Source organism: Vibrio rarus (assembly GCF_024347075.1).
GTDB lineage: Bacteria > Pseudomonadota > Gammaproteobacteria > Enterobacterales > Vibrionaceae > Vibrio > Vibrio rarus.
On sequence record NZ_AP024900.1, the window covers coordinates 519045 to 634387 of the forward strand.

At 42.2% G+C, this 115343-nt stretch carries 99 protein-coding genes and 2 tRNA genes (2 of these 101 cut by a window edge); 80 read left to right on the forward strand and 21 right to left on the reverse strand.

The window, feature by feature from the left end; all coding sequences use genetic code 11:
- Window positions 1-462, reverse strand: the 5' portion of a protein-coding gene (mutH, locus tag OCU56_RS02455) for a DNA mismatch repair endonuclease MutH (protein ID WP_261874758.1). 207 nt of this gene lie to the left of the window's left edge; the window shows 462 of its 669 coding nt (coding positions 1-462); it begins with the start codon at window positions 460-462; the stop codon falls past the left edge of the window.
- Between the two features lie 617 nt (window positions 463-1079).
- Between mutH and rppH the strand changes: the two genes are divergently transcribed.
- The 6 genes from rppH to OCU56_RS02485 all read left to right on the forward strand — a co-directional run bounded on the left by rppH (window position 1080) and on the right by OCU56_RS02485 (window position 7465).
- Window positions 1080-1598, forward strand: a complete 519-nt coding sequence (gene rppH / locus OCU56_RS02460) for an RNA pyrophosphohydrolase (protein ID WP_261873994.1) — start codon at window positions 1080-1082, stop codon at window positions 1596-1598.
- Between the two features lie 12 nt (window positions 1599-1610).
- On the forward strand, window positions 1611-3863 hold the full coding sequence (gene ptsP / locus OCU56_RS02465) for a phosphoenolpyruvate--protein phosphotransferase (RefSeq protein WP_261873995.1): 2253 nt from the start codon (window positions 1611-1613) through the stop codon (window positions 3861-3863).
- A complete protein-coding gene (locus tag OCU56_RS02470; RefSeq protein WP_261873996.1) occupies window positions 3863-4660 on the forward strand; it encodes a sulfite exporter TauE/SafE family protein in 798 nt (265 codons plus the stop codon). Before ptsP ends, OCU56_RS02470 begins: the two co-directional genes overlap by 1 nt.
- 21 nt (window positions 4661-4681) lie before the next feature.
- Window positions 4682-5509, forward strand: a complete 828-nt coding sequence (gene lgt, locus OCU56_RS02475) for a prolipoprotein diacylglyceryl transferase (RefSeq protein WP_261873997.1) — start codon at window positions 4682-4684, stop codon at window positions 5507-5509.
- Window positions 5506-6357, forward strand: a complete 852-nt coding sequence (locus OCU56_RS02480; RefSeq protein ID WP_261873998.1) for a thymidylate synthase — start codon at window positions 5506-5508, stop codon at window positions 6355-6357. The genes lgt and OCU56_RS02480 overlap by 4 nt, the downstream gene beginning before the upstream one ends.
- 112 nt (window positions 6358-6469) lie before the next feature.
- Entirely contained in the window at window positions 6470-7465 is a 996-nt protein-coding gene (locus OCU56_RS02485; RefSeq protein ID WP_261873999.1) for a Solitary outer membrane autotransporter beta-barrel domain, read from the forward strand.
- A 76-nt stretch (window positions 7466-7541) separates the two neighbouring features.
- Here the strand turns inward: OCU56_RS02485 and OCU56_RS02490 are convergent, their stop codons facing one another.
- The gene (locus OCU56_RS02490; RefSeq protein WP_261874000.1) at window positions 7542-8690 is read right to left on the reverse strand and encodes a Na/Pi symporter; all 1149 of its coding nucleotides are present in this window, start codon (window positions 8688-8690) and stop codon (window positions 7542-7544) included.
- Window positions 8691-9035: 345 nt separating this feature from the next.
- Between OCU56_RS02490 and nhaR the strand changes: the two genes are divergently transcribed.
- Both nhaR and OCU56_RS02500 read left to right on the forward strand, forming a co-directional pair.
- Window positions 9036-9926 (forward strand): transcriptional activator NhaR, encoded by an 891-nt coding sequence (gene nhaR, locus OCU56_RS02495; protein WP_261874001.1) that lies wholly within the window; start codon window positions 9036-9038, stop codon window positions 9924-9926.
- 81 nt (window positions 9927-10007) lie between these two features.
- Complete coding sequence (locus tag OCU56_RS02500; RefSeq protein ID WP_261874002.1) at window positions 10008-10310, forward strand: ArsR/SmtB family transcription factor; 303 nt, start codon at window positions 10008-10010, stop codon at window positions 10308-10310.
- A gap of 97 nt (window positions 10311-10407) precedes the next feature.
- Here OCU56_RS02500 and rpsT read toward each other — a convergent pair whose 3' ends face one another.
- On the reverse strand, window positions 10408-10668 hold the full coding sequence (gene rpsT, locus OCU56_RS02505; RefSeq protein ID WP_261874003.1) for a 30S ribosomal protein S20: 261 nt from the start codon (window positions 10666-10668) through the stop codon (window positions 10408-10410).
- 301 nt (window positions 10669-10969) lie between these two features.
- Between rpsT and murJ the strand changes: the two genes are divergently transcribed.
- The 15 genes from murJ (at window position 10970) to nlpI (ending at window position 28399) form a co-directional block, all read left to right on the forward strand.
- Window positions 10970-12529 carry a murein biosynthesis integral membrane protein MurJ gene (gene murJ, locus OCU56_RS02510; RefSeq protein ID WP_261874004.1) on the forward strand — a complete coding sequence of 520 codons (1560 nt, stop codon included), beginning with the start codon at window positions 10970-10972 and terminating at the stop codon, window positions 12527-12529.
- A gap of 121 nt (window positions 12530-12650) precedes the next feature.
- The gene (gene ribF / locus OCU56_RS02515) at window positions 12651-13580 is read left to right on the forward strand and encodes a bifunctional riboflavin kinase/FAD synthetase (RefSeq protein ID WP_261874005.1); all 930 of its coding nucleotides are present in this window, start codon (window positions 12651-12653) and stop codon (window positions 13578-13580) included.
- A 108-nt stretch (window positions 13581-13688) separates the two neighbouring features.
- Window positions 13689-16520: an isoleucine--tRNA ligase gene (gene ileS / locus OCU56_RS02520; RefSeq protein ID WP_261874006.1), complete on the forward strand. Its 2832-nt coding sequence runs from the start codon at window positions 13689-13691 to the stop codon at window positions 16518-16520.
- A complete protein-coding gene (gene lspA / locus OCU56_RS02525) occupies window positions 16513-17037 on the forward strand; it encodes a signal peptidase II (protein ID WP_261874007.1) in 525 nt (174 codons plus the stop codon). The genes ileS and lspA overlap by 8 nt, the downstream gene beginning before the upstream one ends.
- Window positions 17038-17219: 182 nt before the next feature.
- On the forward strand, window positions 17220-17555 hold the full coding sequence (gene secG / locus OCU56_RS02530; RefSeq protein ID WP_261874008.1) for a preprotein translocase subunit SecG: 336 nt from the start codon (window positions 17220-17222) through the stop codon (window positions 17553-17555).
- Between the two features lie 16 nt (window positions 17556-17571).
- Window positions 17572-17655 (forward strand) — tRNA-Leu (locus tag OCU56_RS02535).
- Window positions 17656-17707: 52 nt separating this feature from the next.
- Window positions 17708-17784 (forward strand) — tRNA-Met (locus tag OCU56_RS02540).
- Between the two features lie 287 nt (window positions 17785-18071).
- Window positions 18072-18527 carry a ribosome maturation factor RimP gene (gene rimP / locus OCU56_RS02545; protein ID WP_261874009.1) on the forward strand — a complete coding sequence of 152 codons (456 nt, stop codon included), beginning with the start codon at window positions 18072-18074 and terminating at the stop codon, window positions 18525-18527.
- 23 nt (window positions 18528-18550) lie between these two features.
- Complete coding sequence (gene nusA, locus OCU56_RS02550) at window positions 18551-20041, forward strand: transcription termination factor NusA (RefSeq protein ID WP_261874010.1); 1491 nt, start codon at window positions 18551-18553, stop codon at window positions 20039-20041.
- A gap of 20 nt (window positions 20042-20061) precedes the next feature.
- Window positions 20062-22749: a translation initiation factor IF-2 gene (infB, locus tag OCU56_RS02555; protein WP_261874011.1), complete on the forward strand. Its 2688-nt coding sequence runs from the start codon at window positions 20062-20064 to the stop codon at window positions 22747-22749.
- 108 nt (window positions 22750-22857) lie between these two features.
- Window positions 22858-23253, forward strand: coding sequence for a 30S ribosome-binding factor RbfA (gene rbfA, locus OCU56_RS02560; RefSeq protein WP_261874012.1), 396 nt, complete (start codon window positions 22858-22860; stop codon window positions 23251-23253).
- Complete coding sequence (gene truB, locus OCU56_RS02565; RefSeq protein WP_261874013.1) at window positions 23253-24206, forward strand: tRNA pseudouridine(55) synthase TruB; 954 nt, start codon at window positions 23253-23255, stop codon at window positions 24204-24206. The genes rbfA and truB overlap by 1 nt, the downstream gene beginning before the upstream one ends.
- Before the next feature lie 191 nt (window positions 24207-24397).
- On the forward strand, window positions 24398-24667 hold the full coding sequence (gene rpsO / locus OCU56_RS02570) for a 30S ribosomal protein S15 (protein ID WP_005417682.1): 270 nt from the start codon (window positions 24398-24400) through the stop codon (window positions 24665-24667).
- 577 nt (window positions 24668-25244) lie between these two features.
- The gene (pnp, locus tag OCU56_RS02575; RefSeq protein WP_261874014.1) at window positions 25245-27368 is read left to right on the forward strand and encodes a polyribonucleotide nucleotidyltransferase; all 2124 of its coding nucleotides are present in this window, start codon (window positions 25245-25247) and stop codon (window positions 27366-27368) included.
- A 119-nt stretch (window positions 27369-27487) separates the two neighbouring features.
- The gene (gene nlpI / locus OCU56_RS02580; RefSeq protein ID WP_261874015.1) at window positions 27488-28399 is read left to right on the forward strand and encodes a lipoprotein NlpI; all 912 of its coding nucleotides are present in this window, start codon (window positions 27488-27490) and stop codon (window positions 28397-28399) included.
- Window positions 28400-28502: 103 nt separating this feature from the next.
- On the opposite strand, the gene OCU56_RS02585 is transcribed toward nlpI, so the two are convergent.
- Together OCU56_RS02585 and ubiU are read right to left on the reverse strand one after the other, a co-directional pair.
- Window positions 28503-29381: a U32 family peptidase gene (locus tag OCU56_RS02585; protein WP_261874016.1), complete on the reverse strand. Its 879-nt coding sequence runs from the start codon at window positions 29379-29381 to the stop codon at window positions 28503-28505.
- A 13-nt stretch (window positions 29382-29394) separates the two neighbouring features.
- Window positions 29395-30408 (reverse strand): ubiquinone anaerobic biosynthesis protein UbiU, encoded by a 1014-nt coding sequence (gene ubiU / locus OCU56_RS02590; protein WP_261874017.1) that lies wholly within the window; start codon window positions 30406-30408, stop codon window positions 29395-29397.
- A gap of 193 nt (window positions 30409-30601) precedes the next feature.
- On the opposite strand from ubiU, the gene ubiT reads away from it, so the two are divergent.
- From ubiT to deoD, 14 genes are all read left to right on the forward strand, one after another.
- Window positions 30602-31138, forward strand: coding sequence for a ubiquinone anaerobic biosynthesis accessory factor UbiT (gene ubiT / locus OCU56_RS02595; protein WP_261874759.1), 537 nt, complete (start codon window positions 30602-30604; stop codon window positions 31136-31138).
- Entirely contained in the window at window positions 31128-31631 is a 504-nt protein-coding gene (locus OCU56_RS02600) for a GNAT family N-acetyltransferase (protein ID WP_261874018.1), read from the forward strand. The genes ubiT and OCU56_RS02600 overlap by 11 nt, the downstream gene beginning before the upstream one ends.
- Window positions 31609-32040: a DNA polymerase III subunit psi gene (locus tag OCU56_RS02605; protein ID WP_261874019.1), complete on the forward strand. Its 432-nt coding sequence runs from the start codon at window positions 31609-31611 to the stop codon at window positions 32038-32040. Before OCU56_RS02600 ends, OCU56_RS02605 begins: the two co-directional genes overlap by 23 nt.
- Complete coding sequence (gene rimI / locus OCU56_RS02610; RefSeq protein WP_261874020.1) at window positions 32033-32476, forward strand: ribosomal protein S18-alanine N-acetyltransferase; 444 nt, start codon at window positions 32033-32035, stop codon at window positions 32474-32476. Before OCU56_RS02605 ends, rimI begins: the two co-directional genes overlap by 8 nt.
- A gap of 249 nt (window positions 32477-32725) precedes the next feature.
- A complete protein-coding gene (hcp, locus tag OCU56_RS02615; protein ID WP_261874021.1) occupies window positions 32726-34387 on the forward strand; it encodes a hydroxylamine reductase in 1662 nt (553 codons plus the stop codon).
- Between the two features lie 69 nt (window positions 34388-34456).
- Window positions 34457-35440 carry a flavin reductase family protein gene (locus OCU56_RS02620; protein WP_261874022.1) on the forward strand — a complete coding sequence of 328 codons (984 nt, stop codon included), beginning with the start codon at window positions 34457-34459 and terminating at the stop codon, window positions 35438-35440.
- Window positions 35441-35570: 130 nt separating this feature from the next.
- Window positions 35571-37160, forward strand: coding sequence for a peptide chain release factor 3 (prfC, locus tag OCU56_RS02625; protein WP_261874023.1), 1590 nt, complete (start codon window positions 35571-35573; stop codon window positions 37158-37160).
- 302 nt (window positions 37161-37462) lie between these two features.
- Window positions 37463-38248: a TatD family hydrolase gene (locus tag OCU56_RS02630; RefSeq protein ID WP_261874024.1), complete on the forward strand. Its 786-nt coding sequence runs from the start codon at window positions 37463-37465 to the stop codon at window positions 38246-38248.
- A gap of 181 nt (window positions 38249-38429) precedes the next feature.
- Window positions 38430-39674 carry a NupC/NupG family nucleoside CNT transporter gene (locus tag OCU56_RS02635; RefSeq protein ID WP_261874025.1) on the forward strand — a complete coding sequence of 415 codons (1245 nt, stop codon included), beginning with the start codon at window positions 38430-38432 and terminating at the stop codon, window positions 39672-39674.
- 180 nt (window positions 39675-39854) lie between these two features.
- Window positions 39855-40025, forward strand: a complete 171-nt coding sequence (locus OCU56_RS02640) for a XapX domain-containing protein (RefSeq protein ID WP_261874026.1) — start codon at window positions 39855-39857, stop codon at window positions 40023-40025.
- 205 nt (window positions 40026-40230) lie between these two features.
- Window positions 40231-41007 carry a deoxyribose-phosphate aldolase gene (gene deoC / locus OCU56_RS02645; protein ID WP_261874027.1) on the forward strand — a complete coding sequence of 259 codons (777 nt, stop codon included), beginning with the start codon at window positions 40231-40233 and terminating at the stop codon, window positions 41005-41007.
- Between the two features lie 79 nt (window positions 41008-41086).
- A complete protein-coding gene (gene deoA / locus OCU56_RS02650; RefSeq protein WP_261874028.1) occupies window positions 41087-42421 on the forward strand; it encodes a thymidine phosphorylase in 1335 nt (444 codons plus the stop codon).
- A 13-nt stretch (window positions 42422-42434) separates the two neighbouring features.
- Entirely contained in the window at window positions 42435-43655 is a 1221-nt protein-coding gene (locus OCU56_RS02655) for a phosphopentomutase (protein WP_261874029.1), read from the forward strand.
- A 75-nt stretch (window positions 43656-43730) separates the two neighbouring features.
- On the forward strand, window positions 43731-44450 hold the full coding sequence (gene deoD, locus OCU56_RS02660; RefSeq protein ID WP_261874030.1) for a purine-nucleoside phosphorylase: 720 nt from the start codon (window positions 43731-43733) through the stop codon (window positions 44448-44450).
- Window positions 44451-44586: 136 nt separating this feature from the next.
- On the opposite strand, the gene OCU56_RS02665 is transcribed toward deoD, so the two are convergent.
- Window positions 44587-45150, reverse strand: coding sequence for a YtjB family periplasmic protein (locus OCU56_RS02665; protein WP_261874031.1), 564 nt, complete (start codon window positions 45148-45150; stop codon window positions 44587-44589).
- Between the two features lie 108 nt (window positions 45151-45258).
- Between OCU56_RS02665 and serB the strand changes: the two genes are divergently transcribed.
- From serB to OCU56_RS02685, 4 genes are all read left to right on the forward strand, one after another.
- A complete protein-coding gene (serB, locus tag OCU56_RS02670; protein ID WP_261874032.1) occupies window positions 45259-46176 on the forward strand; it encodes a phosphoserine phosphatase SerB in 918 nt (305 codons plus the stop codon).
- Entirely contained in the window at window positions 46176-47552 is a 1377-nt protein-coding gene (radA, locus tag OCU56_RS02675; RefSeq protein ID WP_261874033.1) for a DNA repair protein RadA, read from the forward strand. The genes serB and radA overlap by 1 nt, the downstream gene beginning before the upstream one ends.
- A 189-nt stretch (window positions 47553-47741) precedes the next feature.
- Entirely contained in the window at window positions 47742-49826 is a 2085-nt protein-coding gene (gene fusA, locus OCU56_RS02680) for an elongation factor G (RefSeq protein ID WP_261874034.1), read from the forward strand.
- A 641-nt stretch (window positions 49827-50467) separates the two neighbouring features.
- Window positions 50468-51217, forward strand: a complete 750-nt coding sequence (locus OCU56_RS02685) for an O-antigen ligase family protein (protein WP_261874035.1) — start codon at window positions 50468-50470, stop codon at window positions 51215-51217.
- Here OCU56_RS02685 and OCU56_RS02690 read toward each other — a convergent pair.
- Both OCU56_RS02690 and OCU56_RS02695 read right to left on the reverse strand, forming a co-directional pair.
- Entirely contained in the window at window positions 51134-52207 is a 1074-nt protein-coding gene (locus OCU56_RS02690; RefSeq protein ID WP_261874036.1) for a phosphatase PAP2 family protein, read from the reverse strand. The genes OCU56_RS02685 and OCU56_RS02690 overlap by 84 nt on opposite strands.
- Window positions 52191-53864 carry an AMP-binding protein gene (locus OCU56_RS02695; protein ID WP_261874037.1) on the reverse strand — a complete coding sequence of 558 codons (1674 nt, stop codon included), beginning with the start codon at window positions 53862-53864 and terminating at the stop codon, window positions 52191-52193. Before OCU56_RS02695 ends, OCU56_RS02690 begins: the two co-directional genes overlap by 17 nt.
- Window positions 53865-54087: 223 nt before the next feature.
- Between OCU56_RS02695 and OCU56_RS02700 the strand changes: the two genes are divergently transcribed.
- The 15 genes from OCU56_RS02700 to OCU56_RS02770 all read left to right on the forward strand — a co-directional run bounded on the left by OCU56_RS02700 (window position 54088) and on the right by OCU56_RS02770 (window position 66837).
- On the forward strand, window positions 54088-54249 hold the full coding sequence (locus OCU56_RS02700; protein WP_261874038.1) for a Flp family type IVb pilin: 162 nt from the start codon (window positions 54088-54090) through the stop codon (window positions 54247-54249).
- A gap of 123 nt (window positions 54250-54372) precedes the next feature.
- On the forward strand, window positions 54373-54546 hold the full coding sequence (locus tag OCU56_RS02705; protein ID WP_261874039.1) for a Flp family type IVb pilin: 174 nt from the start codon (window positions 54373-54375) through the stop codon (window positions 54544-54546).
- A 78-nt stretch (window positions 54547-54624) separates the two neighbouring features.
- Window positions 54625-55143 carry a prepilin peptidase gene (locus OCU56_RS02710; RefSeq protein ID WP_261874040.1) on the forward strand — a complete coding sequence of 173 codons (519 nt, stop codon included), beginning with the start codon at window positions 54625-54627 and terminating at the stop codon, window positions 55141-55143.
- Between the two features lie 6 nt (window positions 55144-55149).
- On the forward strand, window positions 55150-56484 hold the full coding sequence (locus OCU56_RS02715; RefSeq protein ID WP_261874041.1) for a P-loop NTPase family protein: 1335 nt from the start codon (window positions 55150-55152) through the stop codon (window positions 56482-56484).
- The gene (gene cpaB, locus OCU56_RS02720) at window positions 56481-57212 is read left to right on the forward strand and encodes a Flp pilus assembly protein CpaB (RefSeq protein WP_261874042.1); all 732 of its coding nucleotides are present in this window, start codon (window positions 56481-56483) and stop codon (window positions 57210-57212) included. The genes OCU56_RS02715 and cpaB overlap by 4 nt, the downstream gene beginning before the upstream one ends.
- A gap of 8 nt (window positions 57213-57220) precedes the next feature.
- Entirely contained in the window at window positions 57221-58684 is a 1464-nt protein-coding gene (locus OCU56_RS02725) for a type II and III secretion system protein family protein (RefSeq protein WP_261874043.1), read from the forward strand.
- A 16-nt stretch (window positions 58685-58700) separates the two neighbouring features.
- A complete protein-coding gene (locus OCU56_RS02730; protein ID WP_261874044.1) occupies window positions 58701-58940 on the forward strand; it encodes a hypothetical protein in 240 nt (79 codons plus the stop codon).
- A gap of 22 nt (window positions 58941-58962) precedes the next feature.
- On the forward strand, window positions 58963-60219 hold the full coding sequence (locus OCU56_RS02735) for a Tad domain-containing protein (RefSeq protein ID WP_261874045.1): 1257 nt from the start codon (window positions 58963-58965) through the stop codon (window positions 60217-60219).
- A gap of 2 nt (window positions 60220-60221) precedes the next feature.
- On the forward strand, window positions 60222-60650 hold the full coding sequence (locus tag OCU56_RS02740) for a TadE/TadG family type IV pilus assembly protein (protein ID WP_261874046.1): 429 nt from the start codon (window positions 60222-60224) through the stop codon (window positions 60648-60650).
- Window positions 60647-61153, forward strand: coding sequence for a TadE/TadG family type IV pilus assembly protein (locus tag OCU56_RS02745; protein WP_261874047.1), 507 nt, complete (start codon window positions 60647-60649; stop codon window positions 61151-61153). The genes OCU56_RS02740 and OCU56_RS02745 overlap by 4 nt, the downstream gene beginning before the upstream one ends.
- 32 nt (window positions 61154-61185) lie before the next feature.
- On the forward strand, window positions 61186-62400 hold the full coding sequence (locus OCU56_RS02750) for an AAA family ATPase (RefSeq protein ID WP_261874048.1): 1215 nt from the start codon (window positions 61186-61188) through the stop codon (window positions 62398-62400).
- A gap of 14 nt (window positions 62401-62414) precedes the next feature.
- Complete coding sequence (locus OCU56_RS02755; protein WP_261874049.1) at window positions 62415-63863, forward strand: CpaF family protein; 1449 nt, start codon at window positions 62415-62417, stop codon at window positions 63861-63863.
- An 11-nt stretch (window positions 63864-63874) separates the two neighbouring features.
- Complete coding sequence (locus tag OCU56_RS02760; protein ID WP_261874050.1) at window positions 63875-64840, forward strand: type II secretion system F family protein; 966 nt, start codon at window positions 63875-63877, stop codon at window positions 64838-64840.
- Between the two features lie 2 nt (window positions 64841-64842).
- Window positions 64843-65787 (forward strand): type II secretion system F family protein, encoded by a 945-nt coding sequence (locus OCU56_RS02765; protein WP_261874051.1) that lies wholly within the window; start codon window positions 64843-64845, stop codon window positions 65785-65787.
- A 15-nt stretch (window positions 65788-65802) separates the two neighbouring features.
- Window positions 65803-66837, forward strand: a complete 1035-nt coding sequence (locus OCU56_RS02770; protein WP_261874052.1) for a tetratricopeptide repeat protein — start codon at window positions 65803-65805, stop codon at window positions 66835-66837.
- A gap of 1 nt (window position 66838) precedes the next feature.
- Here the strand turns inward: OCU56_RS02770 and OCU56_RS02775 are convergent, their stop codons facing one another.
- The gene (locus OCU56_RS02775) at window positions 66839-68218 is read right to left on the reverse strand and encodes an O-antigen ligase family protein (protein WP_261874053.1); all 1380 of its coding nucleotides are present in this window, start codon (window positions 68216-68218) and stop codon (window positions 66839-66841) included.
- A gap of 291 nt (window positions 68219-68509) precedes the next feature.
- Between OCU56_RS02775 and galM the strand changes: the two genes are divergently transcribed.
- Window positions 68510-69574, forward strand: coding sequence for a galactose-1-epimerase (galM, locus tag OCU56_RS02780; RefSeq protein WP_261874760.1), 1065 nt, complete (start codon window positions 68510-68512; stop codon window positions 69572-69574).
- Between the two features lie 272 nt (window positions 69575-69846).
- Entirely contained in the window at window positions 69847-71154 is a 1308-nt protein-coding gene (locus tag OCU56_RS02785; protein ID WP_261874054.1) for a dicarboxylate/amino acid:cation symporter, read from the forward strand.
- Between the two features lie 238 nt (window positions 71155-71392).
- Here the strand turns inward: OCU56_RS02785 and dapD are convergent, their stop codons facing one another.
- From dapD to OCU56_RS02800, 3 genes are all read right to left on the reverse strand, one after another.
- Entirely contained in the window at window positions 71393-72424 is a 1032-nt protein-coding gene (gene dapD, locus OCU56_RS02790) for a 2,3,4,5-tetrahydropyridine-2,6-dicarboxylate N-succinyltransferase (protein ID WP_261874055.1), read from the reverse strand.
- Between the two features lie 287 nt (window positions 72425-72711).
- Window positions 72712-73005, reverse strand: a complete 294-nt coding sequence (locus tag OCU56_RS02795) for a YebG family protein (protein WP_261874056.1) — start codon at window positions 73003-73005, stop codon at window positions 72712-72714.
- A gap of 83 nt (window positions 73006-73088) precedes the next feature.
- Window positions 73089-73994, reverse strand: a complete 906-nt coding sequence (locus tag OCU56_RS02800; protein WP_261874057.1) for a LysR substrate-binding domain-containing protein — start codon at window positions 73992-73994, stop codon at window positions 73089-73091.
- Between the two features lie 105 nt (window positions 73995-74099).
- On the opposite strand from OCU56_RS02800, the gene OCU56_RS02805 reads away from it, so the two are divergent.
- The 4 genes from OCU56_RS02805 (at window position 74100) to recD (ending at window position 84586) form a co-directional block, all read left to right on the forward strand.
- Complete coding sequence (locus OCU56_RS02805) at window positions 74100-75065, forward strand: TDT family transporter (RefSeq protein WP_261874058.1); 966 nt, start codon at window positions 74100-74102, stop codon at window positions 75063-75065.
- A gap of 74 nt (window positions 75066-75139) precedes the next feature.
- On the forward strand, window positions 75140-78571 hold the full coding sequence (gene recC / locus OCU56_RS02810) for an exodeoxyribonuclease V subunit gamma (protein ID WP_261874059.1): 3432 nt from the start codon (window positions 75140-75142) through the stop codon (window positions 78569-78571).
- 265 nt (window positions 78572-78836) lie between these two features.
- Complete coding sequence (gene recB / locus OCU56_RS02815; RefSeq protein ID WP_261874060.1) at window positions 78837-82421, forward strand: exodeoxyribonuclease V subunit beta; 3585 nt, start codon at window positions 78837-78839, stop codon at window positions 82419-82421.
- A gap of 47 nt (window positions 82422-82468) precedes the next feature.
- The gene (gene recD, locus OCU56_RS02820; RefSeq protein ID WP_390904859.1) at window positions 82469-84586 is read left to right on the forward strand and encodes an exodeoxyribonuclease V subunit alpha; all 2118 of its coding nucleotides are present in this window, start codon (window positions 82469-82471) and stop codon (window positions 84584-84586) included.
- A gap of 3 nt (window positions 84587-84589) precedes the next feature.
- On the opposite strand, the gene argA is transcribed toward recD, so the two are convergent.
- Window positions 84590-85909: an amino-acid N-acetyltransferase gene (argA, locus tag OCU56_RS02825; protein ID WP_390904849.1), complete on the reverse strand. Its 1320-nt coding sequence runs from the start codon at window positions 85907-85909 to the stop codon at window positions 84590-84592.
- Window positions 85910-86109: 200 nt separating this feature from the next.
- Between argA and mltA the strand changes: the two genes are divergently transcribed.
- From mltA to csdE, 3 genes are all read left to right on the forward strand, one after another.
- On the forward strand, window positions 86110-87201 hold the full coding sequence (mltA, locus tag OCU56_RS02830) for a murein transglycosylase A (RefSeq protein ID WP_261874062.1): 1092 nt from the start codon (window positions 86110-86112) through the stop codon (window positions 87199-87201).
- A gap of 100 nt (window positions 87202-87301) precedes the next feature.
- The gene (tcdA, locus tag OCU56_RS02835; protein ID WP_261874063.1) at window positions 87302-88114 is read left to right on the forward strand and encodes a tRNA cyclic N6-threonylcarbamoyladenosine(37) synthase TcdA; all 813 of its coding nucleotides are present in this window, start codon (window positions 87302-87304) and stop codon (window positions 88112-88114) included.
- A 12-nt stretch (window positions 88115-88126) separates the two neighbouring features.
- Window positions 88127-88552, forward strand: coding sequence for a cysteine desulfurase sulfur acceptor subunit CsdE (gene csdE, locus OCU56_RS02840; RefSeq protein WP_261874064.1), 426 nt, complete (start codon window positions 88127-88129; stop codon window positions 88550-88552).
- Between the two features lie 12 nt (window positions 88553-88564).
- Here the strand turns inward: csdE and csdA are convergent, their stop codons facing one another.
- The 4 genes from csdA to OCU56_RS02860 all read right to left on the reverse strand — a co-directional run bounded on the left by csdA (window position 88565) and on the right by OCU56_RS02860 (window position 92185).
- The gene (gene csdA / locus OCU56_RS02845) at window positions 88565-89782 is read right to left on the reverse strand and encodes a cysteine desulfurase CsdA (RefSeq protein WP_261874065.1); all 1218 of its coding nucleotides are present in this window, start codon (window positions 89780-89782) and stop codon (window positions 88565-88567) included.
- Window positions 89775-90380: a DJ-1 family glyoxalase III gene (locus OCU56_RS02850; RefSeq protein WP_261874066.1), complete on the reverse strand. Its 606-nt coding sequence runs from the start codon at window positions 90378-90380 to the stop codon at window positions 89775-89777. Before OCU56_RS02850 ends, csdA begins: the two co-directional genes overlap by 8 nt.
- A complete protein-coding gene (panE, locus tag OCU56_RS02855; protein ID WP_261874067.1) occupies window positions 90370-91260 on the reverse strand; it encodes a 2-dehydropantoate 2-reductase in 891 nt (296 codons plus the stop codon). The genes OCU56_RS02850 and panE overlap by 11 nt, the downstream gene beginning before the upstream one ends.
- 115 nt (window positions 91261-91375) lie before the next feature.
- The gene (locus OCU56_RS02860) at window positions 91376-92185 is read right to left on the reverse strand and encodes a nucleoside-specific channel-forming Tsx family protein (RefSeq protein WP_261874068.1); all 810 of its coding nucleotides are present in this window, start codon (window positions 92183-92185) and stop codon (window positions 91376-91378) included.
- A 288-nt stretch (window positions 92186-92473) separates the two neighbouring features.
- On the opposite strand from OCU56_RS02860, the gene OCU56_RS02865 reads away from it, so the two are divergent.
- The 7 genes from OCU56_RS02865 to OCU56_RS02895 all read left to right on the forward strand — a co-directional run bounded on the left by OCU56_RS02865 (window position 92474) and on the right by OCU56_RS02895 (window position 104271).
- Complete coding sequence (locus tag OCU56_RS02865) at window positions 92474-93043, forward strand: LON peptidase substrate-binding domain-containing protein (RefSeq protein WP_261874069.1); 570 nt, start codon at window positions 92474-92476, stop codon at window positions 93041-93043.
- 24 nt (window positions 93044-93067) lie between these two features.
- Window positions 93068-94441 carry a DUF4397 domain-containing protein gene (locus OCU56_RS02870; RefSeq protein ID WP_261874070.1) on the forward strand — a complete coding sequence of 458 codons (1374 nt, stop codon included), beginning with the start codon at window positions 93068-93070 and terminating at the stop codon, window positions 94439-94441.
- Window positions 94442-94485: 44 nt separating this feature from the next.
- Window positions 94486-95073, forward strand: a complete 588-nt coding sequence (locus tag OCU56_RS02875) for a sigma-70 family RNA polymerase sigma factor (protein ID WP_261874071.1) — start codon at window positions 94486-94488, stop codon at window positions 95071-95073.
- Window positions 95070-95738 carry a ChrR family anti-sigma-E factor gene (locus OCU56_RS02880; RefSeq protein ID WP_261874072.1) on the forward strand — a complete coding sequence of 223 codons (669 nt, stop codon included), beginning with the start codon at window positions 95070-95072 and terminating at the stop codon, window positions 95736-95738. Before OCU56_RS02875 ends, OCU56_RS02880 begins: the two co-directional genes overlap by 4 nt.
- Window positions 95739-97395: 1657 nt before the next feature.
- Complete coding sequence (locus OCU56_RS02885; RefSeq protein ID WP_261874073.1) at window positions 97396-98448, forward strand: porin; 1053 nt, start codon at window positions 97396-97398, stop codon at window positions 98446-98448.
- 34 nt (window positions 98449-98482) lie between these two features.
- Complete coding sequence (locus OCU56_RS02890; protein WP_261874074.1) at window positions 98483-101602, forward strand: ExeM/NucH family extracellular endonuclease; 3120 nt, start codon at window positions 98483-98485, stop codon at window positions 101600-101602.
- Window positions 101603-101667: 65 nt separating this feature from the next.
- A complete protein-coding gene (locus tag OCU56_RS02895) occupies window positions 101668-104271 on the forward strand; it encodes an endonuclease (RefSeq protein WP_261874075.1) in 2604 nt (867 codons plus the stop codon).
- A 260-nt stretch (window positions 104272-104531) separates the two neighbouring features.
- Here OCU56_RS02895 and OCU56_RS02900 read toward each other — a convergent pair whose 3' ends face one another.
- The 4 genes from OCU56_RS02900 to OCU56_RS02915 all read right to left on the reverse strand — a co-directional run bounded on the left by OCU56_RS02900 (window position 104532) and on the right by OCU56_RS02915 (window position 108345).
- Entirely contained in the window at window positions 104532-105917 is a 1386-nt protein-coding gene (locus OCU56_RS02900) for an AmpG family muropeptide MFS transporter (RefSeq protein ID WP_261874076.1), read from the reverse strand.
- A gap of 80 nt (window positions 105918-105997) precedes the next feature.
- Window positions 105998-106543: a peptidylprolyl isomerase gene (locus OCU56_RS02905; RefSeq protein ID WP_261874077.1), complete on the reverse strand. Its 546-nt coding sequence runs from the start codon at window positions 106541-106543 to the stop codon at window positions 105998-106000.
- Entirely contained in the window at window positions 106540-107115 is a 576-nt protein-coding gene (locus tag OCU56_RS02910) for a YajG family lipoprotein (protein WP_261874078.1), read from the reverse strand. The genes OCU56_RS02905 and OCU56_RS02910 overlap by 4 nt, the downstream gene beginning before the upstream one ends.
- 93 nt (window positions 107116-107208) lie before the next feature.
- On the reverse strand, window positions 107209-108345 hold the full coding sequence (locus OCU56_RS02915) for a methyltransferase (RefSeq protein ID WP_261874079.1): 1137 nt from the start codon (window positions 108343-108345) through the stop codon (window positions 107209-107211).
- Between the two features lie 224 nt (window positions 108346-108569).
- On the opposite strand from OCU56_RS02915, the gene OCU56_RS02920 reads away from it, so the two are divergent.
- The 8 genes from OCU56_RS02920 to OCU56_RS02955 all read left to right on the forward strand — a co-directional run.
- On the forward strand, window positions 108570-108872 hold the full coding sequence (locus OCU56_RS02920) for a BolA family protein (protein ID WP_261874080.1): 303 nt from the start codon (window positions 108570-108572) through the stop codon (window positions 108870-108872).
- A 354-nt stretch (window positions 108873-109226) separates the two neighbouring features.
- A complete protein-coding gene (locus OCU56_RS02925; RefSeq protein ID WP_261874081.1) occupies window positions 109227-110567 on the forward strand; it encodes a Na(+)-translocating NADH-quinone reductase subunit A in 1341 nt (446 codons plus the stop codon).
- A gap of 3 nt (window positions 110568-110570) precedes the next feature.
- Window positions 110571-111812 carry an NADH:ubiquinone reductase (Na(+)-transporting) subunit B gene (locus tag OCU56_RS02930; RefSeq protein ID WP_261874082.1) on the forward strand — a complete coding sequence of 414 codons (1242 nt, stop codon included), beginning with the start codon at window positions 110571-110573 and terminating at the stop codon, window positions 111810-111812.
- The gene (locus tag OCU56_RS02935) at window positions 111802-112569 is read left to right on the forward strand and encodes a Na(+)-translocating NADH-quinone reductase subunit C (RefSeq protein WP_261874083.1); all 768 of its coding nucleotides are present in this window, start codon (window positions 111802-111804) and stop codon (window positions 112567-112569) included. Before OCU56_RS02930 ends, OCU56_RS02935 begins: the two co-directional genes overlap by 11 nt.
- The gene (locus OCU56_RS02940) at window positions 112569-113201 is read left to right on the forward strand and encodes an NADH:ubiquinone reductase (Na(+)-transporting) subunit D (protein WP_261874084.1); all 633 of its coding nucleotides are present in this window, start codon (window positions 112569-112571) and stop codon (window positions 113199-113201) included. The genes OCU56_RS02935 and OCU56_RS02940 overlap by 1 nt, the downstream gene beginning before the upstream one ends.
- A 7-nt stretch (window positions 113202-113208) precedes the next feature.
- Complete coding sequence (gene nqrE / locus OCU56_RS02945) at window positions 113209-113805, forward strand: NADH:ubiquinone reductase (Na(+)-transporting) subunit E (RefSeq protein WP_261874085.1); 597 nt, start codon at window positions 113209-113211, stop codon at window positions 113803-113805.
- 23 nt (window positions 113806-113828) lie between these two features.
- Window positions 113829-115055, forward strand: a complete 1227-nt coding sequence (gene nqrF / locus OCU56_RS02950) for an NADH:ubiquinone reductase (Na(+)-transporting) subunit F (protein WP_261874086.1) — start codon at window positions 113829-113831, stop codon at window positions 115053-115055.
- Window positions 115056-115276: 221 nt separating this feature from the next.
- Window positions 115277-115343, forward strand: partial view of an FAD:protein FMN transferase gene (locus OCU56_RS02955; protein ID WP_261874087.1) — the 5' end (the start) only. It continues 968 nt past the right edge of the window; only the first 67 of its 1035 coding nucleotides appear in the window; the start codon lies at window positions 115277-115279; the stop codon falls past the right edge of the window.

Sequence of the window (115343 nt, forward strand, 5' to 3'; positions counted from 1 at the left end):
CTCTTCCCAATCTTGTTGTAATAAAGTTTGTTCTTCTTCTGAAGGAGTCCAAAGCTTAGCAAAGCCCACGTGTCGCTCTGCAATGGGTAACTCTCTTTCCCCTTCAACTGGCACCCATAGAACTTTGCTTAGCTTTTGTTTTACATGACTTTGCTGCCAAGTAAGGCCGTGAATGCCTGTCAGCGCAGCCACACAGACAAAAGTACTTTCTAAAGGTTTACCGCTATAACTGAGAGGGATCGTTTTTAATTCTATTCCTAAATGAGCAAAGTCTTGCTCTGGGCGACTTCCAGCCTGTGCACCTAGGTGCATCTCAATGAGTTGTCCTACCCAGCCTTTATCTCGACGAAGATCTTGTGGAACAGCGATGCCCACCTCTTCGGCTAACTCCGCGAAAGAATACCCAGCAAGCTGTTCAGCCCGCTGTAAGAGCTCCAATTCTGTTTTAGGGGGAGTTTTCAACACGTTAGTTTTCCAAGTGAGTAAAAGATCTTTAAATGAGCAAGATCGTTGAAGATAAATCAATGGACAAGTATAAGCTAATTTATGTACAAAATGAAGGTTATCCACAGGCTGTGAAATTAACTAGATAAAAAATAATTACCATGTATAAAAAAACAGGGGTTTAGGTGATGTTTCTATCTTGTTTTAGTGGATTAAGTATGCCTGAGTAAGTGAGTTGTGTGGATAAAAGATGGAACGGTGGAATTTTAAACGATCTTAAAGGATCAATAATTAACCAGTGTTATATTCTGTTTTTAAATGCATTGTTTGCATGTTAACTATTGATTTTTAAGGTTATATTTAAAATGTGATGCAGGTTTGATTATTTGTAGATGATCAATTAATAATCCACAGATTACTTGATTACTCTTTTCTCACAAAGTTATTCACAGATATAGTGAATAAATACCTTCTATCCACCTTTTTCTGTTGATAAGGTGAAATTGGTATGTATTTTAAGCGAAAGCCTACTCTGGCTTCATACTTTCATCACTTTTACTGCGGTTACATTTGCTCAACTAGGTGATCTGTGGAAAAATCAAGACATATAACTTTTTATCAGTAGAGGCTAGCCAGTGATCGATGGCGATGGTTACCGCTTAAATGTGGGAATCGTAATATGTAATAACCATGGTCAAGTGTTTTGGGCTAAACGATACGGACAACATTCATGGCAATTCCCACAAGGTGGGATAGATGAAGGTGAAACGCCTGAACAGGCGATGTACCGAGAATTGTATGAAGAGGTTGGGTTAACCAAGCAAGATGTGAAAATAGTCACTACGAGTCGTCATTGGTTGCGTTATCGTCTGCCAAAACGATTAGTTCGCTGGGATTCCAAACCTGTCTGTATTGGACAAAAGCAAAAATGGTTTTTATTGCAATTAATCTGTGATGAATCACAGGTTAATATGCAAAGAGGGCCGACTCCAGAATTTGATGGATGGCGTTGGGTAAGCTTTTGGTATCCAGTGAGACAAGTGGTCTCTTTTAAAAGAGACGTTTATCGCAGAGCTATGAAGGAGTTTGCTTCTTTTGCTATGCCATTTAAAGATCGAAAGCAAAACCGAAAACGCAAACACCGTCGAGGGTAGTGAGGCGCAACAATGCTAAATCAACTTAGGGATATAGTTGAGCACGTATCTCGAGTCGAAGATATTTATCAAGCACTTGAGGTGTTTGTTGAACGTACCTGCGATGCGATAAATAGCGAATGTTGCACTATCTACCTATCTAATCATCAAAAGCAGCGCCTTGAGTTAATGGCAACTAAGGGGCTGACTTTTTCTGGAAAACAACTGCATATAGGCTTTAATGAAGGATTAGTTGGTCTAGTGCATAGAACGGCTAAACCCCTCAATGTCGCTCAAGCCTCCATACATCCGGACTATAAATTTTTTCCTCAATTAGGCGAGGATGTGTATCAGGCATTTTTAGCCACACCTATCGTTTACCGTAAACGAATTTTAGGTGTCGTAGTCATACAGCAAAAGAAAACCCGTCTATTTAGTGATACTGAAGAGTCTTTTTTAGTGACACTTGCCGCGCAATTAGCCGTATTAATAGCCAGTGAACAGCAGCAAGGTAATTGGCTTCTGCAAGAGCGAAAAATCTCAGTGGTATCAGGGCTTTCTGCCTGTAATGGTATTGCCATTGGTCCTATATGGCAGGGGAATTACGAACCTTCGCTCAGTGATGTTGCCCCAGCTTCTGTTATCGATATAGAAAGAGATAAAGAGTGGTTGCTGGTGGCGGTCGAAAGTGCCTTAAAAGAATTTCGACGTTTAAGAAAGCAGTTAGACAGTGATCTTAATAAAGATGCGTTGGCCATTTTTGATTTATTTACTCACCTACTCAATGATCCCAAATTGCGGGGAGATTTAATTCAGCAAATAGAAAAGGGTGATACTGCCGACTGGGCGTTACGTCAGGTTATTGAGCGTTATTCGGCTCGCTTTGGGCGAATGACGGATGTGTATTTGCAACAGCGTGCCCAGGACGTAAGAGAGTTAGGGCAGAGGTTGTTATACTTTCTCTACCACTCTCAGTCTCAAGAAATTCAGCTAGATAAGCCGGTGATTTTTGTGGTTAATGAGCTAACCACAACCTTATTGGCCTCCGTGCCAAGAGATAAATTGCTGGGGGTCATATCCTTGCAAGGTGGGGTGAACTCTCACGCGGCTATTTTATCGCGCGCCCTTGGTATCCCTTCCGTTATCGGCCCTAACTTAAAAAATATTGATGCCGATGACCGCCATATTATTTTGGACGGTTATAGCGGTGAAGTGTTGCTTGATCCTACAGAGCAAGAGATGGTGGAGTATCAAAAGCTCCAGGATGAAGAGTTGGAAGTGCGCTCTATGGTGGAGTCTGAACTGTACCTTCCCGCTGTCACTGTAGATAAAACCCCCATTACCATTTTATTGAATACAGGGTTAGGACCTGATGATAGTTACTTTTATTTCAATTTGGTGGATGGAGTAGGACTGTATCGCACAGAGATTTCCTTTATTCTCAAGCAAGCGTTTCCATCAGAAGATGAGCAGGTGGAAATTTATCGCAAAGTGCTTGCCTGTTCTGCAGGTAAGCCCGTTGTCATGCGAACCTTAGATATTGGTGGGGACAAGTCGCTACCTTATTTCCCAATGGAGGAAGAAAACCCATTTCTTGGCTGGCGGGGCATTCGATTTACGTTGGATCATCCGGATATTTTCTTGATACAAATTCGGGCAATGATGCGCGCCGCCATTGCTCAGAAGAGTGAGTTAAAAGTGTTGTTGCCGATGATCTCTGGTGTGCCAGAGTTAGACTCGGCTCTTGCTTTAATTGCTCAAGCTTATCATGAAGTGGCATTAACGCACCCCAGAGTGAAGAAGCCGCAAGTTGGCATAATGCTTGAAGTGCCATCCATGATCTATCTGTTACCTGTTATTGCTGATCGTATTGATTTTGTCTCTGTTGGTACCAATGATCTCACTCAATACTTGTTGGCGGTTGATCGTAATAATAGTCAGGTATCAGAGTTGTATGAAGTGGTGCATCCTTCTGTATTACTTGCTCTAAAGCAGATTCAAGGGGCGTGTGAACATGCCAATATCCCAGTGTCTGTGTGTGGCGAGTTAGCCGGTGACCCTATTGGTGTCTTGCTCTTACTCGGCCTTGGGTTTACCCAGTTAAGTATGAACTCTGCTAATGTGGCCAACATTAAGTATGTGATAAGGCAGTCGAATCTTAAAGAATTAGAAGAATTGGCGAGTCAAGCCATTACCAAGCCTTATGCATCTAATGTATATGAGCTTGCTTTTGATTACCTTGAAGGGAGAGGGTTAGCTGGTTTTGTCCGTCCAGGAAAGCATTAATGGTTACATTTGAATTAGTTATAGTTTTAGTTATGCTAGGTGCCGTCGTTGGCGTATTGGCCGGTTTACTCGGTATCGGCGGTGGCTTAATCATTGTGCCGTCACTGCTGTTTTTACTGCCTATGTTTGGTATTGATGCAGACGTTGCCATGCAGATGGCTTTAGCCACCTCTTTAGCTTGTATTATTATCACATCCAGCTCATCAGCATTTAATCACTATAGAGTGAATAATGTGGATGTTTTTGTGGTTAAATTTTTAATACCGGGGATAATTTTAGGGGGATTTATCGGCAGTTTTGTGGCTGAATTCCTCCCAAGCCAGTATTTACCACCGATTTTTGGTTGTATTGTTCTTGGGTTATCCGTACGAATGTTTCTTTCGATTCGAAGTACACGCACAAAACGAACGCTTGGTGTGACAAACTCCTTTATATCTGGAGCAAGCATCGGTACTATTTCAAGCCTTGCTGGTATTGGTGGTGGCTCTTTGTTAGTCCCTTTTCTTAATCGGCATGGGATAGAAATGCGTAAGGCGGTTGGAACTTCGTCTTTTTGTAGCGCATTATTAGCAACCTCTGGAATGCTCGGTTTTGTTTTTCATGGCGCCAGCTCAGATGCTTTACCTGCCCACAGTTTTGGTTATGTTTATTTACCAGCGTTGTTCGCTATTGCGTCTAGTTCCATATTAACCAGTAAATTAGGCGTACGGTTGACGACAATATTACCGACAGTAATATTGAAAAAAATATTTGCTGTATTGCTCTTACTCATAGCAGTACGCATGCTTCTCTTTTAATGAAAACTCTAAGAAGACATTATGAATCAAGGATTTCTCACTTTCCCTCATATTGATCCTGTAATTTTAGAAATTGGTCCAATTTCTATTCGTTGGTATGGATTGATGTATCTAGTTGGTTTTGCCTTTGCTATGTGGTTGGCAAATCGTCGCGCTGATAAGCCTAATAGTGGCTGGAATCGTGAGCAGGTATCAGACCTATTGTTTCTTGGTTTTTTAGGGGTAGTCGTGGGTGGCCGTATCGGCTACGTGATTTTTTATCACTTTGATTTATTCCTCGATAATCCGCTTTATTTATTTAAAGTTTGGACGGGGGGCATGTCATTTCACGGTGGTCTGATCGGGGTGATCTCCGCCATGGCCTACTACGCCTATCGAAATAATCGTACCTTCTTTAATGTTGCTGATTTTATTGCGCCACTGATACCGTTTGGTTTAGGTATGGGACGCATTGGTAACTTTATGAATGATGAGCTTTGGGGAAGAGTGACAGATGTGAAGTGGGCTGTACTGTTCCCATCTGGTGGCTATCTACCACGTCATCCATCTCAGCTTTATGAAGCCTTTCTTGAAGGGGTGGTACTGTTCCTTATCTTGAATATCTTTATTCGTAAACCAAGACCGGCTGGCGCAGTCGCGGGTTTATTTTTAATGGGCTACGGTACTTTCCGTTTCACCGTTGAATATTTCAGAGAGCCCGATGCTCAACTTGGTTTGTTTGGTGACTGGATATCCATGGGGCAAATCTTATCATCACCGATGATTTTTATTGGCGCAGGTATGATTTGGTGGGCCTATAAATACAATAAAAAGTCGCTACAAACGACGACGGCTAAGGATAAATCATGAAGCAATACCTAGATTTATGCCATCGCATTGTTGATAACGGACATTGGATTGAAAATCAGCGTACAGGCAAGCGTTGCCTGACGGTGGTGAATGCCGATTTAACCTATGATGTAGGAAATAATGCCTTCCCTCTAGTGACTACTCGCAAGAGTTTTTGGAAAGCCGCGGTCGCTGAACTCCTTGGTTATATTCGTGGTTATGATAATGCGGAGCAATTTCGTCAGTTAGGTACGAAAACTTGGGATGCCAATGCCAACTTAAATGAAGCATGGCTAAACAATAGTTACCGTAAAGGCGAAGATGATATGGGACGCGTTTACGGCGTTCAAGGTCGTCAGTGGGCCAAACCTGATGGCGGTCATATCGACCAATTACGCAAAATTGTTGACGATCTGACTCAGGGAGTGGATGACCGAGGGGAAATCCTTAACTTCTATAACCCTGGAGAGTTTCATATGGGGTGCTTACGTCCTTGTATGTACAGCCACCATTTCTCTTTACTTGGCGACACTCTGTATTTGAATAGTACTCAGCGCTCTTGTGACGTGCCCCTTGGGCTTAATTTTAACATGGTACAAGTGTATGCGTTTTTGGCGATTATGGCGCAAATCACAGGGCACAAAGCGGGTGTGGCGTATCATAAAATAGTCAACGCACATATTTATGAAGATCAGTTAGAATTGATGCGCGATGTACAACTGCAACGCCAGCCTTTACCGGCAGCAAAATTCATTATAAACCCAAAAATTAAGTCTCTGGAAGATTTAGAAACTTGGGTAACCTTGGATGACTTTTCTGTTGAGGGGTATGAATCTCACCCTGCTATTCGCTACCCATTTTCGGTTTAAGGCAAAAATAATAAATTTATCTCACTGAATTTAATAAATTATTTATAAGAGGCTAATATTTAGGTATTAGCCTTTTTTGTTGCTTAATACCTGTGGATAGAGTTGCTTGAATATGAAATATGGATATTTCTCAGTCTTTGCTGTTGGCATGCTAACCTTACCTAATATCGCTTTCTCTAGCCTTATTGATACCGATAAATACTTATCTGACATTTATTCAACGGCGTTAGTGCTTACGGATAGTGAGTTGGTGAGTTTCGGTTTTGGTAATTTTGATCCTAACCAAGTTTTTGGCACCAATAACCCTGATTTTGGGGGAAAAGATGCCATTGATACACGCCGTCGAATCGCTGTGACCTCATTACCCATTTCATTTCAGTTTTCCAATGACAATAGTGCTTGGCTACAACGGCTGAAACTTAGAGCCGCATATATGGAGTTAAGACGAGATATTAATTACGATCTGATTACCTCACCAGATGGCACTCAGTGGCAAACGGATGAAAATAAAGATCAAGTGTTAGCGGGTTATGCTGAGTACTCTGTCGGTTATCAAGTCTCGGAAGGGTGGCAGTTCTTTGTGGGATCGGGTCTGCATCTTATGCACTACAGCAACCAATTTACCGCCAATAGCCCAGCAAAGGATTATCTTGATCAGCAAGGCATTGCCTCAGTGATTAATGGATCTTCCAATACATGGATGATAGAGCCTCAGTTGGATTTTATTTATACCAAAGATATTGGGCCGGGTGAGCTCAAGTTTAATAGTGAATATCATTACTTTTGGGGGCGTAGCTTTTCTGGAAGTATCGATACGTCCGGTGCCACTCCTAGTGGGTGGCGGGTAATGAATGGCCTGCAATACAAATATCATCTGAAGCCGTGGGGGAGTCGCAAGCAAGATGTACTGTTTAGAGCACGACGGGTGGATGTAGGAGGGGATCTTAGAGATCCTCTTGATACGACTCACTATGGTGAGTACAGCATAGGGTGGCTACTTGACACTAGTGACTATTCTGCTCTGTTTTATAATGTTGGTATTGGCGTCAGTATTAACTACGGTAGCTCTTTAAAAGGTGGTGCCTTGGTACTGTTTTATAATGAATAGAGAGTATTGGCTTTGGGCAATAAAAAACCGGCTACTAAAAAAAGTAGCCGGTTTTTTGCTATTAATGAGCGGCTTATTATGCGGTTAAGGCAATAATAGTTCCAGGCATTACAACGAAGACTGCGATGAGGTATCCAGCAACAACCCCTTTATTTTTGATCGCCATGCTAGAAATCCAATCTGCGCCTTTAAGGGGTAACTCTCTTAGGAATGGAATACCAAAGATAAATACTGTGGCGGCTATATTAAACAGTAAGTGCACTAGGGCAATTTGCAAAGCAAAAGCGGCAAACTCACCGGATACGGCTGTTGCTGCTAGCAGTGCGGTAATACAAGTACCTATGTTAGCTCCTAGTGTAAATGGGTAGACATCGCGTACTTTCAGCACACCAGAGCCCACTAGAGGCACCATTAAGCTCGTTGTGGTAGATGATGATTGCACAAGGATAGTAACAATAGATCCTGAGAAGATACCGTGTAGAGGACCACGACCAATGGCATTTTTTAAGATGTCACGAGCACGACCCACCATCAGTTTTTTCATGAGTTTACCCATGATGGTGATAGAGATAATAATGGTCGCAATACCCAAAATAATCATAGTTACACCAGCAATGATAGGACCAAAGGCGGTTAATGGCTCTTGAACCACACTAATAAGAGGCTTAGTGAGAGGTTTAATAAAGTTAAAGCCACCCATATTTAGGTCACCAGTGCCCATTAGAGGCGCAACTAGCCACGCAGAGAGCTTACCAAAGATACCGAACATCATTTCTAATGGCAGGAAGATAAGTACTGCAAGCAAATTAAAGAAGTCATGCACAGTGGCGCTGGCAAAAGCGCGTTTGAACTCTTCTTTGCAGCGTAGGTGTCCAAGGCTTACTAGTGTATTGGTGACAGTAGTACCAATGTTGGCACCCATTACCATAGGGATTGCAATGCCAACCGGTAGGCCACCGGCAACAAGACCCACAATAATCGAAGTCACTGTACTTGATGACTGAATAAGTGCTGTTGCTACAAGACCTATCATCAAACCTGCAACAGGATGTGAGGCGAAATCAAATAGTGTCTTAGCATGTTCGCCAGAAGCCATTTTAAAGCCACCGCCAACCATAGAAACAGATACTAGAAGTAGGTACAGCATGAAAGCCAAGTTAGCCCAACGTAACCAGCTAGATTTTCCTGCTGTTAGTGCTGAAACTGAGGATGCTTGGTTGTTCATTTGTTATCTCCGCGCCTTATGCAGGCTTTTAATCAACTATTTGCGAGTTTAGATAACTTATATTTCAGTTATATTACAGTTCGATAAAAAAAAGCCTTTTTATTACCGAATAAAAGCAATCGTTTACGTAAGAACTTTTTGTTTATAACTTGTTGTTTTTAAAGGTTTTATTTTGGTTCTGTTTCTTGGGTTTACTCTGTAATACAAGATGATAGTAGGTGTTTAGTGGGCAAAATTACAATTTTTATATGACAAAAATGTCATCTTCCTTTAACTTTGTTTCGGTATTATCGAAATTTAACGTGCTTTACCTTTAATTTTGCAACCCATTAAGCTGGAGTGTACATGTCGCACCTGAATTACAATCACCTTTATTACTTTTGGATGGTCTGCAAGCAGGGTTCCCTGACTAAAGCCGCTGATGCTTTGTTTTTGACACCCCAAACAGTGACCGGACAAATAAAAGCATTGGAGCAAAGGTTAAACGGTAAATTAACTAAACGTAATGGTCGCAGTATTGAGCCTACAGAGCTTGGGCAATTGGTATTTAAATACGCCGATAGGATGTATGACCTGAGTTATGAGATGCTTGATATTGTGAATTACAGCCAACGAGCAAACTTATTATTTGAAGTTGGAGTTGCTGATGCCTTATCAAAAAGTTTAGTTAGCCAGATTTTATCAACCACAGTACCTTCTGATGGCAACATTCATTTAAGGTGTTATGAGTCCACTCATGAATTACTCCTAGAGCAACTATCGCAACATAAATTAGACATGATCCTTTCTGACTGCCCCATTGATTCCTCACAGAATGCGGGTCTCTATAGTAAAAAGCTGGGTGAGTGCAGTATGAGCTTTTGTTCTGCTACTTATATTGATGAAAAAGAATTCTTACCCAACTTAGAAAAATACAGGCTATTAATCCCAGGTTCTAGAACCTCAATGGGCAGAAAAGTCACCGAGTGGTGTGATAGGCAAGGATATCAACCTACTATTCTTGGCGAATTTGATGATTTTGCGCTCATGAAAGCATTTGCAGAAACTCATCCAGAGACCGTATTTGTTGCCCCTACTCGTTATCCATACAAATACAATGCCACGGGGGAGTTTTACCGTATAGCAGAAATTGAAGCATTAAAAGAAGAGTACTATGTTATTTTCGCAGAGCGTATGATCCAACATCCTGCGGTGAAAAGTGTGTGTGATGCTGATTTTTCTAATATATTTCATTAATTTAGCTAAACTGCACTTTTACTTTATGAGCCTCGTCTGTAGGCTTGGTGACCAATCAAAATTAAATATTATTGAAACGCTATGAATTTACAAGCAATGAAGAGCAACTCACCAAAGGCTGTTTCTCTATTAAAGGCTATGGCCAATGAAAGGCGACTTTTTATTTTATGTATGTTGCGTGATAGGGAGTTGTCAGTGGGGGAGCTTTGCCAACAGTTGGAGCTTAGCCAGTCTGCATTATCACAGCATTTAGCTTGGTTAAGGCGTGATGGGTTAGTGTCTACTCGTAAAGAGGCTCAGACCGTGTTTTATTCGTTAAGTAGTGATGAGGTTAAAAGAGTGATTCATTTACTGCATGACATGTATTGCGCTAGCGAATCATAATAATAGACATCTTACTACTATGGTATAAAAAGGAAGCATTTCGATAGATACAAAAAAACCGGCGTTAGCCGGTTTTTTACCTGAATCTCAGTTCTAATTAAAGAGCTTTGATTGCAGCAGAGAAGCGTGCTTTATGACGTGCAGCTTTATTCTTATGAATAAGGCCTTTAGTCGCTGCGCGATCTAGGATCGGTGTAACAGCTGCTAGTTCAGCAGTTGCCGCTTCTTTATCACCAGCTTCGATAGCTGCGATAGTTTTTTTCATGTAAGTGCGCATCATAGAACGACGACTAGCATTATGCTGACGACGTTTCTCAGCTTGGATAGCGCGCTTCTTAGCAGATTTACTGTTTGCCAAGGGTCTAACTCCCAAAACTTGTTCGGTAACAATATAAGGCCGTGGAGAATGCCTGTTTGATAACCGAAAGTCAATTGATTTGTGCGAAAACTCATCTAAAACAATGAAATTTTGTTTAGATAGGTTAACACGGTTAAGATGGCGTGGATTCTAACAGCATTTTGATACTAGATCTACACTCAAGCTAGTTTACTTCTCGTAAAGTGAGTATATCAATATGTTAAAGTCTCTTTCTGATAGGCTATGCCTTTGCTAAGTGTAACCTACAGATTATTGCAGATGATATTATTAAGGAATAAAAGTGAGTAAAGGCCTTCTCAAGTCTGGCGCTATTGTAAGTGCTATGACTTTAGTTTCTCGTGTTTTGGGATTAATTCGCGACGTCGTTGTTGCCAACCTAATGGGAGCGGGAGCAAGTGCTGATGTCTTTTTCTTTGCTAATAAAATTCCTAACTTCTTAAGGCGTCTATTTGCTGAGGGGGCATTCTCTCAAGCCTTTGTCCCTGTTCTTACCGAGTATCACTCAAAAGGTGATATGGATGAAACACGGCAATTAATTGCAAAAGTATCCGGTACGTTAGGTGTCATTGTTACCGTTGTGACCGTGTGCGGAGTACTTGGCTCTGGTGTAGTCACCGCGATTTTTGGTACGGGGTGGTTTTTAGATTGGCTAAATGGTGGGCCGTCGGCTGAAAAGTTTGAAATGGCCAGTTTGATGCTGAAAATCACCTTTCCTTACTTGTGGTTTATCACCTTTGTTGCGTTATCGGGGTCGGTACTTAACACTCTAGGCAAATTTGCGGTTTCCTCCTTTACCCCTGTATTTCTTAACGTAATGATCATTTTCGCTGCCGTAATGATCGCCCCTCGTCTTGCGAACCCTGAAATAGGCTTGGCCATCGGAGTTTTTCTGGGCGGAATGGTGCAGTTTTTCTTCCAAATTCCTTTTTTGATTAAAGAAGGGGTATTCGTTAGGCCTAAATGGGGTTGGCGCGATCCGGGTGTTGTGCGAATTCGTACCCTGATGATCCCAGCCTTATTTGGGGTTTCAGTCAGCCAAATTAACCTGTTGCTAGATACCTTTATTGCCAGTTTTTTACAGACGGGCTCCATCAGTTGGTTGTATTACTCCGATCGTTTACTTGAGTTCCCACTAGGTTTATTTGGTATTGCTATCGCAACAGTTATTTTACCTGCGTTATCACGTAAGCATGTAGACGCTCAAAGTCAGGGGTTTGCGGCGACGATGGATTGGGGGATCCGCATGGTATTATTGCTGGGTCTGCCCGCTATGCTGGGTTTGATTGTATTGGCAAAACCTATGCTGATGGTGCTATTTATGCGTGGTGAGTTTGGGGTACATGAAGTGCTTCAGTCATCTTACTCCTTAATCGCTTATGCCTCTGGTTTACTTAACTTTATGTTAATCAAGGTATTAGCCCCAGGGTATTACTCTCGACAAGACACTAAAACCCCTGTGCGTTATGGCATTATCGCTATGACCTCAAACATGCTGTTTAACATCATTTTTGCTTGGCACTATGGTTATGTGGGATTAGCGATGGCAACGGCGTTATCCGCCTTTTTCAATATGGCGCTGTTATATCGTGGTTTACATAAAGCGCAAGTTTATCGTTTAACAGGGCAAACGGTAAGTTATATCGTCCGTGTCGCTCTGTCTGGTGGAGCAATGGTACTGGCTATTTCATACGTATTAAAACCATTGGATGCTTGGCTTGCCATGTCATTACATCAACGGATTTTTGAATTGATTACAATGATAGGTGTGGGCGCTCTTGCTTATTTGGTGGTGGCATTATTGCTAGGCATTCGTCTTAAGCACTTGAAAGCCAGTGTTTAATTAAAAGCAAAACCAATCATCACTTTTCGTTGCTAGCATCTATAGGAGTTTTCAGTATATAATTCGTCAGTTTAGGGCTTTTAGGTCCTGTAGCTGAGAAGGTTAGGTTTTAACACGTAACATGCATCTTATCCGAGGTAGCCATAATATACGTCCTGAACATCAGGGCTGTATCTTAACCATAGGTAACTTTGACGGTGTCCATCTTGGGCATCAAAGAGTTTTAAAGCAGGTTAAGCAAAAAGCTGAGATTCTAGGTCTACCCGCAGTGGTCATGACTTTCGAGCCTCAGCCGTTAGAACTGTTTTTACAAGACAATGCTCCGGCTCGTCTTACACGCTTGCGCGATAAATACGTGCAATTAAGTAAGCTGGATTTGGAGCGCCTTCTGTGCGTGAATTTTAGTAAACGTTTTGCTGAACTACTACCAGAGCAATTTATAAAAGAGCTGTTGGTGGAAAAACTTGGCGTTAGGTTTCTGGTTGTTGGTGACGACTTCCGTTTTGGACGCAAACGTCAAGGTGACTTTTCTATGCTACAAAAAGCTGGGAAAGAGTATGGATTTGAGGTTGTGAGTACGGCCAGTTTCTGCCTAAATACAGAAAGAGTGAGCAGTACAGCAATTCGTCAAGCTCTAGGTAATGATGAATTACAACAGGCCAAATCCATGCTAGGGCGACATTACAGCATTAGTGGCCGTGTGTCCCATGGTAGAAAGTTAGGGAGAACCATAGGTTTTCCAACCGCTAATATTCCGCTAAAGCGAACAGTATCACCCGTCTCTGGAGTGTATGTTGTCGAAGCCAACATAGACGGCCATATGGTTGGCGGGGTTGCCAATGTTGGGCAAAGACCAACAGTAAACGGTGTACGGCAGCAACTTGAAGTGCACTTTTTTAATATAGAAAAAGACCTGTATGGCAAACAACTAGAAGTTTGCTTATTAGAGAAGTTGCGTGAAGAGGTAAAGTTTCCTTCCTTCGACGCACTTAAAACACAAATCGAATTAGATGCTGAAGCAGCTCGGGTGTGGTTGCTGCAGCACAGGTGAGAGTGGCCTCAATAATGCAAGCGAAACAACGGTTTTTGCTTGTGATTATTTGAATGGTCACTCCCCATTAATGTCTAACTTCGCCCAATATTACGGAAATAAGAATCGATGACTGATTATAAAGATACCCTGAACCTTCCTGAAACAGGGTTTCCAATGCGTGGTAATCTGGCGAATCGTGAACCAGAAATGCTTAAGCGTTGGTATAAAGAAGATCTTTACGGTGCTATCCGTGAAGCTAAAAAAGGTAATAAGCCTTTTGTTTTGCATGATGGCCCTCCATACGCAAACGGTGACATTCATATTGGTCACGCGCTAAATAAGATTCTTAAAGACATTATTATTAAATCAAAAACACTATCTGGATACGATGCTCCTTACATTCCAGGTTGGGATTGTCATGGTCTTCCTATCGAATTGATGGTTGAGAAGAAAAAAGGCAAGCCAGGTCATAAGATCTCTGCTGCTGAATTCCGTGAGGAATGCCGTAAGTACGCGGCCACTCAAGTAGAAGGCCAAAAAGAGAGCTTTAAGCGCCTTGGCATCATGGGTGAGTGGGATAAACCATACCGCACTATGGATTTTGCTACAGAGGCGAATATCATCCGCGCTCTAGGCAAAATTGCGGATAACGGCCACTTACTTAAAGGGTTTAAACCTGTTCACTGGTGTACAGACTGTGGTAGTGCTCTAGCGGAAGCGGAAGTCGAATATAAAGATAAAGTATCGCCATCAATTGATGTGAAATTTAAAGCTGCAGATGAATCTGCCGTGCTAAGTAAATTTACTCTAGCTGATGGTCATGCGGGTGAAGGTGATGTTTTTGTCGTTATTTGGACAACAACACCTTGGACACTACCTGCAAACCGCGCCGTATGTATGCGTGATGATCTAGAGTATGTGTTGGTTCAAGTTGAAGGAGAGCATCCTCAACGTTTGATCTTAGCCGCTGATCTTGCTAAAGAGACGATGGAACGTGTTGGCGTTGATAACTTCCGTAATCTTGGTTTTGCTAAAGGTTCTGATTTAGAACTGCTTAATTTCCAACACCCATTCTACGACTTTACTGTTCCTGTGGTTCTAGGTGATCACGTTACTACTGATTCAGGTACTGGTATCGTTCATACTGCTCCTGGGCATGGTCAAGAAGACTTTGTGGTTGGTAAACAATACGATTTAGAAGTGGCTAACCCAGTTGGCTCTAACGGTGTGTATCTACCGGATACCGAATTGTTTGCAGGCCAGCACGTATTTAAAGCCAATGATTCAGTATTAGACGTATTGAAAGAAAAAGGTGCGTTATTGCATCATCACGCTTTTGAACACAGTTACCCACATTGCTGGCGTCATAAAACACCAATCATCTTCCGTGCTACGCCACAATGGTTTATCTCTATGGACCAAGCAGGTCTACGAGCTAACTCATTAGAAGCGATCAAAGGTGTGCAGTGGATGCCGGAGTGGGGTCAAAGCCGTATCGAAGGTATGGTTGAAGGTCGCCCTGAGTGGTGTATCTCTCGTCAACGTACTTGGGGTGTGCCAATTACCCTGTTTGTACATAAAGAGACAGCAGAGCTTCACCCTGATACTCAACAACTGATTGAAAAAGTAGCTAAATTAGTTGAAGAAAAAGGCATTCAAGCTTGGTGGGACATCGATCCAGTTGAACTATTGGGTGAACAAGATGCCGCTAACTACGAAAAAACACTCGACACATTAGATGTGTGGTTTGATTCTGGTGTGACTCACTACTCTGTAGTTGATTCTCGTGAAGAGTACAACGGTGCCAGTGCCGATCTATACCTAGAAGGTTCAGATCAGCATCGTGGTTGGTTCCAGTCTTCTTTAGTTTCAGCTGTTGCAATGAAAGGCGAAGCGCCTTACAAGCAAGTATTAACACATGGTTTTGTGGTTGATGGCGATGGCCGAAAAATGTCGAAATCTATCGGTAACGTTGTGGCACCAAAAGATGTCACTAACCGACTAGGTGCTGATATTTTACGTCTTTGGGTATCGTCAACAGATTATACCGGTGAAGTAGCCGTATCGGATGAAATTCTGAAACGTAGCGCAGACGCTTATCGTCGTATTCGTAACACTGCCCGTTTCTTCCTTGCTAACCTCAATGGCTTTAATCCTGCAACGGATATAGTGCCAGCAGAAGAAATGGTCGCACTGGATCGCTGGGCTGTAGGTCGAGCACAAGCAGCACAACAAGAGATTGTTCAAGCGTATGAAGATTACAATACGCATGCAGTAACTCAGCGTTTGATGCAGTTCTGTTCTATTGAAATGGGTTCTTTCTACTTAGATGTAATTAAAGATCGCCAATACACAGCAAAACAGGGCAGCCATGCTCAACGCAGTTGTCAAACCGCTCTTTACTACATCGTAGAAGCTTTGGTTCGTTGGATGGCGCCTATCATGTCATTTACTGCCGATGAAATTTGGAATCAAATGCCAGGGGAGCGCGATAAGTTTGTCTTTACTGGTGAGTGGTTCGAAGGGCTATTTGGTCTTGCAGAAGACGAAGCACTAAACAATGCTTTCTGGGATGATGTGCAGCAGGTTAGAGCCTCAGTAAACAAACTTCTAGAAGAAGCGCGTAAAGAAAAACTGATCGGTGGTGCATTACAAGCAGAAGTAACACTTTATGCTGATGATGCTCTTGCTGAAAAACTGCATAAACTTGGTGATGAATTACGTTTTGTATTACTGACATCTCGTGCGGATGTTGCGCCACTAGCAGACAAACCTGCAACGGCTCAACAAACTGAGGTTGAAGGGCTATTTGTACAAGTAAGTGCAACAGAGCTAGCAAAATGTGACCGTTGCTGGCACCACACAGCCGATGTAGGCACAGTGGAAGGACACGAAACAATTTGTGTACGCTGTGTTTCTAACATCGATGGTGAAGGCGAGGTTCGTCAGTTTGCCTAATAACAGCATATTTAAACAGACAGGGTTACGTTGGCTATGGCTGGCGGCTCTAGTGTTTGTTAGTGATATAGCGATCAAACTGGTTGTGATGAACAGCATGGAATATGGATGGGCAAACCGTATAGAGGTGACGTCTTTCTTTAACTTGCTTTATGTACACAACCATGGCGCAGCATTTAGCTTTCTTGGTGACCAATCAGGTTGGCAACGATGGCTATTTGCTGGGATTGCTATTATCGTCTGTGGGGTGTTAGCCCTATGGATGCGTAAGCTACCAAATACTGCAAAATGGAATAATATTGCTTACTCACTGATTATTGGTGGGGCTCTAGGTAATGTTTTTGACCGTATAATCCATGGCTTTGTTGTCGATTATCTTGATTTCTTTGTTGGGAATTACCACTGGCCAGCCTTTAACTTAGCGGATACCGCTATTTGTATTGGTGCTGGTATGATCATTCTTGATAGTTTTATAAAAGATAAGTCGAGCTCAGCTAAATCAATAAATAAGCAGTAATAGTGAAATAAGTGCTCGATAAGTGAGCACTTAGTGGCGGTGATGAAAGTTTTACTTGTCACCGCTACAAGGTTTCGCTAGTATTGCGTCCGCCCTATAAAGGGCGCGCTAGCTTTGTTGTAATCTAATTTATATTACGATTATGACGCGCTGGCTCAACAATTTGGAACATAGGTGGAAAGATGTTTGAAACTCTACTTGTGATTTACCTGTTGGCTGCGCTTGGTGTAATTGGCCTGGTTCTGATTCAACAAGGTAAAGGCGCAGATATGGGAGCCTCATTCGGTTCAGGTGCATCAAATACAGTATTTGGCTCTGGCGGCTCTGGTAGCTTTTTAACCCGATTGACTGCAGTTTTTGCATTGATTTTTATCGTGGTTTGTTTGGTGATTGGTCATATGTCTGCACATAAGACTGATTCTCAGTGGGTTGATCCTACAGCGGGTCAAACCATTCAGAAAACAGACAACGTAGCAGCGGAAGTTCCAGCCCAGAAGGGTGAAGAAATTCCTGAGTAAGTTTAAAGACTTATTTGCCGAGATGGTGAAATTGGTAGACACGCTAGCATGAGGTGCTAGTGCCTTTGGTGTGAGGGTTCGAGTCCCTCTCTCGGCACCATATATTATTTTAGAAGTTAATCTATTAAACATAACTATGTTTGATAGTCGGACGCGGGGTGGAGCAGCTTGGTAGCTCGTCGGGCTCATAACCCGAAGGTCGTCGGTTCAAATCCGGCCCCCGCAACCAATTTAATAACTATGAATGGTAAATACTCGATTCATAACAGTTTATTAGGCTGTCGATATTCATCTGGCCTCAATAAATTGAGTTATTAAGTTTGAATTTCTAAATATCATAACTAAATTATTTAGTTATGAGCTAAGCTTCTTTTAGCTTAGTGATATCAGGGTCCAGCAGCATAAAACCCCGACACTATCGGGGTTTTTTGTTATCTGCAGTTTATCGCTGTAGGTGTGTGCTTGGTAAATGAAATGGGCTTTATGCCCTTTTTTTGTTTCTGGAGTAGTTGAACAATGACTGGTTTAGAAAGACAACTAACGGAAATGCTTGAAGCGCCAGTAGAGGCAGCAGGCTATGAATTAGTTGGACTTGAGTTTATTCGCGCAGGCGAATATTCGACATTACGCATTTATATCGATAGCGAAAACGGTATTAATGTTGACGATTGTGCTGAAGTAAGCCATCAGGTGAGCGCAGTAATGGATGTAGAAGATCCAATTTCTGTTGCTTATAGCCTTGAAGTGTCTTCACCAGGACTTGAACGACCACTTTTTAAAGCCGCACACTATGAGCAGTTTGTGGGCCATGAGGTCAACATTGTATTGAAGATGGGTGTTGGTAATCGCCGTAAGTGGAAAGGCATTATTAAAGGTATCGATGGTGAGTTAGTCACCATTGAAACTGACAACGAAGAGAATGAGTTTGCTCTAAGCAACATCTCAAAAGCCAACCTGATCCCTAAGTTTTAAGTCTATTTTAAGAGGCTATTAGAATGAATAAAGAAATCTTAGCTGTAGTTGAAGCGGTTTCAAATGAGAAAGCAGTTCCTCGTGAGCGTATATTTGAAGCACTTGAAATCGCATTAGCGACGGCGACCAAAAAGAAGTACGAAATCGAAATCGAAGTACGTGTTGAAATTGATCGTAAAAGCGGTAACTTTGAAACACTTCGCCGTTGGCAAGTAGTAGAAGAAGTTGAAAACCCAACTCTTGAAATCTCTTTTGAAGCAGCCAAATACGATGATGAAAATATCGAACTTGGTGGTTACATTGAAGATGATATTGAGTCAGTTAAATTTGACCGCATCACCACTCAAACGGCTAAACAAGTTATCGTACAAAAAGTACGTGAAGCTGAGCGTGAGCAAATCGTTGAGCAATTTATTGATAACGAAGGTGAGCTAATCACCGGTGTTGTTAAGAAAGTAAATCGTGAAACAGTGGTTTTAGATCTTGGTAACAACGCTGAAGCTGTTATCCTGCGTGATGATCAACTTCCTCGTGAGAACTTCCGTCCGGGTGACCGTGTACGTGGTCTTCTTTATTCTGTTCGCCCAGAAGCTCGTGGCTTCCAGTTATTCATTACTCGCTCTAAGCCTGAAATGCTAACGGAACTATTCCGCATCGAAGTGCCAGAAATTGCAGAAGAGATTATTGAGCTTAAAGCCGCTGCTCGTGATCCTGGTTCTCGTGCGAAAATCGCAGTGAAAACAAATGATCGTCGTATCGACCCTGTAGGTGCATGTGTGGGTATGCGTGGTGCACGCGTACAAGCTGTATCTGGAGAGTTGGGCAACGAACGTATCGATATCATCCTTTGGGACGATAACCCAGCACAATTTGTTATCAACGCAATGGCTCCAGCCGATGTGGCATCTATCATCGTTGATGAAGATACACACTCAATGGACATCGCTGTAGAAGCTGATAACCTAGCACAAGCAATTGGCCGTAGCGGTCAAAACGTACGTCTAGCATCACAACTGACTGGTTGGGAGCTAAACGTAATGACTGTAGAAGATCTACAGAAAAAACACGAAGCAGAATCTACAGAAGCTATTGAAAGCTTCATGAAGCATTTAGATCTTGAACAAGATTTCGCAGAAATGTTGGTAGAAGAAGGTTTCTCAACTCTTGAAGAAGTGGCATACGTGCCAATGAACGAGTTGCTAGAAATTGATGGACTAGATGAAGACTTAGTCGAAGAACTACGTGGTCGAGCTAAAAATGCACTAACTACCCTTGCTCTAGTGCAAGAAGAGTCATTTGAAGGCCTACAACAGCCAGCAGAAGACCTATTAGCCCTAGAAATTTTAGAGCGCGAAATGGCGTTCAAACTTGCAGCCAAAGGTATAGTGACCTTAGAAGATCTTGCCGACCAAGGCATTGATGATCTTGAAGGTATCGACGATTTAACAGAAGAACGTGCTGGTGAGTTAATCATGGCTGCGCGTAATATCTGTTGGTTTGGTGACGAAGAATAATCCGGCACGGAGGTAGTTGCATGACAAAACTTACAGTTAAAGCCCTAAGTGAAGAGATTGGTACGCCGGTTGATCGCTTAATTGAACAACTAGCAGATGCAGGTCTGAAAAAGAACTCTAGCGATAAAGTGACTGAAGAAGAAAAGCAATCACTATTGACGCATCTAAAAAAAGAACATGGTGATACGTCAGGCGAGTCTGAACCAACCCGTCTAACTTTACAACGTAAGAAACGTAGCACATTGAGTGTTGCAGCTGGCGGCGGAAAGAGTAAAGATGTAACCGTAGAAGTGCGTAAAAAGCGCACCTACGTGAAGCGTAGCTCTGTTGAAGAGCAAGCTCGTCTAGAAGCGGAAGAGAAAGCGCGTCTAGAAGCAGAAGCTGTAGCAAAACAGGAAGCTGAAGAAGCTGCAAAACGCGAAGCTGAAGAAAAAGCAGTGCGTGAAGCTGAAGCAAAAGCAAAACGTGCAGCAGAAGAAGCTGCAAAACGTGAAGCGGCCGCTAAAGCAAAAGCTGAATCAACAGAAGCTCCACAAATTGACTCAGAAGAGCGTAAAGTGAAAGATCAAGCAGCAAAAGACGCGGCTGACTTAAAACGTCGCCAAGAAGAAGAAGCCAAACGTAAAGCAGAACAAGAAGCGGAAAAACTTCTTGAAGATGCGCGTAAACTTGCAGAAGAAAACGCAGAGCGTTGGGCTAAAGAAGAACAAACTAAGAAGACAGAGACCACTGATTATCACGTCACAACTTCTACTTACGCTCGTGAAGCGGAAGACGCAGCCGACCGTCGTGCGGATGGTGGTGGTCGCAAGAAGAAGAAGAAAAAATCAGCGGATACCAATGCTAACTCAAATTCTCGCGGTGGTCGTAACCAACGCGGTCGTGGTCGCAAAGGCAAGCTAGCTAAACCAACTTCTATGCAACAAGGTTTCGATAAAACTGCAACAGTAGCAAAAGCAGATGTTGTAATTGGTGAAACGGTTGTTGTTTCTGAACTGGCAAACAAAATGTCAGTGAAAGCGACTGAAGTGATCAAGGTAATGATGAAGATGGGCGCTATGGCGACTATCAACCAAGTTATCGACCAAGAAACAGCGGCATTAGTTGCTGAAGAAATGGGTCACAAAGTGGTTCTTCGTAAAGAGAATGAACTAGAGGAAGCGGTACTATCTGACCGTGACAGCTCTCTTGAAGCTGTGCCTCGTGCTCCAGTTGTTACTATCATGGGTCACGTTGACCACGGTAAAACATCGACTCTTGATTACATTCGTAAAGCGCACGTTGCTGACGCTGAAGCGGGTGGTATTACACAGCATATCGGTGCTTACCATGTTGAAACTGACAATGGCATGATCACCTTCCTTGATACTCCTGGACACGCCGCGTTTACCGCAATGCGTGCTCGTGGTGCTCAAGCGACAGATATCGTTGTTCTTGTTGTTGCCGCTGATGATGGCGTGATGCCACAAACAATTGAAGCTATCCAGCACGCGAAAGCGGCGGGCGTACCTCTAATTGTTGCTGTGAACAAGATTGATAAAGAGGGTGCAAACCCAGACAACGTTAAGAATGAGCTTGCTCAATACGATGTTATCCCTGAAGAGTGGGGCGGTGAGAACATGTTTGTTCACATCTCTGCGAAACAAGGTACTAACATTGATTCTTTGCTAGAAACTATTCTCCTACAATCTGAAGTACTTGAACTTACAGCAGTAAGCGAAGGCATGGCTTCAGGTGTGGTTGTTGAATCTCGTCTAGATAAAGGACGTGGTCCTGTTGCTACTGTACTTGTTCAGTCAGGTACTCTGCATAAAGGTGATATCCTTCTTTGTGGTCAAGAATACGGCCGTGTTCGTGCAATGCGCGACGAAAACGGTAATGAAATCGTTGAAGCGGGTCCATCTATTCCTGTTGAAATCATTGGCCTGTCTGGTGTTCCAGCGTCTGGTGACGAAGCAACAGTAGTACGTGATGAGCGTAAAGCTCGTGAAGTTGCGAACTACCGTCAAGGTAAATTCCGTGAAGTGAAACTTGCACGTCAACAGAAATCTAAACTTGAGAACATGTTCTCAAATATGACCGCTGGTGAAGTTGCAGAGCTTAACGTTGTACTTAAAGCTGACGTACAGGGTTCTGTAGAAGCTATTGGCGACTCACTACGTAAACTTTCTACTGAAGAAGTGAAAGTGAATATCGTAGGTTCAGGTGTTGGTGGTATCACTGAAACTGATGCGGTTCTAGCTGCAGCGTCTAATGCTATCATTCTTGGCTTTAACGTTCGTGCTGATGCCTCTGCACGTCGTACTGTTGAAAATGAAAACCTTGACCTACGTTACTACTCAATCATTTACCAATTGATTGACGAAGTGAAACTTGCGATGGGCGGTATGCTTGCTCCTGAATTCAAGCAAGAGATCATTGGTCTTGCTGAAGTACGTGACGTATTTAAGTCTCCAAAACTTGGCGCTATCGCTGGTTGTATGGTGACGGAAGGCGTTATCAAGCGTAACAACCCAATCCGTGTTCTTCGTGAAAACGTTGTAATCTACGAAGGTGAGCTAGAATCTCTACGCCGCTTTAAAGATGACGTACAAGAAGTTAAGAATGGCTACGAATGTGGTATCGGCGTTAAGAACTACAATGATGTTCGCGTTGGTGACCAAATCGAAGTATTCGAAATTGTTGAAGTTAAGCGTACTCTTGACTAATCAACACATTGACAAAAATTATCTGAATTCTAATGTTAGATAATTGGTTGTTGAATACACCATGGGGGGCTTATGCCCCTCATTATTTTTTCTAAAGTGAGAAAAACAATGTCAAAAGAATTTAGTCGCACACAGCGTGTGTCGCAACAACTGCAAAAAGAACTGGCGGTTATTTTACAGCGCGAAGTGCGTGATTCACGTATCGGAATGGTGACCATTTCTGATGTGGAAGTCTCTCGCGATCTTGCGGTTGCCAAAGTATTTGTTACCTTCTTCTGTGTGGGTGACCAAACGCCAGAGTCTAGCCTTGCTGCATTGAAAGAGCATGAAGTTGAAGTGCGCATGACGCTAGGTAAGCGCATCCGTCTTCGTCTAACACCTGAAGTTCGCTTTGTGTATGACAATACACTGGTTGAAGGTATGCGTATGTCTAACTTAGTAAGCGAAGTTGTGTCTAATGACCAACAGAAAAAAGCTGAGTCGGGTCGCGAGGACGAAGAGTAATGGCAAGACGTCGTAAAGGGCGTCCAGTCAATGGCATTATTCTGCTAGATAAGCCAACTGGAATCTCCTCTAATAGCGCACTACAAAGAGTTAAGCGTATCTATTTTGCTGAAAAAGCAGGTCATACTGGCGCTCTCGATCCTCTGGCAACGGGAATGCTTCCTGTTTGCTTAGGTGAGGCGACTAAGTTTTCTCAGTTTCTATTAGATTCTGACAAGCGCTACCGCACCATTGCCAAACTGGGTGAACGTACTAATACTTCGGACTCAGACGGTGACGTTGTTCAAACTCGCCCAGTATCTGTGACCAAGGAACAAGTATTAGAAGCCATCGCTTCTTTTCGTGGTACTACCGATCAAGTTCCTTCTATGTTTTCGGCGCTGAAGTATCAAGGCAAGCCTTTGTACGAATATGCTCGTGAGGGTATTGAAGTTCCTCGTGAATCTCGCAAAATCACCGTTTTTGAGATTGAGTTGATCCGTTTTGAAGGGGATGAAGTGGAGCTAGAAGTACACTGCTCCAAAGGGACTTACATTCGCACAATTGTCGATGATCTTGGTGAAATGCTAGGTTGTGGTGCACATGTGAGTTACCTTCGTCGTACTGGTGTGGCTAAATACCCCTATGAAAAAATGGTCACTTTAGAGCAACTTCAAGCATTGCTAGATAAAGCAACGGCTGAAGAGATCCCACCGAAAGAGTTGTTAGACGAACTTTTATTGCCAATGGATACCGCAGTAGAAGACTTACCTGAAGTGAACCTTATCCCAGAGTTAACGGATATGGTGCAACATGGTCAGCCAGTACAAGTCCTTGGCGCACCAAACCAAGGTATTGTGCGTATGACCTCTGGCGAAGAAAAAACCTTTATTGGTGTGGCTGAAATCGATAATGATGGGCGCATTGCCCCTAAGCGATTGGTCGTATTTAGAGAAGAAGCGGATAACCAATAGCTTTAATACCCTATATGGTATAACAACGACCTTATAATGATGAGCATACAAGTGTGACGCTTTACCGTTATTACTGTAGAGGATAGCGCTTGCTTTAGCTCAATCTTATCCGTATAATTCGCGCTTCGCGTAGCGGCTGAATCAGAGATTGGCGCTACAACTTTTAAACTTACTCTTATCAGGAGAGATACATGTCTCTGAATGCAGAAACTAAAGCAGCAATCGTTGCAGAATACGCACAAAGTGAAGGCGATACAGGTTCACCAGAAGTTCAAGTAGCACTACTTACTGCTTCTATCAACCACCTTCAAGGTCACTTTGCTAACCATAAGCACGATCACCACAGCCGTCGTGGTCTGCTACGTATGGTTTCAAGCCGTCGTAAGCTTCTAGACTACCTTAAAGGTAAAAATCTAGCTCGCTACCAAGACCTAATCAAACGTCTAGGCCTACGTCGCTAATTTAGCGACTGCGCTAAGCAGTTTGAATAAAAAGGAGCCTATGGCTCCTTTTTTTGTACCTGATAGTAGCACTTTCGTCATCTTTTGGATTATGTATTGTGTGCTATTTCTATACATGCTCTTTTAATAATGGCTATAAGTTCACCTGTTTTTAGGCTTACCCCAGCTTTTTCTTCTCTAGATTACAAAATCTAACTTAAGTAGTTTATACTACGCCTCGTTATTTGCGTTTTTTGCAAAATGACTATCGACTCAACAATATTACAGTCACAGATGTCGGCCACTAGGTCGCGACTATTACAAATGGATTATAAATATTTATACCCATCATACTAAGTAAGTGATCAGAAATAGCGCAGGAAAAATGCTCGAAAACAAGGCGAAATTTTTCGATAAGTAGTGATTCTACAATCTAAAAATTCGAATGCCGTTATCGAATGTTTTAACAAGCTAGAATGACCCGTTATTTAGTACGGTTGGTATTGGTTAGTCTATTTTTACTAGTCGCGATTGGTAATGTGTTGGGTTTTCACTAAATTTTTCTATGGCTTGATTGCTATGGGACAAGGAAACAAGAATGTTCGAAAAACCAGTTGTTAAGACTTTTCAATACGGTAACCACACCGTTACTCTAGAAACAGGCGTTATCGCACGTCAAGCTACTGCTGCTGTAATGGCTACAATGGACGATACTTCTGTATTCGTATCTGTTGTTGCTAAAAAAGAAGCGGTAGAAGGTCAAGATTTCTTCCCTCTTACAGTAAACTACCAAGAGCGTACTTACGCTGCAGGTAAAATCCCTGGTGGTTTCTTCAAGCGTGAAGGTCGTCCTTCAGAAGGCGAAACACTAACAGCTCGTCTTATTGACCGTCCAATTCGCCCTCTATTCCCAGAAGGCTTCAAAAATGAAGTTCAGGTTATCGCGACAGTAATGTCTGTTAACCCTGACGTACAACCAGATATGGTGACTATGCTGGCAACTTCTGCTGCATTGTCTATCTCTGGTGTACCATTTAACGGTCCTATTGGTGCTGCACGTGTTGGTCACATTGACGGCGAGCTAGTACTTAACCCATCAATGACTGAGCTTGCAACGTCTAAACTGGATCTTGTTGTATCTGGTACAGAAGGCGCGGTTCTTATGGTGGAATCTCAAGCTGAGACTCTAACTGAAGAAGAAATGCTAGCGGCAGTTGTTTTCGGTCACGATCAACAACAAGTGGCTATCCAAGCTATCAATGAGTTTGCTGCAGAAGTAGCAACGCCGTCTTGGAACTGGGAAGCACCTGCTGAAAACACTGAACTTGTAAATAAAATTGCTGCACTAGCAGAAGCACAAGTTGTTGAAGCTTACCAAATCACTGAAAAAATGGCGCGTTATGACCGTATCCATCAGATCGGTGATGAAGTGAAAGCAACGCTACTTGCTGAAGATGCTGAGCTGAATCCAAAAGAAATTCACACTATCTTCCATGATCTAGAGAAGACAGTAGTACGTCGTGGCATCATCGCGGGTAACCCTCGTATTGATGGTCGTGAAAAAGACATGGTTCGTGCACTCGATGTACGTACTGGCGTTCTTCCACGTACTCACGGTTCTGCTCTATTCACTCGTGGTGAAACTCAGGCTATCGTTACTGCGACTCTTGGTACTCAGCGTGATGCTCAAATCATTGATGAGCTAACAGGTGAGCGTAAAGATAACTTCCTACTTCACTACAACTTCCCTCCATACTGTGTAGGTGAAACGGGTTTTGTTGGTTCTCCTAAACGTCGTGAAATCGGCCACGGTAAACTGGCTAAACGTGGTATTGCTGCAGTAATGCCTTCTGTTGAAGATTTCCCATACACAGTACGTGTTGTATCTGAAATCACAGAATCTAACGGTTCTTCTTCAATGGCTTCTGTATGTGGTACTTCTCTTGCTCTTATGGATGCAGGTGTGCCAATCAAAGCGTCTGTTGCTGGTATTGCAATGGGTCTAGTGAAAGAAGGAGACGACTTTGTTGTTCTTTCTGACATCCTAGGCGATGAAGATCACCTTGGTGACATGGACTTTAAAGTAGCGGGTACTACTGAAGGTATCACTGCGCTACAGATGGATATCAAGATCGAAGGTATCACTAAAGAGATCATGCAAATTGCTCTTAACCAAGCGCAAGGTGCACGTAAGCACATCCTTTCTGTAATGGATGAAGCTATCTCTGGTGCTCGTGAAGAGATTTCTCAATTCGCTCCACGTATCCACCAAATGAAGATCAACACTGACAAAATCCGTGACGTTATCGGTAAAGGTGGTGCTGTAATTCGTGCTCTATGTGAAGAGACTGGTACGACTATCGAAATCGAAGACGACGGAACAGTGAAGATCGCTGCAACTTCTGGTGAGCAAGCTCAAGATGCTATCGACCGCATCAAAGCGCTAACAGCTGAAGTTGAAGTGGGTACTATCTACATGGGTAAAGTTGCTCGTCTAGCTGATTTTGGTGCCTTCGTAACGATTCTTCCTGGTAAAGATGGTCTAGTACACATCTCTCAAATCGCTGACAAGCGTGTTGAGAAGGTTTCTGACTACCTAACAGAAGGCCAAGAAGTTAAAGTTAAGGTTCTAGAAATCGACCGTCAAGGTCGTGTACGTCTAAGCATGAAAGAAGCGGTTGAAGCTCCTGCAGCAGATGATGCAGCACCAGCAGCTGAATAATATTGATTTTTAAGAAAAAATTGATGAATGTGTAAATAAAGAGGAGCTTTTTAGCTCCTCTTTTTCTATGCTAAAGGAATCAAGTTTGATTTCTATGGGCCACATGAGGGCAGTATTACGTGAAATGGTTTAGTGTGCTAATAGCTGGATTGGTACTGACAATGTCAGGTTGTGCTAGTATCGGTGGGAAAAATGAGCAATGGGCACTGCCAATCATGGCCGTTCCTCTGCAACCTTCCATTCAACAAGAAGTGCAAATTGCGCGTACTTCCCAGTTATTATTAAGAACGGATCTTAATGATGATGAAAGGGCAGAGCTGCATTTTCAACGAGGCATGTATTACGATAGCTTAGGTTTGCGTGAGTTAGCCCGCTACGACTTCAATCAGAGTTTATCTCTTAACCCTGCGCAGCCAGAAGTGTTTAACCTTTTGGGGGTGTATTTTACCCAGGTAGGCCAATTTGATGCCGCATATGAAGCGTTTGATTCCACGTTAGAGTTAGATCCTAATAATCAATATGCTGGGCGCAATAGATCGATTGCCTTGTACTACGGCGGTAGAACGGATTTAGCATTAGAAGACATGACCAATCATTACAACGATGATATTAGCGATCCTTTCCGTTCGTTATGGTTATATATTATTGAGACAAAAGCCAATAAAGCAGATGCGACCGCGCAATTAGAACAAAGTTATGCAAAAAGAGATGATAATTGGGGCTGGGTTTTGGTGGGTATGATGCTCGATAAGGTGTCTCAAAGTGATGCTTTTGCAGAAATTGCAAAAGGGGCTACGGATAACGTTATGTTGGCTCAGCGTCTCACTGAAGCGTACTTTTATCTAGCGAAACATTACCAAATGCAAGGTGACTATGCGACAGCGGTGAGCTTGTATAAAATTGCTTTAAGCTTCAATGTTTATGAATACGTTGAGCATAGATACGCTTTCTTAGAGTTAGGTCGTATTTTCTCAGCCGTCCGTGCAGAGCAAGCGCAACAGAATAATCAGCAAGACAATAGTGAACAATAAGCCCAATAAACCAGCAAATCATTGAAAACAGCCCACTTTGATGGGCTGTTTTTTTATCTGTTAACTTAGCCTAATACTGCAGGCATGGGTATAAATTTAGCCATTATGATTGGTGTAACTCTAGCCCAGCGATTTGATGCCAATAACCGTTGCACTGGTGATCGGATATAGTAATGGGCTTATTGCCCTGCTCATTGGCCTTGAACGCATCAAGTTGGTTCAGTGTTTCAATCCCGAGAGGGCTGAGACGTATCACGTCTACTAAACCTTGCATCGACGGAATATCATTGCCTAGGTTATAGCAATAACCGGACTGGGTTTGGATTCCATTGAGGTTGAAGACCGTTTGTCCTTCTTGGCTATCGACTTTAAGGCCGGTAGGGTATTTTATACAACAGGTCTCGCATTCATCTTTGGCTCTGTTTTCTGCGCGGGCGGTAAAGCAACGCGCAGAGTAAGCTAATGGCAAATAGCCGTGACTGAATACCTCTACTTCAAATTGATGGCGTATGCCAATCTCCTGACATTGATCTAAGGTTTTCGCTAACCAGTCTCTGGACAGTTCAACGGGCATACACCAACGAATCATCCCTTGCTTGAGAAACAGCTTTAGAGTGTGGGCGTTGTACGTATTAACGGCTGGACCGACGACAAACGGAACCTTTTTTTGTTGTGCCAGTTGAATGGCTGATACATCGTTTGCTTCAATGGCAAAGTCACCATTGTCGATGTATTTTTTCATGATGTTCACTTCGCTCGGTGCTTCTAAAAGCGCCATAGTGGATAACACCACTTGCTTACCGGATGTTGAGAGCTCTTTGGCCATATCAAACCAGTGCTGAGCCTTTAACTCTCTTCGTTTAGAACACACTGATTCACCGAGATAGATGATGTCAGAGGAGGAGTGCTTCGCTTGTTGATAAAAGCTTTCGACGTCTTGTTTTGGCCAGAAATACAGTAATGGCCCTAATGAGTACTTCATAGTTACTTTTTTCCTACTGCCATTTACGATGATAGGCGCCAAGGGTGGTTTGTGTCCCTTCGGATACATTAGCGAGCGCTTTATCCCATTGTGGTTGAACCTGATAATTATTAGGGTTGCTTTGATACGCATCGATTGCCGCTCGCCAAGTGCGGGTAACTTGCTCTACATAGGCGGGACTACGTTGACGTCCTTCGATTTTTACCGAAGCCACATTGGCGGCAAATAACTCTGGCAGTAGCGATAACGTATTGAGGCTAGTGGGTTCTTCTAAGGCGTGATACAGCTTAGTTTCCCCGTCCACATCGGCATTAAAGCGGCCTTTGCAAAGGGTTGGGTAGCCCGCGTTTTCATCTTTTGCGTAGCGATCAATTAAGATCTCATTGAGACGAGACTCTAGGCCTGAGTCGGTTTCTTGCCAACGAACATATTTAGCCGGTGAGCATGCGCCTACAGTGTTTGGGGATTCCCCTGTCAAATAAGATGAAAGATAACAGCGACCTTCCGACATGATGCATAGACTGCCAAAGGCAAATACCTCAAGCTCAACATCAGAGGTTAAATTTCTAGAAAGTTGTTTTACTTGGTGAATCGAGAGCACTCGAGGTAATACAACTCGCTTAATATTGAAGTTACTGTGATAGTAATCTACAGCAGCCACGTTAGTCGCAGAGGCTTGAACTGAAAGGTGCAGTTCAAGTTCAGGGTAATGTTTTGCAGCATATTCTAAGATAGCAATATCGGCCACAATGAGGGCATCAATACCATTTTGTGCTGCCATATCTACAGCGTTGGTCCAACGTTCAAATCCTGATGGTTGGGCGAAGGTATTTAGGGCAACATGAATTTTTTTGTTCGCGTTGTGTACGTATTGCACAGCTTTTTCAAATTTTTTGCCGTTGAAGTTTAAACCAGCAAAGTGGCGAGCATTGGTGTCGTCTTTGAAGCCGACGTAAACAGCATCAGCGCCACAATCAATAGCCGTTTTCAGTGCGGGTAAGTTGCCCGCAGGGCAGAGTAGTTCCATAATTCTGATCGTTCACAGGGAAAACAGTCCGATATTGTAGCGACATGTGTTAAATCGGTAATTGATATGAGGCAGTTTTGTCATGCATTTGTGTGATTATTCATCGTGAAATACTGGACTTTGACCGAACTCAGTTCATTTATTTTTATAATTCAGTATCATGTATTAGATTTTATTGATGAGAGAAGCAAACGTGCTCGAAAAAGTCAGACAACAATTGGTCGTGAATGCCGCGACTATTTTTAGGGTACCCGCTAAATTAATGCCGGCGAAGATACGCAGTATGACTCTACTAGAGGCGTTAAAGTTAGTATTTAAAGAAGCATTAGAAGATGGTGACTTTGAGTTTCTCGAAGGTCAGTGGCTTAAAGTGTCGGTAACCGATATGGATTTAAGCTGGTTTATTAGTTGCGATGACGGTCAGTTATTAGTTAGTACCGTTCAACAAGAACACCATGTGAGTTTCAGTGGTTCACTTAATGACCTCGTACTTATCGCGGGCAGAAAAGAAGATCCTGATACGCTCTTTTTTCAACGCCGCTTGAGCATTGAAGGGGATACTGAACTAGGGTTAGAAGTTAAGAACCTGATGGATAGTGTGGATCTGGATGCACTACCAAAAACCGTGCGGACTGGCTTGGAGCAGTTAGCGACTTTTGTAGCGAAAGGCGTACAGACTTCAACAGACTTACACACTACTGCAGTGAGAGAGACGGGCAATGCTTATTAGAACAGAAGCACCGGCGGATAATTTAGGAATATTAGCATTATTAGAGCACGCTTTTCCTACGGATGCCGAAGCTAAACTGGTGAACAGCCTACGTGAAAATGGCAATATTACATTAAGTATTGTAGCCAGTGATGAGCAAGGAAAAGTTATCGGTTGTGCGCAGTTTTCTCCTGTGACGTTATCTGGAAATGACTATGGTTGGCAGGGGCTGGCTCCAGTAGCGGTTCATGAAGATTATCGAAACCAAGGCATTGCAGAGCGCATGATCAAAGAGGGGCTGGACTCATTATTAGAGTTTGGTTACTCGGCATGTGTCGTGCTAGGGGATCCTGAATATTACTCTCGCTTTGGCTTTGCCTGTGCGGAAAAAAACCGTTTCCGTTGTCAGTGGGACCTCCCCGTTGGCGTATTCCAAGTGTTAGATTTAACTGGCGACAGCTTTGATGGTCAGTCTGGCTTAATTGAATATTGTGAAGAATTTGACCAGTTCTGAGGCGATTGTGGACCCAAGCTCTTATAGCGCTTTACTTTCCGAAATGGGTATCGAACAGTGGCAATTGTTGCATCCAGAGCGTTTGCAAGGATACCAGCTGCCTGCTATTGAGTTGGATGAGTCGGTTAAATTGCTGTTGGTGTCTCCGCAGATCCCTTGTGGGCATTATGCTGAATTTTTGCAAAAGGTGCTCAAGGCAATGAATTTGCAGTTGAGTGATTGCCGTCATCTCTATCCTCACCAGTTCCAGCAGTTAACTGCCCATCGTTTGCAATGGTTATGGTTTAGTGACTGTGAGGTGGCATCTGTGGATGGGGTGCGTGTGATTCACTCTCCAGCACTGTCAGATATTGACGGTCATAATCAGAACCGTCGTCAATTATGGAATCAAATACAAGCCAATGTTTAATCTTACCCCGTTAACACCATTGCATCTTGAGCAAGTATGGCAAATTGAGTCGAAAGCCCATTCTCACCCATGGAAGCAAACCATGATTGACGATCTCGACAGTCGTGGTGCTATGCATTTTGCCTTTGAGCAAGATCAGAACGTAGTGGGTTACTTTTATGCACAAAATATTGTGGGAGAGGTGACTTTACTGAACATTGCGGTGGATCCACACAGGCAAGGGCAAGGTATTGGTGGTCAACTCATCGAGCAATTCATTGAGTTATGCGAGCAGCGCGGTGCGGAAAGTATTTGGTTAGAAGTACGAGAGTCTAATCAAATCGCCCAGTCGTTATACCTTAATGCTGGTTTTAACGAAGTGGATCGACGCCATAATTACTATCCTACCCATTCAGGACGCGAAGATGCAATTATAATGAGTTATCTCTGCTTATAGTTATTGCACTCACTGCCATTATATTAAGGTGGCGGTGACGTTTCTTTATTCCGCTATTCATGCCTCCCCCATTAACTCAACCCTCACTCTAAACCTGCAAACAATAGTGATAATCATTCTCTATGAGTTTACTTGATCTAGATCAAGCAAGCGTTAAGTAGTAATTTAAATGCTTCTTTATAGGGCAGCGAGGCACTAAAATTCACGCCATATAACATGTATATCAAATATAACTTTAAGTGAGGCCAAATGTTCTGTATTCAATGCGAGCAAACAATGCAAACCCCTGTTGCCAATGGTTGTCAGTATGCAATGGGCATGTGTGGCAAAACATCAGAGATTTCTGATTTGCAAGATGTGTTGATTTATATCCTACAAGGTGTCAGTGCGTACGCGAATGCAGCGCGCAAACTGGGTGTAGTCGATACAGATGCAGATGCTTATGTACCACAAGCGTTTTTTGCTACTTTGACTAATGTGAATTTTGACGATGCTCGTCTAATTAAATACACAGAACAAGCCCTTGCTTATAAAGCACAATTAAAAGCAGCCTATGAAGCGGCCTGCTTGGTACAAAACGTACAACCTGAAGTATTAGAAGGTGCGGCTCAGTTTACTATTGAAGCTGAAAAAGTCACATTATTGAGCAAAGCGCCAGATGCGGCTTTAAATAATGATGTGACAGAAGTGGGCGAAGACATTTTAGGTTTACGTCTATTAGCACTGTATGGTCTAAAAGGTGTTGCCGCATACATGGAACACGCACGTATTCTTGGTCAGCAAAAAGAAGACGTTTCAGCAGAATTCCATCGCATCATGGCTCGTCTGGGTGAAAACCCAACTGAAATGAATGAACTGCTTGAACTTGCTATGGCGTGTGGTCACTTGAACTACAGCGTTATGCAAATGCTAGATCAAGGTGAGACCGAAGCATTTGGTCATCCTGTACCAACGAAAGTCAACATGAAGCCAATCGCAGGTAAAGCGATTCTTGTTTCTGGTCACGACCTGATTGACCTTAAATACATCCTTGAGCAAACTGCGGGTAAAGGCATTAATGTTTACACTCACGGTGAAATGCTTCCTGCACACGCATACCCAGAGCTTGGTGGTAAACACCCTCATCTAGTAGGTAACTACGGTAGCGCATGGCAGAACCAACAAAAAGAATTTGCTAATTTCCCTGGCGCAATCGTAATGACATCTAACTGTCTGATTAACCCAGAAACTAATGGTTATGCTGACCGTATGTTCACTCGTAACATCGTAGGCTGGCCTGGCGTTCTGCATCACACGGGTCATGATTTCTCTGCAGTTATCGACAAAGCACTAGAATGTGAAGGCTTCAAGTTTGATGAGATCCCTCTTTACACAACAACTGGCTTTGCCCGTAACGCTTTAATGGAAGCCGCACCTGCAGTTATCGAGCAAGTGAAAGCCGGTAACATTCGTCACTTCTTCCTTGTTGGCGGTTGTGATGGTGACAAAAAAGAGCGTAACTACTTTACTGAATTCACTAAAGCTGCACCTCAAGACACATTAATCCTGACTCTAGCGTGTGGTAAGTTTAAGTTCAACGACCTAGATTTCGGTGATGTAAACGGTATTCCTCGTCTATTAGATGTGGGTCAATGTAACGACGCATACTCTGCAATTCAGCTAGCGCTTGCACTGGCTGAGACTTTTGAGTGTGGTGTAAACGAACTGCCTCTATCTCTAATCCTATCTTGGTTTGAGCAAAAAGCGATTGCAGTACTGCTTACTCTGCTTGCGCTAGGCATTAAAGATATCCGTGTAGGCCCAACGGCTCCAGCGTTCTTAACTGAGAACCTTCTAAACCACCTACATGAGCAAACAGGTCTACGCTTGATCACTACGGTTGAGCAAGATCTTGCTGACATCCTAGGTTAATTTAGATCCCCAAAAATATAAAGAGGAGCTTAGCTCCTCTTCTTTGACTGCAAATAATGAGTTTTAAAGATGCAACTGACTTGTACCGACATTCGCAAAGACACCTGTGACGTAACCACATACTGGTTTGAAGCAAACAGTGAGATGGATTTTATTCCTGGACAATTTCTACCTTTAGAAGTTGATATTGATGGCGAAACCCATCAACGCTGTTATTCATTGGCCTCTTTACCTGGCGACAAGCAGTGCAGTTTGACCATTAAACGCGTAGCTGGTGGACGAGTATCCAACTACCTAGCGGATCGTTTTTCTGTAGGAGATACGCTCAATAGTGGTCTTGCAGCTGGGGATTTTAATCTTAATTTAGTCAATCAACAGCCTTTACTCATGCTCAGTGCCGGTTGTGGTATTACACCTGTATATTCCATGTTACTGGCCCGTTTAGCCGATGAGCCATTAGCGGATATCGTGTTTATTCATAGCGCAAGCACGCCAAACGATCGTATCTATGTGGCAGAGCTTGAAGCTTTAGCCGCCAAGCACTCAAACTTACAATTGATTTGGTCAGTGAGTCGTGATGATGAGAACAATTTGTATAGTGGACGTCTCTGTCAGGAGTTGTTGCAGTCACAGGTAAGTGATGTTGCTTCACGAAGCGTACTGATGTGTGGCCCTAATGCTTATATGGAATCGGCTAAAGCTTGGTTTGATTCTCTTGGGGTTAACCCTCAGCGTGTTTTTCATGAGCAGTTTAATGCGGTGATTGAAAAGTCGGCGGTAGCGGGTGGCGATAGTACTCATACATTAAGTGTTAACGGCAGTGAAGTGAGTATTGCTGAAGATGAAACGGTATTGGAAGCACTAGAAAAAGAAGGACTTCCCATTTTTGCAGCTTGTCGCGCTGGTGTGTGTGGCAGTTGTCGCTGTAAGGGTGATAAAGAGAAGCTACTGAGTTCTACAACCGGTCCTCTTAGCGCAGATGATATAGAACAAGGGTACTTTTTAGCCTGTGCAAGCCAAGTAAAAGATGACATGTTTGTTGAAATTGGCTGATAATTAGACTTTTATTGTAAAGGCTCAACCTAAGGTTGGGCCTTTATTGTATAGATAGATTGTGAAATGGCGTAGAATCAGCGAAAATAGCGCCAATTTTCGCCAGTGCACCAACCAAAAGAATTCGATCATGACAAATAGTCCATTTCAGCAAGAAGTGAGCAAACGCCGTACGTTTGCGATTATCTCTCACCCGGATGCGGGTAAGACGACCATCACCGAAAAAGTATTATTATTTGGCAACGCTATCCAAAAAGCGGGTACGGTAAAAGGTCGTGGTTCTAATCAACATGCCAAGTCAGATTGGATGGAGATGGAAAAAGAACGTGGTATCTCGGTAACGACCTCTGTGATGCAATTCCCATTTAATGGTTGCTTAGTTAACCTTCTCGATACCCCAGGACACGAAGATTTCTCGGAAGATACTTATCGTACTCTGACGGCTGTTGATTCATGTTTGATGGTGATTGATGCGGCGAAAGGTGTCGAAGATCGTACGCGTAAATTGATGGAAGTGACGCGTTTACGTGATACACCTATCGTTACTTTCATGAACAAATTGGACCGTGATGTTCGCGATCCAATGGAAGTGCTTGATGAAGTTGAAAGCGAGCTTAGCATGGCGTGTGCGCCAATTACTTGGCCTATCGGATGTGGTAAAGAGTTTAAAGGTGTTTATCACATTCACCGTGATGAAACGATCTTATATGAATCAGGCCATGGCCATGAAATCCAAGACGTTCGTATTATTAAAGGGTTAGATAACCCAGAGTTAGATGTCGCCGTTGGTGATGATCTAGCTGAAAGCGTTCGTGAAGAGCTTGAGCTTGTGATTGGTGCTTGCCCAGAGTTTGATCAAGAACTCTTTTTAGCGGGTGAACTAACCCCCGTCTACTTTGGTACCGCACTGGGTAACTTTGGTGTTGATCATATGCTAGAAGGTCTCACTAAGTGGGCCCCAGCGCCTCAAACTCGTGAAGCCAATGAGCGTCAAGTGGTTGCGACAGAAGAAAAGTTCTCTGGTTTTGTATTTAAGATCCAAGCCAATATGGATCCTAAGCACCGTGACCGTATTGCCTTTATGCGTATCGTATCGGGTACTTACTCACAAGGCATGAAAATGAACCATGTGCGTACGGGTAAAAACGTCAGCATCTCTGATGCGGTGACCTTTATGGCCGGCGACCGTACTCGCGCTGAGAAAGCGTACGCGGGTGATATCATTGGTTTACATAACCACGGCACCATTCAAATTGGTGATACCTTTACTCAAGGTGAGTCACTTAAATTTGCTGGTATTCCTAACTTTGCGCCAGAGCTATTCCGTCGCATTCGTCTGCGCGATCCACTAAAGCAAAAGCAATTGCTTAAAGGCCTTGTTCAGCTTTCAGAAGAGGGGGCGGTACAGGTATTTCGTCCACTACAGAACAACGATCTTATCGTTGGCGCTGTGGGTGTGTTGCAGTTTGATGTGGTTGTCGCGCGTCTTAAAGCTGAGTACAACGTAGAAGCGATTTACGAGAGCGTAAACGTAGCCACAGCGCGTTGGGTTGAGTGTGACGACGCTAAGAAGCTAGAAGAGTTTAAGCGTAAGAGCCAAAGTAACTTAGCTTTAGATGGTGGTGACAACCTTTCTTATGTCGCTCCAACTATGGTCAACTTGAACCTTGCTAAAGAGCGCTTCCCCGAAGTTGAATTCCGCGCCACTCGCGAGCACTAATAATAAAAAGCCCGTTGCACGCTTTATAGTCGCTAAAACGGGCTTTTTATACCAAATAAAAGCAGGTATTGCTTCTCACCTCAATTTAGAACGTCCAGTTCTAGGCGTTTCATACTAATTACAGCAAGAGTATTCTCAGAAATAGCGCAGGAAAAATGCTCGAAAACAAGGCGGGATTTTTCGATAAGTTATTCTACAATCAAAAATTTCAACGCGGTTATTCGGTGTTTTAACAAGCTTGACTGATTAGAGACTGACTACACTTAATGGTATAACTATCTCTAATAGGAGAACGAGGGACTATGTGGTTTGATACTCACTGTCATCTGGATTTTGATTGCTTTCAGCAGGATTGGGCTAGTTACATAGCAAAATTTGAATCGGCAGGTATAGAACGATGTTTGATTCCGGCTGTAGGTGCTAATAATTGGCTTAAAGTTATTTCACTAGCAGAGAATAAAGGCTTCTATGCCGCTGTAGGTGTTCACCCAATGCGGGTTGCGGAAAAAACGCAACAAATAGAACAAGAGTTGCATTCATTAGATGTATTAATATCAGCCAACTTAGTGAATATAACGGCAATAGGCGAGTGCGGCCTTGATAGCCGTTTTAAGTCTTGCCTTAATGAGCAAATAAATGCTTTTGAATTTCAACTGCACCTTGCAAACAGGTATAACAAGCCAACGGTTATCCACTCAGTAAAACAGCATCACCAAATATTATCCTCAATAAAATCACTTAAAGCGAGTCATGGTGTTATCCATGCCTTTAGTGGTAATTATCAGCAGGCTAAAGCGTTTATTGACCAAGGGTTTAAAATAGGGATTGGGGGTGTGATTACTTGGCCCACTGCACAAAAAACACGCCAAGCAATAGCCAAGATACCTGTTGATAGTATTGTATTAGAAACGGACGCTCCAGATATGAGGTTGGCAGGATTGCAAGATCAGCCTAACTCTCCTCACTTATTACCATTGATTTTTAAGCAGTTAGTTTCACTTCGCTCAGAAACTCCTTCTATACTTGCAGAGCAAATATGGCAAAACAGTCTTTGTTTATTTGGTGATAAGTTTCATTTAGATACATAAAAAATAACGTGATTTTTTGTTTTGTGAAGTGAGTTGATTTATTTGTGCTCGCTTAAGATATTAGTTGCGTACAAATGTGACATCTAATTAGATTTGCCAAGTTATCAACGGTATAATTGCCTCGTTTTACACATTCTATTTAACTTTTTTTAAACACTTTGGAATAAGGAAGCCATAAACTATGAGCCTGTTTATGAGCATAGTAGGTATGCTGGTACTGATTTTAATTGCAGTACTACTATCAGATAACCGCAAAGCAATTAATGTTCGTACTGTAGCGGGTGCATTTGCAATTCAGTTCGCACTAGGTGCGTTTGTATTGTATGTACCTTGGGGTAAAGATCTTCTGAAAAGCGTTTCAGATGGTGTTTCAAGCGTAATTAACTACGGCGCTGACGGTACTGGTTTTCTTTTTGGAAGCCTAGTTAACTTTTCTGTAGATGGCATTGGCTTTATCTTTGCCTTCCAAGTTCTACCAACCTTGATTTTCTTCTCTGCGTTAATCTCAGTGCTTTACTATTTGGGAGTGATGCAGTGGGTTATCCGTATTCTTGGTGGTGGTCTGCAAAAAGCTCTTGGTACTTCTCGCGCAGAATCCATGTCTGCTGCGGCTAACATCTTTGTTGGTCAAACTGAAGCGCCACTCGTTGTTCGTCCATTCGTACCTCGCATGACTCAATCAGAACTGTTCGCAGTAATGTGTGGTGGCTTAGCTTCTATCGCTGGTGGTGTATTAGCCGGTTACGCTTCTATGGGCGTGCCAATTGAATACCTAGTTGCCGCCTCTTTCATGGCAGCACCTGGCGGTCTATTATTCGCTAAAATTATTAAGCCTGAAACCGATGAGCCTATCGACCAACTTGCTGACATGAATGCAGAAGGTGAAGATAAACCTGCAAACGTTATTGATGCGGCCGCAGGTGGTGCATCTGCAGGTCTGAGTCTTGCGCTAAACGTGGGCGCAATGCTGATTGCGTTCATTGGCCTTATTGCTCTAATCAATGGTTTACTAGGTGGTGTTGGTACTTGGTTTGGTTTTGAACACTTAACGCTAGAATTGCTTCTTGGTTACTTGTTTGCTCCTTTAGCCTTCCTTATTGGTGTGCCATGGAACGAAGCACAAGTTGCTGGTGAGTTCATCGGTCTTAAAACGGTAGCTAACGAATTTGTTGCTTACGCTAACTTTGCCCCTTACCTAAGTGAAGCCGCTCCTGTAGTGCTAAGTGAAAAGACCAAAGCGATTATCTCATTTGCATTATGTGGATTTGCTAACCTTTCTTCTATCGCTATTCTGCTTGGTGGTTTAGGTAGTATTGCACCTAAGCGTCGCGGTGATATCGCTCGCATGGGTATTAAAGCGGTTATCGCAGGTACTCTATCTAACTTAATGGCAGCAACCATTGCTGGTTTCTTCCTTTCTTTCTAAGGTTGTAGAAACAAGTTAATAACGGCGCCCTAGTGATTTTTCATTAGGGCGTTTTTCTATATAAAGTGGTATTACTTCACTCTTTTTTGAGATGCAAACCGTTTGCGTTCATATGCAACGTAACATTGTGCACGCTTCCTACTATACTATTATGCGAAGTCTATAAGATGGATCAAAATAATGAATGAAGTATTACTGGCTGTTATTGCTGGCTTTTTCGTTGGAGTATTATTCTCAGCGATAAAGTTGCCAATTCCTGCGCCTCCGGTATTAACGGGTGTGATGGGAATTGTAGGGGTATATCTCGGCGGACAGTTCTATCACTGGCTGATAGAGCGTTTCTTTTCATAAATACTTATGCCGCTGTCAATAACAGCGGGTCGGCGGTTAGGATTTATAACCGCGCGGTGACAAGGATTGCAATTGGTTATTTTACCAAGTCTTCATGGAACCAAGTCCGTTCATTGAGTCTGGACGTGTCATCATTAGCACTCTATTTACACTTAAATAGTCCCTATTAATGCCGTCAACACTATTTAAACTTTTCGGAGAAAAAATGAGCGATTTGAAAACTGCAGCTTTACGTGCACTTAAATTAATGGATCTGACCACTCTTAATGATGATGATACCGATCAGAAAGTCATCGATCTTTGCCATGCGGCAAAATCAGCGGTAGGTAATACGGCGGCGGTTTGTATTTACCCTCGCTTTGTTCCAATCGCTAAGAAGACCCTAAGAGAGCAAGGAACAACAGATATCAAAATTGCCACGGTGACTAATTTCCCTCATGGAAATGATGACATTGATATTGCAGTAGCAGAAACAAAAGCCGCAGTGGCTTATGGGGCTGATGAAGTGGATGTGGTTTTCCCATACCGTGCTTTGATGGCGGGTAACGCAGAGGTGGGCTTTGAGTTAGTGAAGCAATGTAAAGCGGCATGTGGCGATACTTTACTCAAGGTCATCATTGAAACCGGTGAGCTAAAAGAAGAAGCTCTGATTAAGCAAGCGTCAGAAATTTGCATTCAAGCTGGGGCAAACTTTATTAAAACCTCAACAGGTAAAGTGCCAGAAAATGCCACGCCAGAATACGCTCGAATGATGCTTGAAGTCATTCGCGACATGGGTGTAGCGCAAACCGTTGGGTTTAAACCCGCAGGTGGCGTACGTACTGCTGAAGATGCGGCACTTTATTTAGCGATGGCAGATGAGATCTTAGGCGATGCTTGGGCTGATAGCCGTCACTACCGTTTTGGAGCATCAAGCCTACTCACTAATTTATTAAATACCTTAGAAGTTACAGATGAGAAAGCTGATCCGTCGGCTTACTGATCATCCTAGAGGCTCGTGCTGCGATATAAGTGACACAGTGATGAGCCTTTACTTCCCATAAAAATCTAAGGTAGGGCTTATGTATTTACCTCAAGAAATCATTCGTAAGAAGCGTGATGGTGAAATTCTTACAGCGGATGAGATTAACTTCTTTATTCAAGGTGTCGCTAACAATAGGGTCTCTGAAGGACAGATCGCCGCCTTTGCCATGACGATCTTTTTTAATGAAATGACGATGCCTGAGCGCATTGCCTTAACCTGCGCAATGCGTGACTCTGGAATGGTTATCGATTGGGGGCATATGAACTTTGCTGGCCCAGTTGTTGATAAACACTCTACCGGTGGTGTCGGTGATGTGACCTCCCTTATGCTTGGTCCTATGATTGCTGCATGTGGCGGATTTGTTCCTATGATCTCGGGGCGTGGCTTAGGCCATACTGGGGGGACACTGGATAAATTAGAGTCTATTCCTGGTTACAATATTATCCCAGATAATGACACTTTTGGTCGTATTACCAAAGAGGCTGGGGTTGCGATCATTGGTCAAACGGGCGATCTGGCTCCGGCAGATAAACGTGTCTATGCCACTCGAGACATTACAGCTACCGTTGATAACATATCACTGATCACAGCTTCTATTTTGTCAAAGAAATTGGCAGCAGGTCTTGATTCATTGGTGATGGATGTAAAGGTGGGGTCGGGCGCATTTATGCCTACTTATCAAGCATCTCAAGAGCTAGCGAGTTCTATTGTTGCTGTGGCTAATGGTGCCGGTACCAAAACAACCGCCATTCTTACCGATATGAATCAAGTGCTAGCGTCATCGGCAGGAAATGCGCTTGAAGTGCGCGAGGCGGTTCGCTTCTTAACTGGAGAGTATCGTAACCCTCGATTGTTGGAGGTGACGATGGCGTTATGCAGTGAAATGCTACTGCTTGGTAAGCTGGCTGATTCTGCAGAACAAGCACGCAAAAAACTGATGACAGTATTAGATAATGGTCAAGCGGCGCAGTGCTTTAATAAAATGGTTGCAGGTCTTGGCGGGCCGACAGACTTTGTTAGTAACTATAATGAGTACTTACCGGTAGCAGAGATGATTAAACCCGTATTTGCTCAACAAAGCGGTACCATAATTAGCATGGATACTCGAGCCATTGGCATGGCGGTTGTGGAGATGGGCGGTGGCCGCAGAGTTGCCACAGATAGCATTGATTACGCTGTAGGTTTTGACAAGTTTGCTCGACTAGGGGAAACGGTTAACTCTGATAATCCGCTAGCTTTTATACACGCACGTAATGAAGAACAATGGCAACAAGCCGCCGATGCATTGCAAGCGGCCATCCATATTGGTGACAAGTCGCAGTATCAAGCGACACCTGAAGTGTATGCTCAGATACGAGCAGAAGATTTATAGGCAGGGCATAACAATGAAACGAGCCATAATTTTAGTATTAGATTCATTTGGTATTGGTGCTACTGAAGATGCTGACAAATTCGGTGATGTAGGTTCGGATACTTTAGGGCACATTGCCGAGCATTGTGCAAAAGGGTTGGCTGATTCAGATACGCGAAGCGGTCCTTTAACCTTACCTAACTTATCTCGATTGGGTTTAGGTTTAGCGGCGCAAGAGTCTACGGGGCAATTCCCTATAGGTTTGGACAGTCACGCCGACATCATAGGTGCTTACGGTCACGCAGCGGAAATTTCATCCGGGAAAGATACCCCTTCTGGACACTGGGAAATTGCTGGTGTGCCTGTGCTTTTTGATTGGGGTTATTTTACGGATAAGCAAAACAGCTTTCCGCAACCGTTACTTGATCGCATTGTTAAACGTGCTGGCCTGAAAGGCTATTTAGGTAATTGTCATGCCTCAGGGACTCAAGTATTAGATGATCTTGGGGAACAGCATATGCAGTCTGGTAAGCCTATTTTTTACACTTCTGCGGATTCGGTATTTCAAATAGCCTGCCACGAAGAGACCTATGGCTTAGATAACTTACTCACCCTTTGTCAGATTGTTCGTGAAGAGTTGGAGGGGTATAACATTGGTCGAGTGATCGCGCGTCCATTTGTGGGTGACAAAGCCGGTGAGTTTAAGCGAACCGGAAATCGTCGTGATTTATCGGTTGAGCCACCGGCCACAACAGTGCTGCAAAAGCTAGTGGATGAAAAGCAAGGTGAGGTCATTTCTATTGGTAAAATTGCCGATATTTATGCCAATTGCGGAATTACCAAAAAAGAAAAAGCCACAGGTTTGGAAGACCTGTTTAATTTAACCTTAGAGCAGGTGAAAAAAGCGGAGCATAACAGCATCGTCTTTACTAACTTTGTGGATTTTGACTCCGCTTATGGTCATCGCCGTGATGTTGCCGGATATGCCGAAGCCTTAGAGTATTTTGACGCTCGCCTTCCTGAAATACTGGCGATATTAGAACCGAATGACGTGCTTATTTTAACCGCGGATCATGGCTGTGATCCTACATGGGAAGGCACAGATCATACACGAGAGCACATTCCTGTATTGGTGTACGGGGAGAAAGTTACTGCAGGTTCCCTTGGCCGACGCTCAACCTTTGCTGATATTGGGCAAAGCTTAGCTCACTATTTTCAGACCTCAAAAATGGATTATGGAACCAGTTTCTTGTAATTGGTAAGTAACCACACAATTGCGCTAATAGGGCTTTTAGACCCTAAATAACAATAAATAAAAAGGAAAGATAAAATGGCTACTCCTCATATTAATGCAGAAATGGGTGACTTTGCAGATGTCGTATTGATGCCTGGTGATCCCCTACGAGCAAAATACATCGCAGAGACTTTTTTAGATGACGTCGTACAAGTGTGTGATGTACGTAATATGTACGGTTTTACGGGCACCTATAAGGGCCGCAAGATCTCCGTTATGGGACACGGCATGGGAATCCCTTCTTGCTCTATCTACGCGACAGAGCTTATTAAAGACTATGGGGTCAAAAAAATAATTAGAGTGGGCAGCTGTGGTGCGGTGCGTGATGATGTTAACTTGCGTGACGTGGTTATTGGCATGGGGGCGAGTACCGACTCAAAAGTGAACCGTATTCGTTTTAGAGATCATGATTTTGCCGCGATTGCCGATTATGGCATGGTGCGTAATGCAGAACGCGCAGCTGAAAAGTTAGGCATTGCTGTAAAGGTAGGTAATTTGTTCTCAGCTGAGCTTTTTTATACTCCAGATCCAAGCATGTTTGATGTTATGGATAAATACGGCATTCTGGGTGTAGAAATGGAAGCCGCTGGAATCTATGGTATTGCTGCTGAATATGGCGCTAAAGCGCTTGCTATCTGTACGGTTTCAGATCATATAAAACGTGGTGAGCAAACAACATCCGCAGAGCGCGCGACAACATTTAATGAGATGATGGAGATTGCCCTAGAGTCTGTGTTATTAGGTGATGAAGAGTAATCCATGTATAAACATTGAGTAGCACATCATTTGAGAGCAAGGAGAATGTATTTAAAATAACCGGCCAGTATGCACTGTTCTTAATGATTATTAACTGAATAAAAAGCTTACTATCTGTAATCGATGGTAAGCTTTTTTATTTTTTGATTAATATCACAGTGAGTAGCACACCGGATAAGAAGCTCATCATTATCATTAAGAACATAGCTCTATCACTGTTGCGATAGTGATGTTCTGAAAATGCGGTTACACGCCCTTTTTCAAAGGTAATTCGTACATAGCCGATAATGGAGTGTTGTGAGAATATAGGTTCAACCAACTGCTGCTTGCCTATACTTGCTGACGCAAGAGGAGTGTCCATACCTAGAGATTCGCGCACGGTTTTAGCATTATTGCTGGATGCTACTTTGATACCACTATTATTATATATAGTGGCATCAGTCACCAGAGTGTCACTAGCTAACTGGTTAGCGAGGTACCTGAGTTTTTCCTGATCTTTTACTTCGAGAAGATCACTGGCGCTCAAAGCTGCTTGTGAAACTAAAAGTCTGGTAAGGGTTTGCAACTGTTTTGTTTCTATCTGCTGGTTTCCTTGGCTTATGTGAACACTATTACGAACAATGGTGACTAGCATTAGAACTAATAATCCCACAAAGACAAGTTTTATAAACAAACGCAGAGAAAATAGAGATTCTTTCATTTATCTAAATGTCGTTAATGTATGCTATTGCATAGTGGGACTTGCACAAACAAATTGCAATAGGGTAAGTTGAAGGTAATGTTATTCTTATAATGGATTTTAAAGTTCATGGACGTTAAAAACTTACAACTATTACACCCTCTTACCTCAATCAGAGAGGAACAACTGGCCATTGCTTTTGTTGACTGCAATAGCCAACCTTTAACTGATTTGTTTCTCAACCACGACCAATTTGCCTGCTGGAATCTAGGGCGCTACCAAGTGTTACTGACCAGTAATGCGACCATAGACAAAATGAGAGCCACATTAATAGAAGCTCAGGTCGATTTCGCCTCAGTTAAAGCGTTACCTAATTTAAATAAGCCTGGCCTAGCATTATTTGATATGGATTCTACTTTAATCGAAATCGAATGTATTGATGAGATTGCTAAGTTGGCTGGTGTAGGAGAGGAAGTATCGGAAGTCACAGAACGTGCCATGCAAGGTGAACTGGATTTTGAGCAAAGTTTAAGACAACGTATATCTAAATTGGCCCATGCTGATGAGTGCATTTTGCAGCAAGTGCGTGATGAACTTCCTTTAATGGCTGAGGCGAAGCTGCTGGTTAAGGGATTGCAGCAGTGTGGCTGGAAAGTGGCTGTTGCATCGGGTGGTTTTACTTATTTCTCCAATCATTTAAAAGAGTTATTAGACTTAGATTATGCTCGCTCTAATCAATTAGAAATCATTGCGGGAAAATTAACGGGTAATGTATTGGGGGATGTGGTGTCAGCACAAACTAAGGCTGACATCTTAGAGCAGCTGCGCCTTGACTATCAGTTCGATACCAGTAACTGCATTGCCGTTGGTGATGGAGCAAATGATTTGCTAATGATGGCGACGGCAGGGCTAGGCATCGCTTATCATGCTAAACCTAAGGTGGTAGAACAAGCTCAAGCTGCGGTAAACTATGCCGACTTAGGTGGGGTGCTGTGTATTTTGTCAGCAAGCCTCGTTTTACACTCTCTAACAACAAAGAATAATTAATGGCAAAAGTTAAAACGGCTTATGTATGTAATGACTGCGGCGCAGATTTTCCTCGCTGGCAAGGTCAATGCAGTGCATGTGGCGCATGGAATACCGTTACTGAGGTTCGTTTAGCTGCGTCTCCACAAGTGGCCCGTAATGAGCGCTTGAGTGGTTACGCAGGTGCTGAACAATCAAAAGTTCAGATACTGGCGGATATTGATCTGCAAGATGTGCCGAGGTTTAGTACGACCTTTAAAGAGTTTGATCGAGTGTTAGGCGGGGGGATAGTACCGGGGGCTGCTATTTTGATTGGCGGTAGTCCTGGTGCGGGTAAGTCTACTGTATTACTACAAACCATGTGCCGTTTGGCGGCTGCAATGCCAACCTTATATGTCACTGGTGAAGAGTCATTACAACAAGTGGCGATGCGAGCCTCACGTTTGGGTTTGCCTAAAGATAACTTGAAAATGTTGTCAGAAACCAATGTCGATAAGATTTGTCAGGTTGCTGAAAAAGAACAACCGAAAATTATGGTTATCGACTCTATACAAGTGATGCACGTATCAGACGTGCAATCTTCTCCAGGTACGGTTGCCCAAGTTCGCGAATCTGCTACCACTTTAACGCGTTACGCCAAACAAAATAATGTCGCTGTATTCATTGTCGGCCATGTAACGAAAGATGGATCATTAGCCGGACCAAAAGTGCTGGAGCACATTATTGATTGCTCTGTTTTACTCGATGGCGGTGCCGATAGTCGCTTTAGAACGTTACGTAGCCATAAAAACCGTTTTGGTGCGGTAAATGAGCTGGGCGTATTTGCCATGACAGGACAGGGTTTAAAAGAAGTGTCTAATCCATCAGCCATCTTTTTGTCACGAGGTGAAGAACAAACCTCGGGCAGTTCGGTTATGGTCATTTGGGAAGGGACGCGTCCTTTACTCGTAGAAATTCAAGCGTTAGTTGACTATTCGCAACTGGCTAACCCTAGACGAGTGGCTGTGGGCCTTGAACAAAATCGCCTTTCTATGCTTCTTGCTGTATTGCACAAGCATGGGGGGATGCAGATGGCTGACCAAGACGTGTTTGTTAACGTGGTCGGCGGAGTCAAGGTTACAGAAACCAGTGCGGATTTAGCTTTATTGATGGCACTGTTATCAAGTTTTAGAGATAGAGCGTTGCCAAAAGATGTGGTGATTTTTGGTGAAGTCGGGCTAGCAGGGGAGATTCGTCCAGTTCCTAGTGGCCAAGAACGATTAAATGAAGCGTTTAAGCATGGTTTTACAAAAGCGATTGTGCCAAACGCCAATATGCCGAAAGGTGGTATTGCTGGTATGCAAATCCACGCGGTGAAAAATTTATCTGAAGCAATTCAGGCATTTGATGAAATGTAACTATAGACAAGTGAAATAATTATCCACCTTATGAACAAAGGCGCTTTTCACGAGCTTGATTCTCATCTATAGTTCCTTGATTGAAAATAAAAGGCGAAATTTTCGCTCAACAAGCACACAGAGCTATCAGTCTATGCAGATTGTGATATACTCTGCGCGCATTTTATATCCTATTGATAGAGTAAAACGATGACTGATTTATCAAAATACAGAAATATTGGTATTTTCGCGCACGTTGATGCGGGTAAAACCACGACAACTGAGCGTATCCTAAAGCTTACCGGCCAGATCCATAAAACTGGTGAAGTTCATGATGGTGAATCAACTACTGACTTCATGGAACAGGAAGCTGAGCGCGGTATTACTATCCAGTCTGCAGCAGTAAGCTGTTTTTGGAAAGGCCACCGTCTAAACGTTATCGATACTCCGGGACACGTTGACTTCACAGTTGAAGTTTATCGTTCTCTTAAAGTTCTTGATGGCGGTGTCGGCGTATTCTGTGGTTCTGGTGGTGTTGAGCCACAATCAGAAACTAACTGGCGTTACGCTAACGAATCAGAAGTATCTCGTCTGATCTTCGTTAATAAACTAGACCGTATGGGTGCTGATTTCTACAACGTTGTTGACCAAGTTAAAAACGTTCTAGGTGCTACTCCTCTAGTTATGGTTCTACCAATCGGCCGCGAAGATGACTTCGTGGGTGTTGTAGACCTTCTAAGCCGTAAAGCTTTTGTTTGGGATGACACTGGTCTTCCTGAAAACTACGAAGTTAAAGATGTTCCTGCGGACATGGTTGATGATGTAGAGCAATACCGTGAAGAGCTAATCGAAACTGCAGTAGAGCAAGACGATGAACTAATGATGGCATACATGGAAGGTGAAGAGCCTTCAATCGAAGACATCAAACGTTGTATCCGTAAAGGTACTCGTGATCTAGCGTTCTTCCCTACTTACTGTGGTTCTGCATTTAAGAACAAAGGCGTACAGCTTGTTCTTGATGCTGTTGTTGATTACCTACCTGCTCCAACAGAAGTTGATCCTCAACCTCTAATGGACGAAGAAGGTAACGAAACTGGCGATCACGCTATCGTATCTCCAGATGAAACATTTAAAGCGCTTGCATTCAAAATTATGGATGACCGCTTCGGTGCACTAACTTTCGTTCGTATTTACTCAGGTAAATTGAACAAAGGTGACACCATCTTGAACTCTTACACAGGTAAAACTGAGCGTGTTGGCCGTATGGTTGAGATGCAAGCTGATGACCGTAACGAACTAACTAGCGCACAAGCTGGTGACATCATTGCTATCGTTGGTATGAAGAATGTTCAAACTGGTCACACTCTATGTGATCCTAAAGACCAAGTTACTCTTGAGCCAATGGTATTCCCAACACCAGTAATCTCAATCGCTGTATCACCTAAAGATAAAGGCGGTTCTGAGAAAATGGGTATCGCTATCGGTAAAATGGTTGCAGAAGATCCATCTTTCCAAGTTGAAACTGACGAAGAAACTGGCGAAACCATCCTTAAAGGTATGGGTGAGCTTCACCTAGACATTAAAGTTGACATCCTTAAGCGTACTTACGGTGTTGACCTAACTGTTGGTGCTCCTCAGGTTGCTTACCGTGAAACTATCACTCAAGAAATTGAAGATAGCTACACGCATAAGAAACAATCTGGTGGTTCTGGTCAGTTCGGTAAGATCGACTACCGCATCAAACCAGGCGAAGCTGGTTCAGGTTTCTCGTTCAAATCAACAGTTGTTGGTGGTAACGTTCCTAAGGAATTCTGGCCTGCAGTTGAGAAAGGTTTTGCTGGCATGATGGAAAACGGTGTTTTAGCTGGTTTCCCAACTCTAGATGTTGAAGTTGAACTATTCGACGGTGGCTTCCACGCAGTGGATTCATCTGCAATCGCATTTGAAATCGCAGCGAAAGGCGCATTCCGTCAATCAATGCCTAAAGCCGGCGCACAACTTCTTGAGCCAATCATGCACGTTGACGTATTTACTCCAGACGATCACGTTGGTGATGTTATCGGTGACCTTAACCGTCGTCGTGGCATGATCAAAGATCAACAAGCTGGCGTAACAGGTGTTCGTATTAAAGCTGACGTACCTCTTTCTGAGATGTTCGGCTACATCGGTCACCTACGTACAATTACTTCAGGCCGTGGTCAGTTCTCTATGGAGTTCTCACACTACGCTGCTTGCCCAATGAACGTGGCAGAAGAAGTAATCGCAAAAGTTAAAGCTGAGAAAGATAACAAATAATTATTTGTATCTAACTCGCTAATAAAAAGCCCCGATAGTGAAAACTATCGGGGCTTTTTATTTTTAGTAGTCTAGACTTAGGAGATTAGGTGAAGGATTTTTGAACGTAATATAGATATATGGAACTAGCAATAAATAAGATAAAAAATAATCAGATAAATATAATTATGTTATTCATTCTTGTATTTATATCGACGGTATTAAACTTCAACTCACCATATTGGACTTCTTGTTATATTGCACTTTTGGAATTTATAATAATATTATTTATAGTAAGCAGAAATAATATTTCTTTTATAAGTAAACCTAAAAGTTTAGAGCATATATTGATAGTTTTGTTTATATTATGTTCACTAATTAGTACTCTATCTATTTTATTTTCAAATGCATCATCTACTATCCAATTTAGTTTTGGTTTAGCAAGATATATATTTTTATGTGTACATATTATATTCGGAGCATCTCTCTTTGCTATATACTCAAAAGGTGATGGTGTTAATAATATATTAAGAGTATTATCTTACTCACTTGTAATATATATATTGTATATTATCTATGATTATAGTGTGAATGATACCGAACATTTTAACTTTAATTCATTACCATTTGTCACAAATAGAAGGTATGTAGGGTATATGATAATGGCCATAGCTACATATTATATGGTGGCACTGTTTATAAATAAAATAACGATAGAAAGTAATGCTGAAAAGTATTCCATGTTTATTATTCACTGTTCATTTATTATTTGGCTTGGAGGACGAGCTGCAATTGTATCTCTAATGATTACATTTATATTTGTAATGATAATGTCTTTTATTATTAACGAATTTAGTATAAAGAAAGTAATTAACACACTTAGCCTAATGTTTTTATCTTGTTTAGTCTCTATACCATTTAGCATTTTTCCTTGGAATGGTATGAATAGACTGTTTTTTAATATGGAAACAAATCAAACCATGGAGCAGTTTGCTAACGGTCGATTTGAGCTATGGGTGGATACATGGGGTTTTATTATTAAACAACCTATGTTTGGTTATGGGGCTGATGCATATAGATTTACAGTAGAATCTGGACATTATCAACCTCATAATTTTGTTCTTCAAATACTTTTAGAGTTTGGTATTATCGGGGCAATGACTTTAGGCGGATTTTTTTTAATACTATTATTAAAGTCTATATACTTAATATGTAAGTACAAGCAGACAGATTTACTTATTTCAGTTTCAATAATTATGGCATTATTTGGCCATGCCATGTTAGATGGAACGCTTTATCATGCTCAACCTGTAATGTTATTATCGATATTATGCTCTTATCTTGCTTATAATCACATTGATAAAACTAAATGTTTTTATGTTAAGGAGTCGGCCAGAAATAATCCAAATTAACAATGAAGATATAATGCTAAAGTATCCATCAACGGCATAGTGCCAACCTAAATGAACAGAGCCAAATAAAATAATTAACGTGTATACCCACATAACCATTCCAAGTTTCTTGTTTATGGTAAAACAAGTAATAGCGATTACTGTCGCAATAGAGACGTGCATACTTGGAAATGCAGATATACCACTACCTAACTCTACTTTCCCACTTATATATATATCCCATATATAGTCCTGAACATAGAGGGCTGCGACACCAAAGTTGATGCCCTTTGACTTTAGAAATTCATCTTGTGCGTTAAGTCTATTCATTAAGTCGATATAAGTATTATCACCTATGCTTAACTGAGAATAAAAACAAGGTCCTGCGGATGAAAAGAAGATAGCAAAGATAATACCGTTAATTAACCAGCATAAATTAAATGTTAAAATAGATTGGTATTTAATATGGTTAGAGGAAAAAGCAACTAATATAAAGAATACCCATAGGACAAAGAACCAGAGATTATAGAGTACATTAATAATTAGCGTAGCATAGGGGGATGAAGCCAACCAATGAGTAATAACCCAAGGTTCAAAACCAAAGTGTATACTGTTATCAAGGTTGACAAAAAATGTATCCCAATCAAAGGGTTGTATCTGTGGGATATGGACTTTTATACTAGTATATAAACCAGTTGTTAGCATGAATAAAGTAATAAATATTAATGCATTAATAAGTCTACTTGATTTTATTATGTGTAAGTATCGATTAAAGATAAATCGAAGAGGTGATGATTCCCTTTTTATGGCACAAGATATAAAGGTAAAAGAAAAATCTATTACAAGCGTAAACAGTAAACCATTGAGTAAGGTGGATAGATACAAGTAGTAATCCACCTTAATGGTATTGGTATCGCTTTTGAATAGCAAGCCAATAGAAAGCAAAAAAAATACGTTGATAAAAACAACTTTAATCAACGTATTATGGCGACTGCTATTTTTCCCAGACAACAAATTGATCTTTTGGCCAATGTGAACCAATTTCATGGTATTTTTTCTCAAGAATATGTCGTTTAATTTTTAGGGTTGGAGTGAGGATTTCATTTTCAATGCTCCACGGTTCTTTAATTAACAATACACCTTTGATTTTTTCATGTCCTTCTAGCTTGCTGTTGATATGTTGAATTGCGTTATCAATACTTTTTTCATAACGCTCTTTATCAAAATTAGGAAAATCATGAGGGACAATAAGCAATATAGGTGCTGGCATACCTAAACCTACAAGGCACAACATTTCAACACGAGCGACCTCGATAATGGCTTTCTCTATAGGGACAGGAGCAACAAATTTGCCTTTTGCTGTTTTAAATGTGTCTTTCTTGCGCCCTTGAATAGTCAGAAAACCTTGTGCATCAATTGAGCCTATATCACCCGTATGCAGCCAGCCTTGTTCATTAAATGTTCGCGCAGTGGCTTCATCATTTTTGTAATACCCTGAAAACATCCCTTTACTGCGTACTAAAATCTCTTCGTCATTAGCTATTTTTAGTTCAATGCCAGGGCCTGCTTGCCCAACTGACCCTATTTTTGAAGGCTCAAACGGGTAATTCAAGGTGCTATAGGCAAAGGTTTCTGTCATCCCCCACGCCTCTGTAATATTGATCCCAACTTTATGATACCACTGTAAAGTAGCCGGACTTATTGGGGCTGAGCCACAACCAAGAACTCGCCCTTGATCTAACCCTAATCCCTCTATGATTTTTTTCTTGATGATAGAGTTTAGTATTGGGATTTTAAGTAAAAAATTGAGTTTTTTCGGAGGTAGCTTATCTTGAATACGTTGCTGAAATAGCGTCCATAAACGAGGAACCGAAATGAATAGGGTAGGACGATGCATTTTCACATCTTCAATAAAAGTATCTAGGGATTCAGGAAATGCAGTTTCTAACCCAGCTTGGATGGACGAGCCGAAGATATACACGCGTTCTGTAATATGCGCTAGAGGAAGATAAGAGAACATTCTATCCCCTGGTTGAATCCCTATATGGTCCACTAAGTTTTTAACAGACCAACTAAATGCACCATAAGTCAACATAGCGCCTTTGGGCACACCGGATGTGCCAGAGGTATAAACGATAGACATGAGTTTATCATCGTGATGCTGCAGTCGTTGTTGGTAGGTTGCAGAATCATGAATCAGTTGCGCAAATTTATGCTGGCACTGTGGGGCTGAATCGTATGGAAATGAAATGGTAATGAGTTCGGGAAGGCGCTGCATTGCTTCTGAGGTAGCATGTGCATCATCAAGCTTCCCTGCAATTAAAACCTTACTTTCACTATGGGTAAGACAGTACTCAATGGTATCGGCCCCCGCAGTTGGAAAAATAGGCACGCTAATAAAGTCACCTAGCATCAATGCTAAATCAGTAATAAACCACTCAACACAGTTCTTTGAGACAAAAGCAACTTTGTCCCTAGGTTGTAGCCCAAGATCGTATAAAGCACTGACAAATTTAAGAGCCATATCAGCAACTTCTGAATAAGTGTAAGTGACAAACTCTCGATCAATAATCTGTTTTAAATATATTTCATTAGGACGTTCTTGAGCCCATTTAAGGATGAGATCATTAGGGGGGGGCAGGGTGCAAGTTGGGTTAGTAAATTCCATTTTTGTGACTTCCTGTCAAATAATACTGTTTAAGAGTAATGCAGAGACAATTCTAGTTTAGATTCAGGGCGTTGCTACGGAAAATACTAAAAAAATAAAAATATACAAAAATGTCTTAATTGTAGAAATAATTAAATATATTGAAAACATAGTCGTGTACGACTAATTTTAATTGTAAGTTGGCGTTTACCTGATTGAATATGCTTACTTCAAGGAGGAGATAATGAAAAACATTTTATTTTTTTTTCGCTCAGAGGAAGGGCTGACCGTAGTCGAGTATGTTGTAGCTGCCGCTTTGCTTGTTGCCGCACTGGTGGCATTTTTCAGCTTTCAGGAGGAAGCTTTGAGTAAAAAACTCCAATCCAGCGTTGATAGCGTTAGTTAGGCTTATGCTTGTAACAAAAATGAAATATTTTTCACATAAAATGTTGCAAAATTGTAAGTATTGATTAATGATTAAACCGTCATCGCGGGTTAGATGATTTTATACTTTATGGAGAGATATATTATGGAAAATTTTTCAAGGAAAGTGACGTCTTTTTTCCAAGATGAAGAAGGTTTGACCGTTGTTGAGTACGTGCTAGGCGCAGCTTTAATGATAGCCGCTATGATTATAGTATTTGGTAATTTGGGGACGACTTTGCAAAGTAAGTTATCGACAGCAGTTGATAAGATTAGCTAGGTTTGAGTGAATAAGCATTTAGACGCCAACAAAGCCATGCCAAGAGGTGTGGCTTTTTAGTTTAAAACTGAGGTTATAATGTTGCCATTTTCCATTATTTCTTGGGGATTGCTATTCGCTATTGCTGTATCAGATGCAAAATCTCATAAGATACCCAATATATGTCTTTTATTACTTTTAGGCTATCAAACCCTATTATATATAAATATTGAACCAGGTTTGCTTATTTATGCGTTTTTAGCATTAGTGAGTGCATTTTTATTGGCTCTCTTATTATATTTTTTAAGGGTACTTTCTCCTGGAGATGTAAAACTTATTGGTGTAATCGGTTTTTTACTAGGTTTTGAACATCTGATTTTAGGAATTGCATGGATTGTGATTGGTTCTGGAATTACGGCTGTTTTCTATATATTTCATAATATTAGCTTCTTAGGGGTGAATAACCCACTCTATATTATCTCTAATAGAGAGTTGGTAACAGAAGCTAATTATGAACTGGGAAAAATGAACATCCCCCGTTATAAGAAAGCATTAACAATGCCATTTGCTCCAGGCGCAGTACTAGGCATTGCACTATATTCACACATGTTTGTTTAAGTTTTCATGGAGGAACACTTGAAAAATTTAACAGCGCAAGCAGATGCTCCCGTGATAGTGTCCAATTTTGATGGACTAGATGTTCCACAAGTTGTAATTGAAAATTTAATAGTGAAACATCTAGCCGCATACCCTAAATCAGACGTGCTGAAATTAGCTCGCTTGTTGGGTATTGTTACCCATTTGATTGAAGAGATACTGGCAGATTTGCGTAAAAAAGCAGTAGTGGAGGTCTTTCAGCCTGAATCTCAATCTATATTTTCCGAGTCATCGAAAAGTCATATAAGGTATGGTCTTTCTGAGCAGGGGCAAGCTCAAGCTGAAAATGCCTTTAAAAAAGACGCTTATATTGGCCCTGTTCCTGTATCTCTTCGTGTATACAATAAGATGGTTAAAGCTCAAGATCTCCGAGCAAACCTGATTTCTCGGCCTGATGTTGAGCGCGCCTTAAATGATGTTTATGGTGCGCAAAGGCTGGTACCAGTATTAGGTCCTGCGATTAATTCCGGAAGAGCATTGTTGCTATATGGGCATGCAGGTACAGGGAAAAGTTTTGTGGCTGCGAGAATTCTGAATGCTCTGCATACTTCGGTATATATACCATATGCTGTCTATGCTGCTGGTAATATAATTAAACTATTCTCACCTCAGCATCACAAGCCTGTCGATAGCAACCATAACCGAGAAGTGATTAGCCTTAAAAGTCATTACGACAAACGTTGGGTGTTGTGTGAACGTCCAAATGTTCAGGTGGGTGGTGAGTTAACCATGGATATGCTTGAGGTGAATCATACAGAGCATAATCGTATGTGGATAGCCCCGCTGCAAATGATAGCAAACAATGGCATTTTGGTTATTGATGATTTAGGGCGACAACCTATGCCAGTGGCAACGTTATTGAACCGCTGGATAGTACCTATGGAATACAATTATGATCACTTATCACTGCCTAATGGTCAGCAAATAACGATTCCTTTTGTCCTCACAATGGCCTTTTCTACGAATTTAAATCCACAAAAAATCGCCGATCCTGCCTTTTTAAGACGTTTAGGCTATAAGATTCAGTTTCAGCCATTGGTTGAAACTGATTATTTAAATTTGTGGTCAGACTTGTCTGTTGAAAAGGGGTTAGAGCTTGTACCTAGTGCCTTAGAATCGTTATTAAACCTACATAGTTTACATAAAGTGGGATACTTTCCTTGCCTGCCAAAAGATATTTTAGGGATAAGCCAAGATATTATTCAATTCGAAGAAATTGCACCTCGAGTAGACTCGACTATATTACAAAGAGCGTGGGATCTTTATTTCACTGCTGACGAACAGGGAGAATCAGCATCATGAGTAAGGGAACGATATTATTCTTATTAATTTTGTCAGTAGTATTTGGCTTAGGTGCAGTTATGGTCGCCAAACAGTGGATGGAAGGCCAAACTCAACCGCAAGTTAAAGTTGAAACAGTAGAAAGGACACCAACAGTTATTGCCGCTGTGGATATAGCCGAGGGCACGGTGATAGAGGAAAAACATCTGACGAAGAAACAACTCGAGTCAGCATGGCAAAACTCTAATCAAGTGAAAGATTATTCTGAACTTATAGGTATGGTTGCCAAATCCCCAGTGTTTCAAGGTGAATTAATTCATAAGTCTCACTTTGGTGGGCCTAACGAAGGTGCCAGCCTTGCGGTATTGATTCCAGAAAATAAACGAGCCATCACTATTCGTGTCAATGATGTGGTGGGGGTGGCTGGGTTTTTATTACCTGGAAATAAAGTGGATATCTTAAATACGGTAAACAATCGAACCAAAACCGTGTTAAAAAACATTCGAGTTTTAGCCGTAGATCAAACGGCTAAAACTAATGAAAACAAACCTATTATTGTACGAGCGGTGACTCTAGAGGTGACGCCTCGTGAAGCAGAAAAACTGCTGTCTGAAAATAGTCGAGGAGCAATACAGCTTGCACTTAGAAACCCACAAGCTATCGATCCACCCGTTAGAAAGTACGTAGCTCCTCCAAGTGTCACTATTATCAAGGGCACAAATCAATCTAACGTTCGCGTAAATAATTGAGGCTTATCATGAAACGGATTTTTGTAATATTTGCTTTGATTGCCTTGCTCGTTCCTTCGGTTCAAGCATCAACGCAATCCGGAAAGACAATAACTATACCTCATCACAAATCGACGCATGTGAAAATTTCGGGAAAGGCGAAAAAAGTCTCACTTGGGGATCCCGCAGTATTGGATATTGTGATGCTCAAGGCCGATGAGTTGTTTTTGATTGGCAAAAAATTAGGTTCAACCAATTTGTCAGCATGGGATGCTCAAGGGCGCTTAATTGAATCTTTAAATATTGAAGTTACCCACGACTTAAATAGTCTTAAATCAAAACTTTATGAATTTCTTCCTGAAGAAACTATTAAAGTGCATAGCGCTCAAGACAAGCTCATTCTCAGTGGTCTTGTGAGCAGTCAGGAAAAAATGAACATTGCTGTGAAAGTGGCACAAACCTTTTCTGGTGGGCAGGCAGTCAATGCTTCTGATGGCAATGCAGGGCAAGCAGAATCAGGTGTCATTAACTTAATGACTATAGGGGGGGCTCAGCAGGTAATGCTTGAGGTGACGGTTGCTGAGGTGCAACGTTCATTGGTTAGACGTTTTGATTCTAATTTTCGTTTCTTTCAGCAAAGTGGGGATTTCACTTGGGGCTTAACCAGTGCAGGTGGCGGAATAGGTGAGTCTGGAGGGAGTATTTTACCCATAATTGATGCTGTTGGTGCCAACGACTTTGGTTTACTTGGCGGATTGGTAGATAGCAATACATTGTTTACTTTTGCGTTAGATATAGCCAAGGAAAACGGTGTTGCCAAGGTATTAGCTGAGCCAAATTTAACCACCTTAAGTGGCTCTGAAGCGAAGTTTTTGGCTGGTGGAGAGTTTCCCATTCCTATTCCTAGTGATGATGGCATTGGCATTGAGTATAAAGAATATGGTGTCAGTGTGCATTTCACTCCTGTTGTATTGAGTGATCAAAAAATCAATCTAGAACTTGCCGTTGATGTTAGTGAAGTGGCCGCTTCAGGGGCTTTATCATATAACCCAGGAGAAGTGAATGCTGCTTATATAGTACCGCCTCTAACCAAGCGTAGTGCTTCTTCTACAATAGAATTGGCGGATGGTCAAACCATAGGTATTGCCGGTTTACTTAATGAAAATAGCCGTGATGTGGTTAATGAAATGCCAGGTATTGGGGATGTGCCCGTATTAGGTAACTTATTTAAAAGTAAGCAATATGTTTCTGGTGAAACTGAGTTGGTTATCTTAGTAACCCCAAGGCTCGCTAAGCCAGTAGATAGAGACAAAATTGCCCTGCCAACAGACGCTTTCGTTGAGCCAACGGATATGGAGTTTTACTTGATAGGTAAATCCTCATATATAGATAATGAAAGAGTAAAGCCAAAACAGCCACAAAATTCAACAGAACGTGTACAGGCACCTGTAGGTGCAGGTGGTTCAGAAGGTCAGTTTGGACATTCCTTATAAGCGCAAGGAGCAAATTATGAACATTAAAGTATGCTTAGTTTTGTTGTCTACCTTTGGCTTGGTTGCTTGTTCTAACAATCAACCACTAGGTACTGCGATGACCCTAGTTAAAAATGAACAAATATATAACCCTCAGGCAACCGAGGAAAATAAAGGGGTGATTCCTGAGGGCAGTGGCGAACGTTCGCAGTCTGCAATTAAGGGCTATAATAAAGGAAGCAGTAAAGACATCTCTATTACAGGTTTTAACCTATAGAGTCAGTATTCAGGGGGTTCGTATGCAAGGATGCAATAGGAACAGACAAAAGCAATCTGGTCTTGTCATTATCATTTTCACCATAGCCTTAACTGTTTTGTTAGGTTTTGCTGCATTAGCTATTGATATGAACCACGTTGTTTTAAATAAAGCACGCTTGCAAAATAGTGTGGATGCAGCCGCGTTGGCCGCAGCTGTTGTGGCAGATGCAGGTAGTGATACTAAAGATATTGCAAACGCCACACTGGATGCTTTGAAAACGTATGCTTCTTCTTCAGGGAACTCTGAAATAGAAGTGACGCAAAATAAACAGTTTTCAAGTACCGGTGCGTCACTATCTTTGCCTTTATCTGATAGCGCTACATTATCTATTCAATTTTCAAATGATCCCACCGTGTTTCCTCAAGCTTCATTTTCTTTAAACGGCGCTGGTGGTGAAGCCAATGATATCTATATCCGAGTACAAGTTTCAGGTGTTGAACTGCAAGGTTTCTTTGTCAGTTTATTTGGCATCGAAAAGTCTGTATCAGCAAGTGCGGTAGCCGGTCCAAGCTCCTCGGTGGAGGAGTTATGTAACTTGGTGCCAATGGCAGCCTGCGCCATTAATAATAGCGATGATAAATTTGGTGGTTATAAAGAAGGTCAGCTACAAACGCTAAAGTCCTCTGATTGGAAAAAAAGCGAACTAGGCTCCCCTGGGAATTTTGGCTTACTGAATTTTGGCGATAATGGAAAAGGCGACATTGATGAGCAATTGGCAGGGGGCTACGAAGGTTGCTTAGAAGATGGTATTGCTCATGGTGCAACCGGTAATAAAGTGGGCGTTGTTAAAAATGGTCTAAATACTCGGTTTGGTGATTCAAGTAGCTCTGAATACCCCCCTGATATCTTAACCACCAGTGGGGAAGTGACTACTGATGATGCGGATAATGTGTTGTCCTCTACGTTCACTTATAGTGATTATGTTACCGAAACATCAAGTGCTAATTTTGAACCTGTGGAGGGGGGGGAAGCAGGAAGGAGAATGTTACAGATTCCTATTATTGATTGTGAAAATGGTATAGGTAATGGTAACAATTATGAGGCTCCGGTAGTTACGATAGGGTGTTTTTTTCTTACATCTAAAGCCCCTCAAAGTAATGGTAATGATGATCAAATCATCTATGGAGAGTTTGTTTCTGGTTGCAGAGTTAATAATGCTTCATTTGGATTAACCCCCAGCAATACAGGAGCTTATAAAATACAGTTGTACCAAGATCCCAATAGCGAAGGAGTGTAGTTATGATTTCCTTGCGTAAAAGTAAAGGGTTAGCCGCTATAGAAATGTTGATTGTTTTGCCTGTATTGCTGCTGTTACTAGGGGCGATTGTAGAAATAGGTAGAATGTTTATACATTACACGACCTTAAATAAAGCATTGCAAAATGGGGCTCGCTCAGCGGTATCTGAAACATATGGAACGGAGAGATTAAGTGCGATTGCCAGTGACGACGACATTCAACATATCGTAGTGTATGGCAACACAATGAGCGCAACGGAGACAACCTTACCAGGTTTGAAAACCTCTGATATTAGCATAGCGACAACAGCGGATTACGTCACAGTATCGGCAAATTATAATTACTCCCCTATATTTACTACTATCCCAATTATTGGCGGTGCATTTAATGTAACGATGAAAGCTTCATCAATTATGAGAACATCGCCATGATGGGGAAATCGAGGTATGTAAAAGGACTCTCTATTATTGAGTTTACGATAGTCTCGACAGTTTTACTTTTGTTGCTGTTTGGCATCTTAGAACTATCGCGTTTTGTCTTTTCGTTGCAAATGCTTAATGAAGTGACAAGAAAAGCGGCAAGGTTAGCCGCTGTATGTGAAGTTGAGCAAGGGAGTGTTATTCCAAGTTTATCCTCAATTACATCAGTTGCTCCTGATGGTTATAAAGAGAACATGTTAAAAATTGACTATTTGGACCAGCAAGGGAACGTTATCTATTCAGGTACTGGAGCAATTACAAATGATGAGTTCCTCGATATAAAGTTTATCCGAGCAAAAATAGAAGGGTTTAATTTTGGCTTCTCATTATTGCCTAGCCTTCTAACGGATAGTGTCAGTATTCCAAGTTTTGAAACTATTTTGCCAGCAGAAAGTTTAGGGATTTATAGGCCAGAGAGTGATGGTAGCGTGCCAAGCAGTCCTAACTGCAAGTAGTAAAATCAAAACATAATTAGGAACAGGGAAGTATGAGCGAAGTAGTGCAAATGAATGCAGAAGACAATTTTAGATTAACGCTCAAAAGTCAGGTAGCGGTATGGCTGATTTATTCGAGTGATGGTTTTAAATTACACATGGAGTCAGAGTTAAAAAAGTGTACTAATGTGTCGGTTGATTTGATTCCGCTGTCTGATTTTTCTTCACATACCATCAAAGATAAACCTGCCCCTGATCTTATTTTTATTCAGGCTGGTGGTGATTGGTCGAAAAAACTCAGCGAACTGTATGCCAATAGCGTTGTTTTACAAAATAGTAACTCTTCTTTAGTGGTTTTTGGCGATGAAAGTAATAACTTTGATTTAAAAGTAGCGTTAAGAATTGGCGCGTCAGATTTTTTGTCAGAATCCATACACCTGCAAGGTATCGCATCAATTCTTACTGCTGTCTCTGAAGAGAAATTAGCCAGTTTAGACTTAGCTGAGTTGCATGTTTTTGTGAATAGCAAAGGGGGAAGTGGCGCCTCTACGGTATCTATGAATACAGCCATTGAACTGTCAAAGAACCCAGCAAATAAAGTTCTGTATTTAGATTTAGATGTTCAATTTGGGGCGATTCAAGATTACTTAGATTTAAAACCTCAATATGGCTTACACGATATTATAGATGCCGCTTCAGACTTGGATGAGATATCGTTACAAACTTTGGTTTCTAGTCACTCTTCAGGTTTGTTTTTTCTTAACTTTCAGCAAATGCATCCCATAGAGAATGAACTGAAAGCTCGAAGTTTGCATACCATTATCCCATTACTTAGAGAGCACTATACACATATAGTGGCTGATTTATCTCGGGGCATTGAAGCCAACTATAGCTCGTTAATTTCCCAGGCGACGAAAGTGTTTTTTATCGCTCAGCAAAACTACGTTTCCATCAAAAATACCAACGATATGCTTGGTGTTGTGGAGTTAGAGTTTGGTTTATCTAAAGAGCAAGTCGAAGTTGTAGTTAATCGATACGACAAGAAACAGCATTTAAAAATAACCGATATAGAAGAGGCGTTAGGTGCTATACGAGTCCATGTTTTTCCAAATGATTATAAAGTCGTTAATGAAAGTTCAAATTTAGGGAAACCTTTCTCTTTGAGTAAAAAGAAATCACCTGTTAGTGAAGCGGTGACAAGACTCGCGTCATCTATTACTCCTCTACCAGAAGAGAAAAAAGGTTGGTTGGGTAAAATTTTTGGATGATTACAGGGTGAGTTATGTTTTTTAAAAGGAAGAATATTAATCCAGATTTTGAGCGTAAAGCTCGGGATGTTTCTTTATCAGAAAAGGCGGCAGAGCAACCAAAAGAGCCGGCTCCTACTGTGCAAAAGAAAGTGGTTCAACAAGAGAATATTGTAAGTAAAGAAACACCAACAGAGTCAACTAAGCACTTAAAACAAGAACTCGATGTTAAGCACTATTTTCATAGGAAGTTGTTAGAGACATTGGATTTAGGTGTGCTATCAAATCTCGAAGAAGGCCGAGCGAAGAAAGAGTTACAAGAAGCACTTCATCAACTGATGAACGATGATAAAACGCACCCCGTGAGTTTAGAAGGTAGAAAGCGTGTCATTAAACAGATTGAGGATGAAGTGTTTGGCTTAGGGCCTTTAGAGCCATTGCTTCACGATAAAAGTGTCTCCGATATCTTGGTTAATGGTCCTAAAAATGTCTATGTGGAAAGGTTTGGTAAATTAGAAAGAACCCCCCATACATTTTTAGATGAGAAACATTTACGTAATATCATTGATCGCATTGTTAGTCAGGTTGGACGTCGAATAGATGAAGCATCACCAATGGTAGATGCTCGCTTGAAAGATGGCTCACGTGTGAATGCCATCATTCAACCTTTGGCGATTGATGGGGCATCAGTTTCCATTCGTAGATTTGCTGTAGACCGTCTAAATATGGAGAACATGCTGGAGTTTAACTCCTTGTCACCTCAGATGGCTAAGTTTATTGAAGCTGCAGTAAAGGGCGAGCTAAACATCTTAATATCGGGTGGTACCGGTTCGGGTAAAACAACGACTCTCAATATATTTTCTTCTTTTATTCCCAGCGATAAACGCATAGTGACCATAGAAGATTCAGCTGAACTACAACTTCAGCAACCTCACATCATCAGACTGGAAACTCGTCCAGCTAACCTTGAAGGGAAAGGAGAGATTAGTCAGCGTGACTTGGTGAAAAACTCCTTACGAATGCGACCTGATCGCATAGTTATTGGTGAGGTTCGTGGTTCCGAAGCCGTAGATATGTTAGCGGCGATGAACACCGGTCATGATGGTTCCCTTGCTACCATTCACGCCAACACCCCTCGCGATGCATTAAGTCGTGTTGAGAATATGTTTGCTATGGCAGGTTGGAATATGACCGCCAAGAATTTACGCTCACAAATTGCTTCTGCGATTCATGTAGTGGTGCAAATGGAGCGCCAAGAAGATGGTAAGCGCCGGATGGTCAGTATTTGTGAGATTAATGGTATGGAAGGGGACATTATCACTATGTCTGAGCTGTTTAAGTTCCAGCGACAGGGGGTTGATGAAGAGGGAAATATTATTGGTGATTATATTTCCACCGGTATTGTGCCTGGGTGCCACGATAACTTGGTTAAACGTGGGTTAGATGTGCCGTTCGAACTCTTTAAAGCATCAACTTATAAATAAGGAAATATATCATGGGTGATTTAGGCTTATTTTTGATCTTGTTGTTTTTTGCGGTTCTGTTTATTTCTCAGGCATTATTGCTTCCCGTCGCTGGGAGAAAAGCAAAGCATGGTGAGCTCACCAGTCGTTTAAAGCAGGCGCAAAAAAATTTAGATGAAGAAAGTTTAAACTTATTGCATGAGTATTATCTTAAAGAAATGACTCCTTTTGAAAGACAGATAATTAAAATATCTACTTTTGAAAAGCTAAAGAAAATGATTGATTTAGCAGGCATGTCGATATCATTAGGTAAGTTACTGAGTGGAACACTAATAGCAAGTTTGTTTGTAGCTATTATTTCGATTTCATTAGGACAGTTATGGTATATGAGTTTGGCTTTATTTCTCGGGGTTTGGGTTATTGTCTATTTATATATACAAAAGAAAATAACAACAAGGTTACATAAGTTTGAAGAACAATTACCTGAAGGTTTAGATATCATTAAGCGTGTTTTACAGGCTGGACAACCAATAAATAAGGCATTTAAAGAGGTGGGTGAGGAAATGCCTGATCCTATAGGTGTTGAGTTTAAAAAAACCTTTAATTTACTTAATTTTGGCTATGATATGCGATTGGCGATATTGCAGATGGTAGAAAGAACGCCAACGGTCTCTATGTTAGCTTTTTCTAGTGCTGTTATCCTGCAAAAGGAAACAGGTGGTAATTTGACAGAAAACTTGGATAAAGTATCAAAGGTTTTACGGGCTAGGTTTAAACTGTCTAGAAAAATAAAAACATTATCTGCCGAGGCGAGATTATCTTCATGGATACTTGTGCTGTCTCCTTTCGCTCTATATTTAATGACAATGGTAATCAACCCTGAACATGCAAATTTATTAATAACTGATCCTAGAGGAATAACAGCAATAAGTGTAGGTATTATTAGTCTAGCTGTTGGTTCATTATGGATTAGAAAAGTTGTTAATATAAAGGTGTAAATATGGAATTTAATGAAATATTTAGAGAAATGGATGTTTTGACATTATTCACCAGAGACAATCTGTTTTTATTAATGGTGCTAATAGGGACTATGTTAGCGGTGTTAGCTATAGGGGTGCTAGTCTTAGGGTTTAACTCTCCATTAAAAAGAAAATTAAAGTCCATCCAAGGACATGATAGTGCGCCCGTTAGGCAAGAAAAGCTAAGTACAGCCTTAGGTAGTATGGCTCCAATAATGATCCCTAATAGCAAAAAAGAAAGGGATAGTATTCAATCTCATTTAACCCAAGCTGGATTTCATAGCTCTAATGCACTTTCTTTCTTTTATTCTTTAAAACTGATTACTATCTTAATTGGTCTGTTTCTTGGTGCGATAACTTACTTATTAATGCAAGGTTCTTCATATATGGCGGTCATTATTATCGCTATTTTTTGGTGTGGTTTATTCGGGCCTAATATGGTTCTTGCTAAGCTAGTGGCTAATAGAAAAGATGAAATTAGAGCGGCAGTGCCAGACGCATTGGATCTTTTGGTTGTATGTACAGAGTCGGGTCTTGGTTTTAATGCAGCATTGAAGCGTGTAGGTGATGAGTTGATGATAAGTCACCCAGAGTTTGCGGAAGAGCTTGATACGGTTTGTGCAAAAATTCAAGCCGGAGTAGAAATGCCTACAGCGTTTAAAGAGTTAGTTGATAGGACGGGTGTTGAGGACTTAACAGGTTTAGTCAGCATGCTTTCTCATGCATCAAAGGTAGGTGGTAGTATTGCTCAAACATTAAGAGATTATACTGAAGATTATAGAGATAAAAGAACTCAAGCAGCAGAAGAAGTAGCAGCGAAAATCCCAACAAAAATGTTATTTCCAATGGTGCTCTTTATTTGGCCTTGCTTCTTTATTGTGGCGTTAGGCCCAGGGCTAATTACTTTGTTTGATGCGCTAAAATAATGAAGGAATATGACAATGGATGTTAAATTAAACAAAAAAGCGTTAATACTCTTGGTTGCTCTAAGCTTAGCAGGTTGTGCATCTTCAGATCCTGAGCCTGTTGCTTTTGATGCTTCTTTGTACTCAGGGAAACCGATAGAATCTCTCACCAATGAAGAACCACCGAAAACCGAGATGGAAGCGATATCGCGAGGAGATGCAGCACTTAGTACTAAAAATTATGACCTCGCTCTGTATGAGTATTTGCGTTCGTTATCTTTCTCCGATGCCACTCATCAAAACCAAACCTTATATACTGTCGGTAGAATCCACGCGGCAAAAGGCAATTTTTCTCTAGCGGAGAAAGCCTATATGCAAGCGTTGGAGGAAGATGAAAATGATGTGAAATCCCTTGAAGAGTTAGGCTTGTTGTATACCAGACAAGGATTAAAACCTGAAGGGCAAACATACTTTTTCCGTGCTATTAGCGCGGATCAGATACGTTTAAAGAATCCTAATGCATTGTCGAGTTATTCCGAAACAACTGAAGAGATCCTCACCAGTTTACCGTATGATTCTAAAAGTCCTTTTAGAAGTTATATGGGGTTAGGTGTACTGTCTGATGTTGAACAAAAGTTTGATATTGCAAAACGTTACTATGAGCGCGCTCTTGAAATTAACCCTAATTCGACACAAGCCATGATTAATTTAGGTTATTCACATTATATGAGTGGCAGTCATTATTTGGCACAAAGAATAACGAATAGAGTGTTGAAGAAAGATCCTAACAATGAAAAAGCGCTAAACAACCTTGCCTTGATCTACATAGCTTTAGGTGATAACAGGCAAGCACTTAATATTTTTAAAAGAAATATGACTACCCCTGAAGCATTAAATAATGTAGGTTATTTTTTAATGCTGAGAGGAAACTCAGACCAAGCGATACCTTATTTTCAACAAGCGATTGATAAAAACCCATCTTACTATAAAGTAGCAAATGAAAATCTAGAGCGTGCACTGTCAGAAGTGAGACTTAGTAAAGTTGAGCCAGTATCTACTGAAGAGTCATAACTTAACCACTTTTTAGAAAGGGAACAGCAGTGCAGTTGTTCCCTAACCAAAATTGAGGTGCATAGACTTCAGGTATATACTTTTCATCTTGATAAAAATCATTTGCTATTCGTATAGAAACCTTATGAGATACGAGCGTAACTATTATAATGCAAGTGATTATAATAAAATAATGAGATGAGGTACTGTTAATATTATTAGATGTATTTTTTATTGATATCCAAAACATGGCTAATGTTATACAGGCTAGTATTTGACTTAGTGGCGAGTCTAATACTCCTGAAATAAAGCTGTATGCTATTCCACCTAGTAGGGTACTCCCGATAGATATTGTTTTGCTATTTTTACAGTTAACAGTTTTTATTAGCAGTTTTATTATTAATAGTACATAACAAGCAAGTGGGATTACTCCCCAATTAACTAAAATTAATAGCATTGAATTGTGGGGGCGCTTAGGCGAAAGTTCCGAGTGACAAACGAAGTAATCCCCTCCGTTTCCAAAAAAAGTAGCTATATCTAATGCATGTAGCCAAAGTGCTATCCTGTCAGATGTGGTAGTTCTTATTTCTGGGAGAAGCCATTCTTTCCCCATAAGAAACCCAGGTAGTGGGGAAATAAATAGAAGTTTAATCATGTATCCGATAAATAAGGTAAATAGAAGAATCTTAATAATGTTATTTCTATTTTTACTATCAATTAATGACCATAAAATAATTGATGTAATAGAGGCTATTGCCACACCCCTGCCATCCAGTATAAAAATAGTGGAAAAATTAAGTGATGCAATAAAGAGTGGTAATTTACTTTTGGTTATTAATGCAATGTAAATGACAGGTATGATGATCCATATTTGTACTTGATTTAACATTCTTGGATTAAAATAACTTAATATGTTGTATTTTGTCGGGATGTCACCATTTATAATAAAAAGTACATGAGGGATAAATACGGATAAAAAACAAAGTAATGAAATAATTGAAAATAATCTGTATGTTTGTGTTCTTTTGTTTTTAGTGTTTAAAGATAAAATGGTTGTTAATAGTAATAGTCCTATAATATAAAAATAGTCACTCATCCCTCTGTATAAGTACACGCCAAATACATTAGAAATAAATGCAAACCCAAGTAGAGTAAATAATAGATATTTTGTGCTTTTAGGTAAATGACTTATTTTTGAAATTGTTTTTAAGCGTAACTTATTGGATGTAATTAGTAAAAGTGAAATAGAAACCACTATAAAAGAAGTAAATATACGCTTATAGTCATAAAGAAGGACGACCTCATCTTGAAATATTAATAAATTAAAGCTAAATAGAGATATACCTAGCAGACATATAAGTAAGGTGTAATTTGATATGCGTTCACTGTATCGGTTTTGCAATTATATCTTCCTTGATATAATTTAAATAATTATCTAATTATAGTTGATACTGAGAAAAACCCAGCATATTGATGTGATTTAACTCTCATTTGTTCATTTTTAGCAATAGAGATACATTGTGAGTTATCACTCAAAAAATATATAACTATCTTAAAGTCTGTCGTCTGTTGCTTACTCGTTTACCCAATTTTACAACAATATTCACATATCATTACAGAACATTGCTAATGTCTTTATCAGTAGCGTAGCTTTCATCAAGCCATTAAAGAATAAGGATGCAGTTCAATGACAATCACCTCCTCTCAGTTAGTCGACAGTTTTAGTAAAGGGAAGGCTTTCGATGAAAAGCCAGCCAAAGTCTATCAGTTAAAGAATAGCCATGGCATGGTTGTGACATTCATGGATATTGGTGCAACCTGGTTAAGTTGCCAAGTGCCCGTACGGGATGAAATACGTGAAGTATTACTTGGTTGTAATACGATGGAAAAGTTTAATCAGCAGTCTGCTCGTATGGGGGTCACCATAGGTCGCTATGCAAATCGTATTGCTAATGGGCAATTCTTTATCGATGATGTTGCTCATCAAGTTGATATCGGAACTACGGGTCATACCCTCCATGGTGGTGAGGTTGGCTTTGATCAGCGTCGTTGGAAAGTAGCACAAGTAAAAGAGCAATTAGTGCAGTTTTCACTCGTTTCCGCAGAGGGTGATCAAGGGTTTCCTGGTGAGTTGAAAGTGACAGTAACTTACGAGTTAACTGAGCTTAATGAGGTGCATATTCGCTATTGTGCTAATACGAATAAACCCACGATCGTCAATTTGACTAATCACGCGTATTTTAACTTAATGGGAGCGGATTCAATTGATGATTGTTTGGGGCATATCCTGAGTATTAATGCGAGTCACTATTTGCCAACGGACAATGCTGGGATCCCACTAGGTGAATTATGTGATGTTGTGGGGACCGGTTTTGACTTTTTATCGCCAAAAGTCATAGGACAAGATTTATTGCTTGATGAACAGCAAGACTCTAGGAATGGCTATGACCACTCTTTTTTATTAAATGATAGGTGTAGCCAAGGGGAATGTGCTGCTACGCTGACTTCACCAGACAGTTTAGTGACAATGAAATTGTATACCACAAAGCCTGCTTTACAGTTATATACGGGGAACTATTTAAAAGGTACAGCGAATCGCCTAGATAGAGAGTATGATAACTATGCAGGGGTAGCCTTAGAAACTCAGTATCTTCCTGATAGTCCAAATCATCCTCATTGGCCACAATCAAGTTGCGTGCTTTATCCTACAGATACATACACCTTTAGCTCGACTTATCAGTTTGTTGGTATTGTTTAGTTAGAACCATTAGTGAAACCATCTAGCGCATATTGAGCCACTCTTTTGTCTGGGAGGATTATATGCGCTAATGTACCCTCTTATTGCTTGTATGATTTTTGTTGATTATTTGTATCTGGATACTGTTTTTATAACAATTGCAGTGATAAAGATCACGATTTTGTTTTTTTAAGGTACGTGATAAGATATATCGCCGTTTGGCCTGCTAACCTGCTTCGCGACTTTGTAGCCGTTCAAAGCGAAAATTATAAGATAAATAGGAGTGTTCAAAGATGAATACCAATAAGAAAATGTCACTGACCGCCCGAGTCATTCTCGGTATGGGATTAGGTGTATTGACAGGTTTTCTAATTCGATTAGTGCTTAGCGAAAATCATTTTGTAAACAATTACCTCGTCAATGGATTATTTGACGTAGGTGGTTCAATTTTCATCGCTAGTTTAAAAATGTTAGTGGTACCTTTGGTATTTGTATCACTAGTTTGTGGTACCAGTTCATTAAAAGATATCGCCACTTTAGGTCGTTTAGGGGGTAAAACCATTGCGTTTTACTTGGTTACTACAATGATCGCAATTTCCATGGCGATTTTTATGGGAACCGTTTTCCAACCTGGTGCGGGAGCTGATTTGGCCGCAGCAACCACATTTAGTGCCAGTGAAGCGCCGTCCTTAGGCCAAGTTATTATTGGCATGTTCCCAACAAACCCTATCAACTCTATGGCGCAAGGGAATACACTTCAAATTATTGTATTTGCTGTGTTATTTGGTGTAGCGATTAGTGCTAGTGGAGAGCCTGGAGAGCGTGTAGCTGCTGCGTTTCAGGATCTGAATGAAGTGATCATGAAGTTGGTTGCTTTATTGATGAACATTGCACCATATGGTGTGTTCTTCTTAATGGCTAAACTGTTCTCTACCATTGGTCTAAGTGCGATCATGAACTTAGGTGAGTACTTCTTAGTACTCACTGCGGCGTTATTAATCCAAGGACTTGTTGTTTATCCTTTGATTTTGAAAGCCACCACCGGCCTTAATCCCATCCATTTCTTGAAAAAGATGGAAGATGCCGTCATGTTTGCGTTTTCTACCGCGTCTTCTAACGCGACGATTCCGGTTACTATGGAAACCGCGACCCATCGTCTAGGTGTTAAGAACCGTGTTGCTTCTTTCACTATACCACTAGGTGCAACCATCAATATGGATGGCACTGCGATCATGCAAGGTGTCGCTACTGCATTTATTGCTCAAGCTTTCAATGTTCATTTAGGCATGGGTGATTACCTAACCGTGATCTTAACAGCGACTTTAGCTTCTATCGGTACTGCAGGTGTTCCAGGGGTAGGACTTATCATGCTGGCTATGGTATTGAACCAAGTTGGTCTTCCACTGGAAGGGATTGCTCTTATTATGGGGGTTGACCGTTTACTGGATATGATTCGTACAGCGGTTAACATCACCGGTGACAGTGCCGTTACGGTCATTGTGGGTAAATCTGAAGGTGCATTGGATATTGATAAATTTAATGATCCTGATGCAGGAAAGAAGGAAGAAGAAGTCCACATTCATCCTATATCTGAAAAGTAGTTGAAATAGAACGATTAAAAGGGAGCTTTAGCTCCCTTTTTTATGTCTACTAGCAAGAGATAAAAAAAGCCCTGAACCAGTCGTTCAGGGCTTTATGATGAATAACAAGCCAAAATGACCAGTTATTTAGTACGATTGGTATAGCGACTTATCAAAAATATTCCCTTTGTTGTTAAGCGTTTTTGCTGCGTTACTTTTGAGAATAATTTTACTGTGATAGGTACCACTACGATTGATATTAGTTATTGCTATGCAGTTCGCTATTCAACTCAACCGCAGACTTGTTTGTTAAGCACTCAATAATGCCGGTTTGCGAGTTGCGACGGAATAGTAAGTCTGATTTTCCTGCAAGATCACGAGCTTTAGCCACTTCTACTTCTTGGCCATTATTATCCAGCATACGTACTTTTGTACCAGCGGTAACATACAGACCAGACTCAATGGTACAACGATCACCTAGTGGGAAACCTAACCCCGCATTGGCGCCAAGTAGACTGTTTTCGCCGATAGAGATAACCACTTTACCGCCACCAGATAGTGTCCCCATAATAGAAGCACCGCCACCGATATCAGAACCTTCACCGACCATAACACCACAAGAAATGCGGCCTTCAACCATGCTGACACCTGTCGTACCGGCATTAAAGTTAATGAAGCCTTCATGCATAACGGTTGTGCCTTCACCAACGTGCGCCCCTAGACGAACACGAGAAGTATCAGCAATACGCACCCCAGCAGGAACCACGTAATCAACCATTTTAGGGAATTTATCAACACAATCTACGTTTAACGTGCGCCCAGCTAAACGGGCTTCCATTTGGCGATCGGCAAGTTCAGGAAGATCAATCGGTCCTTCATTCGTCCATGCAATATTGTGCAGAAGACCAAAGATACCGTCGAGTACTGTACCGTGTGGTTTCACTAAACGATGAGAGATAAGTTGTAGCTTCAAGAAGCCTTCAGCAACAGACTGGGGCTTTTCATCTTTCTCCAGAACAACAAGAACGATAGGTTGTTTAGATTGAGTGGCTTTTGCTGCAAAGTTTGCGCTTGCTGCTTGTCCATTGTTTTCAAATGCAGTAGCAAGAAGTGCACACTGTTCTGAAGTGATCTCTATACTCTGACTACCTTGTTTGTACCCAGTGATGTGTTTTAGTGCATCAACCAGTGCAGTGGCTGGATTTAAAACAGGGGTAGGGAAGAAAGCTTCAATAATTTTGCCATCTTGGTTTTTGGTAGCGCTACCGAGTGCCAGTGCGAAGAAAGACATCAATTAATCTCCATATAAGGTGTTTAAGTACGTTCATACAACTCAATTGCAATGCAAAGACATGTATTGACGCACCTCTCAAATTTTCTGATAGCTTTACACTATAAAGAGCACGGGCATGACTGAAAAGGGTTAAATGATTAAAACTGACAAAATGCGGTGATTGATGGTCTTGTTAACAGTAAAGATGGGCATAAACAGGAAGAGGGGATGTGGGCAACGACTTGCTATGGAAAAAACCTCGTGGCGTAAACCGTGTTGTTATAGACCTACGAGGTTTTCATTATTTAGGCTGCGTCAGATTCTTCCGCATCTGGTACTGCTTCTACCTTCGGTTTTTTAGGTGCAGGTTTGCGCTTAGCTCCGAGTGCATACAAAACTTCATCTTTATTTTTAGCAAGGAACATAGAAAGTTCTTCTTGTTGCCCTTCATCTGTGATGATTTCACTATTGCCTAGAAGTTCAAATAGCTCATCTGCCATATCGAGCATTTTGTCATATGCGTCCGCTTCGGCTTTCGAGGTAAAGGTCATCTTTTCTTCTCCGTTGCGTTCTACCACGTACTTGACGATAACAGCCATGGTTCATCCTCATAAATTGTTTATTGATAATTAAATACTGGTTATTTATACATAAATCATAGTATACAGTCTAGCCGTGTACGCTATTTTGCGGCTTGACCGCTCAAACGCCACTCAAGACTGTATTGTAAAAAAGCGTTAAGTGACGGATTCAAATATTTATCTTTGTGTAATACAACTTGCATGGCTCGATCTTGGGGCAGCGTGATATTCAGTTTACTAATTTTTCCCGCCTTTAAGGCACTATCAATGGACAGCTCAGATAAACACGCTAATCCCAATCCAGCTGCGACACCATTAATAATGGCTTCACTGTTGCTGAACTCAAATGCTCCATGCCAATGTTGTATATGTTGCGCGATATGTTGTAGAAAATAGTCTCGAGAACCAGAACCAGGCTCTCTTAAAAGCCAGGCCCGATTATGTAAATCATCAATAGCGTGATTTAAGTGATGAGTCAGAGGATCACTAGGACTACAAATAATACACATTTGGTCATAGCCAAAAGGGTAACGGGTTAATTTTGCCAACTCTTGATTACTTTCAATGAAAGCAATATCAATTTTATAATCAAGAACTTGTTGGCTTAGTTCTGCCGAATTTTCTAATAGGGTCGTAAACTGCACTTGGGGATGTAATGCGCTAAAGTCTCGTATTAGGTAGGGGAGAAGTTGATTACCTATCGTATTACTTGCCCCAATAGCCAGCTCACCATTGAGGTTATCTGCCCCCTTAAATAATTGAGGTATTGTTTGAGCGCGATTGAGCAACTCATCAGCCACAGGTAATAGCCTAATGCCTTCTTTATTTAAAACTAAGCGATTATTCACACGATCAAACAAAGTATGCCCTAATTGATTTTCTAACTCACTAAGAGATAGACTCACCGCCGCTTTTGACAAAAACAGACGTTGTGCAGCTGCAGATAACGAACGAGCGTTAGCAACGGTGGTAAATACTTCCAATTGTCGAAATGTGAAGGGAATCATAGTTGTTTAACTTTAGTTAACGGTTGTTTTAAATGTTTAAATTTTAATAAACATAGCGTAACCGTACACTCTTTGCATTAAGAAAATCATGAGCGGAGTCATCACATGCACATATCATCGCGTCTAGCTAATGCCCCCACGCCAATGGCCGGTCTTGCCCTTGGAATAGCCAGTTTAGGCTGGAGTTTAGAAAACTTAGGTATCTTTAATGGCTACGCTCAAATCATTGGCGCTGTGTGTGCATCAGCATTACTACTGATTTTAGCTGGAAAATTTTTATGCCATCGCCATTTATTAAAGCAGGATTTATCTCATCCTGTGCTAGGTAGCGTCATTCCTACTTTTGCTATGGCATCTATGGTCGTGTCTTATGCAGTAAGCCAGTATTTACCATGGTTAGGCAGTGGAATATGGCTTGCTTCAATAGGCTTGCACTTAATGTTTTTAGGCGGTTTTATTTTCCATCGCAGTCAACATTTCGAGCTTCATCACATGTTGCCTAGTTGGTTTGTACCACCGGTGGGAATTATTGTCGCCGCCTTGACATATTCAGGGAATCCATCACTGCATTGGCTTGCTGAGGCCACCTTGTATTTTGGAATGGGTGCTTATGCCATCATGTTACCTATAATGATATACCGCTTTATGTTTTCGGAATTAGTGCAAGATGCCGCCAAGCCCACATTGGCGATTTTAGCCGCCCCTGCGAGCCTATCATTGGCCGGTTACCTTTCTTTTGTTGAGTCGCCATCACCTATGGTGGTGGCCGTGCTATTTGGTATTGCTATTTTGATGACGAGTGTTATTTATATGGCATTTTTTAAGCTGTTAAAATTACCGTTTAGCCCAGGGTATTCTGCGTTCACGTTTCCTTTAGTTATTAGCGCCACAGCCATGTTTAAAGTCGCACTGTGGATGAGCGATTTAGGTATTGCTGAAGAATATGTTGTACAAGTACACACTCTGGCCGTAGTGGAACTCATGATTGCTCTGTGTATTGTTAGCTATGTCACTGTGCAATATATCAATCAGCTTTTAATCCAACCCAAGTTAGAAATAGCGGCAAAATAACACACTTTGAGACATCTATTGCACTAGGGTATGGTAATCTTATTGCAATTGATTCAATGGATTGTGAGCCTATTTTGTTTACTGTTTATCATTCAAACCAAATTGATCTTCTTAAATCGTTATTAGTTGCCCTTATTCGTCAGCAGCCACTATCTTCGCCTTTTGAGCAAGAGCAAATCTTGGTGCAAAGCCCCGGAATGTCGCAGTGGTTAAAGATGGAGCTGGGAAAAGATATGGGGATTGCCGCCAATCTTAATTTTCCGCTCCCGGCAACCTTCATTTGGCAAATGTTCATTGAAGTTTTACCTGATGTCCCCAAACGCAGTGCCTTTAATAAAGAGGGAATGACTTGGAAGCTGATGCAGGTATTACCTCATAAACTGCAGCAACCCTCGTTTTCTCCATTGGCGTCTTACCTTGAAAATGACGACGATGACTCTAAGTTATTTCAGTTGGCCGGTAAAATTGCAGATATATTCGATGGATACTTAGTGTATCGTCCTGATTACATTACCGCTTGGGAGCATGGTGAACACCCTGCCGAGTTAGAACAACAAGGTCTTTGGCAAGGTGAGCTTTGGCGGGAGTTATATCAATTTACTGAAGGGTTAGGCCAATCTAAATATCATCGCGCCAACTTATATCAAGATTTTATTGATGCCCTTGGTAAAGACGTTAACCTTGAAAGCTCGAATGTGCCTAAGCGGCTTTTTGTGTTTGGTATCAGTTCATTACCGCCTAAGTATTTAGAGGCACTCACGGCATTGGGCAAGCATATTGATGTGCACCTAATGTTTCATAACCCTTGTCGCTATTACTGGGGAGACATTAAAGATCAGCGAACGTTATCAAAAATAGCCGCGTCGGTGCGACCAAAGATTCGTTGGCATGGGCAAAATATCACCGAAGAGCAGGGGCACTCGGTATTAAAAGGCGCCATAGAACAAAATGCGCTTCCTGAGTACCATAATGATGCCATTACCAATAACCTTCTGGCCTCTATGGGCAAGCAGGGAAGGGATAATTTATATTTATTGTCCGAGTTAGGCAGTAATGAAGTGGAAGCTTTTGTCGACCATGAAGCAGACCATTTCTTGCAGCAAATACAGCAAGACATCTTGTCGTTACAGCAGCATCAAGACGACTCTAAACTTGAACAAAGTTTGCATAAAGGCCAGATATCATTACAAGACAATTCGTTGTCAGTGCATAGTTGTCACAGCGCTACAAGAGAAGTCGAAGTTCTACATGATCATCTTCTGCATTTATTTAACCAAGACCCAAGTTTAAAACCTCGCGATATTATCGTGATGGTGGCTGACATTAATGCCTATTCTCCAGCTATCAAAGCCATTTTTGGCAATGCGCAGGGAGAGAGAAGAATACCGTACTCCATTTCTGATAGAAGTGTGGCCGAAGAAACCCCAATTTTGAATGCCTTTTTGCAGTTGTTGGCTTTGCCCAATAGTCGCTGTGGGCGCAGTGAGATGATGGAGATTTTAGAAACGCCAGCCATTTTGCAGCGTTTTGGCTTATCCAATGCCGATTTTGAATTGATCCATCTTTGGGTGGAGGAAGCCGGGGTGCGATGGGGCTTAGATGAGTCTACAGCCACCGAGTTTGAATTACCCCAATTGACGCAAAATACTTGGTTATTTGGCCTACAACGTATTTTATTAGGTTACTGTATGTCTTCGTCAAGTCAGCCGTTTATTGTAGCGGAAGGCTTATTAGCACCTTATGAGCATGTTGAAGGGATGCAAGCGGAACTTGCTGGTAAGTTAGCCGCTTTTATCGATAAAGTTCTGCATTATCGACAAGTATTAAGCTCGCCACAGTTCAGTAGTCAGTGGCAAGCTCAGTTAAATACTCTAGTGAATGACTTTTTTGATTTAGATATTGAAAATGAAATCGCTTTGACTTCCATTCGCGATGCCTTATCGGCATTAACCCAGCAAACCATAGAATCTGGGTTTGAATCCTCCTTGAGCCATCAGGTTGTCAGTGAGTATTTACAAGATAAGTTAGATAACTCTCGAGTAAGTCAGCGTTTTTTAGCGGGTCAAGTGAACTGTTGTACTTTGATGCCAATGCGTTCCATTCCCTTTAAAGTGGTCTGCTTATTAGGAATGAATGACGGAGTTTATCCCAGAACGGTCGCTCAAGAAGGGTTTGACTTAATGACGGTTAAGACGCGAATCGGTGATAGAAGTCGCCGTGACGATGACCGTTATCTATTTTTAGAAGCCTTGTTATCGGCACAGCAACATTTATATATCAGTTATATAGGGCAATCGATATTAGATAATAGTGAGTGTCTCCCTTCTATTTTAGTGACCGAATTACTTGAATACTGCTCGCAAAATTATTGTCGAGAAGGGGACGAGAATTTATCAGTGGATGATTCAGGAAAACAGCTTTTGCATCATCTAATTTCTCATCACAGTATGACCCCATTTAGCCGAGATGCGTTTGCTAATCAGCAAAGCTTTGCCAGTGAATGGCTTGGCATTGCCAATGGTGTATTGTCGCAGCAAGTGAAACAAGAGCCCCCACTATCGGATTACTTTTTAGAACGCAGCGGCCTAGATCAAATGGAACTGGAGCAGTTACTTTCCTTTTGGTCTTTGCCTGTTAAATCCTTCTTTAATCAGCGGTTACAAGTGTGGTTTAACGGTGAAAAAGAGCCTCTTGTAGATGACGAACCTTTTTCTTTGCAAGGGCTAGAGCGGTATTTCCTTCGCCAAGATATCGTCACGGCTATGTTAGAAGACGGAGAAGAAAGCATCTCTAAAGTCGCCGACTATTATCGCAGTTCAGGGCAGTTGCCAATAGGGCAGTTTGGCGATCTAGATGTAGCAGAAAACCAAAAGGCCATGGCAGGACTTGCCGAGGAAATTGAGTTTTATACCAGTACTAAGTGCCCCTCTATACCGTTATCTTTGCCTGTGTTTTATCGTGATAAAACGCTGACGATTACAGGTTGGCTAGATAATCATTACGCTTCAGGTTTAGTACATTATCGGGTGGGCAGTATTCGCTCAAAAGATATTTTACAAGCTTGGATAAAGCATTTATTTGCTTGTGCTTCTGGGGCTGAGGTGGTGAGCCATATCATCGGTATTGCTAAAGGGGAGGTGGAATACTTTTCTCTCCAGCCACTATCGCCACAGGATGCTATGGACTTTATTGAACCGTTAATCTCCCTGTTTTTTTCTGGCATGACTGAGCCCTTACCTTACTTTCCGCAATCGGCTCAAAGTGCTATGCAAGAGTTTGTTATTAAATCAAAAAAGGGCGATACGCAGGCAGCTAGAGAAGGGGCGAAGAGTAAGTTTAAAAGTCACTTTTTAGGCAATGACTATAGCGCGGGTGAGTGCCAAGATTTATACATTCAACGAGCGTGGCCACAATGGCAAGAAGAGTGGGGGGAGCAAGGTTATCGTCTTGCTGAGCAGGTATTTTTACCAGCACAGGAGCGGCTTTTGAAAAAAAGCACTAAGTAGGTACTGCCGCTATTAAATAAGAGAAAGGTGGCCGCCAGAATAATTATTATATGTAGGGTTATCACTGGCGGCCAAGGGGTCAGAGAGACCACTTATTTCGATATTTATAAAGATAAACACTAAGTGATTATTATTTTTGGCAAGCCTACGCTTAACCTTAGGTTTTAACAGTGAGTCGACTCACAAACTTTATGAGTTGAAGTTCGACTGTTTGTACCATGACATTATTTCATAACATTGATCACAGAATTAGATAGGGTTCACTATGACCGATGCAGCGCACATAACTCCTGCAGCATTAGATACCATGACTTTTCCCTTACATGGCGCTCGTTTAATAGAAGCATCTGCGGGAACCGGTAAGACGTTTACCATTGCAGGCCTGTACCTAAGGTTACTCCTTGGGCACGGTGATAATGGTTGTGCTCATCAGCAGCCTCTAACAGTGGAACAAATTTTGGTAGTGACCTTTACCGAGGCAGCCACCGCTGAGCTAAAAGACCGTATTCGCGCTCGTATTCACCAAGCTCGAGTGGATTTTAGTCGAGGGCATAGTGATGATCCTATTATCAAACCTTTACTTGAGCAGACTGATGACAGAGACAGAGCGTGTGAGTTGCTGCTGATGGCTGAGAGGCAGATGGATGAAGCCGCAGTGTTTACCATTCATGGTTTTTGTCAGCGCATGTTGACACAAAATGCTTTTGAATCTGGGAGCCGTTTTAAAAGCCAATTTATAAAAGATGAAACTCAACTCAAAACGCAAGTGGTGTGTGATTATTGGCGTCGGCATTTTTATCACATGAACCAAACCATGGCTGCAGAGATTCGTCGCCACTGGAAAACACCACAGGCTTTATTCTCAGATCTTGATCGGTTTATTAGTGGTAATCAAGTGTATATCCACAGTGAACAAGCACAGGGTGAACTAGAAAGTCAGTACCTTGAGCGCATTAAGGTGATCGATGAGTTAAAGCAGCAATGGTTGAGCAGCAGCGACAGTTTTGAAAAATTAATTGCAGAGTCAGGGATCACAAAAAACCCGTATAACAAGAAAAATGTACCCAATTGGATTGAAAAAATAGACAACTGGGCAAAGACAATGCCATCCACTTTAGCGCTGCCAGATTGTCTGAACCGCTTTAGCCAAAGCGCTTTGCAAGCAAAAACGAAGCCAGGTAATCAACTGCCGGAACATGCAGTATTTAACCAATCAGAGACGTTTTTTCAGTTGCCTGCATTGGAAGTGAAACAGGCTATTTTGAGCAATGCCATTCCTGAGTGTAGAAGAGAGCTTCAAAAGGCCAAACAGCAGCAACAAAAACTCTCTTTTGACGATCTGCTCAGTCAACTGGATTACGCGTTGCAACATGATGATGAAAGCTTATTAGCCGACAGAATTCGTCAGCTTTATCCCATTGCCATGATCGATGAGTTTCAAGATACCGATCCTCAGCAATACAACATCTTTAGCCATCTCTATTTGTCATACCCTAAGTGTGGTCTATTTATGATTGGCGATCCTAAGCAGGCTATTTATGCGTTTCGTGGTGCGGATATCTTTACTTATATTCGCGCTCGCAATGAAGTGACTTCTCATTTTAACTTGATGACCAACTGGCGCTCAAGTGAGTCCATGGTACAGGCGAGCAATGAGCTATTTGCGAAAGCCAAATCGCCATTTATGTACAATGAGGATATTCCGTTTATCCCCGTTTTAGCCAGCCCAGGGGCTGAAAAAAAATCCTGGTCTTTGTATGGAGAGCCACAACCTGCGATGACCCTATGGCTGCAGCAAGAAGAGGGGCAAGGGGTCGCTAAAGCGGATTACCATCACACTATGGCTCAGTCCACCGCAACTCAGATACAGCAACTGCTCAGCGCATCAGATCAAGGAGAGGCGAGGCTTAACCATGCCAGCCAAACGCCAATTCAAGCCAGTAATATCGCAGTGTTGGTTCGCACAGGTCGGGAAGCCAGCTTAGTGCGAAAAGCATTATCAGAAAAAGGGGTCGCTAGCGTTTACTTATCAAATAGAGACAGTGTATTTGCCAGTCCAGTCGCCACCGATGTGCTGATGTTTTTACGCGCAGTGTTGCACTTTGATAACGACCGAGCATTGCGCAGTGCCGCTGCCAGTAGTTTATTTGACTTATCCCTATTTGATTTGGAACGCTTAAACCAAGATGAGCACTATTGGGAGTTATTGAGTCAGGAATTCAGTGATTATCGTCAACTGTGGCTAAAGTCAGGCATTATGCCGATGATTCGTAAGTTAATTCAGTACCGTGAATTAGCGCAAAAGCTACAGACACAGCAGCAAGGAGAGCGAGTACTTACTGATTTAATGCACCTTGCCGAACTACTACAGCAAGCGTCTGCGGAGCTTGAAAGTGACCATGCGTTATTGCGTTGGTTTGAAGAGAGTCTTGCTGACGGGACTAATGGTGACTCGTCAGATGATCAAAAACAGCGTTTAGAGTCTGAAAGCAACTTAGTGCAAGTGGTTACCATTCATAAGTCTAAAGGCTTAGAGTACGACATAATTTTTGTGCCATTTGTTAGTGTCTGTCGTCAAAGTAAGCAGGCACTTTATTATGATGAGTCTCGCCAATGTACCCGCTTAGATATCGATAATAACAGTGACGGTATCGCGCTCTCTGATAAGGAACGTCTGGCTGAGGATTTACGCCTCATTTATGTGGCGATAACTCGCGCAGTGTATTCTTGTTACCTTGGCGTTGCAGCCATAAAAGAAGGTCGAAGCAAGAAAGTGATTACTCACTTAAGTGCCATTGGCTATTTATTGCAGGGAGAAGATGAGCAAGATGCTTCAGCGTTGAGCTCTGCCATAGAGCAACTGACAACAGGGTGTGACTCTATTGTAGTAAAAGATCCAGTTGCTTGGGATGAGGTTCGCTATCAACCACCCACAGAGACGCTTACGCAATTGCAAGCCAATAAAATGCAACAGCAAATCGATTGGCGTTGGAGAATGACCAGTTACTCTGGGCTAGTGAAGCAAGGTCATGGCCGTGCGCATAAAGATGAAAGTGCGTGGTTAGAGACCACGTTAGATATTGATGCTTCACAAGATCAAGCGCCATTACTTGATGTGCATAAAAAAACCATGTTTAACTTCCCTCGAGGTGCTCGTCCAGGGACTTTTCTACATACCTTATTTGAAGAAGTGGAATACACTGGATCGGCATTTAGCCAGCACAACAGCGACGTTATCGAGCAGCTATTAGTCAAAGAACAATATGAGGCAGAGTGGTTACCCATATTGCAAGATATGATAGATAAAGTGCTAAATACTGACTTAGATGGCAATGGTTTGAAATTGTCAGATAAAACCGCACAACAGCGGTTGGTGGAGATGGAGTTTTTACTTCCTATCGACATTTTATTGGCGCAACGTTTTAATACTATTACCCATCAACATGACTCGTTATCGGCACAAGCCGGAGAGCTTGGCTTTGCTCCGGTTGAAGGCATGTTGAAAGGCTTTATCGATTTGGTGTTTGAGCATCAAGGTAAATATTATGTGTTGGATTGGAAGTCGAACCATTTAGGTGACAGCGCTGAAGAGTACCACCGTCAGAGCTTAGATAAGGCAATGCTAGAGCACCGTTATGATGCGCAGTACCAAATTTATGCCTTGGCGTTGCAACGATTTTTGCAAACTCGTATTGCTGATTACTCCTACGACAGCCACTTTGGTGGCGTTTTTTATCTGTTTTTACGCGGCATGGACGGCAGTGGTGATTATGGGGTATTTTCCGCTAAACCATCACAATCCATGCTTGCACAGTTGGATGAGCATATTCGTGGTGAGGAGACACTATAATGAGCGAAATTACGGATAACCTGCCACAGACACTGAATATCTCCGAGATGGAAGTCGACCAACTGGCTCATTACACTCAAAAAAGCTGGCTAGAGTGGCTGGAACTGATGGCTAACCTAGGTATGGTGCGAGACATTGATTTTCAGCTAGCGAAGTTTTTTGCTAGACAAGAGAACTGCGCTTCAGCTCCCTGCGTTGCGGTGATGGTGTGCGCTGTGAGTTATGAGTTGAGCAAGGGCAACACCTGTTTACCCATCAGTCATAATTGGAACCCTTTGCGAGCATTGGGAGCCAGTCAATTAGAGCCTCTTTTTGCCAAAGAGTTGCTGCAGTGTGATTGGCTTGCAGAGTTGAAAACATCCTCTTTGGTTGCCCATGACTTTCAACAAGCAATGTGCCTCCCTCTAGTGTTTGAATTTGGCAGTCTCTATTTACAAAAATATTGGCACTTTGAAGGGGCACTAGCACAAAAATTATTAGAGTATGCTGAGCCGATATCCATTGAAACAAGTCAGCTTTCTCAGCTAAAAACTCAACTGGATCAGTTGTTTGCTTGGCAATTCAATTATCTGTTTAGTGAACTCAAGGTGCTGAAACACGATAATGCCAGTCACAATCAAATTCAGCGGGCAATTTGTGAGTCGTTAGATGTGGTTGATTCGACAGGGTTGGCGTTTGATAAGATCGTCGCCATTGCAACAGAGGCGAAATCAGCCAGTGAACTGGCAGCATTAACGGATTATATTCCCCTCAGCGCCTGTTTAAATCATCAGAAAGTGGCCGCTGCTACAGCTCTAACTCGTCGCTTTTGTGTTATTTCTGGTGGCCCAGGTACAGGGAAAACCACAACCGTATCTAAATTGCTGGCTGCGCTGGTGGTTTCTAGTGACACTCATTTAGATATTAAGCTTGCCGCACCCACGGGTAAGGCTGCCGCTCGTCTTACTGAGTCCATAGGTCAAGCCATTGATTCATTGCCTGTGCCACCGGAGATAAAACAGAAAATCCCTACATCGGCCAGTACATTACACCGTTTATTAGGTGCGATTCCAAATCGAAGTGAGTTTAAACATAATGCGCAAAACCCATTGCATTTGGATCTTTTGATTCTAGATGAAGCCTCAATGGTCGATTTGCCTATGATGTGCAAATTGCTCAATGCGCTCCCTGCGCACGCGCGTTTAATTTTATTGGGTGATAGAGATCAACTCTCTTCGGTAGAGGCGGGAGCGGTACTAGGGGACATTTGTCAGTTAGGTAATCAAGGCTATAGCCCTGCTCATAGCGCAATTTTAGATAAATTAACGGGTTATCAACTGCCTCGCTCACAACAGTTAGGTAGTGCGATCAACGATAGCTTGTGTGTGTTGCAAAAGAGTTTTCGTTTTCATAGTCGCTCAGGTATTGGTCAATTGGCGCGAGCCATTAACTCCGGTCACCATGACTCGGTAAGTACAGTGTTTCAAGCTGGATATGACGACATTGATCATCATCCCGTAGATGCCGATAGTTATGCACAGTTAGTTGCACAGTTGGTCAACCGTTATCAACAATACCTAAGTTTACGCTTTGTTAATAATGGCACTATGCATATGGCGTCGTTTGCTAGAGACGTTTTACACAGCTTTGCTGGCACTCGCTTATTATGTGCGGTGCGAGAAGGAGAGTTTGGGGTTGAAGGGACAAACATCTATATTGAAAATGCGTTAGCGCGCAAAGGCTTGATCCCGAAAGATCGCGATACTTGGTATATTGGACGACCAGTGATGGTGAAAAATAATGATCATAGCCAGCAATTGTACAATGGTGATATTGGTATTTGCTTGCTAGATGAAAGTTTGAGTGAGCCACGTTTAAAGGTTTATTTTGAGCTTGCCGATGGCAGTGTCAAAGGAGTGCTACCGAGTCGAGTTCCCCCTCATGAAACGGCCTATTCCATGACGATTCATAAGTCACAAGGCAGTGAGTTTGACCATACCTTGCTATTGCTGCCTAAAACCCCGACACCGGTACTGACCCGTGAGCTCTTTTATACGGGAGTCACTCGAGCAAAGCATCAGCTGAGTGTGTATGCCGACCCTGCAATAATGCAAAGAGCCATCCAACAGAAAACGGCAAGAAGTAGCCATCTGTCACAGCGATTAGTCACAGATGGCGCACGATAAACCTTACATAATATCTAACGCTAAAATCTTAGACTTTCTTTGAAAGTTATATAGGTCCTGCTTTTTAATCGGCAGGGCCTCAAGATCTATTTCAGAAAACCCTTGCTCTCTAAACCAGTGTAAGCTGCGCGTGGTGAGAATAAACAGCTGTTTAATGTCTAATGCCTCAGCTTGATGCTTCATATACTCAAGCAAGTGCGCGCCTCTGTTACCGTCTCGGTATTCAGGGTGAATTGCCACACAGGCCATTTCTGCCATTTGATCTTCAACGTAGGGGTAAAGAGCGGCGCAACCAATAATGAGTTGGTCTTTGACAATGATAGTGAAGCGCTCAATTTCTTGTTCTAATTGCTCTCTTGAACGACGCACCAATATACCTTCACTTTCCAACGGCTCAATTAAATCAAGAATACCACCAATGTCATCGATAGTGGCAAGACGCACTTGCTCGGCACTGTCCATGACGATTTGAGTACCAATACCATCCCTAGAGAACAGCTCTTGTATTAACGCGCCATCATCGAGATAGCTGACTAAATGACAACGTTGTACTCCTTTTTTACAGGCTTTAACGGCGGCCGGTAAAAATCGTTGAGTGCTTGGGGCATTGCCAGTGATACCTTGTTGTAAAATATGCTCTACTTCGTGAGGGAAGAGTTCTGCTGCGACTTCGCCATTAGGCTTGATATAACCCTGATCGGAGCTAAAGCCAATCAACTTATCCGCACCCAGTTTAATGGCGACTTGGGTCGCTAATTCTTCAGACACTAAGTTAAAGCACTCTCCAGTAACCGAGCCTGCAACCGGGCCAATCAGAACAACGGAATCGCGCTCTAGAGTGCGGTTAATGCCTTCGACATCAATACGACGCACTCGGCCACTGTGTTGGTAATCCACACCATTATCAACGCCGATAGGTTGGGCAATAACAAAGTTACCACTGACCACATTCAGCTGATTTCCCGCCATAGGCGTATTATTTAAACTCATAGAGAGATGAGCCGTAATCGCCAGTTGCAGTTGACCGGATGCTTGCAAAACATGTGGCAAGGTGGAGGATTCGGTCACTCGCACCCCTTTATGGTATGGGGAACTCAAAGATTGCAACTGCAGTCGCTGGTCTATTTGCGGTCGAGCACCATGCACTAAAACAAGTTTGACCCCTAAGCTATGCAGTAATGCAATATCACTGACGATATTAGGGAAGTTATCGTGATTTAATGCTTCACCGCAAAGATAGATCACCATAGTGCTATCACGGTGTGCATTGACGTAGGGAGTGGATTGACGAAATCCTTTAACCAGTTCAGTGCTGCGAGACATAATTAAACTTCAAAGTGAATTTTTATACAATAATAATGATTACTTATATAATTACAACTATTTTGATGACTAAATATGAAAAGATGCAGCACACATTTTTATGTTAATTGTGTGTGATTTTCTGCACAAGCATTGCGTAAAGTCAGTGAGTTTGTCATTCTGAGTTTCTATGGCTTTCTAAAGGACATGACATCTAACTAATGCGCAAATTTATTCCGCTTTTAACCCTAGTAATCTTATTTACAGGCTGTGCGAAGAATACTGATCATGGGCAGCAATATTTTGATCAACAATTTCAGCAACCACTGACTCAAACCAACACGATTAAGAGTAATGCTTTTATTGATTTAAATACCTTTGATGCTCAAGCAAAACAGGTATTAGACAATTCTCCTTCCTTGTCTAGAACTTATCAGGATCTGTATCAGCATTTATCCCAATGGGCGCAGCAAAGCGGGGATCCTAGCGATCTGCAAAGTTATGGTGTGCAAGTAGCGCAAATGCGTGGTGGGGATAATCAAGGTAACGTGCTGTTTACGGGCTATTTCTCTCCAGTCATTGAACTGCGTCACCAAGCAGATGATACCTATAAATACCCAGTTTATGGTAAACCTCACTGCAGCCAGCAGTGCCCAACTCGCGCTCAAATCTATGATGGGGCTTTAAAAGGTAAAGGGTTGGAGCTTGGCTACGCCTCTAATAGGATTGATCCTTTCTTAATGGAAGTGCAGGGCAGTGGTTTTGTGCATTTTGGTGACGATAACAAAATGCAGTACTTTGCTTATGCAGGGAAAAATAATCGCTCTTACGTCAGCATTGGCAGAATATTAATTGAGCGTGGGCTGGTGGCCAAAAAAGACATGTCACTAAAGGCCATCAAACAATGGGTATTAGAAAATGACGAGCAAACTGTCAAAGAGTTGCTTGAGCAAAATCCTTCTTTTGTCTTTTTTGTTGCTAAAGATGATTTAGCGGTACGTGGTTCTGCAGGTATTCCTCTATTGCCAATGGCCGCTGTGGCGGGGGATAGAAAATGGTTACCTATGGGCACGCCTATATTAGCCGAGGTGCCACTACTTAATGCCGATGGTACTTGGTCAGGGGCTCATGCACTGCGTTTATTGATTGTTCTCGACACCGGTGGCGCCGTTAAACAGAATCACTTGGACCTATACCATGGCATGGGGGCAAGAGCTGGAGTGCAGTCAGGGCACTACAAACACTTTGGACGAGTGTGGAAGTTAGGTTTGGAAAACTCACCTACCGCCAATCCGTGGCAGATGCCTAAATAGACCATTATCCCGTTTACAAAACATGGCAAAAACTAGACATTAAACACAAGAGTGCGTATAAAACGCACTCTTGTTGTTTTATGTATAGAGAAATAGCCTCATGCGAGAATTAACCACCCCAGCATCCGAATCCTATGAGCAACGTTTTGGTGGCACGCGCCGTCTTTACGGTAATAGTGAAGTAGAGATCTTACGCGCCGCGCATGTGTGTGTGATTGGTATTGGTGGTGTGGGTTCTTGGGCCGTTGAAGCTCTGGCAAGAAGTGGCATCGGTGAGCTTACTCTAATCGATATGGACGATGTGTGTGTCACCAACATTAACCGTCAAATTCATGCTATGTCTGGCACCGTAGGGCAGAGCAAAATTGAGGTGATGGCACAGCGTGTTGCGCTCATTAATCCAGAGTGCAAAGTCAATCTTATTGATGACTTTATCGACTCGGACAATCAAGCCGAATATCTCAGTAAAGAGTATGACTATGTGTTAGATGCCATTGACAGCGTGAAAGCTAAGGCTTCATTGCTGGCGTATTGTCGTAGCAACAAGATTAAAGTGATCACTATTGGTGGTGCGGGTGGTCAGGTGGATCCTACGCAAATTTGTGTGGCTGATCTGAGTAAAACCGTACAAGATCCTTTAGCGAAAAAAATCAAAGATCAGTTGCGTCGCTTTTATAACTTTAGCAAAAATCCTAAACGTAAGTTCAGTATTGACTGTGTGTTCTCAACCGAGCAATTAAAGTACCCGCAAGCGGATGGCAGTGTGTGCGCCGTTAAAGCAACCGCTGAAGGTCCTAAACGTATGGACTGTGCCACAGGTTTTGGTGCAGCAACCGTAGTGACTGCAACCTTTGGTTTTGTTGCCGTATCACGTATTATTGAAAAATTGATTCAAAAACACAGCTCGAAATAAGGTCTACCCACTATGTTATACCCTGAAAACCCTTTTGGCTCTTCTATTGTTGAGGATGACATTGTTGCCCAAATGAGCCTATGCCAAGGGTGGGAGAAGCGCTATCGTCAGGTGATTCAATGGGGTAAAAAACTGCCAGTGATGCCAGAAGAGCTAAAAGCTGAGCAAGTGCTGGTGGCTGGATGTGAAAGCCAAGTTTGGTTAGTTGGGCAACAAGTGGGTGGCGTATGGCAGTTTTGCGCAGATTCTGATGCGCGCATTGTTCGCGGGCTCATCGCATTAGTGCTAACGGTGTTTAATGGTAAAACCAGTCAACAAATTCAGCAATTTGACATAGAAAGTTACTTTGAAAGCCTTGGGTTAATTCAGCATTTAAGCCCATCACGCGGTAATGGGCTTAAAGCGATTGTTGAACAAATAAAAACGCTCACAGCGTAATACTGTTACGCGTTAAAGCATATCCACCGCTTTTGTTAGAGCGGTAATAAAAGCGTCCACCTCTTGAGTGGTATTGTAGAGAGCAAACGAGACACGCACCGTCCCCTTAATTCCCAAAGCGTCCATCAACGGGTGAGCACAGTGATGACCTGCCCTAAGGGCAACGCTTTGTTGGTCAAGCAATGTCGCAATATCTTGATGGTGCACACCCGCCATTACAAGGCTGATCACGCTGGCTTTTTCTTGATAACCAATCACCTCAATATCGTCAATTTCTTTTATGGCAAGATAAGCTCGTTGCTGTAATTGCTGAACGTGCTTCTCGGCACCTTGCGGATCAATGCTCTTTAACCAGTCTATGGCACTAGAGAGCGCCAGAGCGCCGGCGACATTAGGGGTTCCAGCTTCAAATTTCCCCGGTAACTCGCTAAAAGAGGTCCCTGAAAAACTCACCTTGTTAACCATCTTACCGCCACCATGCCAAGGGGGCATCGCCTCCAACAGAGCGAGCTTGCCGTATAAAACACCGATTCCCGTTGGGGCGTACAGTTTATGGCCTGAGAAGACATAAAAATCACAATCGAGTTTCTGCACATCCACTGTTTCATGCACGATACCTTGCGCGCCATCCACGATAACAACAGGATCAAATTGTCTTGCTAATTGAATCATTTGTTCTATCGGGTGGCGAGTGCCAGTGACATTAGAAACGTGGCCAATGGCGACGATTTTTGTTTTAGGATTGAGCAAAGATTTAAAGGCATCAATATCTAAAGTGCAGTCGGGTAGCATTGGGATTTTAACTACGCGAGCCCCGGTTTGCTCAGCTACAATTTGCCACGGCACAATATTGGCGTGGTGCTCCATTTCGCTGATCAGAATCTCATCGCCAGCAACTAGCGTATTTCTGGCATAGGTTTGAGCAATAAGATTAATCGCTTCTGTTGCGCCGCGTGTCCAAACGATTTCTTTAGTCGAATTAGCATTGATAAAGTCACGAACTTTTTCGCGAGCGTGTTCAAACAAAGAGGTAGCATTGGCGGTTAGGCTATGAGTGCCTCTGTGCACATTGGCATTATGCTGCGAGTAATACTGAGTAATGGTATCAATAACTTGCTTAGGCTTTTGCGTCGTTGCAGCGCTGTCGAGATAAACCAAAGCTTGTGGTGAGTTATCCGATGCTGATTGCAGTGCAGGGAACTGGTCTCGGACAGATTGAATATCAAACACCTTTCGCTCCTAGATTGTGATAGTGAAGATTAGGTAATGGCACCATAGGTTCTGCAATGCTCCAAGCAAATGCTTTACCCGATAGGTGAATGATGATTTCTATGGCAAATTCGAATGCGCTACCTGGCCCTTGGCTAGTCAGTAGATTGTAAGTTTGATCATAGGTGACGCGCTTTTCTCGCCAATTATTAGCCGGAATATGCGATTTAAAGCTTGGATGACAAGTCATCAGTGCTTTTGGGTACAAGTTATGGTGTTGCAGCATGAGTGCCGGGGTTGCGCAAATGGCCGCGTTTAATCGTCCATCATAGTGCTGCTGTTTGACCATTTCTAAGAGCAAAATACTCTGCTGAAATACCATTGCGCCGTCAACGCCGCCAGGCAAGGCAATCACATCAAACTCATCATCGGCCACATCCACTAATTTAACGTCTGCGTTAAGAGGAATGCCTCTCGAGCCCTTAAAGGTTAATTGCCCTTCAGGTTCAACGCTGGCAACGGTGACTTGATAATTGGCGCGGATGAGCACATCGATGATGGTGATGGCTTCCATCTCTTCAGTGCCAGGAGCGATAGGGACTAAGGCTTTAATGGTCATTGTTGGCCTCTTGTTGTTTGATTTGTTTAAACAGCTTTTCATTGAGTGGCACGTTAAGATTGCGCGCTTGCGCTCGCTGAATTAGGTACCCAGTAATATAGTCAATTTCTGTTGCTCGTCCATGATAAATATCTTGATGCATGGAAGAGTAGTTGTCTTTTGTGGCTTGAATGACCTGCTGGACTTGTTCAAACAAAGCTTCACGCTTACAAATCAGCCCTTCCGCATGAATCACCGAGCTAATTTCTAGGCATAAAGCGTCAATGAAAGCCAAAGTTGCCGGATCGCCTAGTTCTCCATTACGACAGTTTTTGATTGCCGTTAAAGGATTAATGCAACAATTAATGGCCAGTTTACTCCACAGGGCTTGTTGAATATTGTCATCCCAAGTAACAGGGCCAAGAGCCTGATGTAACATGTCGCTGATAGAGCGAGAACCATCATGGCCATATTGCTGTAGCGCGCCAATCGTCGTATGCCCATATCCTGTATGTGTTAGTTGGTGTGGATTTTGTTTTAGCGCGCCGTGAGTGGTGGTGGCAAATAACACATTATGCTTGCTTAGCTTAGGTAGGACCCCTTGAATGGCTCCCATGCCATTGTGCGTAAACAGCAAGGTGCAACTTGGCTTGATGAATGAAATGATTGGCAGAGTTGCCGTTTCTACTTGCCACGCTTTTACCGCAATCAGTACCAGATCCGCATGAGATAGATGAGTCGTCTGATTCGCTGGAAAAGTAATAGCGGGCAGGTCATCTAAAGATAGGGTAATTGATGGCTCATCGCCTTTTGTCCAAAGGGATACATTATGACCTGCCTTGTGCAGATAACAGGCCCAAAGGGAGCCAATCGCGCCCGCACCAAGGATACAAATATTCAAGCGTTACTCTCCTGTGTTTTTGCATGGCTAGGATACGTGTATTTATGTCATTTCGCGAATCGCAGAGATCAAAAAAGGCGCTAATAGCGCCTTTTTATCACGTCATAGATTCAAATTAGAATTTATAAGTGACCGCAACGTAATGGGTCACGCCTGATGTCTCGAATGCGCTACTGTCTTTAATGCCATACACATCTTTATACAATTTTAGGCCGTAACCTACAGCGTAGCGTTCAGAGTGCCAATAGAATCCGTTAAACATGGCTCCACCGTTACTCGCTGTTGAGTACTCTTCTTTCATGCCAAATTGGTAGTCGATATAACCTTGGTAAGAAATGAGTGAACCATTATCGAAGAAATAGAACGGCTTAAACCAGTTAGTCGATACTTGGAAACCATTCCAATCTTTATGATTTGAGTCGTAGTTACCATAAAAGTTAAGGCCAATTTTACCTAGCCAAGGCACCATCACATCAGAGCCGAGACCAATTTTTTGTTGGTTAACACCGTAAGTCCCTTTATCAAGGTTAGTTGTCACACCATCCCAAGTAATCTCAGAAGCAACATATAACTCTTGTACTGGACCAAACGAAAGATCTTTCTTAGTTAATGCATCTAGGGACATACGTGGCGCAAATTTCATAAAGATCTTTGCATCCGCACTCGCTTTATCGGAACTTGGGTTACTTAGCAGATTAAACACATCAACGTAGCCGTATAGGTCAAAGATCCCAGAACGACCACCAAACTCCATTTCTAGATAATCGTGACTAGAGTTGCCAGGCTTTTCATCAAAAGCCCCCATTAGGTTAAATTGCATCCACTTGTTGTCATTTTTGTGGATGTCGCCGTCTGTGTAGTCAGCAGCGATTACCGGTGCTGATGTCGCCGCTAATAGGCCAAGAGTTAAAAGTAATTTACGCATAATAAGGGATACTCTAAAAATGTTTTGCGAAAAATGAATTTGCTATTCCATAGCAACCGTTCCTTAAATCGAATAGTAGATACCTGACAGGTAAAATAAAGCGTAAAAATGTAAAAGTTTAACTCAGATAGGTGATATGCCTCTCGTTTCTAAAAACTAATCGCTTAAAGGTTAAGCAAATCAGCAAAATCAAGGGAACTTTTTCGCAGAGTTAAATTTGTCCAGCTTTCTGATCGATTTATGTTTGTTTGCGTAAGAGTTTAGGAGATTAGAAAAGAAGAGTTGCTTATGTCTGTAGTCAAACTGTTTCCCCTAAGTTCACTGGTTTTACCTGAAGGGAAAATGAACCTAAGAATCTTTGAGCCTCGTTATAAGCGTATGATCAGCGATTGTTGTAAAGCGGGTGAAGGTTTTGGTGTTTGTTTGATTAATGAAGCGGGGGCTTCTTCTCCTAGTAACATCTCACGTGTCGGCACACTTGTAGAAATTATTGATTTTGAGCAACTTTCAGACGGTTTCCTTGGAATAACCATAGTGGGAACTCGTCGCTTCAGGGTGAATAAGGTTTGGAGTGAGTTCGATGGCTTACGGTGCGCTGAGGTTGAAAACCTCAACAACTGGGACAGCCGAGAGCTTTCTAGAGACAACCTTTTTATTAGTGATCAATTGCAACGAGTTTATCAGCGGTTTCCTGAAATTAAGGACCTCTACTCACACTGCTTCTTTGATGATGCAACATGGGTAAGTCAGAGATGGTTGGAACTGTTACCCATAGAACAACAGCAATTTGAACACCTCATTTCCCAGGCGGATTGTGATGAAGCGTTGAGATTTCTTAGTCAAGCCATTGAAGCCTAATAACGGTGATACGGAGATACAATCATGTCTAATAAAATGCTTTCTGCAGTGCTAGCAGCCTCGACATTGATGCTTGTCGGTTGTGATGACGACGATAACGCCTCTCAAACGCGAGTTCAGGCGGTACATGCTTCATCAGATGCGCCACTGGCCAACGTTACTATCAATGGCGGTTCATCAAACAGCAGAACGACCTATAACAGTCAAACGTTATCTGGTGTGGATTACGCTACTGCCTCTGGTTATATAGCCTTTGACGAGGGGGAAAATTCTGTGCAGGTAGATGTGCAACTTCCGGGGGGAGAGGTCGCGACTGTCATCCCTAATACCGTACTCAATTTAGATTCAAGCCTTTTATATACGGTAATGGTAATCGGGAATGCGGACCCAAGTGCAGAGTTTGCTGTTGAACCGCTCATCATTACTCGTGATGCTGCCGGCGATGGCGATACAACCAATGTTGACGTTCAAGTGGTGCATGCTTCGCCGGGCGTACCTGAGGTTGATATTCATGTAACTGGCCCTAATGACGATATTAACCCAGCTACGCCATTAGCAACTCTGTCATACAAAGCTTCTACTGGAGTGGTTAGTGTGCCAGCGGCAGATTATCGAGTTCGCTTAGCATTAGCTGGCACGAACACGGTCGCTTTTGATTCTGGTACGTTGCCATTGCCTGCTGGTGCTGAACTCACTATTGCTGCGATTCCTAACGTGAATAGCTCCTCTGACTCAGACATGCCATTATCCCCGGTTAAGTTGCTTGTCATGGACGGCAGTGGCTCATCGATTATCCATGATAGCAATGAGATCGCACAAGTACGTATAGGCCATTTGTCAGCTGACGCCCCTGATGTTGATGTGACTGTAGACGATGCCGTGGTATTAAATGACGTCGTATTTACTGTGGTATCAGATTACTTAGATTTACAGGCAAAAGCATACGATCTCGGCGTGTTCGCATTCGATGATCCGACTACCTTGCAGATAGATGCACAAGGGGTTGAGTTTGAGAAAGGCAAAGATTACAGCGTGTATGCTATTAATGACTTAGCGAATATAGACGCACTTGTTATTGAAGACAGTCGTCGCCCTGTGGCCACTAGCGCCACCTTAAGCATCCTACATGGGGCTTCTTTATCTGCGGCGGCAACGGTTGACATATACTTAACGGATTCAACCGATTTATTAAATAGTGATCCAGCCCTATCCAGTTTTGCGTATACAGATGTAGTACAGAACGTTTATGTAGCAGAGGGCACCTATGTGGTGACAGTCACAGGGGTAGGTAGTAAAGATCCTGTTCTACAATTAGAGGGTGTGACACTAGAAAACGGTAAGGTGTATAAGGCGATTGCAACCAATGGCGGCATACTCGCTGCAGACATTACCGAATAATCGATGAGGGAGGTTTGTCCTCCCTAGCTATCAAAAGGTGAATCATGGAAACGTTAGCCAAAGCCTCAACCCCGACTCGGGCAGAGTGGAACGAGTGCATGGTCAAAGTGCAGCAGGGAGATAAGGCCGCTTTTGCGAAAGTATTTAAATACTTCTCCCCACGCTTAAAGCAATTTGCCTATAAACATGTAGGAAATGAGCAAGTAGCCATGGAATTAGTGCAAGATGCTCTAGCTACAGTTTGGCAAAAGTCCCACCTGTTTGACGGTAGCAAGAGTGCATTATCGACTTGGATATACACCATTGCTCGGAACCTTTGCTTTGATCTGCTACGCAAACAAAAAGGGCGAGAACTGCATGTGCACTCAGAGGACATCTGGCCAGATGATTACTGTCCACCCGATCTGGTTGACCAATATTCGCCGGAGAGAAACATGTTAAGAGAGCAGATTGTCCGCTATTTAGATACGCTGCCGATGAAGCAGAAAGAGGTGGTTAAAGCGATATATCTTGATGAACTACCTCATCAAGAAGTAGCAGACAAATTTGATATTCCTCTCGGCACCGTTAAATCAAGATTGAGACTGGCTGTAGAGAAGTTAAAAGACACAATAAGGGCGGATCAAGTATGAAACATCATCCAAGTAACAAGTTGTTAAAAGCCTATGCGGATGGAAGCATCGACGCTTGTAATGGACTGACGCTCGCAGCTCATGTAGAGACCTGTAGTCACTGTCATAGCAAGATAGAAGAGTTTGAAGCTCAAGCTTCTCAAGTGTTAGTAGAACAAGATGTAGAGGTTGATTTCGACCAAGATGAAATGGAGTCGATGTTCAATGACATTATCTCCTTAGATAAACCAAGCGCCATTACTAAAGTAAAACCGGCGGTTAAAATTGCGGTAAATGGTAAGGAGTTCTTCCTTCCTAAATCCTTGCATAATGTCAGTTCAAGATTGAGTGACTGGAAAAGTTACGGTGGCAAAGTGTACACCGCTCACCTTGATATAGGAGAACAAGAGCGAGTGAGTTTGCTGTATATCACCGGCGGAGTGCAAGTTCCCCAACATACGCATAAAGGTGTGGAGACGACATTAGTGCTTCATGGCAGCTTTAGTGATGAAGAGGGTCAATACAGCGCCGGTGACTTTACCGTAGCTGATGCATCTACAAAACACGCCCCTCGAACTGAGGATGGTCAAGATTGCTTATGCTTAACTGTGCTCAGCGATCCTATGGTATTTACTCAAGGGGTGGCTAGAATCTTTAATATGTTTGGTCGAGGCCTGTACCCGTAGAGGTAATCTGGCTTGAGAAAGGCTTCCACAACAAATGGAGTAGAAGGTTTTGTGTGGGTAGGTGAAATAAAGCCCTCCTAACGGCATGAAACCTAAAGCCTATTGGTATGCCAGAAAAAAGAATGCCGTTCACCATTAAGTGAGCGGCATTATGCGTTTAATAGGCCGTTTTTCATCTTGGTGATGATAGCCAACACTCAATAAACTTGCTTAAGCAAAGAACAGAAAAACCGGAATTAATAGGAAATTGATTACATATCAATGCAAGTTATTAACAATACTGTTATTTAATTACTGTAACTATCTGGTATTTATAACAAAGCTATTGGCGAGTTAATACGTTTAGAATATTAATTATTTGTGACAGTAATAAATATCCTTCTTGTTTGTAAGTGAGATTGGTTGCATAAGAATGTAGATAAGCTGGAATTTTATTTGTGCGCCGTTGGTTTTTTGTTTTTATAATAACCCAAATATTCTTTATTTTATGAATATCATATAAATCTAATATAATGCTTTGAAAGTGTAACCTTCAATTGTCTAAACAGATGAATAACTTTTTTCTATTTAGTTATTGGGTTCTTAGTAAAAGTAGTAAGAGTGAAGTTGGAAGTTTTTTTCATTTTTAAAGTTTAACAGATAGTATTACATCTTTATATTTAGGAGTTAATTTATAATAAATACTTGATTAATGGCTGTTCAGTGTTGATGTTATTGATATAAGAGTGAGCGTTAGGTGTTTAAAAATAATCCATTTTGTTGTCATTTTATTCTGCAGAGCTTGGTTGTTTAATCATTGCTGTATTTACGCAGGTTTGTTTAGCAGGGTGAGATCACGAACGTTATTTGAACAAAATCATGTGCACTATAGGAACCCGTCTTTGTTGTGTGGATTTGTGGCATGGATGTCACAGAAACTATCAAGGATGATTTCACGGCGTCTTGTGGAGATGATGTACATGATGGGTCGATAAGTGTTCACTCATGCGTTCGCCTTAGCTTGTTTAGTAGTTGATAATGATAGCACTCTAGGGGGAGTGAGTCCTTATCCTCCCCTAGGGTGCTATCATTATATTAGTGGTCACTGAATTAACAGACCCACTTTATTGACACTTCCTTTGACTTAATAAATTTATGGCTACATTTGGAATTATGTTCTGTTTTTTATTATAGAAATAGTGATAAGTACAATAATTGTACGCGCTGAATAATTATGTGATAATTCGCCTGGTTATATTTTTTTTGTTCACTTTTTATTTCGTTGCATATCTCATTTTATCGGTTCTATTCAAAATCTGTATTGATATGAATAAATAATTTACTTAACATTCTAATACTGATTAATCCATCTATTTGTATTAAATAGACTCCTGTATTGATCAGAGCGAAAGTTTCTAAGGTATTACATGAGTAACCCATACTCTATGGTTGCTCATCTTTAGTGTATTCATTTTTTAGGATATGGCTTTTCAATGATAGGACTAAGTCATATCAGTTTCCTTTTGTTTCCACACTACTAATACCTTTAGTTCGGCTATAACTATTTTTCAATGAATAGCGTTGAAAATATTATCGCTGAAAACAAACCTCATAATAAACAAGTCAGAATTCAACCAATAAATTAAGTGGTTGAACTTTACTAATGGAAATAAAAGCGATGCTTAGAAAAACAACAGTTGCAATCGCATTAGCCTCTATATTTTGTATGAGTGCTGCTAGTGCCGTGACGTTATACCACGAGGATAATGGCGACTATATTGACCTTTATGGTGAAGTTGGTGTCGGGGGCCATTTTGCTACCAATCCAGATTATAGCTATGACGAATTTTATGACACTAAAGGCTATGTGGACGACAGTTTCGCCACTTTAGGCGTAAAAGGTCAGCGTGCAAATTATATCTATCGTTTGGAATTAGACTACCAACGCCGAAATTGGCTTGGTGGTGATGGTGAGTTTGAATTAGCTATTGATAAAGTGTATGTCGGCTATATGTTCAATGAAAATCATTGGATTGAATTAGGTTTAACTGACACGGCATTTGACCAGTACGACCACTTTGGTGACTTTACCTTTAACAAAGCGGTTGAAACTGGTGAAGCCGGCGATCAAGCCAACACGGCTAAGTACGAAGCTAAGTATGAACACCTAGTTTATGGTGTCTCTTATTCGTACGAAGGGCAGCATGACAGTGGGGCTCTACTGGGTGACATAGTGAACGGTTACTTAGGTTGGATGTCCGGTGTGGTATCGGTTGTAGCTGGCGTTGAAGCGCGTGGCGGTTCAAAAGGTGAATCTAAATATGGCGAGCAACAACTGCTTGGCCTTGGTATGCGAGTGCAGGTGACCTCGGACATCGCATTTGGTGTCAATGGCTTTATTGAAGATGAAGACTTAGCGACTCATCAAAGTGGTGATGTGTATTTAGACTACCAAACCTTCCGCAACTACGGCGTGACTCTAAGTGCGAAATACGAACTGACGCCATCTTGGGAGTTCGTTGCTTCTGCTAACCATGAGCAGTATGAAGTTTGGGATGTTGAAAGTCCAAACTACGACCACACACAACTTGAACCAGCCTTCGGTAAAGAGCGCCGTTGGGCAAGTTTTGGTGTTAATTACACTCCTGTAAGAGACATCATTTTATCGGTTGAAGGCCGTGTAGGCGAAGCACCAGAAGCGGGTTATGCATACGCACGTATGTACTTCTAGTTTTATCCCCAGTTAAACAATTATCGAGTTTACTATGAACAAAAGTTTTCTCTCACTGGCTATTGCCAGTACGATCAGTGTGGCCGCTCATGCTGGCGTCAATGATTTACTTATTACAGAAATGGTGCAGAAAGACTACGGGGCTGAAGTTGGCTCTGTAGAAATCACCAATACACACGCAACCGACCCATTCACATTTACCGATGATACCGCTGTATACATGTGGGGTAACGGTGCCTATGAAAATAAGATGCTTACGGCAGAAGGCGAGCCACTATTTACCGGTATTACTATTGAACCTGGTAAGTCTATCGTTGTATTAAATGTCGATGCTAGCGATCAATACAAGCAAATCATTACCGATAATGGTGGTGCTTATGTGATCGGTGAAGGGAATGGCAATTACAGCGATTTTTACCTAAGCGGTAATGACGGTTTTTACATTAAAAACGGCAACACGATTATTGACCGTGTGGGTGCTGCCAATAACATCAGCGTTTGGGCACCAGATACCACTTTACGTCGTCGTAAAGATAGCGAAGGGAATACACCAACGCCTTCCGGCGTTTTTGATGCAACCCAATGGGAAGTGCTCAGCCCGCTGGACATGAGTACTGTCGGCACGCCAAACTTAGCTGATGCCTATGTGCCATTTGTATGTTCTGATCTGACTCGCATTAGTGATATTCAAGGTACTGGGGATACCTCTCCTGTAGAAGGGCAAACAGTAGCGGTGCAAGGTGTTGTCACTGCTGTGGTGAATCTGCCTAATAAAGGTTTTTATCTACGTGATGAAGTCGCCGATGGCAACCCATTGACCTCTGATGGTATTTTTGTAGCAAGCAATAGTGCTAACAGTTCAATGGTTGGACACACCATTTGTTTAGGCAGTACCGTTGTTGAAAGCTTTGGTCAGACGCAGCTTTCAGCAGATAGCTGGGACATTATCAATAGCAGTGTGACCACAACGGTTGCTACTGATATCGAAGTGTTGTCGTCGGATGGTGATTCCTTTGCCGCGACTTTAGAGCGCTATGAAGGCATGTTGGTCAACTTACCAGAAGATTTAAATCCGCAAGTTGACGGCACTCAGGATATGCGTGTATCACGCAGTTTCAGCTTTAACTACGACAGCTACCGTAACAACATTACTTTGGCTTACTTGCGTCCAAACATGCAACCCAATCAGCTTAATGTGGCTGGTACACCTGAATCTGTCGCAGCTGCTGCACAAAATGATGATTATCGTTTAATCATTGAAAGTGCATCACAAGCAGGCAATGGTGTTATTCCTTACTACCCTAACTTTGCTGCAAATCCAGAGAACAACTACATCCGTATTGATGACAGTGTGGTTGGAATGGAAGGTGTGATTAGTTATAGCTACGGTGATTACGCACTGACAGTAACGAATACACTGACCAGTAATAACTTTATTCATAACCAACCAAGAACAGATAGTCCAATACTTGATGAGACGGTTGCAGAAGATGAATTTACCATTCGTATTGCTGCGCAAAACTTATTTAACTATTTCAACTCACCGTTTGGTGGTGATCAGAACCAATTCGGCCAAAGCCGTGGCGCTGATACTCACCAAGAGTTCACTCAACAGAAAACCAAACTCGTCGAAGCGATTCGAGCATTAGATGCTGATGTGGTGGGTTTGATGGAGATTGAAAACAACGGTTATGGCTTGAAAAGTGCGATTGCGGACTTAGTGAACGAAGTCAACGTCTACTACAACGATGAGTATGCCGATAATTTTGACAAGCCATACTCAACCGAAAATCGTTATGTTTTTGTGGGTTTTGACCACAATGGCAATCAGATCCTCGATGAGTTAGATGCACTGGGTTCAGATGCTATTGCTACGGGTATTATTTATCGTCCAAGCAAACTAAGCATTGAGCGTACTCGCGTTGTCACTATGCCACAACAAAAAGCACCAAGCATTGTTAACGATAACAATGAAGTGATTAAAGATGGCAATGACGAAATCTTAGAAAGCGGTCAAAACTATCATCGTGATGCGTTAGTGGTCACTTTCATGGTCAACCAAACTGGTAAGCGTTTAACGCTTGCAGTTAACCACTTTAAATCAAAAGGCTCTACTTGTTGGGAAGACTGGCAAGGTGTTGAGTTTGGTGATGCAACTCAGTGGACCGGTGATGCCCCCGATCTTGATCTACAAGGCTCGTGTTCAGAGTTTCGTATCGCGGGCGCTGTGCATTTAGCGGAAGAGATGAAGTCAGTACAAGGGGATAGCATCATCTTAGGCGACCTTAATGCTTACGCTCAAGAAGATCCTATCCTTGTGCTAACTGAAAACCCTCGCAACAAAACCTTGTTGACTGCAAGTCATACTTTTGTAGGTAATAAACCACAGTTTAATAGCGATGGTTCACCGGTAACCATTACACACACCTATGGTTATGTGGATATTCTTTCTAAAGTTCTTGCAGAGAAAGGCCAAGTGCCTTGGAGCTACTCATTTAATGATGAAGTGGGTTCTTTGGATCATATCTTGATTTCGCCATCTCTAGAACAACGTGTGGTGGATGCATCGGATTGGCACATCAATGCGGCAGAATCAAACTTATTTGATTACAACACTGAATATAAAGACGCGAATAACAACTTTTATGCTGAAGACCATTTCCGTTCTTCGGATCACGATCCTGCTCTAGTGACGTTACGTTACCTACCAGGTGAAATGGATGCGGATACGCCTATCTATCTACCTAAGCTATCTAAGTTAATCAAAGTGCCATATCAGATCCCTGAGGCTGCTAGTGCGATGAAAGGGGATATTGCCAAGATCAAACTCACGCCAAAAGATAATGAAGCCCAGTTGGACATGACTCAGCTAGTTGAACCGAATGTGGTTCTTACACAAGACGGTGAAACCTTCATTAACTTCGAAGTATTTGGTGCGCCATCGGCTCAATTTATAGCCAAAGTCGTTCTTGAACGTGATGGTGAAGTGGTCAGTGGATCGGAAGTGTCACTCAATATTGATGTGACCAGCCGTGATGCATTGGTGGCTGATATCAAACAAGAACAACACGATAACACGGGCGGTAACACTGGGCTACTTAGCCTTATCGCTCTATTCGGATTAGCGTCGATTCGTCGCCGTAATCGTCAATAAGTTGAACCTAAAAATGAGGTAGGAGCGAAAGCGCTGTACCTCATTGACTAACAAAAGATACGACTATGAATAATAAAATTAACGCGGTGACTAAAGCGGTGACTTTACTGCTAGCGACGGCATCTGCAGCAGCAAATGCCAACCTAGTGATTACTGAATATATTGAAGGTAGCGGCAGTAATAAAGCGGTTGAAATCACTAACCTTGGTGATAGCGAAATCAATCTTGATGCGGCGAAATATGAGCTGTCACTTTATGCCAATGGTGATACAGAACCTGGAAATAGCGCGACATTAACGGGCATCTTAGCAGCAGGTAGTAGCATTGTTTATCATAACTCTGATGCGGATGATGCCTTCAAAGTAGGTTTTGAGTCTGAGGTGACTTACTTTAATGGTGATGATGCATTAGTGCTAAGCAAAGATGGTTCGCCTATTGATCGTCTCGGAAAGGTTGGTGAACGACCTTCTGGTGGCTGGACAGATGTGAACGACAGTCACTTCTCTACCACAAATAAAACTTTGCGTCGTAAAGAGACGGTTATAACGGGTGACACAAATATAAGTGGCGATTTCCCAGGTGATAACAATCAATGGGTGACCTTTGATGTCAACACTGCTGATGGTTTAGGTTGTCCGGGGGAAGGTGCTTGTGTTGTGCCACCGGGTGTATTGCTGATCACCGAGTATATTGAGGGTAGTGGCAATAACAAAGCGGTTGAAATTTCCAATGTGGGTGGCGATGTCATCGATTTGGATGCAGCTGAATATAATGTGCACTTATACATTAATGGAGCCGTTGACCCTAGTAACTCAGAAAAATTAACGGGTCAGTTAGATGCAGGTGAAAGTATTGTTTTTCATAACAGCAGTGCTGCTGATGAGTTTAAGATTGGCACATCATCATCTGTGACCAACTTTAACGGTGATGACGCCTTAGTGTTGTGGAAAGACGACGAGGTGATCGACCGTATTGGTAAGGTGGGTGAAGACCCAGGTTCTGCATGGACCGATCCTACGGATGAAAATTTTTCTACGGCAAATAAAACCTTACGTCGCAAAAGCAGTGTCATTATCGGCGATAGCGATGCCAATGCCGACTTCCCCGGTGAAAATAACCAATGGTTGGTCTTTGAGCAAGATACAGCCGATGGTCTAGGTTGTATGGGGGAGGAAGCGTGCAGTGAGTTACCTCCTGCCGATCCTGAACCTGAAACGCCTTGTTCTGGTTGTGAAGAACTGACCCCTGTTGCGGATCCCAATACCTTTGACAGCAATGTGTATTATAGCGATGTGTTAAATGGTAATTTTGATGATCCACAAGCGATGAAAAACGCCATTTCTATTGCTATTTCAGAGCATCAACAGCTAACGTATAAGCAGGTGTGGACAGCACTGTCATACTCTGATGAAGATCCACAAAACAATAGCAACGTTATTGAACTTTATACTGGTGCTTCAGTATCTAAGCAAAATAACGGTGGTAATGTTGACGATTGGAACCGAGAGCACGTATGGGCGAAAAGTCATGGTTTCCCTGGTGAGTCTCAACTGGGTTATACCGATGCACACCATTTGCGTCCAACGAATGTGCAAGTGAACTCAACTCGTAGCAACTATGATTTTAACAACTGTCGTGATACAGGTGTTGAAGTAGCAGGTGCACCTGGAAACTATGTTGATGGAAGCGTTCGTTGTTTTGAGCCACGAGATGAAGTGAAAGGCGATGTAGCACGAATGATCATGTATATGGATACTCGTTATCAAGGTAACGATAATAATATGCCTGATTTAGTGGTTGTCGACCGTATCACAACCGCAGAAGAAATTTCAGCCAATGAACCATTACACGGTAAGTTGTGTGCACTGTATGCTTGGCATCAAAACGACCCGGTAGATGAAACAGATATGCAGCGTAACGATGCTGTGTACAAATACCAAGGCAACCGTAACCCTTACATTGATTACCCTGATTGGGTACAACATGTGTATGGCGCTGAGTGTGGTGACCCTGTATTACCTACTCTAGAGGTTGACATGATCATTGATGCGCCAGCGCAAGTGAATGAAACAGAAGCCTTTGTTGTAGATGCATCAGCGACAGTCCTTGAGGGGGCTGATCTAAGCTTTAGTTGGATGCAAGTATCTGGACCTGAGGTGGAGTTCGACAGCACACAATCGCGACTATCATTAATGGCACCTGAAGTGGAAGCGGATACTCAATTTGTCTTTGCTTTGACTGTGAGCGATGGTGCTCTGGAGAAAACACAATACGTTACTATTGCTGTGATTAATGTGCCTTTCATTGTTGATGTTAACTTTAGTGGAAATACTGAGTTGCAGGAAGGTGAGAGCACAACTATCGTTGCCAACATAGCCGATGAGCCAGCCGGTCTTTACTATAGTTGGAGACAAGTTTCGGGAACGACGGCTTTATACACTGCTAATGGCTTAGAGTTGAATGTGACAGCTCCTGAGGTATCCGTTGACCACGCTATGACGTTTGAACTGGTTATTAGTGATGGTAAAGAACAAGTGACCCAGCCGGTGAGTATTCATGTTAGCAATGCACCGCAGCAAGGTTGGAGCGCACCAGAAAGTGCTGGTAGCCTTGGGGCGACACTGTTTATGCTTGTTCCATTACTATGGCGTCGCCGCCATCAATGGTAAAGCTTGATGCAGTAAGCATTAGAGAGAGCCTTAATTAATCGATCTAAATAAAAACCGCTGTACAGATACCTGCACAGCGGTTTTTTTATACCAATTACATTAAGTAAGTGAGCAGAAATAGCATAGGAACAATACTCGAAAACAAGGCGGAATTTTTCGATAAGTCGTTATTCTACAATCAAAAATTCTAACGCAGTTATCGAGTATTTGAACAAGCTAGAAGGCCCCGTTATTTAGTACGATTAGTATTGTATCTAAGGCTATTTTTTTAGGGAAGCTTGGTACTTTTCATCATCTTCTAATCCTCGAAGGCGGGCTTTTTCTAAAATAGAATTAAAGTAACCGCGCAGGGAATAGAGCATGATAAGGCTTGGTATCACCATAGCTGCGGTGATAATAAAGAAAGTAGACCAATCGTTGAGGTAATCCACTAACTCCCCACTAAAGGAAGCTAGGGTTGTACGACCTAAGTTTCCAAGAGAGGCGAGCAGAGCATACTGTGTTGCTGAGAACGCTTGCCCTGTCAGGATAGTCAAAAACGAGACAAAGGCCACGGTCGAAAAGGCCGTAGTAAAGTTATCTACAATGACTGTCGCTAAAAATAGGTGCTCGTTTGGACCTGTATTGGCTATCCAAGCAAACATTAGGTTACTAGATGCCATGGCAATACCGCCAATCATTAAGCCTCGTACAATACCAAATCGCACATTAAACATACTGCCGACGATGGTAAACAGTACGGTAGCACCCCAACCAATAAGTTTTGAGTAGTCGGCGATTTGCTCGTTACTGAAGCCAATCTCTTTGTAGAATGGAATGGACATACGCCCAAGGAAAGCCTCGCCAATTTTAAACAAAAACACAAACAGCAATAGGGTGATGGCCACTCGAACGCCGTTACGGCGGAAGAAATCAGCAAATGGTTCAATCAAAGTCACACTAAACCAAGCAATAACACGAGAGCCAACCACTTGATTATGACGGCGTTCAGCTTCAGCTTGTAATTGATTTCGGGCTGTTTGTGGCTCTTTTACCAGCAAGGTAAATAGCATTAATATTGCCACAATGACCGCCGTACCAAGATAAACACCGTTCCAACCTATGCTGTCGGCATTGGCGAAGGCAAGGTAACCAGGTAGAGAGTAACCGGTCCACCAACCAACGACAGCCATAGCGGAAGCTTGCGGTAGTTTGGAGGCTTCACTTTTAGGGAAGCTATCAATTCGGTAAGCGTCAATAGCCACATCTTGAGTGGATGAAGCAATAGCAATAGCAAGAGCTAACATGGAGGTAAACATCAGGCTTTTTGCCGGATCGACACCTGAGATAAACAGGGTGCAAATAAGCATGATGCATTGACACAAAAAGATCCAAGAACGACGTTGGCCTAGAAAACGATACAAAATAGGCAGTTTCACCCTATCTACTAAGGGAGCCCACATAAAGTTAATGGCATAGACGGCAAAAACAGAACCAAAATAGCCGATAGCTGTGCGACTTAAGCCGGCATCCTTCAACCACCCAGACATATTTGAGCCAATTAAAACCCAAGGGAAGCCGCTAGAGCATCCCAACATAAACACCCAAAGTAGGCGTTTATCGAGGTAGCTTTTAAACGTCTCAGCCCAAGATAGTTTTTGCGACATTCTATTTCCTTTTTGCTCACTGCTAAATCACGCAGAGCGGATAGGCTCTGCGTTTACTGTAGGACAATATTAGAGGGATTTTATTTTTGAATTGTCACATCAGTGACAATGATAGGGGTGGCAGGGACATCTTTCATGAAACCTGAGGTTTTTGTAGGAATGTTAGCCATTTTCTGCACAACATCATAACCATCGATAACTTGGCCAAAGACCGCATATCCAGGTTTGGATGATGAATAGTCTAAGAAATCATTGTCAGCGTAGTTAATGAAGAACTGACGCGTTGCCGAGTCTGGATCGTTTGTACGAGCCATCGCCACACTGGCCACTTTATTTTTTAGGCCATTGCTTGCTTCATTTTTAATTGCTGCATAGCTTTGTTGTTGTTGCATGTTTTTATCAAAGCCACCCCCTTGAGCCATGAAACCGGGAATGACGCGATGAAAAATCGTGCCTTTGTAACTGCCATCGTTAACGTAGCGAAGAAAGTTTGCGCTGGTAATGGGAGCGTGCGCCTCATCCAGTTGGATGGTGAAGTTACCCAAGGTTGTCTTAAAAAGCACTTTCGTGTTAGCAAAAACAGACGCACTAAAAAGTGCACACATAATAAGGATTAGTCGGCTCATTGAAATTTATCTTCCATGTAATTAATTAGTTCAACATCATTGGCAATATCATTTAATACCAATTTAGATACGTGATTAAGTATATGCTCAATTTGCTCATTGGATGCGCCCATTGAGTTATTGGCTTTAGCGCTGCCAGTGTACGTTTTTACAAACTTACCTGTCGGGGTTTCTGCAGTCACTTTTAGGGTGATTTTTGCATCCATATCATTGCTAAAGGTCGCTGAGTTGACTCGTACCAATACTTGCTCGATTTCCACTTCGACACTGTTATCGCTGTTGTTTGAAATAACAAAGCCTTGGGATTGTAACAGTGTCGCAAACGCCGAATTAAAGGCGGTTCGGGTATTTTGTTTAGCATGAATAGGTAATGCTTTATCTTCTCCCTTATTGACCAAAGCCACATATTGAGCGGTGCGGATATCGGTCGTTGATAATGAGAGGGTTTTTGCTTGAGTGATGGTGCTCTTAATATTGTCAGCTTGCGGTGTAAAGTTGAGCTGTTGATCCGTTGGAGAGGCACAACCACTTAAAAAAAGGGTTACACAACACGCAATCAGCAATTTCTTCATTGATGGTTCCCTTGAATAAATAGTGAAAAATTAGTCAGTTTTACTGAGATTATCATAAGATTTTGCATCGTGACGTTACAAAATCGTTTTTATCTAACCTTTCTCAGCAGAAATAATCATAAATTTGCCATTTTTCGCCTTAACGTTGACCTTGTCGCGACCAAATAGACGACTGAGTTTGTTGTTGTAACCTAAGTGACTGTTACCAATGACCAATAGGGTGCCGTTCTTTTCCAGAACTTTGTATGCATCGGTAAACATTTGCCATGCAATGTGGTCGGTGACGGCATTTTGTTGGTGAAATGGAGGGTTACACACCACAAGATCGTGGCTGTTGGCTGCAAAACCATCAAGGCAGTTATTGGCAACAAAAGTATATCTGTCAGGACATTCGATATTCGCGTGCACATTGAGGCGTGCCGACGCCACTGCCATAAAACTTTCATCAACACAGGTTATATTAGACAGATGATTGTTCCGGCCTAACTTAATAGAGAGCACTCCATTGCCACAACCTAAGTCAATAATGTTTTTATAATGCGATCCTGAAGGTAAGTGATCCAGTATAAAACGCGCCCCTAGATCTAAACTTTCTCCTGAATACACGTTGGCTAAGTTGCTTAACGTCATATCATGCTCAGGTACCGCCCAAGTCGTCGTTTGCTCAACTGGTGACGTTTCAGCGCTGACTTGCTGACTAAATACCAATCTGTGTTTTTTCCAAGCCAGAGAGGTGTGAGGTTTGGCAAAATGCTTCTCAAACAGATTCAAGGTTGAGGTATGGATGGCATTGGCTTTATTGACGGCAATAAGCGGAGTTTTAGGCTTCAGGTTATGTTTTAACTGCTGAAGCTGCCAAGTTAAGAATCGATTACCCTTAGGTATTTGCATGATCACGAGATCAATGTCGTTGGGAATAGGATCTGTAGAGCCTAATACCGTGACCTCATTGCATTTATTGAGCTGCAAGTTTTGTAAGGCACCTTTTTGACTGATAAATGAGTCCGTTTGTAGGTAAACCTCATAATGCAGAGAAAACCAACAACTTAAGGCACCAAAACTGTCATTTAGAATTAAAATTTTACTGCCGTGAGGCACAACGGAATGTTCCGTTATATAGTTGATGACATACTCATCACCAGCATCCCAAGCTTGAAGGGTTTCATTACCTCTTTTGGGGTATCTGTGTAGGGTGAATTGATGGTCGTGCAATGTGAGTTGTGTTTTCATGGTTATCAATGTTAAAAAAGTGATCTTAAACTTTGTCTATTGTCGCAAATTAGGCCTATTTTTGCGAATTAACTTATTTTTCTGATTTAGAATGGAATACTCAGTGAAAAGTTTTCCAGCATTGGCCTGTAAATCGTTTAGGCTTAGCTCTACTTAAGGTGGCCTTCAGCAACCGAGAGTGACATATGACATTACACATTAGCGTATCAATATAGAGAGATAGCATGCTACAGCAATTAATCGAGAAGAAATTGGATCAACATTTCTCTCCTCATCATCTAAAAGTGATTAATGAAAGTTATAAGCATAATGTGCCTGAAGGCTCTGAAAGCCACTTTAAAGTCATTATTGTCAGCGATAGATTTGAGAATCTACGTAGTGTTGCCCGTCACCGCTTAGTTAACCAAGCGCTGTGTGATGAGTTAGCAGGTGGGGTTCATGCACTTTCAATGCATACATTAACTAAAAATGAATGGAAAGAGCAGCAGTTTCCAGCCTCTCCTGATTGTATGGGAGGAGGGCACTAGTTAGTGAGGTTATAAGTAAGAGTTAGGGCGATACTTGTAAAGCTTGTTAAAAATTCACTCATCGTTCACATTTTAACCTTAACTCACAAACTGACTAATTATGCCGTGCTTTAGATCAATTTTTATTGCCCTTAAAGCTGAAAAATTGCAATTTATTGTCAATCCTTACCCCTTAACGTGGAATCTCAGTGTCTGTTAATGTTAGAATTGCGGACCAAGAAGGAATCCTTTAGTGGATTCGAATGGTAATCAACAGGGATATGTTGGGAAAAACCGACCTATCTGTTATGAAAAAGTGTACTTCGGTACTCTTTTGTTGTGAAAGTCTTTTTTCTTAAAATAGTGCAAGTGCGTATGATTACAATTAAAAAGGGTTTGGACCTTCCTATCTCGGGAACTCCTACCCAGGTGATTAATGACGGGAATCCCGTTTCAAAAGTCGCCTTGCTTGGCGAAGAGTACGTGGGCATGCGTCCAACAATGCATGTTCGCGAAGGAGACGTAGTAAAGAAAGGACAGGTGCTTTTTGCAGATAAAAAGAACCCTGGCGTAGTCTTTACTGCCCCTCAAAGCGGAACGGTTACTCAGGTAAACCGTGGTGCGAAGCGTGTTTTGCAGTCAGTGGTTATTGAAATCGCTGGTGATGAGCAAATTACCTTTGACAAATTTGAGCAAAATGAACTGGCTAACTTGGATGCGGATGTGATTCGCAAACAATTAGTTGATTCTGGCTCATGGACTGCTTTAAAAACTCGTCCGTTTAGCAAGGTACCCGCAGTCGATGCTTCGACTAATGCCATCTTTGTCACGGCAATAGATACCAACCCATTAGCAGCCAACCCTGATGTCATTATCAAGGAACAAGCTGAGGCCTTTGTAGCAGGTTTAGACCTTCTCTCTGTGTTGTCTAATGATAAAGTCTATGTGTGTAAAGACGGCGGTTCACTTCCTCGCTCTGAGCAAAGTAATGTAGAAGAGCATGTATTCTCAGGCCCACACCCAGCAGGGCTCGTGGGTACGCATATGCACTTCCTATATCCTGTGAATGAGGAGCATGTTGCCTGGAGTATTAACTATCAAGACGTTATCGCTTTCGGTAAGTTGTTCTTGACGGGTGAAATTTACTCAGACCGCATTGTCGCATTAGCGGGTCCTGTCGTGAGTAACCCTCGCTTGGTACGCACAACGTTAGGGGCTTGTTTGCCTGAGTTAGCAGACAAAGAATTAATGCCGGGTGAAGTTCGCATTATTTCAGGCTCTGTGCTTTGGGGGACAAATGCAACGGGTCCTCATGCTTACCTTGGTCGATATCATCAACAGGTTTCGGCACTGCGTGAAGGACGAGATAAAGAGTTATTTGGCTGGGCAATGCCGGGTAAAAATAAATTCTCAGTGACGCGTTCATTCCTTGGTCACTTGTTTAAAGGTCAATTGTATAACCTAACTACATCGCTAAATGGCGGTGAGCGTGCAATGGTTCCAACGGGCAATTATGAAAAAGTAATGCCATTGGATATTGAACCAACATTACTTCTGCGCGATTTGTGTGCCGGTGATGTAGACAGTGCTCAGCGCTTAGGTGCTCTAGAACTATCTGAAGAAGATTTAGCCTTATGTACTTATGTTTGTTCCGGCAAATATGAGTACGGTGAATTACTTCGTGAGTGTCTAGACACAATAGAGAAGGAAGGTTAAGACATGTTGAAGAAATTTATTGAAGACATCGAACCTCATTTTGAAGCCGATGGTAAATGGGAAAAGTGGTATCCCCTTTATGAAGCTGCTGCAACGGTGTTTTACACACCGGGTACAGTAACGAAAACCAAATCCCATGTACGTGACAGTGTCGATCTTAAGCGCATCATGATCATGGTATGGTTTGCCGTTTTTCCTGCCATGTTTTGGGGAATGTACAACACCGGTAACCAAGCCATCACAGCGTTGACTTTCTTGCACTCAGGTGCGGATTTAGCCACGTTAGTTGCAGGTAACTGGCATTACTGGTTTACAGAAATGCTAGGTGGCACGATAAGTGCCGATGCCGGGTGGGGCAGTAAGATGCTCCTTGGTGCGACCTACTTCTTACCTATCTATGCGACGGTATTTATCGTGGGTGGTTTCTGGGAAGTCCTGTTCTGTATTGTGCGTAAGCACGAAGTGAATGAAGGCTTTTTTGTCACCTCAATTTTATTCGCATTAATTGTTCCGCCAACATTGCCACTATGGCAGGCCGCACTTGGTATTACCTTTGGTGTGGTTGTGGCTAAAGAAATTTTCGGTGGTACTGGCCGTAACTTCTTAAACCCTGCATTGGCTGGTCGTGCGTTCTTATTCTTTGCTTACCCTGCTCAAATTTCTGGTGATTTAGTTTGGACTGCGGCAGACGGCTTCTCTGGTGCTACGGCACTTAGCCAGTGGGCTCAAGGAGGAAACGCTAACCTAATCAATAACGTAACGGGTCAATCTATTTCTTGGATGGATGCGTTTATCGGTAATATCCCAGGCTCAATCGGTGAGGTCTCGACCTTATTCTTGATGCTAGGTGCGTTGATGATTGTCTACATGGGCATTGCATCATGGCGCATTATTGCCGGTGTAATGATTGGCATGATTGCAACAGCAACGCTGTTTAATCTAATTGGTTCTGATACCAATGCGATGTTTAGTATGCCTTGGCATTGGCACTTAGTACTTGGTGGCTTTGCATTTGGTATGTTCTTCATGGCAACGGATCCTGTATCGGCCTCTTTTACCAATAAAGGTAAATGGTGGTACGGAATCTTGATTGGTTTGATGTGTGTGTTAATTCGAGTGGTTAACCCAGCGTACCCTGAAGGTATGATGCTGGCGATTCTATTTGCAAACTTATTTGCACCACTGTTTGACCACGCTGTTATCGAGAAGAACATTAAGCGGAGACTAGCACGCTATGGCAAGTAAAAACGATAGCATTAAAAAAACGCTAGGTGTCGTTATTGGTTTGAGTCTAGTTTGTTCTGTCATCGTTTCGGTGGCGGCAGTTGGACTACGCGATAAGCAACAAGCTAATGCGGTACTGGATAAGCAAACAAAGATCGTAGAAGTTGCGCAGATCTCTGAACAAGGCACTGTTCAACAGTTGTTTAGTGATTATATCGAACCGCGTCTAGTGAACTTTGACACCGGTGAGTTTGTTGAAGGTGATGCGGCTGCATACGATCAACGCGCGGCGTCAAAAGATCCAGCTCAATCTCAACGACTTGCTGCTAGCGATGATATCGCAAGCATCATCCGCCGTGCAAACGTGGGTACAGTGTACCTAGTTAAAGAGGGCGAACACTACTCAAAAGTCATTTTGCCTATCCACGGCACAGGCCTTTGGTCAATGATGTATGCGTTTGTTGCGGTTGAAATGGACGGCAATACCGTTTCGGGCATAACTTACTACGAGCAAGGTGAAACACCTGGGCTAGGTGGTGAAGTTGAAAACCCAAATTGGGTTGCTCAGTTCGAAGGCAAGCAGTTGTTTGATGAGAACTTTAAGCCGGCATTGAAAATTGTGAAAGGTGGCGCTGCAGCCGATGATATCCACGGTGTTGATGGCCTTTCTGGTGCAACTCTAACGGGTAACGGCGTGCAACATACTTTCGATTTCTGGCTAGGGGACATGGGCTTTGGACCATTCCTTGCTAAAGTACGCGAAGGGGAGCTGAACTAATGGCGATATCTAAAGAAGCGAAGCAAAACCTTTGGGCTCCTGTTTTAGATAACAACCCTATAGCTTTGCAAGTACTCGGTGTGTGTTCTGCTTTGGCGGTAACCACCAAACTAGAAACAGCATTTGTTATGACATTGGCCGTTATCTTTGTAACTGCTTTGTCTAACTTCTTCGTGTCTGTTATTCGTAACCACATTCCAAATAGCGTTCGTATCATAGTGCAGATGGCTATCATCGCATCGCTTGTAATCGTGGTAGACCAAATCTTGAAAGCTTACCTTTACGATATCTCTAAGCAGTTATCAGTATTTGTTGGCTTGATCATTACGAACTGTATCGTTATGGGTCGTGCAGAAGCCTACGCAATGAAGTCTGCGCCTCTGCCATCGCTACTTGACGGTATTGGTAATGGTCTAGGTTATGGTTTTGTACTCATCACTGTAGCATTTTTCCGTGAGCTCATTGGCTCAGGTAAGTTGTTCGGTATGGAAGTACTTCCTCTAGTGTCTGATGGTGGTTGGTACCAGCCTAACGGTATGTTCCTACTTGCACCGTCTGCATTCTTCTTGATTGGCTTTATGATTTGGGTGATTCGTATCTTCAAGCCTGAACAAATAGAAGCGAAGGAGTAGTAGCGCGATGGAACATTATATTAGCTTGCTGGTTAAATCGATTTTCATCGAAAACTTAGCGTTATCTTTCTTCTTGGGCATGTGTACATTCCTTGCTGTTTCGAAGAAGGTAAAAACCTCTTTTGGTCTTGGTGTCGCTGTAGTGGTGGTATTAACCATCGCTGTACCGGTGAATAACCTGCTGTACACTCTGGTTTTGAAAGAGAATGCATTGGTCTCTGGTGTGGATTTGAGTTTTCTTAACTTCATTACCTTTATCGGTGTTATTGCCGCTCTAGTACAGATTTTGGAAATGGTGTTAGATCGCTTTTTCCCACCTTTGTACAACGCGTTAGGTATTTTCCTACCGCTTATTACAGTGAACTGTGCGATCTTCGGTGGCGTATCTTTCATGGTACAGCGTGACTATAACTTCGCAGAATCCGTTGTTTATGGCTTCGGTTCTGGTGTGGGTTGGATGTTAGCTATCGTGGCACTTGCGGGTTTACGTGAGAAGATGAAGTACTCTGATGTCCCTCCTGGCCTACGTGGTCTAGGCATCACCTTCATCACTGTAGGCTTGATGGCGTTGGGCTTTATGTCTTTCTCCGGTGTTCAACTGTAAGAGTAAATAATAAGGATTAGTCAATGAATACTATCGTTCTTGGCGTAGTGATGTTTACTCTAATTGTATTGGCTTTAGTGCTAGTGATTTTATTCGCTAAATCTAAGCTAGTACCAACGGGTGACGTCAACATTTTAGTAAATGGTGACCCTGAGAAAGGCTTTGCAGTTTCTCCTGGGGACAAATTGCTTGGCGCATTGGCAGGCAATGGTATTTTCGTATCGTCTGCTTGTGGTGGCGGTGGCTCTTGTGGTCAGTGTCGCGTTAAAGTGAAATCTGGCGGTGGCGATATACTACCTACAGAGCTTGATCACATCAGCAAAGGCGAGGCCCGTGAGGGGGAACGCTTAGCGTGTCAGGTTGCCGTTAAGTCGGATATGGAAATAGAACTTCCTGAAGAGATCTTTGGTGTTAAAAAGTGGGAATGTACCGTTCTTTCTAATGACAACGAAGCCACCTTCATTAAAGAGTTGGTTCTGCAAATCCCAGATGGGGAAGAAGTACCGTTCCGTGCTGGTGGTTACATTCAAATTGAAGCGGAACCTCACCACATTAAATATTCGGATTTTGATATCCCTGACGAGTATCGTGAAGATTGGGATAAATTTAACCTCTTCCGTTATGAGTCTGTGGTTAAAGAAGAGTCTATCCGCGCTTACTCAATGGCATCGTACCCAGAAGAGAAAGGTTTGATTAAGCTGAACGTGCGTATTGCAACGCCGCCGCCAAACAATCCTGATGTTCCACCTGGAATCATGTCTTCGTACATCTGGTCTCTTAAAGCTGGTGACAAATGTACTATTTCAGGTCCATTTGGTGAGTTCTTCGCTAAAGATACTGACAATGAGATGGTATTTGTTGGTGGTGGTGCAGGTATGGCGCCAATGCGTTCACATATCTTTGACCAACTATTACGCCTTAAGTCAAAACGTAAGATGACGTTCTGGTATGGTGCTCGTTCGAAGCGTGAAATGTTCTACATTGAAGACTTTGATAAACTCGCCGCCGAGAATGACAACTTTGTATGGCATTGTGCGCTGTCCGATCCTTCTCCTGAAGACAATTGGGATGGTTATACAGGCTTTATCCATAACGTATTGTACGAAAACTATCTTAAGGATCATGACGCCCCTGAAGATTGTGAGTTCTATATGTGTGGTCCACCTATGATGAATGCAGCTGTTATTGGCATGCTAAAAGATCTGGGTGTAGAGGATGAAAACATTCTACTTGATGATTTCGGTGGCTAAGTCTTAATCGAATGAACAATGGCTGGCTCTTTGAGTCAGCCATTTTGTTTTGTGGTTTAGACTATTTTTTATCCATCTTCTACCAATCGTACTAAATAACGGGTCATTTTAGCTTGTTAAAATACTCGATAACTGGGTTAAACTTAATAAGTTAATAGTTAGGGTACTCAGTGACTTACTAAGATGGGTAGCATACATAAATACAAGAAATGGAGCACAAGATGAACGCAGTAAATCATCTTATTCAGCGCGGTAAGTGGACAATTCTCCTCTTGGTATCAATGGCCC

Coding starts and splice junctions, on each gene's coding strand:
- ptsP (WP_261873995.1), top strand. CDS start 1,611: ATGCTAAATCAACTTAGGGATATAGTTGAGCACGTATCTCGAGTCGAA.
- OCU56_RS02470 (WP_261873996.1), top strand. CDS start 3,863: ATGGTTACATTTGAATTAGTTATAGTTTTAGTTATGCTAGGTGCCGTC.
- lgt (WP_261873997.1), top strand. CDS start 4,682: ATGAATCAAGGATTTCTCACTTTCCCTCATATTGATCCTGTAATTTTA.
- OCU56_RS02480 (WP_261873998.1), top strand. CDS start 5,506: ATGAAGCAATACCTAGATTTATGCCATCGCATTGTTGATAACGGACAT.
- OCU56_RS02485 (WP_261873999.1), top strand. CDS start 6,470: ATGAAATATGGATATTTCTCAGTCTTTGCTGTTGGCATGCTAACCTTA.
- OCU56_RS02490 (WP_261874000.1), bottom strand. CDS start 8,690: ATGAACAACCAAGCATCCTCAGTTTCAGCACTAACAGCAGGAAAATCT.
- nhaR (WP_261874001.1), top strand. CDS start 9,036: ATGTCGCACCTGAATTACAATCACCTTTATTACTTTTGGATGGTCTGC.
- OCU56_RS02500 (WP_261874002.1), top strand. CDS start 10,008: ATGAATTTACAAGCAATGAAGAGCAACTCACCAAAGGCTGTTTCTCTA.
- ribF (WP_261874005.1), top strand. CDS start 12,651: ATGCATCTTATCCGAGGTAGCCATAATATACGTCCTGAACATCAGGGC.
- ileS (WP_261874006.1), top strand. CDS start 13,689: ATGACTGATTATAAAGATACCCTGAACCTTCCTGAAACAGGGTTTCCA.
- secG (WP_261874008.1), top strand. CDS start 17,220: ATGTTTGAAACTCTACTTGTGATTTACCTGTTGGCTGCGCTTGGTGTA.
- rimP (WP_261874009.1), top strand. CDS start 18,072: ATGACTGGTTTAGAAAGACAACTAACGGAAATGCTTGAAGCGCCAGTA.
- nusA (WP_261874010.1), top strand. CDS start 18,551: ATGAATAAAGAAATCTTAGCTGTAGTTGAAGCGGTTTCAAATGAGAAA.
- infB (WP_261874011.1), top strand. CDS start 20,062: ATGACAAAACTTACAGTTAAAGCCCTAAGTGAAGAGATTGGTACGCCG.
- rbfA (WP_261874012.1), top strand. CDS start 22,858: ATGTCAAAAGAATTTAGTCGCACACAGCGTGTGTCGCAACAACTGCAA.
- truB (WP_261874013.1), top strand. CDS start 23,253: ATGGCAAGACGTCGTAAAGGGCGTCCAGTCAATGGCATTATTCTGCTA.
- rpsO (WP_005417682.1), top strand. CDS start 24,398: ATGTCTCTGAATGCAGAAACTAAAGCAGCAATCGTTGCAGAATACGCA.
- pnp (WP_261874014.1), top strand. CDS start 25,245: ATGTTCGAAAAACCAGTTGTTAAGACTTTTCAATACGGTAACCACACC.
- OCU56_RS02585 (WP_261874016.1), bottom strand. CDS start 29,381: ATGAAGTACTCATTAGGGCCATTACTGTATTTCTGGCCAAAACAAGAC.
- ubiU (WP_261874017.1), bottom strand. CDS start 30,408: ATGGAACTACTCTGCCCTGCGGGCAACTTACCCGCACTGAAAACGGCT.
- OCU56_RS02600 (WP_261874018.1), top strand. CDS start 31,128: ATGCTTATTAGAACAGAAGCACCGGCGGATAATTTAGGAATATTAGCA.
- rimI (WP_261874020.1), top strand. CDS start 32,033: ATGTTTAATCTTACCCCGTTAACACCATTGCATCTTGAGCAAGTATGG.
- hcp (WP_261874021.1), top strand. CDS start 32,726: ATGTTCTGTATTCAATGCGAGCAAACAATGCAAACCCCTGTTGCCAAT.
- OCU56_RS02620 (WP_261874022.1), top strand. CDS start 34,457: ATGCAACTGACTTGTACCGACATTCGCAAAGACACCTGTGACGTAACC.
- prfC (WP_261874023.1), top strand. CDS start 35,571: ATGACAAATAGTCCATTTCAGCAAGAAGTGAGCAAACGCCGTACGTTT.
- OCU56_RS02630 (WP_261874024.1), top strand. CDS start 37,463: ATGTGGTTTGATACTCACTGTCATCTGGATTTTGATTGCTTTCAGCAG.
- OCU56_RS02635 (WP_261874025.1), top strand. CDS start 38,430: ATGAGCCTGTTTATGAGCATAGTAGGTATGCTGGTACTGATTTTAATT.
- OCU56_RS02640 (WP_261874026.1), top strand. CDS start 39,855: ATGAATGAAGTATTACTGGCTGTTATTGCTGGCTTTTTCGTTGGAGTA.
- deoC (WP_261874027.1), top strand. CDS start 40,231: ATGAGCGATTTGAAAACTGCAGCTTTACGTGCACTTAAATTAATGGAT.
- deoA (WP_261874028.1), top strand. CDS start 41,087: ATGTATTTACCTCAAGAAATCATTCGTAAGAAGCGTGATGGTGAAATT.
- OCU56_RS02655 (WP_261874029.1), top strand. CDS start 42,435: ATGAAACGAGCCATAATTTTAGTATTAGATTCATTTGGTATTGGTGCT.
- deoD (WP_261874030.1), top strand. CDS start 43,731: ATGGCTACTCCTCATATTAATGCAGAAATGGGTGACTTTGCAGATGTC.
- OCU56_RS02665 (WP_261874031.1), bottom strand. CDS start 45,150: ATGAAAGAATCTCTATTTTCTCTGCGTTTGTTTATAAAACTTGTCTTT.
- serB (WP_261874032.1), top strand. CDS start 45,259: ATGGACGTTAAAAACTTACAACTATTACACCCTCTTACCTCAATCAGA.
- radA (WP_261874033.1), top strand. CDS start 46,176: ATGGCAAAAGTTAAAACGGCTTATGTATGTAATGACTGCGGCGCAGAT.
- fusA (WP_261874034.1), top strand. CDS start 47,742: ATGACTGATTTATCAAAATACAGAAATATTGGTATTTTCGCGCACGTT.
- OCU56_RS02685 (WP_261874035.1), top strand. CDS start 50,468: ATGGCCATAGCTACATATTATATGGTGGCACTGTTTATAAATAAAATA.
- OCU56_RS02695 (WP_261874037.1), bottom strand. CDS start 53,864: ATGGAATTTACTAACCCAACTTGCACCCTGCCCCCCCCTAATGATCTC.
- OCU56_RS02700 (WP_261874038.1), top strand. CDS start 54,088: ATGAAAAACATTTTATTTTTTTTTCGCTCAGAGGAAGGGCTGACCGTA.
- OCU56_RS02705 (WP_261874039.1), top strand. CDS start 54,373: ATGGAAAATTTTTCAAGGAAAGTGACGTCTTTTTTCCAAGATGAAGAA.
- OCU56_RS02710 (WP_261874040.1), top strand. CDS start 54,625: ATGTTGCCATTTTCCATTATTTCTTGGGGATTGCTATTCGCTATTGCT.
- OCU56_RS02715 (WP_261874041.1), top strand. CDS start 55,150: ATGGAGGAACACTTGAAAAATTTAACAGCGCAAGCAGATGCTCCCGTG.
- cpaB (WP_261874042.1), top strand. CDS start 56,481: ATGAGTAAGGGAACGATATTATTCTTATTAATTTTGTCAGTAGTATTT.
- OCU56_RS02725 (WP_261874043.1), top strand. CDS start 57,221: ATGAAACGGATTTTTGTAATATTTGCTTTGATTGCCTTGCTCGTTCCT.
- OCU56_RS02730 (WP_261874044.1), top strand. CDS start 58,701: ATGAACATTAAAGTATGCTTAGTTTTGTTGTCTACCTTTGGCTTGGTT.
- OCU56_RS02735 (WP_261874045.1), top strand. CDS start 58,963: ATGCAAGGATGCAATAGGAACAGACAAAAGCAATCTGGTCTTGTCATT.
- OCU56_RS02740 (WP_261874046.1), top strand. CDS start 60,222: ATGATTTCCTTGCGTAAAAGTAAAGGGTTAGCCGCTATAGAAATGTTG.
- OCU56_RS02745 (WP_261874047.1), top strand. CDS start 60,647: ATGATGGGGAAATCGAGGTATGTAAAAGGACTCTCTATTATTGAGTTT.
- OCU56_RS02750 (WP_261874048.1), top strand. CDS start 61,186: ATGAGCGAAGTAGTGCAAATGAATGCAGAAGACAATTTTAGATTAACG.
- OCU56_RS02755 (WP_261874049.1), top strand. CDS start 62,415: ATGTTTTTTAAAAGGAAGAATATTAATCCAGATTTTGAGCGTAAAGCT.
- OCU56_RS02760 (WP_261874050.1), top strand. CDS start 63,875: ATGGGTGATTTAGGCTTATTTTTGATCTTGTTGTTTTTTGCGGTTCTG.
- OCU56_RS02765 (WP_261874051.1), top strand. CDS start 64,843: ATGGAATTTAATGAAATATTTAGAGAAATGGATGTTTTGACATTATTC.
- OCU56_RS02770 (WP_261874052.1), top strand. CDS start 65,803: ATGGATGTTAAATTAAACAAAAAAGCGTTAATACTCTTGGTTGCTCTA.
- OCU56_RS02785 (WP_261874054.1), top strand. CDS start 69,847: ATGAATACCAATAAGAAAATGTCACTGACCGCCCGAGTCATTCTCGGT.
- dapD (WP_261874055.1), bottom strand. CDS start 72,424: ATGTCTTTCTTCGCACTGGCACTCGGTAGCGCTACCAAAAACCAAGAT.
- OCU56_RS02795 (WP_261874056.1), bottom strand. CDS start 73,005: ATGGCTGTTATCGTCAAGTACGTGGTAGAACGCAACGGAGAAGAAAAG.
- OCU56_RS02800 (WP_261874057.1), bottom strand. CDS start 73,994: ATGATTCCCTTCACATTTCGACAATTGGAAGTATTTACCACCGTTGCT.
- OCU56_RS02805 (WP_261874058.1), top strand. CDS start 74,100: ATGCACATATCATCGCGTCTAGCTAATGCCCCCACGCCAATGGCCGGT.
- recB (WP_261874060.1), top strand. CDS start 78,837: ATGACCGATGCAGCGCACATAACTCCTGCAGCATTAGATACCATGACT.
- recD (WP_390904859.1), top strand. CDS start 82,469: ATGGAAGTCGACCAACTGGCTCATTACACTCAAAAAAGCTGGCTAGAG.
- argA (WP_390904849.1), bottom strand. CDS start 85,909: ATGTCTCGCAGCACTGAACTGGTTAAAGGATTTCGTCAATCCACTCCC.
- mltA (WP_261874062.1), top strand. CDS start 86,110: ATGCGCAAATTTATTCCGCTTTTAACCCTAGTAATCTTATTTACAGGC.
- tcdA (WP_261874063.1), top strand. CDS start 87,302: ATGCGAGAATTAACCACCCCAGCATCCGAATCCTATGAGCAACGTTTT.
- csdE (WP_261874064.1), top strand. CDS start 88,127: ATGTTATACCCTGAAAACCCTTTTGGCTCTTCTATTGTTGAGGATGAC.
- OCU56_RS02850 (WP_261874066.1), bottom strand. CDS start 90,380: ATGACCATTAAAGCCTTAGTCCCTATCGCTCCTGGCACTGAAGAGATG.
- OCU56_RS02860 (WP_261874068.1), bottom strand. CDS start 92,185: ATGCGTAAATTACTTTTAACTCTTGGCCTATTAGCGGCGACATCAGCA.
- OCU56_RS02865 (WP_261874069.1), top strand. CDS start 92,474: ATGTCTGTAGTCAAACTGTTTCCCCTAAGTTCACTGGTTTTACCTGAA.
- OCU56_RS02870 (WP_261874070.1), top strand. CDS start 93,068: ATGTCTAATAAAATGCTTTCTGCAGTGCTAGCAGCCTCGACATTGATG.
- OCU56_RS02875 (WP_261874071.1), top strand. CDS start 94,486: ATGGAAACGTTAGCCAAAGCCTCAACCCCGACTCGGGCAGAGTGGAAC.
- OCU56_RS02880 (WP_261874072.1), top strand. CDS start 95,070: ATGAAACATCATCCAAGTAACAAGTTGTTAAAAGCCTATGCGGATGGA.
- OCU56_RS02885 (WP_261874073.1), top strand. CDS start 97,396: ATGCTTAGAAAAACAACAGTTGCAATCGCATTAGCCTCTATATTTTGT.
- OCU56_RS02890 (WP_261874074.1), top strand. CDS start 98,483: ATGAACAAAAGTTTTCTCTCACTGGCTATTGCCAGTACGATCAGTGTG.
- OCU56_RS02895 (WP_261874075.1), top strand. CDS start 101,668: ATGAATAATAAAATTAACGCGGTGACTAAAGCGGTGACTTTACTGCTA.
- OCU56_RS02900 (WP_261874076.1), bottom strand. CDS start 105,917: ATGTCGCAAAAACTATCTTGGGCTGAGACGTTTAAAAGCTACCTCGAT.
- OCU56_RS02905 (WP_261874077.1), bottom strand. CDS start 106,543: ATGAGCCGACTAATCCTTATTATGTGTGCACTTTTTAGTGCGTCTGTT.
- OCU56_RS02910 (WP_261874078.1), bottom strand. CDS start 107,115: ATGAAGAAATTGCTGATTGCGTGTTGTGTAACCCTTTTTTTAAGTGGT.
- OCU56_RS02915 (WP_261874079.1), bottom strand. CDS start 108,345: ATGAAAACACAACTCACATTGCACGACCATCAATTCACCCTACACAGA.
- OCU56_RS02920 (WP_261874080.1), top strand. CDS start 108,570: ATGCTACAGCAATTAATCGAGAAGAAATTGGATCAACATTTCTCTCCT.
- OCU56_RS02925 (WP_261874081.1), top strand. CDS start 109,227: ATGATTACAATTAAAAAGGGTTTGGACCTTCCTATCTCGGGAACTCCT.
- OCU56_RS02930 (WP_261874082.1), top strand. CDS start 110,571: ATGTTGAAGAAATTTATTGAAGACATCGAACCTCATTTTGAAGCCGAT.
- OCU56_RS02935 (WP_261874083.1), top strand. CDS start 111,802: ATGGCAAGTAAAAACGATAGCATTAAAAAAACGCTAGGTGTCGTTATT.
- OCU56_RS02940 (WP_261874084.1), top strand. CDS start 112,569: ATGGCGATATCTAAAGAAGCGAAGCAAAACCTTTGGGCTCCTGTTTTA.
- nqrE (WP_261874085.1), top strand. CDS start 113,209: ATGGAACATTATATTAGCTTGCTGGTTAAATCGATTTTCATCGAAAAC.
- nqrF (WP_261874086.1), top strand. CDS start 113,829: ATGAATACTATCGTTCTTGGCGTAGTGATGTTTACTCTAATTGTATTG.